General features: G+C 47.6%; 94 protein-coding genes, 1 tRNA gene, 21 pseudogenes and 1 other annotated feature (2 of these 117 only partly in view). Of the genes and pseudogenes, 31 read left to right on the plus strand and 85 right to left on the minus strand.

The genetic code is table 11. The features are described from left to right. The 3 genes in view from D368_RS07660 to D368_RS07670 are tightly spaced (at most 16 nt apart) and all read right to left on the minus strand, a layout consistent with a single transcriptional unit that may run on beyond the window. On the minus strand, positions 1-694 hold the 5' portion of the coding sequence (locus D368_RS07660) for an osmoprotectant ABC transporter substrate-binding protein (protein WP_128574692.1). It extends 224 nt beyond the left edge of the window; only the first 694 of its 918 coding nucleotides appear in the window; the start codon lies at positions 692-694; the stop codon falls past the left edge of the window. A gap of 14 nt (positions 695-708) precedes the next feature. After that, complete coding sequence (locus tag D368_RS07665) at positions 709-1,362, minus strand: ABC transporter permease (protein ID WP_017418898.1); 654 nt, start codon at positions 1,360-1,362, stop codon at positions 709-711. Between the two features lie 16 nt (positions 1,363-1,378). Then, positions 1,379-2,524, minus strand: a complete 1,146-nt coding sequence (locus D368_RS07670) for a betaine/proline/choline family ABC transporter ATP-binding protein (RefSeq protein WP_014418902.1) — start codon at positions 2,522-2,524, stop codon at positions 1,379-1,381. A 285-nt stretch (positions 2,525-2,809) separates the two neighbouring features. Between D368_RS07670 and D368_RS07675 the strand changes: the two genes are divergently transcribed. Continuing rightward, on the plus strand, positions 2,810-3,343 hold the full coding sequence (locus D368_RS07675; protein WP_003151660.1) for a GbsR/MarR family transcriptional regulator: 534 nt from the start codon (positions 2,810-2,812) through the stop codon (positions 3,341-3,343). Between the two features lie 62 nt (positions 3,344-3,405). On the opposite strand, the pseudogene D368_RS07680 reads toward D368_RS07675, so the two are convergent. The 4 genes and pseudogenes from D368_RS07680 to opuCA form a co-directional block, all read right to left on the minus strand. Further along, positions 3,406-4,050 (minus strand): annotated as a pseudogene (locus tag D368_RS07680) (ABC transporter permease); the annotation flags it as partial. A gap of 17 nt (positions 4,051-4,067) precedes the next feature. After that, positions 4,068-4,961, minus strand: coding sequence for an osmoprotectant ABC transporter substrate-binding lipoprotein OpuCC (opuCC, locus tag D368_RS07685; RefSeq protein ID WP_108702434.1), 894 nt, complete (start codon positions 4,959-4,961; stop codon positions 4,068-4,070). 37 nt (positions 4,962-4,998) lie between these two features. After that, positions 4,999-5,652, minus strand: coding sequence for an ABC transporter permease (locus D368_RS07690; protein WP_003151654.1), 654 nt, complete (start codon positions 5,650-5,652; stop codon positions 4,999-5,001). Positions 5,653-5,672: 20 nt separating this feature from the next. Continuing rightward, positions 5,673-6,812, minus strand: a complete 1,140-nt coding sequence (opuCA, locus tag D368_RS07695; protein ID WP_003151651.1) for an osmoprotectant ABC transporter ATP-binding protein OpuCA — start codon at positions 6,810-6,812, stop codon at positions 5,673-5,675. 260 nt (positions 6,813-7,072) lie between these two features. On the opposite strand from opuCA, the gene D368_RS07700 reads away from it, so the two are divergent. Further along, a complete protein-coding gene (locus D368_RS07700) occupies positions 7,073-7,630 on the plus strand; it encodes a GbsR/MarR family transcriptional regulator (protein WP_128574693.1) in 558 nt (185 codons plus the stop codon). A 20-nt stretch (positions 7,631-7,650) separates the two neighbouring features. Here the strand turns inward: D368_RS07700 and D368_RS07705 are convergent, their stop codons facing one another. After that, on the minus strand, positions 7,651-8,283 hold the full coding sequence (locus D368_RS07705; protein ID WP_007409973.1) for an NAAT family transporter: 633 nt from the start codon (positions 8,281-8,283) through the stop codon (positions 7,651-7,653). A gap of 438 nt (positions 8,284-8,721) precedes the next feature. On the opposite strand from D368_RS07705, the gene D368_RS07710 reads away from it, so the two are divergent. Further along, complete coding sequence (locus D368_RS07710; RefSeq protein WP_128574694.1) at positions 8,722-9,432, plus strand: zinc ribbon domain-containing protein; 711 nt, start codon at positions 8,722-8,724, stop codon at positions 9,430-9,432. A gap of 39 nt (positions 9,433-9,471) precedes the next feature. Here the strand turns inward: D368_RS07710 and D368_RS07715 are convergent, their stop codons facing one another. Continuing rightward, positions 9,472-11,262, minus strand: a complete 1,791-nt coding sequence (locus tag D368_RS07715) for a zinc ribbon domain-containing protein (protein WP_062623564.1) — start codon at positions 11,260-11,262, stop codon at positions 9,472-9,474. A gap of 131 nt (positions 11,263-11,393) precedes the next feature. On the opposite strand from D368_RS07715, the gene D368_RS07720 reads away from it, so the two are divergent. Then, complete coding sequence (locus D368_RS07720; RefSeq protein WP_128574695.1) at positions 11,394-11,855, plus strand: GNAT family N-acetyltransferase; 462 nt, start codon at positions 11,394-11,396, stop codon at positions 11,853-11,855. A 30-nt stretch (positions 11,856-11,885) separates the two neighbouring features. Here the strand turns inward: D368_RS07720 and eno are convergent, their stop codons facing one another. From eno to araE, 7 genes and pseudogenes are all read right to left on the minus strand, one after another. Beyond that, on the minus strand, positions 11,886-13,178 hold the full coding sequence (gene eno, locus D368_RS07725; protein ID WP_007409956.1) for a phosphopyruvate hydratase: 1,293 nt from the start codon (positions 13,176-13,178) through the stop codon (positions 11,886-11,888). Between the two features lie 27 nt (positions 13,179-13,205). Next, positions 13,206-14,741: a 2,3-bisphosphoglycerate-independent phosphoglycerate mutase gene (gene gpmI / locus D368_RS07730; protein ID WP_003151620.1), complete on the minus strand. Its 1,536-nt coding sequence runs from the start codon at positions 14,739-14,741 to the stop codon at positions 13,206-13,208. Next, complete coding sequence (tpiA, locus tag D368_RS07735; protein WP_003151618.1) at positions 14,734-15,495, minus strand: triose-phosphate isomerase; 762 nt, start codon at positions 15,493-15,495, stop codon at positions 14,734-14,736. Before tpiA ends, gpmI begins: the two co-directional genes overlap by 8 nt. Before the next feature lie 25 nt (positions 15,496-15,520). Continuing rightward, complete coding sequence (locus tag D368_RS07740) at positions 15,521-16,705, minus strand: phosphoglycerate kinase (RefSeq protein ID WP_003151616.1); 1,185 nt, start codon at positions 16,703-16,705, stop codon at positions 15,521-15,523. 321 nt (positions 16,706-17,026) lie between these two features. After that, entirely contained in the window at positions 17,027-18,034 is a 1,008-nt protein-coding gene (gene gap / locus D368_RS07750; protein WP_003151611.1) for a type I glyceraldehyde-3-phosphate dehydrogenase, read from the minus strand. A 33-nt stretch (positions 18,035-18,067) separates the two neighbouring features. Next, positions 18,068-19,101 (minus strand): annotated as a pseudogene (cggR, locus tag D368_RS07755) (gapA transcriptional regulator CggR). 264 nt (positions 19,102-19,365) lie between these two features. Beyond that, complete coding sequence (gene araE, locus D368_RS07760; protein ID WP_003151605.1) at positions 19,366-20,760, minus strand: arabinose-proton symporter AraE; 1,395 nt, start codon at positions 20,758-20,760, stop codon at positions 19,366-19,368. 256 nt (positions 20,761-21,016) lie between these two features. Here araE and araR point away from each other — a divergent pair, with 256 nt between their 5' ends. After that, a complete protein-coding gene (gene araR, locus D368_RS07765) occupies positions 21,017-22,168 on the plus strand; it encodes an arabinose utilization transcriptional regulator AraR (protein ID WP_486129238.1) in 1,152 nt (383 codons plus the stop codon). On the opposite strand, the gene D368_RS07770 is transcribed toward araR, so the two are convergent. Beyond that, positions 22,143-23,150 carry an LLM class flavin-dependent oxidoreductase gene (locus D368_RS07770; RefSeq protein ID WP_128574696.1) on the minus strand — a complete coding sequence of 336 codons (1,008 nt, stop codon included), beginning with the start codon at positions 23,148-23,150 and terminating at the stop codon, positions 22,143-22,145. The genes araR and D368_RS07770 overlap by 26 nt on opposite strands. 275 nt (positions 23,151-23,425) lie before the next feature. Here D368_RS07770 and D368_RS07775 point away from each other — a divergent pair, with 275 nt between their 5' ends. Beyond that, the gene (locus D368_RS07775) at positions 23,426-23,833 is read left to right on the plus strand and encodes a hypothetical protein (protein WP_128574697.1); all 408 of its coding nucleotides are present in this window, start codon (positions 23,426-23,428) and stop codon (positions 23,831-23,833) included. A gap of 31 nt (positions 23,834-23,864) precedes the next feature. On the opposite strand, the gene D368_RS07780 is transcribed toward D368_RS07775, so the two are convergent. Continuing rightward, the gene (locus tag D368_RS07780) at positions 23,865-24,743 is read right to left on the minus strand and encodes a LysR family transcriptional regulator (RefSeq protein WP_071392304.1); all 879 of its coding nucleotides are present in this window, start codon (positions 24,741-24,743) and stop codon (positions 23,865-23,867) included. Positions 24,744-24,839: 96 nt separating this feature from the next. On the opposite strand from D368_RS07780, the gene D368_RS07785 reads away from it, so the two are divergent. Further along, positions 24,840-25,757, plus strand: coding sequence for a DMT family transporter (locus tag D368_RS07785; protein WP_070082403.1), 918 nt, complete (start codon positions 24,840-24,842; stop codon positions 25,755-25,757). 31 nt (positions 25,758-25,788) lie between these two features. Here D368_RS07785 and D368_RS07790 read toward each other — a convergent pair whose 3' ends face one another. Beyond that, a complete protein-coding gene (locus D368_RS07790; RefSeq protein WP_003151592.1) occupies positions 25,789-27,129 on the minus strand; it encodes an amino acid permease in 1,341 nt (446 codons plus the stop codon). A gap of 62 nt (positions 27,130-27,191) precedes the next feature. Then, positions 27,192-27,431, minus strand: a binding site (T-box leader). A 632-nt stretch (positions 27,432-28,063) separates the two neighbouring features. On the opposite strand from D368_RS07790, the gene D368_RS07795 reads away from it, so the two are divergent. Continuing rightward, the gene (locus D368_RS07795; RefSeq protein ID WP_071392305.1) at positions 28,064-29,371 is read left to right on the plus strand and encodes an amidohydrolase family protein; all 1,308 of its coding nucleotides are present in this window, start codon (positions 28,064-28,066) and stop codon (positions 29,369-29,371) included. A 29-nt stretch (positions 29,372-29,400) separates the two neighbouring features. Here the strand turns inward: D368_RS07795 and D368_RS07800 are convergent, their stop codons facing one another. From D368_RS07800 to D368_RS07810, 3 genes are all read right to left on the minus strand, one after another. Next, the gene (locus tag D368_RS07800) at positions 29,401-30,375 is read right to left on the minus strand and encodes a LacI family DNA-binding transcriptional regulator (protein WP_071392306.1); all 975 of its coding nucleotides are present in this window, start codon (positions 30,373-30,375) and stop codon (positions 29,401-29,403) included. A gap of 68 nt (positions 30,376-30,443) precedes the next feature. Beyond that, complete coding sequence (locus D368_RS07805; protein ID WP_101562444.1) at positions 30,444-31,112, minus strand: YczE/YyaS/YitT family protein; 669 nt, start codon at positions 31,110-31,112, stop codon at positions 30,444-30,446. After that, complete coding sequence (locus D368_RS07810) at positions 31,109-31,996, minus strand: Cof-type HAD-IIB family hydrolase (RefSeq protein WP_128574698.1); 888 nt, start codon at positions 31,994-31,996, stop codon at positions 31,109-31,111. The genes D368_RS07805 and D368_RS07810 overlap by 4 nt, the downstream gene beginning before the upstream one ends. A gap of 486 nt (positions 31,997-32,482) precedes the next feature. On the opposite strand from D368_RS07810, the gene D368_RS07815 reads away from it, so the two are divergent. The 3 genes from D368_RS07815 (at position 32,483) to D368_RS07825 (ending at position 36,424) form a co-directional block, all read left to right on the plus strand. Continuing rightward, positions 32,483-33,340 carry a MurR/RpiR family transcriptional regulator gene (locus D368_RS07815; RefSeq protein ID WP_003151588.1) on the plus strand — a complete coding sequence of 286 codons (858 nt, stop codon included), beginning with the start codon at positions 32,483-32,485 and terminating at the stop codon, positions 33,338-33,340. A 184-nt stretch (positions 33,341-33,524) separates the two neighbouring features. Continuing rightward, positions 33,525-35,069, plus strand: coding sequence for a gluconokinase (gene gntK, locus D368_RS07820; protein WP_007407372.1), 1,545 nt, complete (start codon positions 33,525-33,527; stop codon positions 35,067-35,069). 26 nt (positions 35,070-35,095) lie between these two features. Further along, on the plus strand, positions 35,096-36,424 hold the full coding sequence (locus tag D368_RS07825) for a GntP family permease (protein WP_015418256.1): 1,329 nt from the start codon (positions 35,096-35,098) through the stop codon (positions 36,422-36,424). Positions 36,425-36,457: 33 nt separating this feature from the next. Here D368_RS07825 and D368_RS07830 read toward each other — a convergent pair whose 3' ends face one another. The 5 genes and pseudogenes from D368_RS07830 to lutR form a co-directional block, all read right to left on the minus strand. After that, positions 36,458-37,180: a LutC/YkgG family protein gene (locus D368_RS07830; protein ID WP_101562446.1), complete on the minus strand. Its 723-nt coding sequence runs from the start codon at positions 37,178-37,180 to the stop codon at positions 36,458-36,460. After that, positions 37,180-38,610 (minus strand): LutB/LldF family L-lactate oxidation iron-sulfur protein, encoded by a 1,431-nt coding sequence (locus D368_RS07835; RefSeq protein WP_015418258.1) that lies wholly within the window; start codon positions 38,608-38,610, stop codon positions 37,180-37,182. The genes D368_RS07830 and D368_RS07835 overlap by 1 nt, the downstream gene beginning before the upstream one ends. Positions 38,611-38,637: 27 nt before the next feature. Further along, positions 38,638-39,354, minus strand: a complete 717-nt coding sequence (locus tag D368_RS07840; protein WP_101562447.1) for a (Fe-S)-binding protein — start codon at positions 39,352-39,354, stop codon at positions 38,638-38,640. A gap of 178 nt (positions 39,355-39,532) precedes the next feature. Continuing rightward, positions 39,533-40,722 (minus strand): annotated as a pseudogene (locus D368_RS07845) (aminotransferase-like domain-containing protein). A 30-nt stretch (positions 40,723-40,752) separates the two neighbouring features. Next, on the minus strand, positions 40,753-41,472 hold the full coding sequence (gene lutR / locus D368_RS07850) for an L-lactate utilization/bacilysin biosynthesis transcriptional regulator LutR (RefSeq protein WP_017418877.1): 720 nt from the start codon (positions 41,470-41,472) through the stop codon (positions 40,753-40,755). 205 nt (positions 41,473-41,677) lie between these two features. Between lutR and lutP the strand changes: the two are divergent. Next, positions 41,678-43,353 (plus strand): annotated as a pseudogene (gene lutP / locus D368_RS07855) (L-lactate permease LutP). A 37-nt stretch (positions 43,354-43,390) separates the two neighbouring features. Here lutP and rpoN read toward each other — a convergent pair. Continuing rightward, positions 43,391-44,700: pseudogene (gene rpoN / locus D368_RS07860) on the minus strand (RNA polymerase factor sigma-54). A gap of 76 nt (positions 44,701-44,776) precedes the next feature. Here rpoN and yvfG point away from each other — a divergent pair. Further along, positions 44,777-44,995: a protein YvfG gene (gene yvfG / locus D368_RS07865; RefSeq protein WP_003151570.1), complete on the plus strand. Its 219-nt coding sequence runs from the start codon at positions 44,777-44,779 to the stop codon at positions 44,993-44,995. Positions 44,996-45,008: 13 nt separating this feature from the next. On the opposite strand, the gene D368_RS07870 is transcribed toward yvfG, so the two are convergent. From D368_RS07870 to D368_RS07940, 15 genes and pseudogenes are all read right to left on the minus strand, one after another. After that, positions 45,009-45,974, minus strand: coding sequence for a polysaccharide pyruvyl transferase family protein (locus D368_RS07870; RefSeq protein WP_101562450.1), 966 nt, complete (start codon positions 45,972-45,974; stop codon positions 45,009-45,011). Continuing rightward, positions 45,953-47,125 (minus strand): DegT/DnrJ/EryC1/StrS family aminotransferase, encoded by a 1,173-nt coding sequence (locus D368_RS07875; RefSeq protein ID WP_017418873.1) that lies wholly within the window; start codon positions 47,123-47,125, stop codon positions 45,953-45,955. Before D368_RS07875 ends, D368_RS07870 begins: the two co-directional genes overlap by 22 nt. 4 nt (positions 47,126-47,129) lie before the next feature. Beyond that, positions 47,130-47,777: an acetyltransferase gene (locus D368_RS07880; protein ID WP_003151567.1), complete on the minus strand. Its 648-nt coding sequence runs from the start codon at positions 47,775-47,777 to the stop codon at positions 47,130-47,132. After that, complete coding sequence (locus tag D368_RS07885) at positions 47,774-48,382, minus strand: sugar transferase (RefSeq protein WP_128574699.1); 609 nt, start codon at positions 48,380-48,382, stop codon at positions 47,774-47,776. The genes D368_RS07880 and D368_RS07885 overlap by 4 nt, the downstream gene beginning before the upstream one ends. Beyond that, positions 48,379-49,895: pseudogene (locus D368_RS07890) on the minus strand (MATE family efflux transporter). Before D368_RS07890 ends, D368_RS07885 begins: the two are co-directional and overlap by 4 nt. Next, entirely contained in the window at positions 49,892-50,926 is a 1,035-nt protein-coding gene (locus D368_RS07895; protein ID WP_128574700.1) for a glycosyltransferase, read from the minus strand. Before D368_RS07895 ends, D368_RS07890 begins: the two are co-directional and overlap by 4 nt. Then, positions 50,923-51,999: pseudogene (locus tag D368_RS07900) on the minus strand (polysaccharide pyruvyl transferase family protein). The gene D368_RS07895 and the pseudogene D368_RS07900 overlap by 4 nt, the downstream one beginning before the upstream one ends. A 4-nt stretch (positions 52,000-52,003) precedes the next feature. After that, entirely contained in the window at positions 52,004-53,041 is a 1,038-nt protein-coding gene (locus D368_RS07905) for a glycosyltransferase family 2 protein (RefSeq protein WP_128574701.1), read from the minus strand. Positions 53,042-53,069: 28 nt separating this feature from the next. Continuing rightward, positions 53,070-54,164: pseudogene (gene epsG, locus D368_RS07910) on the minus strand (biofilm exopolysaccharide biosynthesis protein EpsG); the annotation flags it as partial. Between the two features lie 3 nt (positions 54,165-54,167). Continuing rightward, positions 54,168-55,303: pseudogene (locus D368_RS07915) on the minus strand (glycosyltransferase family 1 protein). After that, on the minus strand, positions 55,296-56,138 hold the full coding sequence (gene epsE, locus D368_RS07920) for a glycosyltransferase EpsE (protein WP_015387673.1): 843 nt from the start codon (positions 56,136-56,138) through the stop codon (positions 55,296-55,298). Before epsE ends, D368_RS07915 begins: the two are co-directional and overlap by 8 nt. Further along, positions 56,135-57,274, minus strand: a complete 1,140-nt coding sequence (locus D368_RS07925; RefSeq protein ID WP_071392316.1) for a glycosyltransferase family 4 protein — start codon at positions 57,272-57,274, stop codon at positions 56,135-56,137. The genes epsE and D368_RS07925 overlap by 4 nt, the downstream gene beginning before the upstream one ends. Positions 57,275-57,289: 15 nt before the next feature. After that, positions 57,290-59,107, minus strand: coding sequence for a polysaccharide biosynthesis protein (locus D368_RS07930; RefSeq protein ID WP_172614994.1), 1,818 nt, complete (start codon positions 59,105-59,107; stop codon positions 57,290-57,292). A 220-nt stretch (positions 59,108-59,327) separates the two neighbouring features. Further along, a complete protein-coding gene (gene epsB / locus D368_RS07935; RefSeq protein ID WP_003151543.1) occupies positions 59,328-60,008 on the minus strand; it encodes a protein tyrosine kinase EpsB in 681 nt (226 codons plus the stop codon). 5 nt (positions 60,009-60,013) lie between these two features. Beyond that, a complete protein-coding gene (locus D368_RS07940; RefSeq protein WP_128574702.1) occupies positions 60,014-60,721 on the minus strand; it encodes a Wzz/FepE/Etk N-terminal domain-containing protein in 708 nt (235 codons plus the stop codon). A gap of 244 nt (positions 60,722-60,965) precedes the next feature. Here D368_RS07940 and slrR point away from each other — a divergent pair, with 244 nt between their 5' ends. The 3 genes from slrR to D368_RS07955 all read left to right on the plus strand — a co-directional run bounded on the left by slrR (position 60,966) and on the right by D368_RS07955 (position 63,298). After that, complete coding sequence (gene slrR / locus D368_RS07945) at positions 60,966-61,421, plus strand: HTH-type transcriptional regulator SlrR (protein WP_017418863.1); 456 nt, start codon at positions 60,966-60,968, stop codon at positions 61,419-61,421. Between the two features lie 80 nt (positions 61,422-61,501). Then, positions 61,502-62,950 carry a carboxylesterase/lipase family protein gene (locus tag D368_RS07950; protein ID WP_071392317.1) on the plus strand — a complete coding sequence of 483 codons (1,449 nt, stop codon included), beginning with the start codon at positions 61,502-61,504 and terminating at the stop codon, positions 62,948-62,950. Positions 62,951-63,097: 147 nt separating this feature from the next. Further along, positions 63,098-63,298, plus strand: coding sequence for a hypothetical protein (locus D368_RS07955; protein ID WP_071392318.1), 201 nt, complete (start codon positions 63,098-63,100; stop codon positions 63,296-63,298). Between the two features lie 31 nt (positions 63,299-63,329). Here the strand turns inward: D368_RS07955 and D368_RS07960 are convergent, their stop codons facing one another. Together D368_RS07960 and D368_RS07965 are read right to left on the minus strand one after the other, a co-directional pair. After that, on the minus strand, positions 63,330-63,860 hold the full coding sequence (locus D368_RS07960) for a dihydrofolate reductase family protein (RefSeq protein ID WP_071392319.1): 531 nt from the start codon (positions 63,858-63,860) through the stop codon (positions 63,330-63,332). A gap of 79 nt (positions 63,861-63,939) precedes the next feature. Then, positions 63,940-64,569 carry a YczE/YyaS/YitT family protein gene (locus tag D368_RS07965; RefSeq protein ID WP_128574703.1) on the minus strand — a complete coding sequence of 210 codons (630 nt, stop codon included), beginning with the start codon at positions 64,567-64,569 and terminating at the stop codon, positions 63,940-63,942. Positions 64,570-64,701: 132 nt separating this feature from the next. Here D368_RS07965 and paiA point away from each other — a divergent pair, with 132 nt between their 5' ends. Continuing rightward, on the plus strand, positions 64,702-65,220 hold the full coding sequence (gene paiA / locus D368_RS07970; protein WP_015387668.1) for a spermidine/spermine N(1)-acetyltransferase: 519 nt from the start codon (positions 64,702-64,704) through the stop codon (positions 65,218-65,220). 40 nt (positions 65,221-65,260) lie between these two features. On the opposite strand, the gene D368_RS07975 is transcribed toward paiA, so the two are convergent. The 4 genes and pseudogenes from D368_RS07975 to D368_RS07990 form a co-directional block, all read right to left on the minus strand. Next, positions 65,261-65,749, minus strand: coding sequence for a phenolic acid decarboxylase (locus D368_RS07975; protein ID WP_007407400.1), 489 nt, complete (start codon positions 65,747-65,749; stop codon positions 65,261-65,263). A gap of 21 nt (positions 65,750-65,770) precedes the next feature. After that, positions 65,771-65,932 (minus strand): annotated as a pseudogene (locus tag D368_RS07980) (DUF3237 family protein); the annotation flags it as partial. 244 nt (positions 65,933-66,176) lie between these two features. Next, complete coding sequence (locus D368_RS07985) at positions 66,177-66,461, minus strand: DUF1433 domain-containing protein (RefSeq protein ID WP_070082422.1); 285 nt, start codon at positions 66,459-66,461, stop codon at positions 66,177-66,179. A 205-nt stretch (positions 66,462-66,666) separates the two neighbouring features. Next, positions 66,667-66,954 carry a DUF1433 domain-containing protein gene (locus D368_RS07990; RefSeq protein ID WP_071392321.1) on the minus strand — a complete coding sequence of 96 codons (288 nt, stop codon included), beginning with the start codon at positions 66,952-66,954 and terminating at the stop codon, positions 66,667-66,669. Positions 66,955-67,156: 202 nt separating this feature from the next. On the opposite strand from D368_RS07990, the gene D368_RS20060 reads away from it, so the two are divergent. Then, positions 67,157-67,282, plus strand: coding sequence for a hypothetical protein (locus D368_RS20060; RefSeq protein ID WP_015387666.1), 126 nt, complete (start codon positions 67,157-67,159; stop codon positions 67,280-67,282). A 95-nt stretch (positions 67,283-67,377) separates the two neighbouring features. Here D368_RS20060 and D368_RS08000 read toward each other — a convergent pair whose 3' ends face one another. Next, positions 67,378-67,722 (minus strand): DUF1433 domain-containing protein, encoded by a 345-nt coding sequence (locus tag D368_RS08000; RefSeq protein WP_128574705.1) that lies wholly within the window; start codon positions 67,720-67,722, stop codon positions 67,378-67,380. A 53-nt stretch (positions 67,723-67,775) separates the two neighbouring features. Here D368_RS08000 and D368_RS08005 point away from each other — a divergent pair. Then, positions 67,776-69,196, plus strand: a pseudogene (locus D368_RS08005) (lipase). Between the two features lie 16 nt (positions 69,197-69,212). Beyond that, positions 69,213-69,524: a hypothetical protein gene (locus D368_RS08010; protein WP_071392324.1), complete on the plus strand. Its 312-nt coding sequence runs from the start codon at positions 69,213-69,215 to the stop codon at positions 69,522-69,524. A 58-nt stretch (positions 69,525-69,582) separates the two neighbouring features. Here D368_RS08010 and D368_RS08015 read toward each other — a convergent pair. The 3 genes and pseudogenes from D368_RS08015 to D368_RS08025 form a co-directional block, all read right to left on the minus strand. Next, positions 69,583-69,658, minus strand: a tRNA-Arg gene (locus tag D368_RS08015). Between the two features lie 215 nt (positions 69,659-69,873). Continuing rightward, entirely contained in the window at positions 69,874-71,343 is a 1,470-nt protein-coding gene (locus D368_RS08020) for a glycoside hydrolase family 32 protein (RefSeq protein WP_128574706.1), read from the minus strand. A 14-nt stretch (positions 71,344-71,357) separates the two neighbouring features. Further along, positions 71,358-72,588: pseudogene (locus D368_RS08025) on the minus strand (oligosaccharide MFS transporter). 389 nt (positions 72,589-72,977) lie between these two features. Between D368_RS08025 and D368_RS08030 the strand changes: the two are divergent. Then, a pseudogene (locus D368_RS08030) lies at positions 72,978-73,951 on the plus strand (LacI family DNA-binding transcriptional regulator). Between the two features lie 247 nt (positions 73,952-74,198). Further along, on the plus strand, positions 74,199-74,795 hold the full coding sequence (clpP, locus tag D368_RS08035) for an ATP-dependent Clp endopeptidase proteolytic subunit ClpP (protein ID WP_003151513.1): 597 nt from the start codon (positions 74,199-74,201) through the stop codon (positions 74,793-74,795). 43 nt (positions 74,796-74,838) lie between these two features. Here the strand turns inward: clpP and D368_RS08040 are convergent. Continuing rightward, positions 74,839-75,697 (minus strand): annotated as a pseudogene (locus D368_RS08040) (LysR family transcriptional regulator). Between the two features lie 173 nt (positions 75,698-75,870). Between D368_RS08040 and D368_RS08045 the strand changes: the two are divergent. Together D368_RS08045 and D368_RS08050 are read left to right on the plus strand one after the other, a co-directional pair. Further along, positions 75,871-77,001: a PrpF domain-containing protein gene (locus tag D368_RS08045; protein ID WP_128574707.1), complete on the plus strand. Its 1,131-nt coding sequence runs from the start codon at positions 75,871-75,873 to the stop codon at positions 76,999-77,001. A 42-nt stretch (positions 77,002-77,043) separates the two neighbouring features. Beyond that, positions 77,044-78,420 carry an MFS transporter gene (locus D368_RS08050; protein ID WP_060674016.1) on the plus strand — a complete coding sequence of 459 codons (1,377 nt, stop codon included), beginning with the start codon at positions 77,044-77,046 and terminating at the stop codon, positions 78,418-78,420. A gap of 208 nt (positions 78,421-78,628) precedes the next feature. On the opposite strand, the gene D368_RS08055 is transcribed toward D368_RS08050, so the two are convergent. Next, positions 78,629-79,204, minus strand: coding sequence for an LOG family protein (locus tag D368_RS08055; protein WP_017418850.1), 576 nt, complete (start codon positions 79,202-79,204; stop codon positions 78,629-78,631). Between the two features lie 115 nt (positions 79,205-79,319). Between D368_RS08055 and D368_RS08060 the strand changes: the two genes are divergently transcribed. Beyond that, positions 79,320-79,640 (plus strand): MazG nucleotide pyrophosphohydrolase domain-containing protein, encoded by a 321-nt coding sequence (locus tag D368_RS08060; RefSeq protein WP_071392328.1) that lies wholly within the window; start codon positions 79,320-79,322, stop codon positions 79,638-79,640. A gap of 44 nt (positions 79,641-79,684) precedes the next feature. On the opposite strand, the gene D368_RS20065 is transcribed toward D368_RS08060, so the two are convergent. From D368_RS20065 to D368_RS08070, 3 genes and pseudogenes are all read right to left on the minus strand, one after another. Then, positions 79,685-80,209, minus strand: a complete 525-nt coding sequence (locus D368_RS20065; protein WP_486129244.1) for an STAS domain-containing protein — start codon at positions 80,207-80,209, stop codon at positions 79,685-79,687. Continuing rightward, positions 80,198-81,285: pseudogene (locus D368_RS08065) on the minus strand (SulP family inorganic anion transporter); the annotation flags it as partial. The gene D368_RS20065 and the pseudogene D368_RS08065, both read right to left, overlap by 12 nt. Continuing rightward, complete coding sequence (locus D368_RS08070) at positions 81,276-81,857, minus strand: beta-class carbonic anhydrase (RefSeq protein ID WP_003151503.1); 582 nt, start codon at positions 81,855-81,857, stop codon at positions 81,276-81,278. The gene D368_RS08070 and the pseudogene D368_RS08065, both read right to left, overlap by 10 nt. 400 nt (positions 81,858-82,257) lie before the next feature. Here D368_RS08070 and D368_RS08080 point away from each other — a divergent pair, with 400 nt between their 5' ends. Beyond that, positions 82,258-83,223 (plus strand): 2-hydroxyacid dehydrogenase, encoded by a 966-nt coding sequence (locus D368_RS08080; protein ID WP_015387656.1) that lies wholly within the window; start codon positions 82,258-82,260, stop codon positions 83,221-83,223. 203 nt (positions 83,224-83,426) lie between these two features. After that, a complete protein-coding gene (locus tag D368_RS08085) occupies positions 83,427-83,816 on the plus strand; it encodes a ribonuclease (protein ID WP_223151841.1) in 390 nt (129 codons plus the stop codon). A gap of 76 nt (positions 83,817-83,892) precedes the next feature. Here D368_RS08085 and D368_RS08090 read toward each other — a convergent pair. The 21 genes and pseudogenes from D368_RS08090 to D368_RS08190 form a co-directional block, all read right to left on the minus strand. Beyond that, a pseudogene (locus tag D368_RS08090) lies at positions 83,893-84,620 on the minus strand (arylamine N-acetyltransferase family protein); the annotation flags it as partial. Between the two features lie 24 nt (positions 84,621-84,644). Then, the gene (locus tag D368_RS08095; protein ID WP_025853523.1) at positions 84,645-84,902 is read right to left on the minus strand and encodes an HPr family phosphocarrier protein; all 258 of its coding nucleotides are present in this window, start codon (positions 84,900-84,902) and stop codon (positions 84,645-84,647) included. A gap of 23 nt (positions 84,903-84,925) precedes the next feature. Then, positions 84,926-85,875 (minus strand): annotated as a pseudogene (gene whiA / locus D368_RS08100) (DNA-binding protein WhiA). 26 nt (positions 85,876-85,901) lie between these two features. After that, the gene (locus D368_RS08105; protein WP_003151493.1) at positions 85,902-86,855 is read right to left on the minus strand and encodes a gluconeogenesis factor YvcK family protein; all 954 of its coding nucleotides are present in this window, start codon (positions 86,853-86,855) and stop codon (positions 85,902-85,904) included. Next, positions 86,852-87,739: an RNase adapter RapZ gene (gene rapZ, locus D368_RS08110; RefSeq protein ID WP_101562465.1), complete on the minus strand. Its 888-nt coding sequence runs from the start codon at positions 87,737-87,739 to the stop codon at positions 86,852-86,854. The genes D368_RS08105 and rapZ overlap by 4 nt, the downstream gene beginning before the upstream one ends. 25 nt (positions 87,740-87,764) lie before the next feature. After that, the gene (locus tag D368_RS08115) at positions 87,765-88,232 is read right to left on the minus strand and encodes an 8-oxo-dGTP diphosphatase (RefSeq protein WP_003151491.1); all 468 of its coding nucleotides are present in this window, start codon (positions 88,230-88,232) and stop codon (positions 87,765-87,767) included. Positions 88,233-88,505: 273 nt separating this feature from the next. Beyond that, positions 88,506-89,456, minus strand: coding sequence for a thioredoxin-disulfide reductase (gene trxB, locus D368_RS08120; RefSeq protein ID WP_029973531.1), 951 nt, complete (start codon positions 89,454-89,456; stop codon positions 88,506-88,508). Positions 89,457-89,661: 205 nt separating this feature from the next. Continuing rightward, entirely contained in the window at positions 89,662-91,074 is a 1,413-nt protein-coding gene (gene cwlO / locus D368_RS08125) for a peptidoglycan DL-endopeptidase CwlO (protein WP_003151485.1), read from the minus strand. Positions 91,075-91,471: 397 nt separating this feature from the next. Beyond that, positions 91,472-92,926, minus strand: a complete 1,455-nt coding sequence (locus tag D368_RS08130; protein ID WP_071392330.1) for a tetratricopeptide repeat protein — start codon at positions 92,924-92,926, stop codon at positions 91,472-91,474. Between the two features lie 115 nt (positions 92,927-93,041). Further along, a pseudogene (locus D368_RS08135) lies at positions 93,042-94,100 on the minus strand (sensor histidine kinase). Next, complete coding sequence (locus tag D368_RS08140) at positions 94,097-94,774, minus strand: response regulator transcription factor (protein WP_015387652.1); 678 nt, start codon at positions 94,772-94,774, stop codon at positions 94,097-94,099. Before D368_RS08140 ends, D368_RS08135 begins: the two are co-directional and overlap by 4 nt. 36 nt (positions 94,775-94,810) lie before the next feature. Beyond that, a pseudogene (locus tag D368_RS08145) lies at positions 94,811-95,427 on the minus strand (hypothetical protein). Between the two features lie 88 nt (positions 95,428-95,515). Continuing rightward, positions 95,516-97,284 (minus strand): annotated as a pseudogene (locus D368_RS08150) (ABC transporter ATP-binding protein). Between the two features lie 210 nt (positions 97,285-97,494). Beyond that, on the minus strand, positions 97,495-98,115 hold the full coding sequence (gene hisIE / locus D368_RS08155) for a bifunctional phosphoribosyl-AMP cyclohydrolase/phosphoribosyl-ATP diphosphatase HisIE (protein ID WP_071392333.1): 621 nt from the start codon (positions 98,113-98,115) through the stop codon (positions 97,495-97,497). Next, complete coding sequence (gene hisF / locus D368_RS08160) at positions 98,112-98,870, minus strand: imidazole glycerol phosphate synthase subunit HisF (RefSeq protein ID WP_128574709.1); 759 nt, start codon at positions 98,868-98,870, stop codon at positions 98,112-98,114. Before hisF ends, hisIE begins: the two co-directional genes overlap by 4 nt. Continuing rightward, positions 98,867-99,604: a 1-(5-phosphoribosyl)-5-[(5-phosphoribosylamino)methylideneamino]imidazole-4-carboxamide isomerase gene (gene hisA / locus D368_RS08165; RefSeq protein WP_071392335.1), complete on the minus strand. Its 738-nt coding sequence runs from the start codon at positions 99,602-99,604 to the stop codon at positions 98,867-98,869. Before hisA ends, hisF begins: the two co-directional genes overlap by 4 nt. Continuing rightward, positions 99,601-100,239 carry an imidazole glycerol phosphate synthase subunit HisH gene (hisH, locus tag D368_RS08170; protein ID WP_071392336.1) on the minus strand — a complete coding sequence of 213 codons (639 nt, stop codon included), beginning with the start codon at positions 100,237-100,239 and terminating at the stop codon, positions 99,601-99,603. The genes hisA and hisH overlap by 4 nt, the downstream gene beginning before the upstream one ends. Continuing rightward, a complete protein-coding gene (gene hisB, locus D368_RS08175; RefSeq protein WP_014418974.1) occupies positions 100,240-100,824 on the minus strand; it encodes an imidazoleglycerol-phosphate dehydratase HisB in 585 nt (194 codons plus the stop codon). Continuing rightward, positions 100,790-102,103 (minus strand): histidinol dehydrogenase, encoded by a 1,314-nt coding sequence (hisD, locus tag D368_RS08180; RefSeq protein ID WP_128574710.1) that lies wholly within the window; start codon positions 102,101-102,103, stop codon positions 100,790-100,792. Before hisD ends, hisB begins: the two co-directional genes overlap by 35 nt. Beyond that, entirely contained in the window at positions 102,100-102,741 is a 642-nt protein-coding gene (gene hisG, locus D368_RS08185) for an ATP phosphoribosyltransferase (RefSeq protein WP_015387648.1), read from the minus strand. The genes hisD and hisG overlap by 4 nt, the downstream gene beginning before the upstream one ends. Continuing rightward, a complete protein-coding gene (locus D368_RS08190) occupies positions 102,734-103,906 on the minus strand; it encodes an ATP phosphoribosyltransferase regulatory subunit (RefSeq protein ID WP_101562470.1) in 1,173 nt (390 codons plus the stop codon). The genes hisG and D368_RS08190 overlap by 8 nt, the downstream gene beginning before the upstream one ends. Before the next feature lie 241 nt (positions 103,907-104,147). On the opposite strand from D368_RS08190, the gene D368_RS08195 reads away from it, so the two are divergent. Continuing rightward, a complete protein-coding gene (locus D368_RS08195) occupies positions 104,148-104,873 on the plus strand; it encodes a C39 family peptidase (RefSeq protein WP_015418306.1) in 726 nt (241 codons plus the stop codon). Positions 104,874-104,890: 17 nt separating this feature from the next. On the opposite strand, the gene D368_RS08200 is transcribed toward D368_RS08195, so the two are convergent. Genes D368_RS08200 through hprK form a run of 4 tightly spaced genes read right to left on the minus strand, consistent with a single transcriptional unit; the run spans position 104,891 to position 107,851 of the window. After that, positions 104,891-105,409, minus strand: coding sequence for an acyltransferase (locus D368_RS08200; protein ID WP_007407438.1), 519 nt, complete (start codon positions 105,407-105,409; stop codon positions 104,891-104,893). Between the two features lie 3 nt (positions 105,410-105,412). Further along, complete coding sequence (gene ppaX, locus D368_RS08205; protein WP_128574711.1) at positions 105,413-106,063, minus strand: pyrophosphatase PpaX; 651 nt, start codon at positions 106,061-106,063, stop codon at positions 105,413-105,415. Positions 106,064-106,088: 25 nt separating this feature from the next. Beyond that, the gene (lgt, locus tag D368_RS08210; RefSeq protein ID WP_015418308.1) at positions 106,089-106,904 is read right to left on the minus strand and encodes a prolipoprotein diacylglyceryl transferase; all 816 of its coding nucleotides are present in this window, start codon (positions 106,902-106,904) and stop codon (positions 106,089-106,091) included. Between the two features lie 14 nt (positions 106,905-106,918). After that, positions 106,919-107,851, minus strand: coding sequence for an HPr(Ser) kinase/phosphatase (gene hprK, locus D368_RS08215; RefSeq protein ID WP_003151456.1), 933 nt, complete (start codon positions 107,849-107,851; stop codon positions 106,919-106,921). 169 nt (positions 107,852-108,020) lie between these two features. Between hprK and nagA the strand changes: the two genes are divergently transcribed. Genes nagA through D368_RS08230 form a run of 3 tightly spaced genes read left to right on the plus strand, consistent with a single transcriptional unit; the run spans position 108,021 to position 110,678 of the window. Next, entirely contained in the window at positions 108,021-109,211 is a 1,191-nt protein-coding gene (nagA, locus tag D368_RS08220; protein WP_015418309.1) for an N-acetylglucosamine-6-phosphate deacetylase, read from the plus strand. Next, complete coding sequence (gene nagB / locus D368_RS08225; RefSeq protein ID WP_071392342.1) at positions 109,208-109,933, plus strand: glucosamine-6-phosphate deaminase; 726 nt, start codon at positions 109,208-109,210, stop codon at positions 109,931-109,933. The genes nagA and nagB overlap by 4 nt, the downstream gene beginning before the upstream one ends. A 13-nt stretch (positions 109,934-109,946) precedes the next feature. Then, positions 109,947-110,678 carry a GntR family transcriptional regulator gene (locus D368_RS08230; protein WP_012118554.1) on the plus strand — a complete coding sequence of 244 codons (732 nt, stop codon included), beginning with the start codon at positions 109,947-109,949 and terminating at the stop codon, positions 110,676-110,678. Between the two features lie 144 nt (positions 110,679-110,822). Here D368_RS08230 and D368_RS08235 read toward each other — a convergent pair whose 3' ends face one another. Beyond that, the gene (locus D368_RS08235) at positions 110,823-111,398 is read right to left on the minus strand and encodes a TetR/AcrR family transcriptional regulator (protein ID WP_071392343.1); all 576 of its coding nucleotides are present in this window, start codon (positions 111,396-111,398) and stop codon (positions 110,823-110,825) included. 156 nt (positions 111,399-111,554) lie between these two features. Next, positions 111,555-115,343: pseudogene (locus D368_RS08240) on the minus strand (lamin tail domain-containing metallophosphoesterase family protein) (it continues 80 nt past the right edge of the window).

The following is a 115,343-nucleotide window of genomic DNA, read 5'->3' on the forward strand; positions in this document are numbered from 1 at the left end:
TTTTCAGTCCGTAAGCGATGATTCTTCCGTCGGTGGAATAAGCGAGCGCGATATCCATCTTTCTGCTTTTCAGCGCGTCGTATACGAGGCCGATCTGCATTGGATACGTGCCTTCAAATGACATTCCGTATGTTTTCATAAAATCCTGATATCCGTTGCCTCTCAGCTTCATCCAATAGTTATCTACGCCGAATTTCAGATGAGACGCTTCTTTTTTGACATCGGATACCGTTTCTAAATGATACTTTCGGGCAAGCTGTCCGGAAACGGTAAAGACGTATGTATTATCAAAGCCGTAAGAATCAAACCATTTCATGTCATATCTGTTTTGAAATTCACGCTGAACGAGCCGCAGCGCTTTGTCCGGGTCTTTTTCCGGCTCCATGCGAAGCGTCCCGGTCAGCGCGTCTCCTGTATAGCGCGTCGCGGCGATATCAATATCACCGTTGATCAAGGATTGCTGCTGTACGGCATTGGAGCCGAGATTTTTAATAACCGTTGTCTTCAACCCGCTGTGATGTTCGATCATCTGTCCGAGCATGCTTGCGATGATTTCCGATTCGGTCATGCTTTGCGCGCCGATTTTAATGGTATCCTCCGATGCGGCGCTCAATCCCGGGAGCGAGCATCCGCCAAGGAGCAGCATGCCGATACAGGCGATTGCGAGCAGCCGTTTTTTGCATCTATTCCCCATGAGAGACCTCCTCCTTATGAAGCATCCTTTATGCTCTTCAGCCCGTCAGGCGTGACTTTCCGTTCTGTCATCCCCAGCATGTAATCGACGGCGGCCGCCAGCACTGTGACCGGAACGGCGCCTGCGATAATATACTCCGGCTGATAAAGGTTCAAGCCGATAAAAATGTAATCTCCCAGCCCGCCTCCGCCGATAAAGGAGGCGAGCGTCGCCCAGCCGATTAAATAAATCGAAGACGTTCTGATGCCCGCCATGATGACCGGAGCGGCAAGCGGGAGCTCTACAAGCCTGATCTGCTCCCATGCCGTCATGCCGATTCCTTTTCCCGATTCCAGAAGATGCCGATTGACGCCGAGAATCCCCGTATACGTGTTTCTGAGAATCGGCAGCATGGAATAGAAAAACAGCGCCGCAACGGCCGGGACCTTTCCTACGCCTAAAAGCGGAATAAAAAACGCAAGAATGGCAAGGCTCGGCAAGGTTTGAATGATGTTGACGATGCCGATGACGGCGCCGGCTCCTCTTTTCATCCTCGTCAGCAGGACGCCGAGCGGAACGGCGGCGAGAATGCCCGCCATGACGGCGATTAATGAGATGTACAGATGCTCCCATGTTTTATAAAGCATCTCTCCTCCATTTGCCTGTAAAAATTGCACGGTCTGATTCATATCAATTGAAGCCTCCTCATGACATCACCGCGAGCTGATTCTCTTCTCCCCAGATGGAGTCATAGACGATGTCAACGAGGCTTGCCCTTGTCACGATTCCCGTTAATCGGCCGGCTTCATCAAGGACCGGCACAAATTTCATGCCTCTTTTTAAAATTTTATGGACGGCGTCGCGGAGCAGAGTGCCGCTTCTGACCGTGTACAGATCCCGTTCAAGCACTTCCGCGACGGTTACCGCCTGTCTTCGTTTGCGGTCAATCATCTCCACATCGACATAACCTTGGAGAACGTTCTTTTCATCAATGACAAGCAGCGAATCCACCCGCTCGGCACGCATCAGCTGAATGGCGGCTGACAGTGTTTTCTCAGGTGTTACCGTCACGGGATCGGGATTCATGATCTGCTCCACCCGTTCAATATCAGGGCTGGATGATTGGATCAGCCGTTCCTTGCCGATAAACTCCTCAACAAATTCATTCGCCGGAAATCTGAGAATCTCATCAGGCGTTCCGGCCTGGACGATTTCTCCCGCTTTCAGAATGACGATTCTGTCCGCAAGCTTGATGGCTTCATCCATATCATGGGTAACAAATACGATGGTTTTATGTAAGGTTTTTTGCAGTTTTTTAAATTCTTCCTGAAGGGAATCTCTCGTAATCGGGTCAAGCGCCCCGAACGGTTCATCCATTAAGATGAGCGGCGGCTCTGCGGCAAGTGCCCGTAATACACCTATTCGCTGCTGCTGTCCTCCGCTCAGTTCATGAGGGTAACGGTCTAAATATTCAGGCCCCATATCAACGAGCTTTAAAAGCTCCCGCGCCCGTTCCTTCCGTTTTTCGGCAGGATGCTTTAAAAGCTTCGGAACGAGCGTAATGTTCTGCTGAATGGTCATATGCGGAAACAGCCCGATCTGCTGGATGACATAGCCGATGCTTCTTCTGAGTTCCACCGGGTCTTGTTCCATAATGTTTCGGCCTTCTATCAGGATTCTGCCTTCTGTCGGTTCAATTAAGCGGTTGATCATTTTCATCGTCGTCGTTTTGCCGCAGCCGCTCGGTCCGATAAAACAAATAAATTCGCCTTTGGCGATATTCAGGTTGATGCTGTTGACGGCTTTTTTCCCGCCTTTATACATTTTCGAGACATTTTCTAATGTCAGCAAACACTCACACCTCCATGATTAAGTTTATTCAATTCGTTAAATTCAAATTTAACTTTTCAGACAATTGAACGTTTCCCATTATAAATTAAACTTTGTAAATTAAAAAGTTTACAATTTGTCCATATTATATATAAAGGTTGTGTAAGCACTGATTAACCCGTATTGACCGGCAAAGTTCTTCTTATTGCTCCGGATTACTGCCAAATTCTCTCGGAAGAGCATTTCCGCCGGTTTAAAAATGTGGTATATTGACATCGGAATTGCTGACTGAAAGGATTGAAACTGTTGGAGAAAGATCCGTTACACGTAATCGAACAAGCTGAAGATCATTTGATAGAACGAATCGCTGAAAATATGCATACATTCGGAATGCCCGCGACGGTGGGGCGCATTTTAGGCATTATTTATATGAACCGCAAGCCGATGACCTTAACTGAATTATCAGAAGCGACCGGCATGAGCAAGACGAGAATGAGTCAGGCGGTCCGTGAAATGCTTGACGTCAATCTGGCGGAAAAAGTGTTTGAAAAAGGCGTCCGCAAAGATTTATACGACGTCGAGCAGGATTATTACCAAACCTTTATTACGCTGTTTACGGCCACATGGAGCAAGGTCGTCAGCAAAAATAAAATGATGCATAAAAAGCTGAACCGCGAACTGACGGCCGTCCTTGAAAACGGCGTGCCGGAAGAAGCTGAGGAAAAAATCAACGAACTGCTGAAAGAATTAAAGGATTGGCTTGATTACTACAACTGGATCAGCCGTCTGATCGAGTTTTTTGAAAGCGAAGAAATTTTCAAGCATGTTCCGAAGCCATAAGAAAAAAACGCCCTGACCCGCAAGGCGTTTTTTTCATGCCGCATTCGGCGCTTTGGTTCGTTTTTCTTTCTCACCGGACTCAGCGCCCGCTCCAGCCATGCCATCACAAGATCTGCGATAACGGCCATCAGCGCTGTCGGAATGGCCCCGGCCAAAATAATCGCGGTTCCGTTCGTGGCGTTTGAGCCCCTGACAATAATGTCACCGAGTCCGCCCGCGCCGACAAACGTTCCGATTGCCGTAATGCCGATCGCGATGACGAGCGCCGTCCGCAGCCCCGCCATGATGACGGAAAGCGCAAGCGGCAGCTCCACCATGCGGAGCACCTGAAATTTGGTCATGCCCATCGCTTTTCCCGATTCAAGATAAGCGTGTTCAATGCTGGCGATTCCCGTGTACGTATTCCGGATGATCGGAAGAAGCGAATATAAAAACAGCGACAATATCACCGTATTGGCGCCGAGCCCCATGACGAGCATCAGCACCGCAAGCATCGCAAGCGCCGGCACGGTCTGAATCACGTTTGTCACCGCGAATACCCAGCCGCTTAATGTTCTGTACCTGGCAATGAAGATGCCGAGCGGAACCCCGACGATCGCCGCAAATAAAACGCCGTATACCGACATGAGAAAATGGCGGTAAAACTCCTGAAGCACATAGGCGCCGTTTTGAGAATAATAAGTGCCGAGCTGCTGCAGCACTTCCATTTGCCCCACCTCATTTCTTATTCAAAATAATGATGTTTCTCCAAAAATTCTTTAGCGACGACGGACGGTTCTTTCAGCTTGCCATCCACCTCGTAATTCAATTCCTGCATCGTTTCCGTATCGATTTTGCCGATCAGTTTATTCACAATGCCCTTCAGTTCAGGATGCTGCTTCAGCACGCTGTCGGGAATGACCGGCGAACAGTCATACGGCGGGAAAAACTGCTTGTCGTCTTTTAAAATTTTCAGATCGTACGCTTTAATCCGTCCGTCCGTTGAATAGGCGAGGACGGCGTCCATTTTCCCGTTTTTCACGGCATCGTATACAAGTCCGATCTGCATCGGATAGGTTGTGCCGAATTCAAAACCGTACGTGTCGGTAAAACCTTTATAGCCGTCACCTTTTCTTTTCAGCCACGCATTGTCTACACCGAGCTTAAATTGACCCGCATGCTTCTTAATATCGGACACTTTGTCTAAATGGTCTTTTTTCGCAAGCTCTTTCGTGACGGTAAAAGCGTATGTGTTCTCAAATCCGTAAGAATCAAACCATTTGTAATGGAAGCGTTTCTCAAATTCTTTCTGTACGATGGATAATGCTTTTTTCGGGTCTTTTTCCGCTTCCATGCCGAGGGTGCTCGTTAAATCCGTTCCCGAGTAGCGCGTCGCGGCGATATCGATTTCACCGCCGAGCATCGCTTGCTGCTGGACATAGTTCGATCCGAGGTTTTTAATTAATGCCGTATTCAAGTCTGTATTGTGCTCAATCATCTGTGCGATCATATTGGCGATAATTTCTGATTCCGTCATGCTTTGCGCCCCGATTTTAATCGTATCATCGGAAGCCCCGCTCAGGCCGGGAAGGGAACAGCCGCCTAGAAGCAGAGCAGCTGACAGCGCCAGTCCGCACATCCATCTCTTTTGGTTTCTTTTCACAACAGCCAACTCCTTATGATACTTCCTTCAGTCCTTTCAGCCCTTTCGGCGTCACCTTCCGTTCCGTCGCCGCCAGCAGATAATCAATGATAATGGCTAAAATGGTGACCGGCACGGCGCCGCCGATAATATATTCAGGCTGATAGAGATTCAGGCCGATAAAAATATAGTCTCCGAGCCCGCCGCCCCCGATAAAGGAAGCAAGCGTCGCCCAGCCGATCAGATAAATGGTGGATGTGCGGATGCCCGCCATGATCACCGGAACCGCAAGCGGCAGTTCCACAAGCCTGATCTGCTCCCAGACCGTCATGCCGATGCCTTTTCCCGATTCCAGCAGATTTTTGTTTACGCCTTGAATGCCGGTATACGTGTTCCGGAGAATCGGCAGCACCGAATAGAAAAACAGCGCGACGATCGCGGGCACCTTTCCCACGCCTAACAGCGGGATAAAAAACGCCAGTATCGCGAGACTCGGCAAGGTCTGCACAATGTTGACGGCGCCGATGACGGCGCCTGCGCCCTTTTTCATTCTCGTCAGCGCCACTCCGAGCGGAACGGCGACGACAATGCCTAATATGACGGCGATAATCGAAATGTATAAATGCTCCCACGTTTTATATAAAAGTTCTCCGCCGTTCGTCTGCAAAAACTTGATCATTTCATTCATTGTAAGCGTTCCTCCCCTTGTCAGCCTGTCACCAGCTGGTCTTCCTCGCCCCAGATTGAATCATAAACGATGTCGACAAGGCTCGCTCTCGTGACAATTCCGACTAAATGCCTTTGTTCATCAACGACGGGTACATATTTCATTCCGCGCTTTAAAATTTTGCGTACGGTATCGCGCAGCAGTGTCCCCTGCTCGACTGTATACAGATCAGAGCGGAGCACGTCGCCGACGAGGCTCGCTTTTTTCCGGTTCTGATCAATGATTTCGACATCCACATATCCTTGCAGCACATTCAGGTCATCAACGACAAGCAGGGAATCGACACGGTGTTCCCGCATCACCTGTATCGCCTGCGAAAGCGTTTTGTCCGCCGTAACGGTGACAGGTTTTTTGTTCATCATCTGCTCGACGCGTTCAATATCCGGTCTTGATTGCAATAACCGTTCTTTGCCGATAAATTCTTCGACAAACTCATTAGCCGGATTCCGGAGAATGTCATCAGGAGTGCCGGCCTGAACGATCTCTCCCGCTTTTAAAATGACGATCCGGTCAGCCAGCTTAATAGCTTCATCCATATCGTGGGTTACAAACACAATCGTTTTATTCAATGTTCTTTGCAGTTTTTTAAATTCTTCCTGAAGGGAATCCCGCGTAATCGGGTCAAGCGCTCCGAACGGTTCATCCATGAGAATAAGAGGCGGTTCCGCTGCAAGGGCGCGCAGCACGCCGATTCTCTGCTGCTGTCCCCCGCTCAGCTCGTGAGGATAGCGGTCTAAATATTCCGGGCCCATATCGACGAGCTTCAAAAGCTCCCGCGCCCGTTCCTTCCGCTTTTGTTCCGGCCATTTCAGCAGTTTCGGCACGAGGGAAATGTTCTGCTGAATGGTCATATGAGGGAAAAGTCCGATCTGCTGAATGACGTAGCCGATTTTCCGTCTCAGCTCCACCGGGTCCTGCTCCATAATGTTTTCGCCATCGATAAAAATCTTTCCGGATGACGGCTCAATCAGTCTGTTAATCATTTTCATCGTCGTCGTTTTTCCGCAGCCGCTCGGCCCGATAAAACAAATAAACTCGCCTTTTTCGATATTTAAATCAATGCTGTTGACAGCTTTTTTTCCGCCTTTATAGACTTTTGATACATTTTCTAATCTCAGCAATCCGTGCACCTCCGAAGGGTTCCGTTATTTTTCTGAAAAGTATAATCTTTATTATAAGATGAAATTTGTAAAATAAAAAGTTTACAATGTGTTGAAATTATATACAATATACGTATTTTTTCATGTTATCCCGCTGACAATGCGGATGTTCTTACAATCGCTCCCGATAGCTCGCATATCCTGCCGCATCATCTTTTTCATCAACTGTAAAAAATATGATATATTGTCAGCATGAAAAGCCAGTGAAGGGATGATCAGCCGTGGAAAAAAACGCTCTTGATATCATCGGGCATGCTGAAGAGCATCTCATTGAGAGAATCGCCGAGAATATGCATACATTCGGAATGCCGGCCACACTGGGACGTGTGCTCGGTATTATTTATATGAACCGCAAGCCGATGACGTTAAATGAGCTGTCAGAGGCGACCGGGATGAGCAAAACGAGGATGAGCCAGGTGGTCCGCGAAATGACCGATGCCAATCTGGCTGAAAAAGTGTTTGAAAAAGGCGTTCGGAAAGACCTTTACGACGTTGAGCGTGATTATTACCAGACGTTTATCTCCCTGTTTACGGCAAATTGGACAAAGGCGGTCAGCAAAAACAAAATGCTCTATAAAAAGCTGAACCGCGAGCTGACTGAGCTTCTGGAATCGGAAAATCTCAGTCCCGATATTGAAGAAAAAGCCCGTCAGCTTTTGGATGAACTGACGGATTGGCTCCATTATTATGACTGGCTGAGCCGTTTGATAGAATTTTTTGAGAGTGAAGAAGTGTTTCAGCATGTGCTGAAAATAGAAAAAAGCAGCACCCGAAGATAACCGGGCGCTGCTTTTTTAAGTCAGGAAACCAATATCGGGAACATTCCTTTCAGACCGGCGCCGATCATGCCGATCGCCACCACCGCCAAAATCAGCCCCATCAGTCGGGTAATGACGTTCATTTCGGTTTTCCCGAGCTTATTGCTGATGAAAGATGAATAGTGAAAGAAGATGAACGTCATCGCGATGACGGCCGCAATGCCGATAAGCACGCTGATGTAATGGAAGATGCCGCCATGGCCGGCCGACAGACTCATCACCGTCGCGATCGTACCGGGTCCGGCGATAATCGGAATCGACAAAGGCGTCACAGATATATCAGCTTTCTCCTTGCTCTCCCCTTTCTCTTCATGATGGAGAGACTGCACATGAGATTTCTTCGCGTTCAGAAGATTATAAGCGATGCCGAAAATAAAAATGCCGCCCGCGATACGTAAGGCATGAATGTTAATGTCAAACAGTTTAAAGATCAGATGGCCGAAGATTAAAAAAGCCGCCAAGATGATAAACGACAGCACGGAAGCCTTGCGCGCGATCGCTGTCCGTTCTTTCTCCGAGTACCCTTCCGTCAGTGAAAGAAAAATCGGCACGTTTCCGATGGGATTGGAGACTGCAAACAGTGAAATGAAGACATGAATGATGAATGAAAACATGCGTACCTCCTTATGACTTGCCGTTATTGAGTTATGTTTTGTTCTCCGCTGTTTCTTATGCATGGTTTTTTACCCCGGGGTCTGCTTTTTATAACCTCAGCCGGACGATCCGGAAACAGAAAAAAACCGTCCTTGTAAGGACGGTTTTTCTGTTTGCTATCTCCATAAGCCTTTTCCGAATTTCAACAGCCGATAAAGCATTTTCAATTTTTTTAGCATGCGTTAATTTCCTTTTTCACTCTGAATCAATGCGCCGAGAGACATGATATCTATCAGCTCCAATAAAATTCTACCATAAAGGGTACTTTTTCTCTATTATCAATTCATAGAGAAGGTGATTTGTATATCTTTAGAAAACTCCGTTACATCCGTCCTATTTTCTTTTATAATGTAAATATTGAACAAAATCCCTATATTACTTGTAAAAGGAGTTTTAGAATGTATTGTTCTCAATGCGGCCATCATACTGATGGCGGAAAGTTTTGTGAAAAGTGCGGGGCGCCCCAGCCCGGGCAGGGAGGCGCAGGCCAAACGCAGGGCCAGGCCGCTCAGGCCGGCGCCGCCGCTAAGCAGGCTTCAAAGCAATTTGCCTTATTCGTGCTTGATGTGTTAAAGCGACCGTACCAAACATGTAAAACGACAGGCGGCGAACAGCTTGTCAGCAGCATCATCAACATGGTGCTTTTCTGTCTGGTGACGCCGATTATGTTTTATATTCTCTTATCAGACGGCTTTCGTGACGTCAGTTTTACCGCGGTTGTGGTCAAACCGGCGCTTACCTTTGCATTATGCGTTTTTTGCCTGTATCTCTTGATTTTTATCGCTTTGAAGGCCGGCGGCGCGCAGGTGTCATTTAAAGATTCGCTGTCCAGATTCGGGGCATTTTTGATTCCGTTTACAGCTATTTTGCTTCTTGCACTTATTTTTATGCTGCTTCATACAACCGTTTGCTTCACCATTCTGGCTGTCGGTCTTTTAGGAGCGGCGTTTGCCGTGCCTCCGCTCATGCTGGCGAGCTATCAGCATCAGCTCCCGGCTAAAGCGGATATCATTTATTCTGTTATCGTCATCTATTTGATCATTTGCGTAACGTTTCAATTCACGATCAAGCATTATATGAAAGAACTCATGAATTATTTCTTCTTTTAAAAACGGAAATCCCCGCCGCCTGATTGGCGCGGGGTTTTTTTATTGAATGGATGTTAAATAGATTCTTCCGTCTTTGACAACGCCGCCATACGTCCAATTGTATGTTCTGAGCTTCGGACTGCCGCCGGCTTTCGTAATATAAAACTCCTCGTACGTATGAATCGTCAGATGAGAGCCTTTCTGTGAAAAGCTTTTGACATTCACTTCATTAAATACTTCGGTCGTCCCCTCGCTGTGCAGTTTTTTGACCAGTTTCTGCTGATCAGCATACAAAGGGCTTCCCTCTTCTAAATTGCCCGCCATGATGGCAAAATTGTTAAGGCTGACGGCGCTTGATTGATTTGTCAGGTAATCAGTCATAAACGATGTGACTTGCTCGTTTGTCACGCTGCCTGAAGCTGTATTTCCTTTGGAAGATGCCCATGCGGATGTATAGGTTTTCGGCTGGTCGTTTTTTATTTTTTTTACATTTGTCCCAGAAGAATCTGAGGCAGGGTCAGCTTTTTCGAAAACCCATTTTTTATGTTTTGTATCATATGAGAGTACATAATGAAAGCTCGGCTCAGCCTCTTCCATATCAGGCTTCGTATTCCCGTCGAAATAAGCAGACTCATGAAGCTCTTTACCCGTAACAGTTGCTTGCCAGCGGCCGTTCTCTTGAGAAATCGCAAATGAATCCAGATCAAAGCTTGTCTCTTTATACTGATCTTTCAAAAAGGTGCCGGAACTCTTCATGCCGGATACCACTTCTTTCGTCTGCTCTTTCCAAGCGTAACCAGCCTCGGTCATCTGATCGGTATTTCCGTCTGCCATCGCTTTTGTATACTGCTTCGTTGTTTTGACAATCGTGTCCATGATTGTTTGTTGTGTATCTTGATCCGGGATAAGCGTTAAGTCCACATCAGTACTGTTGATCGGAACATCGGCAGTTTTCATTTTTCCCCAAGGAAAATCAGCCTCCACGGCGGCTGTCATGGAACCGTCAGTTAAGAGCGGACCGTATGTAACGGATTTAAAAGGATCTTTATGGACGGACTTGCCGTTTATCAGCAGATCGCCTTTCGCGTTTTTGAAGCTGTCTGCCGGAGTAAACGTCACATCCTCGGCGTCTAACGGCAGGTCAAAATCAACATTCCGGCTGCCGGCCGCCTCTGCCTCTTGCTTTTTGACAACGTCAACCGTGTCATTTTTAAGCTTGGCTTCCGCCGTGTAGACACCGGGTGCATACGGGCCGAAGATTTGGGTTTCATCGGCTTTTTTGACCGTCCCTGTTTTCTCGCTGTTGATATAAAGATCGGCGCCTTTATAATTGCTGGTGACGCGGAAATAAACCGGATCGACTTTCAGTTCGTAATGGTCAAACAATAGAAGGGTTTTACCCTCTTTTTTGACGTATACCGCATCTTTTTCTGATGAATTGCCGCGAAGCGTTGCCAGCAGTTCATCGTGTTTCTTTGCGTATGCAAGGAGCGGTTTGACATTGGTCTCATTCAGCTTCAGTTTTTTGTCTGAAGGAGTGAGCAGGGCTGCGAGCTTTTTCGTGTCCCCGTCATGAACCGCCTGTTCGAATTGATCTGTGAGCCTTTTTTCAGATGTCAGCCAGGCTCCGGTTTTATATGCGGCAATCAATAAGATCAGCGCTGCGGCAATGCCGCCCCATATGAAGAGCGTTTTTTTAGGGATCGGCTTTCTCATTTGTGAAGCAGGTTCAGCCGCTCTTACAGCCGCCTGCCGTTCAAGCCGGCTTCCTTTCCCGATCGGTTTTCCGCATTCTTTACAGAAATGCGCCTCTTCGTTGTTCTGTCGGCCGCAATACTTACAAAAAAACATGACTTTCCTCCTATTCAATCTGCAAAACTTGTATAACTTTTCCTATGTTTCATATTTTATAATAAAGTAGAATGATTTTGGAGTTATTTTGAAAAATAGCTGTCGATCATAACGGAGGAGGAGAAACAGACATGCAAAAACTGAGCATCCGAAAAGCCGCGGAGCCGGATGAAGCGCTGTATGAACTATTGCTGCTGGCCGATCCGTCGAAAGAGATTGTCGATGATTATCTTGTAAGAGGAGAATGCTATACGGCTTGGACGTCAGACGAGCTTGCAGGGGTCTTCGTCCTTTTAAAAACAAGACCAAAAACGGTGGAAATCGTCAATATTGCGGTAAACGAATCAATGCAGAACAAAGGCATCGGCAGAAAGCTCATAGAAGAGGCCATGAATAAGGCAAAACAAATGGGAGCGGCGACTATTGAAATCGGAACGGGCAACTCCAGTATAGGCCAGCTTGCCCTTTATCAAAAATGCGGCTTCAGACTTCAAGCCATCGACCATGATTTTTTCATCAGGCATTATGAAGAGGAGATTTTCGAAAACGGGATACAGTGCCGCGACATGATAAGGCTTTATGCAGACATATAAAAAAACCTCCCCGTGGGGAGGTTTTTTCGATTACTTATTCAAGTTATAGAAAGAGTTGATACCGTGGTATTGAGCAGTTTCAGCCAACTGATCTTCGATGCGAAGAAGCTGGTTGTATTTCGCAACACGGTCCGTACGGGACGGAGCACCTGTTTTGATTTGTCCTGCATTAGTTGCCACAGCGATGTCAGCGATTGTGCTGTCTTCAGTTTCACCTGAACGGTGAGAGATAACGGCAGTGTAGCCCGCGCGTTTCGCCATTTCGATCGCATCGAATGTTTCAGTCAATGTACCGATTTGGTTTACTTTGATCAGGATAGAGTTGCCTACGCCGTTTTTGATACCTTCAGCAAGCTTTTTCGTGTTTGTAACGAAAAGGTCGTCACCGACAAGCTGAACTTTTTTGCCAAGACGCTCTGTAAGAAGTTTGTGGCCTTCCCAGTCGTTCTCGTCAAGTCCGTCTTCGATAGAGATGATTGGGTATTTAGAAACCATTTCTTCGTACCAGTCAACCATTTCAGCAGATGTTTTCACAACGCCTTCGCCAGACAGATGGTATTTGCCGTCTTCTTTGTTGTAGAACTCAGAAGATGCAGCATCCATAGCAAGCTTCACTTCTTCGCCAGGTTTGAAGCCGGCTTTTTCGATTGCTTCAACGATTGTTTGAAGCGCTTCTTCGTTAGAACCAAGGTTCGGAGCGAATCCGCCTTCGTCACCTACAGCTGTGTTCATTCCTTTAGCAGAAAGAACTGATTTCAGGCTGTGGAAGATTTGAGCGCCCATGCGAAGCGCTTCACGGAAGTTAGGCGCGCCTACAGGCATAATCATGAATTCTTGAATGTCTACGTTGTTGTCAGCATGCTCTCCGCCGTTTACGATGTTCATCATCGGTACAGGAAGCGTTTTTGAGTTGAATCCTCCAAGGTATTGGTAAAGAGGAATCTGTAAGAAATCAGCAGCTGCGCGCGCACAAGCCATAGATACGCCAAGGATTGCGTTCGCACCGAGTTTGCCTTTGTTTTCAGTTCCGTCAAGCTCGATTAAAAGCTGATCGATTGCGTTTTGTTCAGTTACGTCAAAGCCGAGAAGCTCTGGAGAAATGATTTCGTTTACGTTGTTAACAGCAGTTAACACGCCTTTTCCAAGGTAACGGTCTTTGTCGCCGTCACGAAGCTCAACCGCTTCGTATTCACCTGTAGAAGCTCCGCTTGGCACTAATGCGCGGCCGAAAGCTCCTGTTTCTGTATATACTTCAACTTCAACTGTCGGGTTGCCGCGGGAGTCAAGGACTTCGCGTGCATAAACATCAACAATGTATGGCATGAGTTTGTCTCTCCTTTTGATTTACGCTTATTTTTGAATTAAAGATGTTCCGGTCATTTCTTTCGGTTTTTCAACACCGAGAAGGTCTAATAACGTTGGTGCGAGGTCGCCTAGGATTCCGCCTTCGCGCAGCGTCACGCCTTCTTTCGTCACAATGACAGGGACTGGGTTTGTCGTATGGGCAGTGTGCGGTTCGCCTGTTTCTGTAATCAGAATGTCCGCATTACCGTGATCAGCGGTAATGATGGCATGTCCGCCTTTAGCGATAATGGCGTCAACCACTTCGCCTAAGCATTCGTCCACTGCTTCAATTGCTTTAATCGTCGGTTCGACCATTCCGGAGTGGCCGACCATGTCAGGGTTTGCAAAGTTCAGGATGATCGCGTCGTGCTTGTCAGCCGCGATTTCTTTTACAAGAGCATCCTTCACTTCATACGCGCTCATTTCAGGCTTCAGGTCATATGTCGCGACCTTCGGCGAGTTAATGAGGATGCGCTCTTCGCCCGGGAATTCTTCTTCGCGGCCGCCGCTCATAAAGAACGTAACGTGCGGATACTTTTCAGTTTCTGCAATGCGAAGCTGTTTTAACCCGTGCTGTGCTAATACTTCACCGACCGTATTGTCAAGGTTTACCGGTTTAAAAGCCACATATCCGTCAACAGATTCACTGAAGTGAGTCAGGCAGACGAAATACAGGTTTTTCGGATGATTTTCACCGCGGTCGAAATCGCGGAAATCTTTGTTGGTAAACGTGTTTGAAATCTGGATGGCGCGGTCTGGTCTGAAATTATAGAAAATCACAGAATCGCCGTCATGAATTTTCGCAACGGGTTCACCGTTTTCTTTTGTGATGACGGACGGAATGACGAATTCATCATGAATGCCGTTCGCATAAGAATCGTCGACTACATCCATCGCGCTGCGGTAAGACGGGCCTTCGCCGTAAGCCATTGCGCGGTACGCTTTTTCCACACGGTCCCAGCGTTTGTCGCGGTCCATGGAGTAGTAGCGTCCGGAAATGCTGGCGATTTCGCCGACACCGATTTCTTCGATCTGCTCATTCAGCTGCTGAATGTAAGTTTTCGCCGTTTGCGGACCTACATCGCGGCCGTCGAGGAAACCGTGAATATACACCTTCGTCAGTCCTTCACTTTTCGCAAGTTTCAGCAGCGCGAATAAATGATTGATGTGACTGTGTACGCCTCCGTCAGAAAGAAGGCCGAACAGGTGCAGCGCTTTGTCGTTGTCTTTCGCGTTTTTGATGGCGTCAAGGAACGTTTGATTGCGTTCGAATTCGCCTTCGCGGATGGCAACGTTCACGCGTGTTAAGCTTTGGTACACAATACGTCCTGCGCCGATATTCAAATGACCGACTTCAGAGTTCCCCATCTGTCCTTCAGGCAGTCCGACTGCTTCGCCTGATGCCGTCAGCGTCTGATGAGGGTATTGGTTCCAATAACGGTCGAAATTCGGTTTTTTCGCTTGTGCGACTGCGTTTCCGACTGTTTCATTGCGTAATCCGAACCCATCAAGAATGATGAGTGCAGCTGGTTTTTTACTCATATTGACCTTCCTCCAATAATTGAACGAATGACTGCGGTTCAAGGCTTGCGCCGCCGACCAAAGCACCGTCAATATCGGACTCTGCCATATATTCTTTAATATTTGCAGGTTTTACGCTGCCTCCGTATTGAATGCGGAGCTTGTCAGCAGTTTCCTGGCTGAAGCTTTCAGCAACGACTTTACGGATATGCGCGCAGACGTCATTTGCATCTTTTGCTGTAGAAGACTTGCCTGTTCCGATTGCCCAGATTGGCTCGTACGCAATAACGGAAGCGGCAACTTGCTCTTCAGAAAGACCCGCAAGACCTTTTTTCACTTGATCGGCAACAAGATCATTTGTTTTTCCGGCTTCGCGCTCTTCAAGCGTTTCACCTACGCAAATGATCGGCACAATGCCGTGTTTGAAAGCGGCATGCGCTTTTTTGTTAACTGTTTCATCAGTTTCAGCGAACATTTCACGGCGCTCAGAGTGTCCGATGACGCAGTAATCCACGCCAAGGTCTTTCAGAGCGACCGGGCTGATTTCACCTGTGAACGCACCGTTTTCTTCAAAATGCATGTTTTGGGCGCCGACTTTCAGGTCAGTTCCTTTAACAGCAGAAGTCAGCTTTTCTAAGAAAAGAGCTGGTGCGCAAACAACGGCTTCCGCTTTGTCTGCTGCTGGAATGGAAGATTTCACTTCTTCAACGAAGCTGACAGCCTCGCCGAGTGTTTTGTTCATTTTCCAGTTACCGGCTATAATTGGTTTTCTCATCTGTTCCACTTCCTTATAGCAGTTTTTATTTATCGTTCAGCGCAGCTACACCCGGAAGCTCTTTGCCTTCCATGAATTCAAGGGATGCGCCGCCGCCTGTTGAGATATGGCTCATTTTGTCAGCAAGGCCGAATTTTTCAACGGCTGCCGCAGAGTCTCCTCCGCCGATGACAGAGTATGTATCGTTTGCCTCTGCCAATGCTTCAGCCACTGCTTTTGTGCCTTGAGCGAACAAGTCGATTTCGAATACGCCCATCGGTCCGTTCCATACGACAAGTTTGCTGTTTTTGATAACTTCAGCGTACGTTTCGCGGGTTTTCGTTCCGATGTCGATCGCTTCTAAATCACTTGGGATCTCAGAGATCGGCACGATTTGAACGTTTGCATCGTTAGAGAAATCATCAGCAACGAGAACGTCTTCCGGCATATAGAATTTAACGCCTTTTTCTTTCGCGCGGTCCATGAATGATTTTGCAAGTTCGATTTTATCTTCTTCAAGAAGAGATTTACCGACTTCATAGCCAAGCGCTTTTACGAATGTGTAAGCAAGACCTCCGCCGATGATCAGGTTGTCCACTTTATCAAGCAGACTTTCGATTACGCCGATTTTGTCTTTTACTTTCGCGCCGCCGATGATTGCCGTAAACGGGCGCTCAGGATTTGTCACGGCTTTGCCGAGAACGTCAAGCTCTTTTTCCATCAGGAATCCTGCAACCGCCGGCAGATGCTCGGCAATTCCGGCTGTAGATGCGTGAGCACGGTGGGCAGCACCGAATGCGTCATTGACATATACATCCGCAAGCTCAGCAAATGCTTTAGCAAGCTCAGGATCGTTTTTCTCTTCACCAGGGTAGAAACGTACGTTTTCCAATACAAGAACGTCTCCGTCCTTCATATCAGAAATTTGTGCTTTTACAGCATCGCCGTAAGCTTCATCCGCTTTTTTCACTTCTTTTCCGAGCAGTTCGCCTAAGCGTGCAGCGACAGGAGTTAAACGAAGCTCCTCAACCACTTCGCCTTTCGGGCGGCCTAAGTGGCTCGCAAGAAGGACTTTCGCGCCTTGGTCTGCAAGGTGTTTGATTGTTGGAAGCGCAGCTCGGATACGAGTATCGTCTGTTACTTCCCCGTCTTTCATTGGAACGTTAAAGTCAACGCGGCAGAATACGACTTTGCCTTTTACGTCGATGTCTTTTACTGTTTTTTTATTCATGCCTTAGGAGATCCTCCTTCAAAATGGTTTGCATAGCACGAAAAACGTGAAACGTGAAACCGCCTCATGATGCTTCCGCCGCGGGGCAGATTGCAGCTTCCGGGCACGGGGCAGATCGTCTTCTGAGCCAGGGCAGGCGGCTCAGAAAACGAAAGTGCCGCGGAAACTTCAAAACGCGGACGTTCTGCAGCAATCCGGCGCTTTCTGAAAGCCGGTTCTCATGGAAAAAGGGAAAGGGAGTCCGTCCCCTTCCCTTGTCCGCTTTCATTATAGCGTTTCTGTCCGAAAGAACCAAGTCCGGCCCTTTCCGGGAGCTATGAATTAAAGACCTTGTTTTGCGATGTAAGCTGCAAGGTCAACAACGCGGTTAGAGTAGCCGCTTTCGTTATCGTACCAAGAGATTACTTTTACCATGCTGCCTTCCATAACCATTGTAGAAAGAGCATCGATTGTAGAAGAGTTAGCATTGCCGTTGTAGTCTCCGGATACTAATGGCTCTTCGCTGTATCCAAGGATTCCTTTAAGATCGCCTTCAGCCGCTTCTTTAAGAGCTGCGTTTACGTCTTCAGCCGTTACGTCTTTGTTAAGTTCAGCAACTAGGTCAACAAGAGAAACGTTTGGAGTCGGCACACGCATAGCTCCGCCGTTCAGTTTGCCTTTCAGTTCAGGAAGAACAAGGGAAACTGCTTTAGCAGCACCAGTTGATGTAGGAATGATGTTTTCAGCTGCTGCACGCGCACGACGGTAGTCTTTGTGCGGAAGATCAAGAATTTGCTGATCGTTTGTGTAAGAGTGAACAGTTGTCATCATACCGCGTTTGATGCCGAATTTGTCGTTAAGTACTTTTGCAAACGGCGCAAGGCAGTTTGTTGTGCAAGATGCGTTAGAGATAACATGGTGGTTAGCCGCATCGTATTTGTCTTCGTTAACACCCATAACGATTGTGATATCTTCTTCGTTAGCAGGTGCAGAGATGATAACTTTTTTCGCGCCTGCTTCTAAGTGTTTCGCAGCGTCTGCGCGTTTTGTGAAGAAACCAGTAGATTCAACTACGATTTCAACGCCTTGTTTGCCCCAGCTGAGTTTCGCAGGATCGCGCTCAGCAGAAACTTCGATTGTTTTGCCGTTAACAACAAGGTTGCTGCCGTCAACTTTAACTTCTGCATCTAATTTTCCGTGTACGGAATCATATTGTAAAAGATGAGCAAGCATGTTAGCGTCTGTTAAATCGTTAACTGCTACTACCTCAACTTCAGGATTGTTTAATGCTGCGCGGAATACGTTACGTCCAATACGACCAAAACCGTTAATACCGACTTTTACTGCCATGATTATTTCCTCCTTTAAATAAGTGAGAGATATTTATATTGAGGGACTGTTATCCCTTAATAACTTCTTTGCGGCTCCTTCGTCCGTGACGAGAACCGTGTTTCGCTGCTTTTTAAAATAAGCTTCGATTGCTTCCGCTTTTGATGATCCGCCCGCTACCGCAATAATGTCGGGAATGGCATCGAGGTCATCGAGCTGCATTCCGACTGAATGCACCTTGTGAACGACTTCTCCGTCCGCATTAAAGTAGTAGCCGAATGCCTCTGTCACCGCATGATTGTCATCTATTTTCTTCAAATCTTCCAAAGGCGTGTTTCTTCGCTCCGCCATTGTTCTAGCTTCGCCGATTCCGTGAACGAGCATACTCGCTGATTTAATCGTGTGAAGCACCTCTTTTACGGAAGGTTCTTCAATAATAGATGAGTAGGCGCCTTGTGACAGCTGTCCGGGAACGAACAAAAGCCGGTAAGTGCCTGAAGCCTTTTCCGCCATATGCGCGCATATGGTGTTCGCCTGGTTTTTCACGTCTTCGCCTAAACCGCCTCTTGCGGGCACAAACAGGAGCTCGCGGTTTTTTGAATCCGGCGTCATCATATCGGCGACGGCTTCAATTGTCGTACCGCCGGTTACAGCGACGATATTTTTGCCTGAAAATCTCTTTTTCATACATGCAACGGCCGCTCTCCCTAATTCTTTTTTGACCCAAGGAGATTGGTCGCTGTCTCCGGAAACAATAATGGCGTCTTTCAGATTAAGCCGCTCTTTTAATGTCTTTTCCAAAAGCGTCAATCCTAAAACATCCTTCATCGTATCTTCCAGAATCGAAAGCAGTGAATAGCCCTCTTCCGTCATTGTCATGCCGTTTGTTTTAATATCGATGAGATTCTGTTCTTTCAAGAACTGAACCTCGCTTCTGAGAACGCGCTCGGTCAATCCGAGACTGGCTGCAAGACTTCTGCGGCCGATCGGTTCTGTAAGCCTGATATACTGCAAGATTTCAAATCTTTTCTGCATCACAAGCAAAAGATCAGGCAATAATTTTTTTGAGCTTGTATTAACTGGTTCATGACTCAAACGTTCCTTCCTATTCATACTGGACAGAAAATGTCCCGCTATGACAAAAAACGTCCCATCATAGCCAAAAAAAATTATGTCTGCTTTCTTTAATTATTTTAACAGGATGACATTGTTAATTCAACTGTTAAAGGTCAATTCCTCGACATTCTTCGCAGGATTTACCAGTATCTCCTTGATACAGTCATTATATACAGAAACGGAATGAAGGTGACAGACAAAAGCCCGCCGGAGCGGACTTTTGTCGTAAAACGCTTTCATTTTATCCAGAGTTTTTCTATTTCTTCTAATGATTTATTTTTCGTCTCAGGGCAGATCGTCACGACAAACAAGAAACAGAGAATATTAATGACGGCGAATATCCAGAAGGTGTACGCGAGCCCCAACCCGCTGATCATCATCGGCACGAACTGGCCGATCGCCCAGTTGGCCCCCCATAAGAATATCGTCGCAATACCGGCGGCGCGTGCGCGGAGGTGGTTCGGAAAGATTTCCGAAATCATGATCCACGTAATCGGCCCGACTGATACGCAGAAAGCGGCGACGAATCCCAATATGATGACGACTAAAGCCGGACCGCTCGCCAGCTGAAAATAAAAGGATGCCCCGATTAAGATCATGAACAGCGCCATAAAGGCAGATCCGACCCCCATCAGCTTTTTCCGGCCTACCTTATCGACTAAAAGAACCGCGATAATGGTGAAAATCACTTCAACGACACCGACGATGCATGTCGTGATAAACCCCGCATTCTGTCCGAAGCCCATCATTTTGAAAATTTCCGGCCCGTAATACGTAATTGCGTTCATGCCGATGACCTGATTGAATAAAGCCAGCAGAATCCCGATCACAAGCGCTTTTCTCAGCCCCGGTTTAAACAGCTGAGACAATGAACCCATTTTTTCTAATTGTAAAGACGTTTCGATTTGTTTGATTTCTTCTTTCGCGGTCTGCTCGCCGTTAATGCGCGTCAGCACGGCGAGGGCTTCATTCCGGCGCCCCGCTTTCGCAAGCCAGCGCGGACTTTCCGGCACGATAAGCAGCACGATAAAAAAGATGACGGACGGAATCATGCCGTAAGCGAGCATCCACCGCCAGCCGGTGTGCACCCCCCATTCATACGAGCCGGACTGCTGGACGGCGAGGTTAATAAAATAAGTGCCGGAGATCCCTAATATCGTAAACAGCTGATACAGTGAAGACAGACTGCCGCGTATGGCCGGCGGAGCCGCTTCGGTAATATACGTGACAGAAAGCGAGGAGCCCATGCCGATTCCGAGACCGCCGATGACTCTGGCGATCACTAAGGAAGACACACTTTGAGAAAGCGCAGAGACAACCGCTGACACCGCAAACAACAGCGCCGCTGCCATCAAAATCTTTCTCCGTCCGAACCGGTCACTTAAAAATCCGGAAATTCCGACGCCGAAAACACCGCCGATCATAATGCTTGAAATCACGAGCCCTTCCATAAAAGGACTTAAGCGGTATAAATCTTTCAGGAAACCGATGGCGCCGGAAATCACCGCCGTGTCATAACCGTACAAAAGCCCTCCCAGTCCGGCCGCGCATGAGATGAGAATGACAAACCACTTCGAATGCTGCCGAGTGACAGGTACATTTGAGCCAATTGGTGCCGGGTGATTCTTCATGAATTTTACCCTCCCGCGAATAATAGAATAAAAACGCTTACAAAACAGAGTGCGGCGCTTGACGTTGCTTTGTTTTCTTCAGAACCGCCACATTTGTACGTACTTATAAAGAATTTTATCTAAAAATAAGGAAAATTAGTACGTACAAATAAAGAATAAGCAGTTTTTCATAATCTGTCAATTATTTTTACAGCTTGATGAAAGGGCTTACTATGTTATACTGGAATTTGTCCGTATACATTTTGGAGGAATTGATATGCTACCGAAATATGCTCAAGTAAAAGAAGAAATTTGTTCATGGCTGAATCAAGGAAAAATACAGCCGGACGAAAAGCTGCCTACGGAAAATGAGCTGATGCAGCAGTTCGGGGTCAGCCGCCATACCATCAGAAAGGCGATCGGAGATTTGGTCTCGCAGGGGCTGCTGTACAGCGTTCAGGGCGGAGGCACCTTTGTCGCTTCACGCACGGCGAAATCAGCCATGCATTCAAACAAAACGATCGGTGTCATTACAACGTACATATCAGACTATATTTTCCCGAGCATCATCAGGGGAATTGAATCTTATTTAAGCGAACAGGGCTATTCCATGCTGCTGACGAGCACCAACAACAATACAGAAAGTGAGCGGCGCGGCCTTGAAAACCTGCTGTCCAAAAATATAGACGGGCTGATTGTCGAGCCTACGAAAAGCGCGCTGCAGACGCCCAACATCGGCTACTATCTCAACCTGGAGAAAAACGGCATTCCGTTTGCCATGATTAACGCCTCTTATGCGGAGCTGGCCGCACCGAGCTTTTCCGTCAATGATGTCAAAGGCGGCATGATGGCTTGCGAATACGTCATGTCCCTCGGCCACACGCACATTATGGGTATCTTTAAAGCGGATGACACGCAGGGCGTCAAACGGATGAACGGCTATCTTCAGGCGCACCGGGAGCGCGGGATTTTCCCATCTCCGGACATGATCGTGACTTATACGACTGAAGAAAAAGAAACCGTGCTTCTGCAAAAAATTAAGCATACCCTTGAGCAAAACAGCGGATCATACCCGACGGCCATTCTTTGTTATAATGATGAAATTGCGCTGAAGACGATTAATCTTCTCAGAGAATTCGGCTTAAAGGTGCCTGATGACGTGTCAATCATGGGCTATGATGATTCACATTTCGCCCAGATTTCCGAGGTGAAGCTCACCTCTGTCAAGCATCCGAAATCCATTATGGGGAAAGCGGCGGCAAAATACGTCATCGACTGCTTAGAGCATAAAAAACCGAAGAAGGATGACGTCGTGTATGAACCGGAACTCGTCATCCGGAATTCCGTCAGGCGGATCGGCGAAATAAAAAAAGCAATGTGCGCGGCACATTGCTTTTTTTTGCTCAGCTGTTTTTTAATTCGGCAATGATCTCAAATGATCTCATTCTGTCGGCATGCTCAAAGCTTTCTGAATTCACCATGATTTCATCCGCCTGTGTGGTCCGGATGAAGCTTTCCAGCTTTTCCTTCACACGCTCCGGTCCGCCGACGATCGTTGAACTGAGCTGTTCATTGACCATCGCTTTTTCATACGGCGACCAGATTTGATCCATGTCTTCAACAGGAGGCTTCAGCTGGTTCGGCGTGCCGCGGACGAGGTCTAAAAATCTTTGATAATGCGATGTCGCCAGATGCTCCGCCTTTTCATCCGTATCGGCGGCAATGACGGTGACGCCGACCATCGAGTACGGTTTATCCAGTACGTCTGACGGACGGAAGGAGCTTCGGTACAGCTCAAGGGCGGGCACGGTGTTTTTCGGTGAGAAGTGAGCCGCAAAGGCGAACGGAAGCCCGAGCTCTCCCGCAAGACGCGCGCTGAAGCCGCTCGATCCCAAAAGCCAGATCGGCACGTCCAGCCCTTCGCCCGGAATGGCGCGGACTTGATTGCGCACATTGCCTGTCGGTTTGAAGTAATTTCTCAATTCTTCAAGCTGCTCCGGAAAATCTTCCCCGCTGTTTATGTTTCTTCTTAAGGCTCTCGCCGTTAATTGGTCGGTTCCCGGCGCGCGTCCGAGCCCCAGGTCAATCCTCCCCGGATATAACGTTTCAAGGGTTCCGAATTGCTCCGCGATTATAAGTGACGAATGATTCGGCAGCATAATGCCCCCTGAACCGACGCGGATTTTTTTCGTGCCGCCGGCGATATGGCCGATCAGCACCGCCGTTGCCGAACTGGCAACTCCTTCTATATTATGATGCTCCGCCAGCCAATAGCGGTTATAGCCCCACTCCTCGGCGCGGCGCGCTAAATCCATGCTGTTGCGGAACGATTCAGCAACCGTTCCCCCCTGTACGACCGGCGATAAATTCAATACGGAAAACGCAGTATCTTTCAATGTATGTTCAGCCATCGTTTTCTCCTTTATGGTTTAGTATAAGCAGATCTTAAACAAGGTCTCTACCACACACCTTACCACAGCTTTTCCCGTGAGTTAAACAATTTGATTCGATGATCTTCGAACAATCAGTCAGCGGTCGTCACTAGTGAACTCTGTATGAATGAATCTATTACATTCAGATATGATGAGCTTTTCATCCTATAAAAGTGAAAATCTATTGTTGAAAGAATAGACCCAATAATGTTAAGATATGTATGATATTGAATAGGAAGGAAGTCATTGTCTATATGCGTAAAAAACTCTTAATGGCACTCACAACAGCTTTACTGGCAGCAATCTTCTTTACAGGAAACACCGATAAGGCATACGCCGCAGACTTTTATGCCGGCACTCAGCAGCATTTAAATGTAAGCGGATTTACCGATGCCTCCTATTACACTAAAAAAGCGAAAAGTGTCGATTTTACTCTCAGTACAGCGTATCCGTCAGATCGAACTTTTAAAGGAAACCTATACTTACAGCGAAAGTCCGGAAAGAAATGGACGACTTGTAAAAAAACAACCTTTTCTTTCTCAGTAAGGGTGACTAAGTCATTCTCTTTAAAAGGATGCAAGACAGGTTATTATCGTGTCAAAGCTACGTTCAGCGGTTCAAAACTTGTCAATACGACAAACTCTTTTAAAATTAACCGATAAGATTCAGGACCCTAAGATCATTAGGGTCTTTTTATTCATTCTTTGTGAGCTCCTGCGCGATTTGAATAAAAAGTTTTGCCGCCAATGAAGCCTCTTTTACAGACGGAACGGCAAGCAGAACATCACGGTACACCGCCTGATTGAGTTCTCTTGTCACGACATTTTCCGGCAGCGATATTCCCGACATAGACATTTGTGATAATATCGCAATTCCCAGCCCCTCTTTGATCATGCTGATGGACGTATTGACGTTGTAAACAGTGAATGCGGCAGTCAGCACAGACCCTGCCTCCTTAAACATATCAATAAACGGTGATTCGTATCCTCCGTCACAGATGATCATCGGCTGGCGGTCAAGATCTTTCAGAGTGATAGACTCACAGCAGCAAAGCGGATGATCATTTCTAAGCACGACGGCCATTTTATCTTTTTTCAGCGGCAGATATTCCATGTCTTCCGTAGGAAAAAGAGTGATACCCACATCTATTACCCGGGAGCGGAGCCATTCCTTTACTTCGTTAACCGTTCCTTCATGAAGTACCAACTCAAGCTTCGGATACCGTTTTTTAAACACACTGATCAGTTTTGGAATGAAATAAGCGGAAGCGGCCGGAAATGTGCCGATGTGAATCGTTCCCTGTTCAAGCCCTCTTTCCGCGGCCGCCAGCTGCTCGGCTTTTTCTATGCCTTTGAGCACCTCTCTGATATGAACGAGAATTTTTCCGCCCGTGTCCGTGAGCCTTACGCCGTTGCGGCGCTCGCGGATGATCAGCTTGATGCCGAGCTCTGACTCAAGCGCCGAGATGGCATGGCTGACGGCGGGCTGTGTCATATTCAGCGCCTGCCCCGCTTTTGTAAAGCTTCCCGTTTCAGCGATTTGAACAAAAACCCGCAGTTGTGTAATCGTCATAACGTTTTACTTATGCTCCTTATAAAAAGATTCATTTTATTTATCTTACTGATTACCGTATCATATGATGGAATTGTTCTACAAGGAGTGAACGACGTGAAACAGCTTTCGAAAATACAGACGGCTCTTATGCTGGCGTTTCTAGTCACGGTATGGGGAATTAACTGGCCGCTGACAAAGGCCGCGCTCGCCTATTCGCCGCCTCTTCTGTTTGCCGGAATCCGCACGCTGATCGGCGGACTTCTATTATTAATGGTGGCGCTGCCCCGTTTTAAAAAGCTGCGTTTTAAAGAAACGTGGCCGATCTATCTGATTTCTGCCATTTTAAATATTACTTTATTTTACGGCCTGCAAACGGTCGGCTTGAATTACCTGCCTGCCGGCTTATTTTCAGCCATCGTGTTTTTCCAGCCGGTGTTAATGGGCGTTTTTTCTTGGCTGTGGCTCGGGGAAGCGATGTATCCTTTAAAAATAGCCGGTCTTATTCTGGGCTTTGCCGGTGTCGCCGTCATCAGCGCAGCCGGTTTCGGAGGCCATATTTCCATCGCCGGCATTCTTTTGGCCTTAGGCTCCGCGGTCAGCTGGGCGCTCGGCACGGTATATGTGAAAAGAACGGGCGGACGCGCGGACTCTATCTGGATGGTCGCTCTTCAGCTTCTGATCGGCGGCGTGCTGCTTGTCAGCTCCGGCCATTTTTCAGAAAGCTTTTCAGCGATTCAATGGAAAGCTCCGTTCATTCTCAGTCTTCTGTTCATTTCGGTATTTGTCATCGCGCTCGGCTGGCTCGCCTTTTTTACGCTTGTCGGTTCAGGGGAAGCAAGCAAGGTTGCCTCTTACACCTTCCTGATCCCGCTCATATCCATTGTCGTCAGCTCGATATTTCTGCATGAGCCGCTGACCGTCAGCCTTTTAGCCGGACTGCTTCTGATCGTCACAAGCATTTGTTTTGTGAATATAACACCGAAGAAACTGAAAACACCTGCTCTGGCCGCAGAAAAAAAGGCCGTTCATTAAAAAACTCTTGCCGCGCGGCAAGAGTTTTTATTTATTGACGTCTCCCTTTTACGAGATACGCAGCCGTAATGAGGAGATAGATGGCCGCAGTGATGCATGTGATGACGATGGACGTCGTCGCAATTACGCCGATCAGGATGGCCAAAAGCGCAAGCACCGCGAACCATGTCGTGTACGGGAACCATTTGACGTAATAAGCCGGCTGTTCTGTTGAATGTTTTCTTGATTTTAAATGGGCGAATCCAATAATCAGCCAGATGAACAGCACGGTATAGCCGAGGGAACCCATCAAATAATTAAACGTCCGGCTTCCCGCAAATAATGAAATCAGGACGCCTACATATAAAAATGACGTACAAGTCAGAATCGCATAGACGGGAACCTTTTTCTTCGATAGTTTTGAAAAGATTTTCGGCACCCGGCCGTCAGAAGCCTGCGTAAATAAGACGCGGGATGATCCGTACAGTCCCGAGTTCATAGACGAGATAATCGCAAGAAGAATGACGGCATTCATAATATGGTCGGCACCCGGAATTCCGATCATCTTAAATACTATGACAAACGGGCTTTCGGGAACGCTGTTGACTTGATTCCAAGGAATCAGGCTGACGATGATGAAAAACGGCAGCAAGTAAAAAGCGACAATCCGCGTTAACGTGCTTCGGACAGCTTTCGGAATCACCTTTTCGGGGTTTTTTGTCTCCGCCAGCGTGACGCCGATGATTTCCGTTCCGCCGTATGAGTAGATCACGACGAGCATCGCCGTAATGACGCCCCCCGCTCCATGCGGGAAAAACCCTCCGTGATCGGTTAAATGAGACAGCCCCGGCGCCGTGTGATTGCCGAATGAGAAAAATAATAGCAGAATTCCGCATAAAATAAAGATGACAATCACCGTAATTTTAATGAGCGCGAGCCAGTACTCCGTCTCGGCAAACAGTTTCACAGAAAGCATGTTTACGACCGTCACCACGATGGAAATGATCAAAGCCAGTATCCATATCGGACATTCCGGCAGCCAATATTGAATGAAAATGGCAGCTACGACCGCCTCCGCGGCAATATTGAGCACCCACATTTTCCAATAGATCCAGTCTAAAAAGTATGCAGCGTACGACCCGAGAGACTGCTGAACCAAATCACGGAACGTCCTTGCATGTTTGTTTCTGACGGCCATTTCGGCCAGCCCCTGCATAATAAACAGCAGAATGATACCGCCGAGGAGGTAGGCCAGTAACACGGACGGCCCCGCTTCATCAATCGCCGTGCTGCTGCCTTTAAAGAGCCCGGCCCCGATTGCGCCTCCAAGCGCCATCATCATAATGTGTCTGGACGACATCGTCCGTTTTAACGTTTGCTTGTCCTTTTCCATTTATCACACGCCCTCTCGCAAAAAGTGTTCATCACATAAAAAAGCACGCCGCCTCTTTTTAGAAAAGAGACGGCGTGCCTCAGGCAGCCGCGGTACCACTCTTGTTGATCCCGAATATCCGGAATCCAGCTTAAAAACCTTTTAACGAAGGTCAGCCGTTAGGACATAGGGAATATTCCGACAATTCCGTTCCGCCCTGCCACTTCCGGGCGAGTTCAAAGAACAATCAGTCCGCGTTTCACCAACCCGCGGCTCTCTTTTTCTGACTGGATTCTTTTACTGCTCCCGTTCACAGTGTTTTATGTTAAATGAATCTCTTGAGTTTTTATTTTCTGAATATAGTAACATAATATACAGTCTTCTATTTTCAAAGTCAATACTAATTTTTTCCGCTGGTTTTCTTATCACCTATATAAGACATTTTGACTGAACATGTTTATCTTCATATGAGGATTGAGACGGCTCCTAATATGGCGTAATCGGCATATATGGACTGAGCGGCAAAAAGTTGGCAGAAATATGAAAGGTTACTCTTATTCCGGTATCTCAGCTTAGTAACTGTACACATTTCATTTCTAATGCTTCAACTCCAATGACCCCACAAAGTTCTATACCCGGAAGTCATATTCCATTTATTAAAGCTATTGACATGAAACCAATTCCACAAATTAAACTCGTGGAGAACACTAGTTGGCGTAACACGAAACAGTATAGATGCATTAGTGGCGTTACAGCTAGTGTTTTTGAGTTTTTAAAGGAGATTTTCAGGATATAAATAACAATAACGAGAAAATCAGGTGCAGAAAGTTGAATAAAACACCTATTTTTTTACAAAGAATGATAATAAAGGGTTGATATGGTACGGGTTTCATACTTTAAGATGATGATGTGTCTTCACTGAATACTAAATAAACATTTCCAGGAGGCGTTTCCTATGCAGTCCAGCACATCATTTAACAGCCCGGCATACCTTGAAACAAATGGAGTAATGAAAATCGCTGATATAACCTATAGTAATAATGAATGGCTGAACTTCGACATTGGAGGAGAAGGGATTTTTAAGAAATCAGGTTCTTATTTAGTTCCATCTCTTCCAGTAGAATTTCATTGTCATGGAATCGGTGACTATGATTTTAGCAATTTAGACCAATTAGATATTGAAAAGATCAATACACTAGCTGAAATAGAAGGGATTTTCTGTGTACCCTCTATCTTTCTTCCTCATAATCAATTAGATCAATTTGCAGCCTTTATGAAAGAGTTCCATACACAAAAGAGAAAGGGACGTTACCGTAATATTTTAGGTATTTCACTAGAAGGACCATTATTGGCCAGCTTTGCAGGCACACCGGAAAAAGGGAATTGGGCACCCTTAAAAGAAGAATGGGAAAAGATCGCTTCATGTGGAGAATACGGTCTTATTTATACTGTACTGTCTCCAGATGCTATGACTGAAAACTCCTATCTAAAGAAATATATCACCGAAAAACATCCCAGTTTAGAATGGATTGTAGATACACTTGTGGAGGCTGGAGTAAAACCGGCGCTGGGTCACTTCCAAAAAGCATACCCGGAGGAAACCTCTGAACTTATAATGAAAGTTATAGATACAGCGCAAAAACGCAGCAAATACACTGGATCAGATGCCGTTTTAACAGATCATTTGTTTAATGATATGCCAAACAATTTTAAACACACCTGGAGAACACCCCAAGAAAGAGTACATAGATTAGAGGGGTTAAAAGATGCTCGGTTAGATAAATGGAACATAGATAATATCAACACACTTGTCGGAGAAGTTCCCGGTACTTTGATGAGAGCCGCGAAAGAAGGTTTATTAACCATTTGTATGAATTTTGATAGTGAACATGTAGACTTAGAAGTTGCACGGCGGGTTGTAGAACTTGTTGGCTCTAAGGGTATTATAGCAATGACAGATCGCATTGACACAGATTCCATGTGCGGCCAGTCATTGGAAAAAATTGAAGGGAATAATCTGTGGTATCAAGGAAAAGGGTATGTAGCAGCAGGGTCTTACACAATTGATCGGCTTATGCATAATATTCGTGCTATAGGTTTTAGTGAGAAAGTTGTATGGAATATGACATCATTTGTACCATTAAAAGCTTGTCATTTCCTAAATGAACTTGAAAACCTATCCATGAAGCCCTTCAGTTTTATAGATGAAACGAAAAAAAGAGCTCATTTCAAAGCGCCTGCCCCAGAGCTGATTCTGCGCTAAGCAAAAAAGACCACCGTAAAGTGGTCTTTTTAAGTTGACTTTCTTTTAATAAGTTTTAGGTCCAACTTATTTATATTGGGGACATCTTTGTTATTCATTAAGTTATATAATAAATTTGCTGCTGTTTGTCCCAACTCTTTAATAGGTTGATGTATCGTTGAAAGTTCTATTACCTTAGATATCGGCTGATTATCAAATCCTATAACCGCCAGTTCTTCAGGTATTCGTATTCCCTGTCTTTTCGCTTCATAAATGATCCCCGCCGCAACATAATCACTTCCTACAACCATTGCCGCAGGACGAGGTGACTTATTTAGTAATAATTTTGCTATTTCTATACCATTCTCAATAGTGTACTGTTCCTCAAAGTACCAATTATCACTCCATTTCAATCCGTATTCATTTTGAAAGTGAAAAAATGATTTTTTTCTGCTTATGCCAACACCGCTCTTAGGATTTCCTATACACAGACCAATGGATTGATGTCCTTGATTTCGCAGATGATCAATTGCCATTTTGATTCCTGACTCATGATTAATAAATATATGTGCAACCTGTTTGCTCGCAGAAGCTTCACAGGAAACAATATTACCAAACCCAGATATCTCGTCGAGTACGTGATGGGGGCTTACACAGGATCCCAAAATAAGACCGTCAATAAGTTTGTATTTCAATCTGTTAAAAAACTCCATTTCTTGTTCAGGATCGTTATTTGATTGGTGCACAAGTAAACTGTAATTATGTTTATTACACTCTTCGCCTATTCCGGCAATCAGTTTACTGAAAAACGGATGGTTGATTTTAGGAACAATGACTCCGAAAACATTTGTCTTCCCCCTGGATAGGTTAATCGCGTTGAAATTCGGTACATAATTTAATTCCTTCATAGCTTTTAACACAGCGTCCCGCTTCTCAGGTTTTACATAAGGATGATTATTGAGAACTCTAGAAACTGTTGTCCGAGAAACGTTCGCTTTCTTTGCTATCTCTGTAATGTTTGTCATTACTGCTACTCCTTTTTAGACAGCGTTATCAGCATTTCACACTGAACAACACAAGGGAAAATAAGCATTTAATTCATTGTTTTATCATGGCCTGCATGAATATGTGCGCCTTCCTGTCCCACACTATAGATAGAACGTGGCTTCCCCATCTTGTGTAATAGTTTGTCAAATAAACCTACTAATACCCCCAGACACAGCAGCACAATGATGGTTCCAATCCCAATCGGCCCCTGAAGAATGATTGCAAGCACAAAAGCTAAAGCTTCCCCTATCGTCTTTGTAATATGAATACCCCAACCTGTACGTTCAGTAATAGCCAACATCAATTCATCATTCGGTATCGAAGGAAAAGATGCTCTTAAATAAATAGCGATTCCCATAGCCAATATACACAACCCTATCAAAAATAAACTCCATTGAAGAATTACAGCATCTGTTTTTAAGAACGAAAGAACCTTTAAGTTTAAAAGGTCAACAAAACTTCCAATAATAACAATCGGAATAAAACCGGCTAAATTAGGAAACCGCATTTTTATGAGGCTGTTTATAAAGATAAGAATTCCTCCGACGATGAAAACCCATGACCCGATTGTAAGGCCAATGAGTTCTGATAAAGCCACGTTCAGAGCATCCCAGGGGGCAATCCCGGTATTAGATTTAATCATACATACAACCCCTACGGATAAAATAAACAATCCGACAATATAGATTAAACATCTTTTCACAAAATGGATCATGGCTGTATACTCCGCGGTTTAGGGTCTTCTTCTTTCGTCAGAATGTAGTGATCAAAAGCATAAGATACACCACACTCATCATTCGATAACGTTTTAAAAGCAGCCAATTGAATAAGCTTCTTATCTGCATTTCCCATGGCTATCCCTATTCCTGCTGCACGAAACATAGGCAGATCATTTAGATTATCACCTATTGCGATTGCATTCCGCGCATCCGTTCCATAATGTTCACAAAGTTTATTTAATGACGCTCCTTTATCTACTCCTGAACTTGTGATTTCAAGATTGAATGCTCCTGAACTCGTTACGGCACACTCCTTCAGTTGTCCAAAATATTCTTTTGCTTTTTTTAATTTTCTTTGGTTTGGCGAAACGATCATACATTTTATGACATACCGATAATCGATAGGGTCAATTGTACCCGGTATTTCCTCTAACCCGTATTGATGTATCTGAGCTTTAATAGAATTCCAAAATACTTCTTGATTAAAATGAGGTTCTTCCATTACTGTATTGTAAAGTTCTTTTTCAAGCTGCTGAATTCCTTGATTTGATACGGCAATTTTGTCAGATAAGTAAAGCTGATAATAGATTTCCTCTTTATTTAACCATGTGATGATAGGTTGGATTACATCTGAATCCATAAAATGTTCGAATATGACCTGATTTCCCACATCAATTTGAGCGCCGTTTGAAGCAATGATCGGAAAATCCAAATCATATTTATTGATGATGTGTTTTGCATCAAATAAAGCTCTCCCTGTAGCGATTGTTACAAGATGACCTTGTTTTTGTCCGAGCTTTAAAGCTCTTACATCTTGTTCTTGGATAGTTAAGTTCTCTGATAACAGCGTGCCATCTAAGTCAATTGCAATTACTTTCATGTGAATTTCCTCCTCAGAGTTTAAAAATCATTGAAAGTATAATGTATGGTACGCGTTTCAGAGCAATTAGATTATTATATTAATTTGAAGTTTTTCTGAGAAGCTGATCAGCCTGTGCTTCTCAAGTGTTCTCCTGCTTAATAATCCTTCTCTTTCAATCAATCCAGTTAATAATGAACTGACTGCTAATGGCGGAACACTAATTTGAAGAAATTCATCTGAACTTCAAGCGCCGGCAACTCACTAGAAACTGAACTGTAGCAGGACAGCTTACACTTATGGCCGGCGACTTGGGCACCGGCACTTTTCAAAGAACGATCACTTTTTGTAAAAATCGGATGTCTGAAATGTCATTGAGGCGGTTTCCCCGATATACTTTTCTCTTTTCTTTCATTTGCGGTAAAGAAAGCAAAACCTGATTCCCTTATGACAGAACTTGCTTTATCATAAAAGTATGCGTTTACATTCGAGTAGGGAGGTTATAGCATGACCCCTGTGAATTCAAGCAGCATCGGGAAGATTCAGGCGGCCAGCAAAGGTTTGTCGCCAAAATTGAGAGCGATTGCAGACCATATCGTGAAGGAACCGAAAGACGTGGTTCACCTTTCCATCATTCAGCTGGCGGAAAAAACGAAAAGCTCTGAAGCGACGATTTTCAGGCTGTGCAAACGGCTCGGTTTTTCCGGCTATCAGGATTTAAAAATCGCGCTTGCTCAGGAGATCGTTCAGGAGCCGGTGCAGCACATTCATGAAGAAATGAGCCCCGACGACGATATCGAAGTCATCATCCGGAAAGTTTTCCGCACAAACATTTCCGGTCTGACCGATACCTTTCAATTATTAGATCCGGCCGACGTTGAAAAAGCGGTAGAAATGATCCACCGCGCAGACAGAATCGAATTTTACGGAAACGGCGGTTCCGGGCTGATCGCCACAGACGCGTATCACAAATTTATGCGTACGGGTATAAATTGCATCGCGCACACGGATTCTCACTTTCAGGCGATGTCGGCGGGTCTTCTCGGTCCCGAAAGCGCAGTCATCGGCATTTCTCATTCGGGAAGCAACAAGGACGTGCTCGACGCGGTGAAAACGGCCAAATCGCTCGGCGCCGGCACGATCGGCATTACAAGCTACCAAAAGTCGCCGCTCACCCAGATTTCCGACGTGGTGCTGTATACGTCAACAAGGGAGACGGCTTTCAGAACGGAAGCAATGTCCGCAAGGCTTGCCCAGCTGTCGGTCATTGATACCCTGTATTTCGCCACGGCCCGGCTGCGGCAGGAGAAAACGCTCGCCAACTTGCAGCAAATCAGAAAAATGATCGCGCACAAACGTTTGTAATCGCTTTTTGAATATTTATTTTTCAAAAGAGAGAATGCCGATACAGCGGGAATTGAGGCAATTTTATGAAAAAAATTTTCTTCTTCATCGTTGATTTATAAAAAAATTATTCCTATAATTGACTTTGTAAGGGCATACATTATCAATCTATCTTATTATTCAATCAGATTAGGCGGGATATATTATGAAGGAAACCCAAGCTGTTATCGGTCTGGATATCGGCACGACCAGTACGAAAGCCGTTCTGTTCGGACCAAGAGGCAAAGTGTTAGCCAAGCATTCGGTTCACTATGATTTAATACAGCCAAAGCCGGCATGGGCCGAGCAGGATCCTGAGCACATTCTGGAAGCGGTTATCGGAAGCATCAGAGGCGCCGTCACAAAGGCCGGACTGAGCCCTGACAATCTGCTTGCAATCGGCATCAGCACCGCCATGCACTCATTGATAGCTGTCGATCAAAACGGCGGCCTGCTGACCAAAAGCATCATTTGGGCGGACAACCGCAGCGCCGAGCAATCAAAACGGATTTTAAAAGAGATGAACGGTTTTGATATTTATAAAAGAACGGGTACGCCGATTCACCCGATGTCTCCGCTTTCCAAAATTGTGTGGATGAAAGAACAGGACAAGGAGACATTCGCGAAAACCGCCAAATTCATCAGTATTAAAGAATATATTCTGCACGAGTTTTTCGGAACTTATGTCGTCGATTATTCGATCGCTTCGGCAACGGGGCTGTTCCGATTAGATACGCTTTCCTGGGATGAAGAAGCGCTCCGGATTGCCGGAATCCGGGAAGATCAGCTGTCGGACATCGTGCCGACCACTCATCAGCTGCGCGGCCTTGCGCCGGAAATCGCTGCACGGATGGGCATTCATGCGGATACACCGTTTATTATCGGCGCAAATGACGGCGTGCTCGCCAACCTGGGAGTCGGCGCGATCGGCAAAGGCGAAGTGGCCGTTACGATCGGAACAAGCGGAGCCGTGCGTTCGGTGACGGATGCGCCGATTACGGATGAAAAAGCGCGGACATTCTGTTACGCGCTGACTGACAAGCATTGGGTCATCGGAGGCCCGACGAATAACGGAGGCATTATGCTGCGCTGGCTTCGAGACGAATTCGCTTCTCCGGAAGTTGAAACGGCGAAGCGGCTCGGCATTGATCCGTACGATTTAATGATTGATATTGCTGATAAAGTGCCCGCAGGCTCTGAGGGATTGCTGTTTCTGCCGTTTTTATCAGGGGAGCGCGCGCCGTTTTGGAACCCGAATGCCCGCGGAACGTTTTTCGGCATCAGCCTCCGCCATAAACGGGAGCATTTTATCAGAGCGGTGCTGGAAGGCGTCATCATGAGCGTCTTTTCAATCGGTGTCGCACTGAGAGATTTGGCGGGCCCCGCAAAAGACGTGCGGGCTTCGGGAGGATTTGCGAGATCGCCGCTGTGGAGGCAGATTTTGTCTGATACGATGGGACGGGAAGTCCTCGTTCCGGAAAGTTACGAAGCCTCGGCGCTCGGAGCGGCCGTTCTCGCTTTGCACAGCCTTGGCGAAATGGAACGGATTGAGGATGTTCAGGACTGGATCAGAATTTCTCACCGCCATGAACCGAATGTGAAAAACAGCGAAACATATATTGAGCTGTTTTACTTATACGAGCGGCTGTATGACAAGCTCAAAGATGAATTTGACGTCATCAGTGAATTTCAGCTCAAACAAAGCCGTTAATTCTTCTTTGAAAGGGTGAAAAGGTCATGTTACTGTTTATTGTCATTGCCGCTATTATCGTTTTACTCTTATTGATTACGGTCGCTAAATTAAATCCGTTTATCAGTCTTTTGATTACATCCATCCTTGTCGGTTTCGCAACGGGCATGAATCTGCCGGACATTATCACTTCGATGAAAACCGGGCTCGGCAATACGCTGTCGCTGCTTGCGATCGTGCTGGCCCTCGGTACGATGCTCGGCAAAATGATGGCTGAATCAGGCGGTGCGGAGCGGATCGCCCACACCCTGATCGGCCGCTTCGGCAAAAAGAAAGTGCATTGGGCGATGATGGCCGTCGCTTTTATCGTCGGCATCCCGGTCTTTTTCCAGGTCGGCTTCGTCCTGCTCGTGCCGCTTTTGTTTACGATTGCGATTGAAACCGGGGTTTCATTAGTGACGATCGGGATTCCGCTCCTTGCGGGACTTTCCGTCGTGCACGGATTGGTTCCGCCCCACCCGGCGGCGATGGCGGCTGTCGGCATTTATCACGCCAATGTCGGAAAAACGATTTTGTTTTCTTTAATCGTCGGCATTCCGACTGCCATCATCGCGGGGCCGCTTTACGGAAAATGGATTGGTAAGCGCATTCATAAACCCGTTCCCGAACTGTTGAAAAAACAATTTATTGAACGGAATGAAAAACGCAAGCTTCCGGGATTCGCAAATACATTGTTTACGATATTGGTACCGGTGATCCTGATGCTTATGGCCACGCTTGCCGAAATTGCGCTTCCGGAAAAAAGCACGCTCTATGAAACTTTTAAATTTATCGGCGACCCTGTCACGGCGCTTTTGATCGCCACGGTTTACTCCTTTTTCAGCCTTGGTTTTTATCAGGGCTTTGACAGAGAAAGCATTTTAAAATTCAGCAATGACTGTCTGGGACCGATTGCTTCCATTCTGCTTGTGATCGGAGCCGGCGGCGCTTTTAACAACGTCCTGATTGATTCAGGCGTCGGCACGTATATCGCTGACATGGCGAAACACTCAAGCTTCTCTCCCGTTCTTTTAAGCTGGACGATCGCGGCGGTCATCCGTGTTGCCACGGGTTCAGCGACTGTCGCCATGATGACGGCGGCCGGCATTGTTGCTCCGATTGCATCTGTCATGCCGGGCGTCAGCAGCGAGCTTCTCGTTTTGGCAACGGGAGCGGGCTCTTTGATTCTGTCACATGTCAATGACTCCGGTTTCTGGCTCATTAAAGAGTATTTCGGAATGACGGTAAAAGAAACGTTCCTGACATGGACGGCGATGGAAACGATTATTTCTGTCAGTGCGATCTGTTTTATCATGATCATTAACGCGTTTATATAAAACAAACCCGGCCGTAAACCGGGGTTTGTTTTTTTATCGGTCATTCACGAGGATATAAGCGGCTTTAACGGGTCCGTGGACGCCGACAACCAAATCCATTTCGATATCGGCCGAGTTGCTCGGTCCGGTAATATAGTTGATGCAGGAAGGAACGGTGACGCCGTCTCTGATCTGCTGTTTCAGTATATCGCTGGCCTGTGTCATTCTCGGCACAATGGAAGATTTCGGGATGATTGCGATATAGGTGGTCGGAAGCAGGCTGACGGAACGGCCGGCATGCTCTGACGCATACAAAACGACGGTGGCTGATTCCGCAAGCGTGATCTCGCTGAATGTGATGCCCACATTCGCTTGTTCCGCTTTTTCAATATTTTTCGCTCCTTGTTCCGCGTCCCATTCCCAAACGGGAATCCCTTCGTCCGGCCACTCTTCTGTCATAAGGGTCTGCAAGCCGTACATTTCAAACCGGCTGTCCTTCGGAATGATGACAGGCCCTCCTTCAAAGCGGTTCACCTGCGTGCGCAAAGCGTCGTAAAGCCCGGCTGCATCCGTTTCGATCAGTTCGGTATGAATGTTGACGCAGTGGTCTTTCAGCATTGTGACAAGATCGTCTTCCGTACAGTCCGCATGCGTTTGATATTGAGGCTGATACTTCCATTCAGGCAGGGACACGCCTGATTTCCTGCGCTCTCTGCCCAGACTTTCGGCGATCCGGTTTAGAAAGGATTCCTGATGTGTAACCGTCCCTTTCATCATCATTCTTCCCCCTTTTGTTTTTCCCGGTCTTTAAACCAATCTCTGAATCTCGATTTATGCGGCGCCGGGAAGTCCCGTATTGCCGTCCATTCTTTTAACGGCCCCGGCCCTTTTGATATTTTGTCATCATCCGTAAACGGCGTCATGGCGGCAGGCGCCCATTTCGATCCCAGTTTATAAAGGGACGGGGATGACGAGCCGAGCCCGAAGGCTTTCATCGCCAGTTTTTCGCTGATCGGCGCTTTGCCCTCTTTTTCCACAATGTTCTGCCGATGCTTGAGCAGCAGCTCGTGCAGCGGAATTTTAACGGGACACGCTTCCGTACAGGCCGCGCATAAGGAAGATGCGTACGGGAGCTCCTTGTATTCGTCATATCCGCCGAGAAGAGGCGATAAGACGGCGCCGATCGGACCCGAATAGATGGACCCGTACGAGTGTCCGCCGACATGCCGGTACACGGGACAGACGTTGATGCAGGCGGCGCAGCGGATACATTGCAGCACCGATTGGAATTCCGTGCCGAGTATGCGGGAACGCCCGTTATCCACAACCACGAGGTGGAATTCCTCAGGCCCGTCAGCTTCTCCTTGCTGCCGGGGGCCCGTCAGCGCCGTAATGTAACTTGTAAGCCGCTGGCCGACCGCGCTTCTCGTCAGCATGCTGACAAGCACTTCAAACTCAGAAAATGAAGGAACGATCCGCTCCATTCCCATCACGGTGATCTGCGTCTTCGGCAGCGCGGACACAAGGCGGCCGTTTCCTTCGTTTGTCACGAGACTGACCGATCCGGTATCCGCGATTGCAAAGTTGCAGCCCGTGATGCCGACATCCGCTTCGAGAAATTTTTTCCGGAGGACGCTGCGCGCGTGCATGACGAGCTCTTCCGGTTTTTCCGTCTGTTTGTATTCGAGTCTCTCTTTAAACACGTCACGGATCTGCTCTTTGTTTTTGTGAAGAGCGGGAGCAACGATATGTGACGGCGGATCATGATCGTCAATCTGGAGAATGTATTCGCCGAGATCCGTTTCTGTGACTTCACAGCCCTCTTCCTCAAGCACTTCGTTCATATTGATTTCTTCTGTCACCATGGATTTGGATTTTACGATTTTTTTGGCGTTTTTCTGCCGGATGACATCGCGGATATAGGAGGACGCTTCTTCCGCCGTTTCGGCGAAAAAGACATGTCCGCCTCTGTTGGCGACGTTTTCGGCGAGCTGTTCCAAATAGAAATCAAGATTGTCCAGCACATGCTGTCTGATTTCTTCCGCATGGGAACGCCAATCCTCCCAGTTTCCCAATTCCTCGGCCGCCTGAAGCCTTCTTGTCCTGAGCCGTTCCTGCGCTCCGGAGACGGCTCCTCTCATAAACTCATTATCTATTCCTTCTGATACCCGCTCTTTAAAAGCGGCGGTACCGATTTTCATCGCCATGATTTTACCCCCTTGTTGTTTCTCGTCTTATCTGCTGTTCAGCACTTCGGCGATGTGCATGACTCTGACGTTTTTATCCTTACGGTCAAGACGCCCGCCGATATTCATCAGACATCCGCAATCCGCCCCGATCAGCACCTCGGCCTCCGTGTCTTCCACGCAGGAGACCTTTTCATCCACCATTTGTTCAGAGATTTGCGCCATTTTCACAGAAAATGTTCCTCCGAATCCGCAGCATTGGTGCTTTCCGGGAAGCGCGGTCAGCTCGAGCCCCTTGACATGGCGCAAAAGCTTCATCGGCTCCTCCGACACGCCGAGCAGCCTCGTCATGTGGCATGATGTATGGACTGTCGCTTTTTTATGCAGCACCGCCCCGACATCCTCCACCCCGAGAACGTTGACGATAAAATCCGTTAACTCATATGTTTTGCCCGCAAGCTGCTGCGCTTTTGCGGCCCACTTCGGATCGTCCTGAAACAGATGCGGATATTCACGGAACATCGTCGTACAGGAACCTGACGGACTGACGACGTACTCCGCTTCTTCAAACGCGGCAATCATCCGCTTCATTGCTTTTTTCGCATCCGTCACATACCCGCTGTTGTATGCGGGCTGCCCGCAGCAAATCTGCCCCTCGGGAAAATCCACCTCACACCCGAGCCGTTCCAGCACCTCAACCGTCGCCTTTCCGACATTGGTCTGAAACATATCCACAAGGCACGTGACAAATAATGAGACTTTCATGATGAACCCCTCTTTCATCCTCAGTATGTGATCCGGTCATCTGATGACCTGTTTTTGGAAAGCTCTATAAATATCCTACACTATTCTGAATATGGATTGGAAGGTTTTCTGAAAAATCCTTTCGCCCGATGCGCTGAAGGGTGCAAAAAAGAGAAGCCTGAAAGCTTCCCATGCTGCTCTACATCCCGTTTTTCAGCAGGCGTCCCAGTTTTTGCACACCCTCTTTTATCGCGCCTTTACCGGCAAAACTGAACGACAGGCGGAGATATTCGGCACCGTCTTCCTGATGCGGAAAAAATATTTTCCGGGTACATAGGAAACGCCGTGAGACAGAGCCCGCGCCAGCATTGCGGACGTATCAGCCCCCGGCGCTTTCACCCATACAAAGTAACCGCCTTCAGGCACGTGCCAGGATGCGGATTCCGGAAGATATCGCGCTGATGCGGCGAGCAAAACATCACGTTTGCTTTGATATGCTTCCCGCAAGGCGGCGAGCCGTTCTTCAATACTCGTTTGTTCCAGATAGACGGCGGTCACCGCTTGGGAAAACGGGTGGCCTAAGTCTTTTTTTAACCATGACAATGCCGTGATGAATGCGGCGTCTCCTGCAATCCAGCCGATCCTCATACCCGGGGCGATGACTTTTGATAATGAACCGGCGTACAGCACCCGGCCGTTTTGATCCATGGCTTTCAAGGGCGGCGGAATATCGGTGAATCCGAGCTCGCCGTATGCATCATCCTCCAAGATGAGAAAATCATACGTTTCGGCAAGCTGAAGCAGGCGGGTTCTCCGCTTCGCTGACATTACGGTTCCCGCAGGATTCTGAAAAGCGGGTATCGTGTAGAGAAGACGGGGAAGCACAAGCCCTTTTCGTTTTCTTTCCTCAAGCATGAAGGCTAATGTTTCTGTTTGCAGGCCCTCTTGATCTGTCGGAATGCTCATGATATGCGGTGTATAATTTTTAAAAATCTCGAGCGCTTCCATATAGACCGGAGCTTCAACGGCAGCGGCGGTTTGTTCATCGAGGAAAACCCGCGCAGCCAGATCTATCGCCTGACAGGCGCCTGATGTCACGATCAGCTCATCGTCCCGGCAGTGAATGCCGCGGATGGCTAACCGTTCTTGAATCTGCTTTTTTAAAACGGCCGTCCTCGGGCTTCCTATATAATGCAGCGGCAGATCACGCTCCTCATCCAGAAGGCGGGAGGCGGCTTCTTTCAGCTCCTTATCAGGAACGAGTGCGGGATCGGGATAGCCGGAGTGCAGAGGGATGCACGCTTTCGGAACTGCCGGCATCCATTCCCCGGGAGGATCGTTTGTCAGAGCTTTCTTTACATGGTCAGAAAAAAAAGATTCGGCCTGCATGTGATGTTATCCCCTTTCACAAGTCAGCTTCTATACATTTTCTTCAAAATAAGCCCCCAGCACTTCTTCCACATTCGTCAGGTGCGCCGTCATCGCGGCTTCCGCTTCATCCGCGTCTCCGGCGGCGACGGCGCTGTAAATGCGTTCATGCTCTTCATACAATCGCTGCACGCTCGTTCGTTTAGAAAACAGCCAAATTTTTCTCGTTTCTCTCATTGTTTCCAAAAGGAGCGCGGAGACATGATTCATGAGATGCTTAAGCAGCCCGTTTTGTGATGCTTCCGCCAGCGCCATGTGAAAGGAGAAATCTGCTTTTTCGCCCAATTCTTCATCTCCGTCGATGTCTTTCATCTCCAAGAGAGCTTGGCGGATTTTTTGCAAATCGTCTTCGGTGCGTTTTTCAGCGGCCATGGCGGCGACGCCGAGTTCAAGCAGCTTTCTGACTTCGAGCAGCTGTTTGACGTCCTCTTTTTTCATCAAGAGGGCGGAAGAAAGCGGCTGGGAAACATGAGACGGCTCAAATTCTCTTATGTATGTGCCTTCTCCCTGCTTCATGTCGACGAGCCCCATCGCTTTCAAAGCCGACAGCGCTTCTCTGACCGCCGAGCGGCTGACCTGAAAACTCTCAGAAAGCGCCTGAACGGAATCAAGCTTTTCACCCGGCTTAAGCTCGCCCGCTTTTATCTTCTCCAGCAATGCGTCAGCGACTTCTTCGTAGATTTTTTTCGTTTTAATTTGTTTATATTTCAACGCGATCACCCCGTCACTTGTGAATCTTGATGTTTATCGTCTATTATACTTCTTTTTTTGTGTTGCCGACAGGTTCAGACAATTTGTTCAAGAAAAGTATTGTACTTTCAAAACTTTCAAAATATAATGCTAATTAACCCGGTCATCAGATGACCTTATCATAAAAAGTAATCGTTTACATGACATAAGGAGGGGTTTTTTAGGGATGCAATGGACACAGGGGTACGCTCCTTTAGGGGGAAATTTGCTTTTATCGGCAGCTTGCGCGTTCGTGCCGATTATCTTCTTTTTTTGGGCGCTTGCGGTGAAACGGATGAAGGGGTACATAGCGGGGCTTTTAACGTTAGCCGTTTCACTTTTAATCGCTGTATTTGTTTACGGCATGCCGGCGGAAAAAGCGGTGATGTCCGCTTCTCAGGGAGCGGTGTACGGGCTGCTTCCGATCGGCTGGATTATCGTCACATCGGTCTTTCTGTATAAAATCACCGTGAAAACGGGACAGTTCGAGATTATCCGGAGTTCGGTGCTCTCAATTACAGATGACCGGCGTTTGCAGGCGCTGCTCATCGCCTTTTCATTCGGGGCATTTTTAGAAGGCGCCGCCGGTTTCGGCGCTCCCGTCGCGATCTCGGCCGCTTTGCTCGTCGGACTTGGTTTTCAGCCGCTGTATGCGGCGGGAATTTGCCTGATTGCCAATACGGCCCCCGTTGCCTTCGGTGCGATCGGCATTCCGATTACCGCCGTCGAAGGTCCGACCGGGATACCTGCAATGGAAATTTCCCAAATGGTTGGCCGGCAGCTTCCGTTTTTATCCGTCTTTATTCCGCTTTACTTAATCATTTTAATGAGCGGGTTTAAAAAGGCTTTTGAGATATGGCCGGCCATTCTTGTTTCCGGCGTCTCCTTTGCGGCCGTGCAGTACGCAAGCTCGAATTTTTTAGGGCCCGAGCTTCCGGATGTGCTGTCGGCGCTTGTTTCCATGGCCGCGCTCGCTCTGTTTTTGAAATTTTGGAAACCGAAAACGGCCTTTCGTTTCGCCGCAGAACGGGAATCAGCAGCGGCCGCTGACCGTGCGCCGATCAAGTACGGGGGCGCCGCGGTGTTTAAAGCGTGGTCTCCTTTCCTTCTTCTGACGGCCATGATATCCGTTTGGGGGATTCCCGGCGTGAAGGCTGCCTTAACCGGTCATTATGAAGGAACGTCAATGTGGCTTTCCTGGCTGAATGCAGCCGGGCGCGCATTGACCTTCACGCCTCCCGTCCCATTTGTAAATCAGCAGATTCTTCAGGCGGACGGCACGCCGATTGAAGCCGTATACAAACTTGAGCTTTTCGGTTCAGCGGGGACGGCGATTCTGATTGCCGCCGTCATCTCCAAGTTCGCCCTCGGCATGTCGTGGAAGACGTGGGGCGAAGCGTTTATTGAAACGGTGAAAGAGTTAACGCTTCCGGTTGTGACCATTGTTTCTGTTGTCGGCTTTGCTTATGTGACGAATGCTTCCGGCATGAGCACGACACTCGGTCTTGCGCTTGCCATGACGGGCGCGATGTTTACCTTTTTTCGCCGGTGCTCGGCTGGCTCGGCGTATTTATTACCGGCTCTGATACATCGGCCAACCTATTGTTCGGCGGATTGCAAAAGGTGACGGCGCTCTCTGTCGGGATGGACCCGGTTCTCTCCGTTGCCGCCAATTCATCAGGCGGTGTCACCGGAAAAATGATTTCTCCGCAATCCATTGCGGTGGCCTGTGCCGCTGTCGGTCTGGCGGGCAAGGAAGCCGGCCTTTTCCGCTTTACGATTAAGCACAGTCTGTTTTTGCTTCTGCTCGTCTGTCTCATTACATTTTTACAGCATCATCTGTTTTCATGGATGATCCCGTAACACGGAGAACCTCCCCGGGGTTTGGCTCGGGGAGGTTTCAGCTGTACCGTTTTCTCGCCGATGACGGCGGAATATTTAATTGGTCACGGTATTTGGCGACGGTGCGCCTTGAGATTCGGATGTCATATTGTTCATGCAGCAGATCGGCAAGCTTTTGGTCTGAAAAAGGTTTCTTTTTATCTTCTTTATGGACCAATGCTTCCAGATGCGCTTTTACGGCATAATTGGAGGCGCCGCCGTCCCCCGATGATTCAGCTTTCGCCGAGAAAAATGTTTTCATTTCATACAGTCCGTACGGCGTCTGAACGTACTTCCCTTTGATGGCCCGGCTGATCGTTGATTCGTGGAGCTCCAGCGTTTCTGCCACCTCTCTTAAGGTCAGCGGCTGCATTCCGCTTTTTCCTGTGAGAAAAAAGGATTCCTGCCGTTCAGTCAGGACGCCGATAATTCTCGTGATCGTTTGTTTTCTTTGCGACAAAGCCCGGTTCAGCCAGCGCCATTCCTGATATTTTGCCGACAGATAATTTTTCGTGTCACGGCACCCGGCAGCTGACAGGAGCGGCTGATAATGGGCATGAAGCTGGATGTCAGGAAACGAACGGCTGTTGAGCCGCGCTTGAATGATGCCGTTTTTCACCGTGATGAAAATATCCGGTTCTACGTAAAAACCCGGCTCCTCATGCGCATAACGGAGCCCCGGCCTCGGATCAAGCGCGCTGATCATGTCAGCGATGCCCTGAATGTCTTTAAGCGGAATGCCCGTTTTCAGTGTAAGCGCTTTCCAGTTCTTTCTGGCAAATAGCTCAAAATAGGCTTCGGCAATCCATTCCGCCTGTTCGTTCCGCTCAGGCAGACGGCGGAGCTGAAGAAGGATGCATTCCTGCAAAGACCGGGCGCCGATTCCCGCGGGCTCAAGGGATTGAAGCTTTTTCAAAACCGCTTCCGTCTCCTCTTGTGAAGCGGATACATGGTCGGCGGCGGCTGATATGTCCTCTTTTAAATATCCGTTTGAATCCAATGAATGTATCAGATAATTGAAAATTTTTTTCTCATCATCGGACAGCTTCATGTCTAAGGCTTGCTGTTTGAGCGAATCCTGCAGCGTTTTACGGGTAAGTCTGATCTGCTGGCTTCCGTCCCGTTCTTTCATCCTGTTTTATTTGTTTTATGGTAAGATAGTGGCGGCGTGTCTGTTTCCTTTCGTTCAATCAGAGGGTTTTCCAGTGAGAGCTCATCAATATATCCGGCCAGTTCCGCGGAATTGTATCCGAGTAATGTGATGGCCTGTTTAAGCTCTTGCGTTAATTGAGGCTTTAACATTTGTGTTTGCTGAAGTTTGATATCCATCATGCTCACTCCCCTTTTTCATTGTACATGATTGGTTTCATACCGTATATACTTATTAAAAGGAGTTGCTTTATAGATGTCAGAACTTTTTTCTGTTCCCTATTTTATTGAAAACTTTACACAGCACATTGAAATGAATCCGAATGAAGACCGAATTCATGCGATGAACAGCTATTACCGCTCCGTCGTCTCAACCCTTGTACAGGATCAGCTGACGAAAAACTCGGTTGTGCTCAAAAGAATTCAGCATTTGGATGAGGCGTACAACAAAGTAAAACGCGGAGAAACAAAATAAACCTTCCGCTCATTCAAAGCGGAAGGTTTTCCTTCGTGCCGGCGGTTTCACCGATCAGCCGGACGTCCGGCGCTTCGTGCGTCCAGGTGTAATAATAGTTCGCGTTTTTCCCGTATGAATTATCAATGACGGTATTCGGTTTCCCGAGAAGCGAGGACAGGATGTGGCCGTGGAGCCTTGACGTTTCCACCGATTCGTACCTGCTGAAAAACAGGACCGCTTTTTTCGTTAAGAAATCGGAATAGCGTTTCCAAAACCGCGCAATCGACAGCGGGTTTCCCGCTTTTTTATTCAAAACATTCAGCGTTTGGAAAAAAGCGATTCCCCTGCGGTCGCTTGCTGACAGAACATCCTGCCAGTCACAGCTTTTAACGGAAGAATTGTTTTGCAGCTTCGGGTTGATTTCCCCATCCGTGCGGATAAAATGAAGCCTGCCGCGTGACGGAGCCGCTGACGCCGCGATCGGATACAGCTGATGGGCCATATCAGGCATAAGCCCGATATGATTCGCCGAAAAAAAGCGTTTCGCAGTCTCGTATGACAGATGATCTCTCGTAAACAGGTGGAGATCCTTATGCTCCGCAAAAAGCGCCGATGTCTTTTGCAGCCGTGTCTTATCCTGATAATAAATCGATTGCGGCAGGATGACGATCCTGTTTTCCGGAAAGGATTTGACGATTTTTTCCCTGAACGTCTGATAGTACGGATAGAGATCCCCGAAATTTCCGCCACCCTGACAGACGATGATCGTCTTTTTGTCCGCCCGGCGCCCGAATGGAAAATTGTCGGGATTCCAGCGCTGTTTCACGCGGATGCCGTGCGCTTTAAAAAACGCCTCCGTCCCTTTCATAATCAATAAATCCCCTACATTTCCGTAGAGGGGATAGTCGGCATATATGATGTCGGATTGCGGCGGTATAACGCTGTGCAGACCCGTCAGCGTCTCTTTTAATCGGCTCATAACATGGCGGCTGTCCATGTTTTCTCCCCTTTCGTTTCAAACAGTTGCGCAAGTGCGTCAATGACACGCTGCTGCTCCTCAGAAGACAGGTCAGACCCGGACGGCAGACAGATGCCCCGGCTGAAAAGGTTCTCAGAGACACGCTCATGTTCGCTGTGAGGATAAAAGACGGAAGATGAGAAAAGCGGCTGCGTATGCAGCGGTTTCCACAGCGGCCGGGCCTCAATGTTCTGTTCCGCAAGACAGGCGACGGCTTCTTCCGGCGTCACGCCGTTATCAAGCGTCAGAGCCGTCAGCCAGCGGTTTGAAACCGTTCCTTCAAGCTCCGGCATCATGCGGATGCCCGGATATGTTTCCAGCGCTTCCCGATACCGGTGAAAGATTTCTCTCCTCGCCCGGACGCGATCTTCAAGCACTTCCAGCTGCGATATCCCCACGCCCGCGAGAATGTTGCTGAGCCTGTAGTTGTAACCGAGCTCGCTGTGCTGGTAATGAACGGCGGCATCTCTCGCCTGTGACGCAAGAAACCTCGCTTTTTCAATCGCGGCTTCATCGTCAGACACGAGCATGCCGCCTCCCGATGTTGTAATGATTTTGTTGCCGTTAAAGGAATAAATGCCGAAACGGCCGAACGTGCCGCTCTGCCTGCCTTTATATGTTGATCCTAAGGACTCGGCAGCGTCTTCAATCAGACAGACGCCGTATGCGTCACAAAGGCTCATTAATTCATCCATTTTCGCGCTTTGCCCGTAAAGATTGACGGCGATCACCGCTTTCGGGAGTCTGCCGCGCCGCTTTGCATCCCGCAGCGCCCGCTCAAGCGCATCGGGCGACATATTCCACGTCTCCCATTCCGAATCAATAAAAACGGGCTCAGCCTGCTCATACACAATCGGATTCGCCGTGGCGACAAACGTAAAGGAAGGACAAAATACAGCGTCTCCTTTTTTCACACCCGCAAGCCGCAGGGCAAGATGGATGGCGGCCGTTCCCGAGCTTACGGCCGCCGCGCTTTTCACTCCCGCATATTCCGCGAGCCGCGCTTCAAACGAATTGACGAGCGGACCGAGCGGGGCAATCCAATTGGATCGGAAGGCTTCTGCGATGTATTCCTGTTCTTTTCCGCTCATATGAGGCGGAGACAAATAAATCCGTTTGTTTGTTTGCATGAAATCATCCTTTTTCATTATGGATAGGGGAGATGACGCGGGCCGGAACGCCGACCGCCGTCACATGGCCGGGAATTCTGCTGATGACCGCAGCCCCCGCGCCGATAACGGACCAAGGGCCGATGTCCATCTGCGGTATGACGGACGCGCCGATTCCGATGTGCGTTCCTTCCCCGACTTTCACTCCGCCGGCAAGCGCCGCGCGCGGTGAAAGATGGACGTAATCTCCGATTGCATTGTCGTGATCGGCAACCGCCCCCGTATTGATGATGCAATGGGCGCCGATGTCAGCGCCCGCCTGAATGACGGCCCCCGCCATCACAACCGTTCCGTGTCCGACGGAAGCCGTTTCACTGACGATCGCCCCGGGGTGAATGAGTGAAGCATAATCGGCATCTTCAATCCCAAGCGTTTCAGCGAACTGCTTTCTGACGCCGTTGCGGCCGATGCATATCGTGAACACGGCCTCGGGGACGAGTTTCCGAAGCATGTGCACGTCTTCCGTCCGGCCCGTATATAAACCGTTCCGAGCGGTAAAACCGCTGAATCCGTCGTCCAATATGCCCGCAAGCTCCATATCGGAACGGGCCTGCACGATTTCCTTCACGACTTTTCCGTGTCCGCCGTTTCCGATCAGCACGACCTTTTTCACGATGACATATCTCCGCTGCCTGTGAAGCGCTTTGCCGTCACATGGCCGGCTTGGTGTATGCCTTCTGACACGAGAACTTTTTTCACTGTTAAAAGCAGAATCTTTAAGTCGAGAAGAAAGGTGCGGTTGTCGACGTACCACACGTCGAGCTTGAATTTCTCCTCCCATGAAATCGCGTTTCTCCCATTGACCTGCGCCCAGCCCGTAATCCCCGGCTTCACCTCGTGCCGCCTCGCCTGCTCCGCCGTGTAAAGCGGCAGATAATCCATCAGCAAAGGGCGGGGGCCGACCAGACTGATATCGCCTTTGAGCACATTAAAAAGCTGGGGAAGCTCATCGATGCTCAGTTTTCTGATCAGCCTTCCCGTTTTGGTCAGGCGCAGATGATCCGGAAGCAGCACACCGTTTTCATCACGCGCATCCGTCATCGTTCTGAGTTTATACAACGTAAACGGACGCCCATTATGCCCCGGTCTCGTCTGTTTGAACAATACCGGAGACCCGATGGCGCATCTGACGGCTGCCATGGCGAAGAGAAGAATGACACTCGCGCCGCACAATAACAGCGTCGCGGCCGCTATATCAAATACACGTTTCGCCTTCAAATCTGAACAGCTCCTTTCACTTTTCGGCATTTCTGTAAAGCAAGCCGCCTTTCTTCTTTCGTACAAATGAAGAAAAAAGCGAATGCGGCATAGCTTATGCATACGGCAAGCCCCGCGGCGATCAGACCGGCCCAGCTGTCAAGCGGTGAAAACAGCCGGATACCCCGGCAGACGGCCCAGGCAAATACGGCCGCCGCCAACGGTCCGAACATGCCTTTGTAAAACGCGGTTTTCTGAAAGCCGGTAATATGCGAAACATACAGCGGTGTGAAGACGGCATTTTTCAAAATGAGGGAGACAGCCCCGGCAATGGTGATGCCGTACAGCCCGAGATGTGCCGGTCCGCTGAGAACCACGGCCAATATGACATTCAGTCCGCCTAAACATAAAGTAACGACGGCGGGCGTTTTTTGTTTATTAAAAGCCGTCCATACGTAAAAAAGCGGCATGACAGAGAGACTGACCGCCAAATACGCGGCGTGAATATATAAAAGCGGCGCCGTCTGCACAAACGACGGGCCCAGCCAAATCGCCAGAAACGGTTCGGCAAGCCCTCCTAATAACGCAGCGGGAAGCGCGAGGAGAAGCCCGTTCATCCGCACGGCCTTATTGGCGTAAGACAGGAGACCTTCCATATCGCCTTTTGAATAATAGGAAGTCAAAACCGGCGCAAACAGTGAAGCAAGCGTCCCGGCAAGACTTCTGAGCAGAAGCGGGAATTGAATAATCGCCGCATAGACACCCGCTTCAGACGGCCCCAGCACGAGGTTGGCCGTCATGAGGTCAATCTGCAGAAACAGCAGCACGCCGATCTGGTTGACAGAACTCCAGGCACCAGCCGAAAACAGCACTTTGCTCGTCTGTAATGACAAGGTTTTACGGCTGAAAGAAAACCATGGAATCAATTTCTTAAAGAAGAAAAAGTCAGCACAGCTGCACAGACGGCTCCCGCTAATGCCGAAAGCTGGATCTGCCAGATCTTCGGCGGCAGGCACGTAAACAGAGCGAGCACACACAGCACCCTGACCAGCATTTGCACGGCCTGAATGGAACTTGTGATATAAAGCTTGTTGGCAAAAAACGGCCCCGTCGCGAACCCCGCCATAAAAAACGTCAGCATAAACAGCACGCTGCCGATTACGATAGACAGCCTCACATCCGTTAAGAGCCCGGCCGGTACATTCATAATCTTGTCAATAAAAAAAGCAGTCCCGGCGAGCGGCACAGCGAGTAATAGAGATATCACGACAGACGCGGCTAAATAGTTGCTTACATACGCATTGGCCTCGTCCCTGTTCCCCCTGTGGGCGGCGACGGAGAAAAACCTTACAACGACAGAGCTCAGCGCAACGGTAATAATAGAGAAATAGTTAATGATATTCTGTGTCAGATGGACAAACCCAAAGGCCTCAACACCTAATGTTTTCACAATAAAGGGCGTCATCCACACTGATAAAAACACCGATAGTAAAAACGCCGTCACATTGGCGCCGAAATTAATGGCAAATTTCATGCTCCTTCCGCACTGCCTTTCTCTTTCGATTTCCGTTCGAAAAACGCATGCAGAAGAAGAGGAAGGCGCATTTTGCACAGACCGAGCACCACGCGCTCCCCGGCCAGCAGCTGTTTATGGCGGCACGGCGTCCTGCGCACCGCCGTTTTTACCATGTCATACGCTAAGATTCTGCCGATATGCGCCGTAATCTGGTGTGACGGCTGCGGGGCGGCGCATGCGTTGGCGATCAGCATCGGAATTTGATGCTTGCACAAATACGTATCAATATCGCTCCGGCAGGCGTCCGTCAGCCCGTTTTCCTCATAAAAAGCCATTTTCGCTGCATATTGCTTTTGCAGTTCGTGATCTAAGCGGGGCTTAAACGGTGTTTCTGTAAGACTTTGCGGATTTTCCCGGTAGATATACAGCCCTTCGTCTATCACTTTGACACGCGCGGCTTGGCGGAACGCTGCCAAGTTAAACGGAGAGTCCTCGGCAAACCGGATATCTTCATGGAACAACAGCCCTTGCAATGCTTCTCGCCGGTATATATAGCGCCACACATACCAAATAAACCGATGTTCGTGCGCGCGGGTCAGCAATGCAGTCATTTCATCCGCTGTGAAGACGCGGCCCGGCGGAAGGGACGGCGGCATATACGTTCTTTCTTTAGACGGCGTTTCCTTATAATAACCGCAGCCGGCGATATCCAGCCGGTTCTTCTCCGCTTCTTCATAAAGCCGCTCGAACATCGTTTCCGTCACATAGTCATCGCCGTCCGCAAAACCGATATAACGGCCGCGGGCGGCTTTTATTCCGGCATTGCGGGCCGAGCTGAGGCCGCCGTTTTCTTTATGAATCACCCGGATTCTCGCATCTTCTGCGGCGAATTGTTCAGCCATCCGGCCTGACTGATCCGGTGAACCGTCATTGACGAAAATGATTTCGATGTCTCTCAGCGTCTGTTTTGTTAAAGAAACCGCGCATTCTTTAATAAAAGGCTCTGTCTTATACATCGGCACGATCACGCTCACAAGCGGCGCGGTCATTGGGCATCACCGCTGATTTTCGAGCGCAGCCCGGCAAAATAAACACTTCGCAAAGAACCGCCTTCCTCATGCTTGCCGCTGAGCAGCCGATTTACGGCGGATGTTACGGCTTCAGGGTCGGGACGTTCAAGCAATGTCATGTTCGGTATGTTTTTCAGCCATTGATAGCCTTCCATCACCTTATGATCAAACGAACGAATGACGACACAAGGCGTTTTCGTCAGCGCACAAAAAATCATCCCGTGAAGCCTGTCAGTGACGACGGCTTCCGCGCCTTTCAGCGTATTCCAAAGCGCTTCCAGCTCCTTTTCGCGTGTATGGCGGCTGACCCTCCGGCCGACCGTCGTGGTAAAGAAATACAGCTCTCCGTACTCTTTGGCCAAAGCTTCTTTTACCATCGTTCTGTCCTCAGCCGTCAGCGCGCTCTCCTTATCCTCCCGTAAACAGAGGTAGATCCCTTCCCGCGGGATGCGCCGCTCGCTTTTATCCAAATATAAGACCATGTCAGGCTGTTTGAGCACTGTTTTTCCGGGAAAATGACGCTTCATCCATTGATACGTCGTCTCATCTCTCGCCATTAACAAAAGGTCGGGATGCGCATTGTACACTTTTCGGGCGCGCTTCAGTTCCTTCCGCCCCTTTTTTGATTCAGAAAAGTGAGCCGTCGCCGGAAGCTGAACGATCCGATATTGCCGGAATGTTTTTATGATAAAGCGGCGCGTCCATTCCTCATACCGGTACAAATCCCCCATGTTCCCGCCGCCGATGATGAATACCATATCATCGGGGTGGCGCTTTTTTGATCAGCGCTTTTGCCGATCTGTATATATCCTTCATATCCACCTCGACAATGTCAAAATCGGGATACTCCCGTTCAAGAAACGTTTTGCTTGCGTAGGCGATGGCGTGATCGCCGAGATTATCGTGGGACGGGAGCAGCGTCAGAATGATCTTTTTCTTGCCGCTGTAAGCCCCGCCCCATCCGCTGCCGTTCCGAAATGAAATTGGGACGGGTATTTGACTTTAAGCAACAGCCATTCCGCGAGATTGATTTTTAAAGATTGTATCGACATGTCTTCACCCTCTGATTTTCATTTTGTACTCGATTGCCCGCTGATACGCGGCTGATGCCAGCGACACGAACGGAATCAGCTTCAGCTTCGCCAAAAGCAGAAGGCATGAGCGTTTGGCGTCAAACGGCGCCGTTCCCGTTTTGGAAAGGCTCAGGCGGAATACGGGATCAGCGCATATCCGGCTGATATTCTTCCACTTCTCAGAAAACCGGCCTCCGTTATTCCGCTTCCATTCATTCAGCAGGCAGACCGTTCCGTGCTGAACGATGAAAAAATCCAGCTCCTGCCGGTATTCCTGTAAGCAGCCGTTTTCACGCAAAAAAGCCTCGTTCAGCCGATAGAGAACGAGACCTGAGTCAAACAGCTTTTTCTGATAGCTTTGCACAATGGAAGTCAAGTGAATCCGATAATGATAGAGCGGCTGATCCACGTATGAGACGGCACCTGCGAAAACATGCGCCCGGAGGCTGAAGTACTGATCCTCCACGTGCTCCAGCTCATCACGAAGCGGAAAGCGCAGCTGATGATGCTCGATCATGGATCTTTTGTACAGCTTGTTCCATGAAAAACCGCTGACTCTTCCTTCAAATAAATCTTTCAGGTACCGTTGTTTCGGGCGGCCCTCGTACGCTGAAGCGATCGTTGAAACGGCGGTTTTCCCCGTATCCGCAAATTCAGCCGCATATTCGCAAATCACGAGATCAGACTGATCAGCCTTCGCTTTTTCATACATGCTGAGGCAATAATCAGGTTCAACCCAGTCGTCCGCATCAATAAAAGCGATAAATTCGCCGCGCGCCGCCTCGATTCCCCTGTTGCGGACCGCGCCGAGCCCCCGGTTTTGCTGATGAACGACCCTGATTCTCTCATCCCGCTTCTGATAGGTTTCAAGAATGGCCGGGCTTTGATCCGTTGATCCGTCATTAACGGCCACGATTTCGATATTGGCGAGCGACTGATTGAGCAATGAATCTAAGCATCTTTCTAAATAAGTTTCCGTATTATACACAGCAATTAATAAACTGACCGCGGGTGTTTCCATATAAACCTCCAGTGTCCATTACCGGGAAAAAAATCGTTCTGTACGGAAGCACAGACGAATCGACCGGCATAAGCAAGTAACTGTAAAGAAAATAACAGACAATAATGGCGATATAAATCAGCGCATTTGATTTTTCATCAAAAATCCTCACAAAATAAGGGATCAGGATCATTTGATACAGGCCGAAATATATATTAAACCGGGCAAAAATAACATCCTTTGTCGCCAAAAGACCGAAGAGCAGGCCGAGCAGACAGAAATTCACGATGACATCAATGTCAGGCCAGAGCTTCCGCAGCCGCTCCCGATAGCAGAAAGCCAAAAACAGCGGCAGCAGCAGCACCGCGATTTTTACGACGTTCATCCCGTTCGTATTGGTCATCAGCCATTTCTCATAATGGCCGTACGAGCTGTTTTCCAGCACGACGACAAACAGCGAAATGAACTTCTGATACAGAAACGTCATAAGAAGAAACAATGCCGACAGTCCGAAAATCGCGGGCGACCATGCTCTTTTTCTGACGAGAAAATAAACCGGAATCATAATCAGCGCTGAGGAATGAAAAAGCGAACACAGCAGCACGATTGACATATAACGCTTCCAGCTTCCGCTGATCACGTAGCGGACGGCCCAAAACAAAACGGCCGCCACCATATACTGCCTGATCCCGTTAAAAGAAGCGTAATAGTGATACGTGCCCAAAAACAAAAATACACTCAGCTCAAACGGACGGCCGAACTCAACGAGCCCCTTTAAAATAAAGCTGCACGTCACGACCGCCACGGTGAAATACATGATTTGCGGATCTTTCGTGATAAAATTCATGAGCCAGATGAGAGCCGTAAACCCCGGATCAACGGCTGCTTTTTTCGCTCCGAACCCGAAGATCTCCCAAATGCTGCCGTAATTTCCCGCCAGCTTGTACATCAGCGCGTACGTCTGAAAATCCGTCCCGACTCTGTAGCGCAAACCGGAGACCAATACCAGCGATAGCAGCGGAACGAGCATGACGAGCTGATTCGGCCGGTATCCGGTCGAAAGCGATTGATCACGCCCGCCGCACATTTTCGCGAACCATGACCAAATATAAACAATTCCCATATTGACTACATATACAATCATTCGTTACTGTTCCTTTTTCCAATTCATATTGTAAAGCTTCATAACAGCCCCCGCATTTTCTCCCGCGTCATATCCCAGCCGCCTGAGGGTTTCTTTAATGCGCGCCCCGTCAGGCTTTGCCGCCTCTGCTGCCCGTAAAACCGCGGATGCCCATTGTCCTGGCGGTTCTTTGAGGCTGAGCCTTTTGACCAGCCCGATCCCGGCATCGGCTTCTTCCGTTATGCCGTCTGATATCACGCACGGCACCCCGGAGGCCTGCGCTTCAACGAGCGTGACGGGCAGCCCCTCATAAAGAGACGGCATGACAAATACATCCAGCATTTTCAGCAGATCATGAACGCGGTCTTCTATGCCGATAAAACGCACATCATCATCAAGCCCCAGCTTCGCCGCCAGATTTTCCATATCGGTGCGAAGCGGACCGTCTCCGGCGAGAACCAGCTGTAAGCCGATGCCCCGCTCTTTCATATCAGCGGCCAGCCGGAGCAGAAATTCGTGGTTTTTTCTTCTGTAAAGCGGCCGATATGGCCGATCACCAAACGGCCGTCTGCAATGCCCCGCTTCCTTTTTTCAGCTTCTGTGTCCGCCCACCCGCCGGCAAATAAGTCGAGATCAATGCCGTTCGGCAAAAGATGCACGTCTTTTTCTTTCCCGAATAAGAAACGGCCCGCCTCTTTTCCGCAGGCGCACAGTGCCGTGGCGTTTGCCGTGATCAGCCGTCTGAACACAAACAGCTGCATCCCGGCAAGCCGCGACGCCCGCCCCCGCCACGACGTACTGTGCGAATGGCAGATCCGCACCGGGACGCCGGCTAAACGAGCGGCCAATGCGATAAATCCCGACTGAAAATCGGTATGGGCGTGCACGGCGGCAAACGGGCCTTTTTCCTGAATCACCCGCTTGACCTGTTTTACAAATGTAATCGGGTTTGTGCTGCCGATGCTCGGCACATAAAAAAGCCGTCCGCCGAGAGCGAGAATTTCCTCATCATAAGCGCACGGATCGTTCCTATGGGTTAAAAAATCAAACTGCACCTTCGTTCTGTCCATCTTCCGGTACAAATTCATCATCATCGTTTCTGCGCCGCCCCTGTTCATACCGCTGAAGATGTGCAGCACCCGCATCGGTTTGTCAGTCATGTTCGGCAAGCCCTTCTTTTTGGCGGATGTCCCTGTTTTTATGATAACGGTTCATGACCGCGGGCGGCGTAATGGCGCGGATGAGCGGTTTTGCGATATACGCGTAATGGGAAATCGGCAGCTTCAGCCGTCTGCATGCCTGAAAAACGAGCACCGCATTATCAATGGAATACGTAAACGATCTCCTTTTAAACGCATCACTGTCCTCTCTGACTTTATACAGCGTTTCCTGGAGATTGTACCCTCGGAAACCCGCTTCAAAAAAGCGCAGCCACAAATCGATATCCTCCATCCGACGCGTCCGCCTGACTGACCGGTAGCCTCCAAGCGCTTTGTACGCTTCAGCCCGCATCATAATGGTGCCGTGGCAGAACGGTGTGCCTTTCGCCATAATTCCCGGTTTCGGCACGGGCGGCAAAAGCCGGGCGCCCCTGACGCCGAATTCATCAAATACGAGCATCCCCGTGCCCACGACTTGATAGTGGGCGTGCTTGTTTAAGAAAGCGGCCTGTTTTTCCAGTCTCCTCGGGTTGGAGATGTCATCACCGTCCTGCCTGGCGATATAATCCCCCGTTGCGTATGTCAGACAGCGGTTCAGCGAAGCGGCAAGCCGTTGATTCGTCTTATTTTGAATCAGCGTGATCCGGTCGCTGTAATGATCCGCGTAACGGCGCGCAATCTGATACGTTCCGTCAGTTGACGCGTCATCACACATAATCAGTTCCCAATTCTTATACGATTGGCTCAGGATGGATTCAATACTCTCCGCTAAAGTCTCTTCGCAATTATAAATTCCCATGATGACGGAAATTTTCGGTTGTGCTCCTGCATTCATACGCTTTTCTCCTTTTTATCCATATAACCGGCGTAAATGTGCGCCATTTCCTTTACCGTACGTGTTTCTGAAAAACATTCCGCCGTCCTGCGCCCTTCTTGTCCCATTGCTTTTCGCAGACCCGGGGATCGGTACAGCTTTTCAATCCGATCGGCAAATGCCGCGCTGTCCCCTGCCGGCACGAGAAAACCGTTCACACCGTCTTCGATGATCTCACGGTGCCCCCTGTTGTCTGCGGCAACGGCGGGCTTTTCGGCAGCCATCCCCTCAAGCAGATTCATGCCGAGCCCTTCGCGGATGCTTGAGGCGACAGACAGATCGGCAAGCTGAATCAGCTCATGAATGTCACGGCAAAAACCGTAAAACCGCACAATGTCAGATACCCCGAGTGATTCAGCCTTTCTTCTGTACGGCTCTTCCATCGCGCCTTCTCCGGCAAATACGAGTTTCAGCTCCGGAATGCGGTTCTTCAGCAATGCCGCAGCCTCAATGAGAAGTCCCTGGTTTTTATTGCCGTTTAATTCAGCGGGGTATATGAGGATAAATTCCCCGGCGCCGAAGCCGTGTTTTTCTCTCAGACGTTCACTCTCTGCCCGGCTCACAGGGCGAAACCTGTCTGTATTCACGCCGATGCCGTGTATTTTCTTCGCGCCGCAAGCTGTTTTTTTCATTTGCTTGGCCCGTTCGTAATCCTCTTCATTAATCGTAATCAAACAATCCGTGTAAGAAGAGAGAAATTTTTCGATCGGGTAATAAAGAAGCCAGTTTTTCAGGGGCGCTCCGTCGCAGAAGTGAAAGCCGTGCGCGGTGTACAGCACCTTCGTCCCTTTTTGGCGCGCTTGTCTCGCCGCAAGGCGTGCAAGCACGCCGCCGACCGGCGTATGACAGTGAATCATGTCGTAGCCGTTGTCCTGAATGAGCCGTTTCAGCCGCCTGTAAACAGAAAGATTTTCGGGATGAAACGGCGAGCGCCGGATCGGGATGGAAAACTTTTCATCAACGAATGGAAGATTCATATTGCCGCCTGCCGCGACGTGCACTTCCCAGCCCATATCCTGAAACCATTGAAAATACGGAAGATGAAAGGCTTTAAAATGATAATCGACAGTGGCGCAGAATAATACTTTTTTCGTCATCTTTCTGTCCTCCCATCACACACCTGCGGCCGCTTCTTCATGTACTGATTCGATCGCCTCAAACAGCCGTTTTCTCAGCTCATCTTCAGGCAGACGGCTGAATTCCTCCATAAAACGGATGAGCACGGCCCAATCCCCGTCGATCGCTTTCCCGATATGGATTTTCGGAAAAATCTGTTCCGTATGTACTTCATTATGATTCAGCAGTTCTTCATACATCTTTTCTCCCGGGCGGATGCCGGAGAATTCAATGGGAATCTGTTCTGTCGTATAGCCTGATAAATGAATCAGGTTTTTTGCCAAGTCGACGATTTTGACGGGTTCTCCCATATCCAGAACGAAAATCTGCCGCCCTTTTGCAAGCGCCCCCGCCTGAATGACGAGTCTTGACGCTTCGGGGATCGTCATAAAATATCTTGTCATCGCCGGATGCGTGACGGTGACGGGTCCGCCTTTTTCAATCTGCTTTTTGAAAATCGGAATGACGCTGCCGCGGCTTCCGAGCACATTCCCGAAACGGACGGCGGCGAATTTGGTGTTGCTGACCTTTCCGAGGTTCATGATGACCATTTCCGCAAACCGCTTCGTCGCGCCCATGACATTGGCCGGATTGACCGCTTTGTCAGAAGAAATCAGCACGAATGTTTCCGTTCCGCACATATCGGCGGCTTCGGCGACATTTTTCGTGCCGATAATATTGTTTTTGACGGCTTCTTCCGGATTATGTTCCATTAACGGCACATGTTTATGGGCGGCCGCATGATAGACGACGTGCGGCTCGTATTTTTTCATCAAGGTAAAGATTTTATCTCTGTCCTGAATATCGGCGATCTCCGCGTGAAAAAGCACCTCTTTGCCGAAGCGTGCGGACAGTTCGTTATGCACCGAATAAATGCTGTTCTCCCCGTGGCCGAGAAGGACGATTTCATGCGGAAGAAACGAGCTGATCTGGCGGCAGATTTCAGAACCGATAGAGCCGCCGGCGCCCGTGACCAGAATCGTTTTCCCTTTGATGCTGTCAGAAATTTTGCTCGTATCAAGGGTGACCGGCTTTCTGCCGAGGAGATCTTCGGCTTTCACATCCCTGATGTGTCCGGCAGCCTGCGTTCCGAGCAGGATCTCATCAAATTGCGGCATGATTTTGATATGGGCGCCCGTCTGTACACATTCTTTGTACAGCGTCTGGAGCTCATGGGTGCAAAGAGACGGAATGGCGATGATAATGTGGTGAATTCTCAGCCTCTGCACCGCCGGCATAATGCTTTCTTTTCCGCCGATGACGGGCAGGCCCATAATTTTGAGCTTATGCTTCGTCTGATCATCATCAATAAAAGCCACAGGCATGATTCCAAGATCGTTTTTCTGGGTAAGCTGACGGACGAGCAGCGTTCCTCCTGCGCCCGCGCCGATGATCAGCGCCCGGGAAGAGTCATTTTGCTTCCTGCCGATCGTTTCTTTCAGTACGCGCGAAATCATCCGGCTTCCTCCGATGAACAATAGCTGAATCATCCAGCTGACGGCTAACAGCCGGAATAAAATCGTGTGGAACACCCCGTATTGGACGGCGGCTGTCACAGCTGCGGACAGCGTGATCCCCTTCAGCAGATCAAGCAGCTCGCCTATTCCCGTATACGTCCATACCTGCTTATACTGGTGAAACATAAAAGCGCATACATGATGGCTGATCAGCATGCTTACGGCAGTCAGCAGCAACGCTCCGGAGTCATAAAAGTGATAAGAATCCTCAAAAAATTGATATCCTATAACAACGGAAAGTAAAACGAGATACGTATCCAATGCAAAAATCATTGAAAGTCTTCTCCGGTAAGTCAATCTTTCCCCTCCTCATTTATCGGTTTAGCTGATACGGTTTTCGTAAAAACAGACATAACAGCTAAGCCGATAACAATGCATCATCTTAAGATAAATTGGGCATTTAACCCGTCCTCACACCCCGCCACCGACGACCAGCATCTAAGGCGGCGAAAAACGCCGCCCACAGCAGAGCCGAGTGCCTCCGTTGATAAAGGTAAGGAGACATCACCTGCACCGCTCAATACGAGTAGTGCTCTGTTTTTTTGATTTTCTTTTTATTCAGCAGCGCCCCCAAAAGCTTTGCCTTAGACTGCTGAAGCGCGTCTTTCGCCTTTTGGACGGTATCCATTTTCGTTTTTCCGCTCAAGACGACGAGAACGCTTCCATCTGTCTGGTTCGCTAAAATCTGTCCGTCCGCCACCGCCAAAAGCGGAGGTGAATCGAAAATAACCAGACTGTACCGGCTGTACATCTCCTGAATCAGCTCTCCCATCGCCTTTGAAGATAAAAGCTCAGCCGGATTCGGCGGCGTCGGCCCGCTCGTTAAGACGTAAAGGTTATCAATCAGCGTTTTTTGCACCGTTTCGCCGAGGGAAGCGTTTCCGACTAACACATTCGTAAGGCCTTGTACATTTTCAAGCTGATAGGTCTCGTGTATCGTCGGTTTTCGTAAATCCGCATCAACGAGCAGCACCTTTTTTTCCTGCTGCGCAAATACCGCGGCAAGGTTGGCGGCGCTGAATGACTTTCCTTCTCCCGGAACGGAGGAAGTGACGAGAATGGAGCGCAAATGGGTCTGAACAGAGGAGAACTCAATATTTGTCCGAATGGTGCGGTATTGTTCAGCCACCAATGATTTGTGATGTAAAACGGATATTTGAGCCAGTCCCCTTCTTGATTTCTTTTTTCTGAATCCCAAACGCCTCACTCCCCGAAATGTTTTTCATCAGACCGTGTCTGCTGATTTTTGATGTCATACACAACCCCTAAAACAGGCAAGCCTGTTTTTTCGCTGAGCTGCCGCTCGCTTTTAACGGTTTCATCAAGAAAGTGGAGAAAAAACGCAAGCGTCACACCCGCCATGAGAGCCGCACCGAACGCCATCATGATATTCCTGATGCGCGAAGGCTTGACCATCATGCTTTCCGATGCTTTTGCCTCGGACAAAACAATGACGCCTTTTATATTCATCCTGTCACGGACTTCTTTTTTAAATGTCTTCATCAGCGTGTTCGCTATAGCGGCGGCCTGTTTCGGATTCTCGTCCTGCACCGCTACGGTAATGATCTCTGAATCGGTTTCGCTGCTTGTCGTGATCTTTGCTTTTAAAGCGGATGCCGTCTCAGAAAGATGCAGCTTCTGTTTCGCTTTCTCAAGCACAACCGGGCTTTTCATGATCGTTTGAAACGTATTGTTGTAATGAAGATTCAGCTGAACGTCGCTGAGATTCGAATTTTTTTCACCGCTTGTTTCATGAATGAGCACTTGGGTCGATGCCTGATAAACGGGCGAAACCACCCGGAATTGGATGTATCCCGTCACCAGCGTTACAACTGCTGTCATGATAAAAATCAGTAAAAGTCTGTGTTTAATAATGTCAAATAATTCTTTAAAACTCATATTCTCATTCATGTAATTACAGCCTCATCCTTATTGCATCAGGCTTAAACGCCCCCTTCTGTTAATGATTGGATTATAAAAGAAAAGGTCGAAATTTGAAAATTTCAAATTAAGCCATTTGGTTCTTTTTAGAGAACATTATCATGATTTTCCTCTTATTTACTGCACTTACCTTATAATTTTAAATTTTATAAAGAACGAAGAATTTCTTATAATGAACAAAAAAATGCCAGTATACAGGGGAGAATTCAGCACAATGATTGGAAGAATAATTCGTTTATACCGCAGAAGAAAAGGCTACTCTATTAATCAGCTAGCAGTTGAAGCAGGTGTCTCTAAATCTTATTTAAGCAAGATAGAACGGGGGGTTCACTCAAATCCGTCCATCCAATTTCTGAAAAAAGTATCCGCCACCCTGCAGGTCGATCTGACGGAGCTTTTTGATGCCGAAACGATGCTGCATCAGATGGGAGACACGGAAGATGAGTGGCGCATCCACCTTGTGCAGGCCGTGCAGTCGGGCATGCCGAAAGAAGAACTGTTCACCTTTACGAACAAACTGACTGAAAAACGGCCGGAGCCCGCACCCTACCGCAACAGAAAACTGACTGAATCCAACATTGAAGAATGGAAAGCGCTGATGCAGGAAGCAAAAGAACTCGGCTTGTCCGTTCAGGAAGTCAGATCATTTTTAGAACGGAAGCGTTACTGAGGATATGCTGATGAAAGGGCTTTTATTCGCTTCATGTCTTCATCTCTGTTTATAATGAAAAGAAAAAAGGGGATGAAATCATGACAAAACTTACCGTTCAAACCCGCTGCGGCGCACTGAAAGGAACTGCCGGCCGCGGTGCCCGCACATGGAAGGGCATACCGTACGCGAAGCCGCCCGTCGGAGAGCTGAGATTTAAAGCGCCGGAGCCGCCTGCACCTTGGGACGGCGTAAAACATGCCGATTCGTTCGGGCCGGTTTGTCCGCAGCCGGATGATATGCTGTCCATATCGTTTTCCGGGGATATACCGCCTCAATCTGAAGATTGCCTTTACCTCAACGTTTTTGCCCCCGATTCAGAGGGCGAAAAAAAGCCTGTCATGGTATGGATACACGGCGGGGCATTTTATTTAGGTGCCGGAAGCGAACCGCTTTACGACGGATCTGCCCTTGCCGCTGAGGGAGATGTCATTGTCGTGACACTCAATTACAGGCTCGGACCGTTCGGCTTTTTACATTTGTCTTCTATTCATGACGCGTATTCCGCCAATATCGGGCTGCTCGATCAGATCGCCGCGCTGCGCTGGGTGAAGGACAATATCTCCGAATTCGGAGGAGACCCGGATAACGTCACGATATTTGGTGAATCGGCAGGCGGCATGAGCATCGCCGCACTTATGGCAATGCCTGACGCAAAAGGCCTGTTTCATAAAGCCATTTTAGAAAGCGGCGCCTCTCATACGATCCCGGCGGACATGGCAAAAGACATCGCGGCGGCATTTATTCATGAAGCCGGCACTGATCAATTGCAGGAGCTTTCCGTTAATGACCTGCTTAAGACTGCGGATAAAGTGCGGCGCTCACTGGATCAAAACATTTTTCAGCTTTTGTTTCAGCCCGCCATCGATCCGGCCACATTGCCTGCGGAACCGGTGAAAGCCATAGCAGACGGGGCCGCAGAAGGCATACCTATGATCATCGGAACCAATCGTGATGAAGCATATTTGTTTTTCACCCCTGACACAGACATTCATTCCGAGAAAAAGCAGCAAGATTATTTGCATTATCATCTTGGAGAGAACTGCACCGAGCAAGCGGCAGATTTATATCCGCATTCATTAACGGGACAAATCGATATGATGACGGATCTGATTTTCTGGCGGCCGGCTGTCGCTTTCGCACAAGGACAGTCGCAACACGCACCGGTCTGGATGTACCGCTTTGATTGGCATGGCGAAACACCGCCGTTTCATAAAGCCGTTCACGCTCTGGAATTGCCGTTTGTGTTCGGAAACTTTGATTCTTTGAGAAAGACGCTGCAAGAGCCGCTCGGTGATGACGCAGAACAGCTTTCCAAACAAATCCAATCCGCATGGCTCGCTTTTGCAAAAACCGGAAACCCGAACACCTCTCACTTCAATTGGCCTGAATATGAAACCGATTCACGCGAAACTTTGCTTTTCAACACGGATACCGCTGTCGAAAGTGATCCCGATTCAGCAAAACGCCGCATCCTGTTTCAAGCCTAAAAAACGCCAAGGGAGCCGGCTCCCTTGGCGTTTCATTTTCATCTTACAGACATCAGTCAGCTTCGCAGCATATCCATTTCCGCATTACCCCTGATATGTTATATTCTAACCCAATACGTTAACCAAACATCATAAAGGAGTTTCTATATGGAGCAATCAAGTATTATCGGCACAGCTGCCGTTATAATCGGGGCGCTTATGACCTTAGTTTCATTTATCTTCCTGCGCGACACTGATTTCTATGCCGTGAGGTGGATAGGGGTTGTTATCATGGTTGCAGGGTTTTCATGCGGTCCGGCCCACACCATTTCAAAACATAAAAACAAACATGAAAAAGAAACCCGGTAACCTTTACTGGGTTTCTTTCATACCTTTCATTTTATCTCACTTCATAATGCAACTCCGCAAATTGTTTGTAACGCCTGACATCAGTCAGCTTCAGCCCTGTCTCCCGGTCTCCGGGTTTGAACAAAGAAATTCCGCGGCCGAGCAGAACGGGGGCGATCTGAATGATAAACTCATCGACAAGTTTTTCCTCCAAAACCGGGTGCAGCAGATCACTCCCGCCGACAATCCAAATCCGCTTGCCTTCTTGGCATTTCAATGCTTTTATAAAATCGGCAGGCTCTTCATGAATAAACCGCACATGTTCAGTACGCCCTGTCAATGTCCGCGAAAACACATAGCATTCTTTACCTTTGTACGGAAATTCCTCAGGCAATAAAACCAATATTTCCTCGTATGTTTTTCTGCCCATAATGATCGTATCGACAGATTCATAGAAAGCTTCATAATCGGTGCTGTCTTCACCTTCAGTTCCGATTAACCAATCTAAAGAATGATTTTCCCGCGCAAGATAGCCATCTGCGCTGACAGCTCCGTAAAAAACGAGCTTTCTTTGACCGCTCATAAAAATCCCTCCCCCTTTTTTATTATACCTTAAACATGCGGGTGAAATGAAAAATGATAGAATCGGGTAAAAACCTCCGTTACCGGGTTTTCGTTTCTTCCTGCTTTGGAGATGCTGTTAATATGCCGTCTATCCATCTTCCGGTAATCGGCATAAAGAAATGAAGGATGATCCCTCCTGAACAAACGGTTAATAATGTTCCGATGCCTACCGGACCTTTTAGCATCACGGCCAGTATGAAAAATATGAAGTAAATGACTGTTCTTGAAAAAAAGATGCTTCTCCCGGTTAATTCGCGGACAATTAACGTTAACCGATCAACCGGGATCGGTGCGAAATTTGTGTGCAGGTAGGTTGCGGTTCCTATCCCTATCACAACTAAACCGATTGCAAAACAGCCCGCCTTTCCGTACCATAGTTCAGGCGTTATGACTCGATGCAGAAAAAAAAGCCACATATCAATCCCGATTCCCGTTATAAACGCCGTAATCATCCCTGAAAATTCCGGTCTTTGTCTTTTTAACATTGAATTACAGCAAATTAACAGGAAAGCGATGATGATTTCCCAGCTTCCCACGGTAAGCCCTGCATGGACGGACAATCCCACAATAAGCGCATCAAAAGGCGACGTTCCAAGATCTGATTGAATCGTGACAGAAATACCAAAGGTCAAGATCATGATTCCTAAAACATAAAAAACATATTTCACTTTATCATCCTCATTTTCTTATTTTATGTTGCAAATACAACAAAATTACGATATGTTTACTATACGGTATTTTCATTGCAAATACAACAAAATTCAGCTGATATGATAAATGAAGAAAGGAGCTGTATGACCATGAGCATTCAATTAAAAAAGTGCAGCCTTAACGATATAACAGAGCTCCGGGAGATAAGCATTGAAACATTCAATGATACATTTAAAGATCAAAATTCACCTGAAAATATGAAAGCTTATTTGGAAAATGCATTCCGCTCTGAACAGCTGAAAAAGGAATTATCCAATCCGTCTTCTCAATTCTATTTTGTTTATTATCATCATGACCTTGCGGGGTATGTAAAAGTCAACATGAACGAAGCACAGTCAGAAAAAATGGGGGAAGACTCTCTTGAGATTGAGAGAATTTATATAAGAAAAAGCCATCAGAAACACGGGCTTGGCAAATATCTGCTGAATGAAGCTGTGAAAATCGCAACAGCACACAATAAAAAGAACATCTGGCTGGGCGTATGGGAAAAAAACGAAAATGCAATCGCCTTTTATCAAAAAATGGGGTTTGTCCAAACCGGAGAACACTCTTTTTATATGGGGGATGATAAACAAGTCGACTTTATCATGACCAAAACCCTGTCGTAAAAGGATACAAAAAACCCGGCCAAGCTGCCGGGTTTTTCTCTTATTTTAATTTTCCCGCACGGATATCATCGGTCATTCCTTCGTACGGCGCTTCTGAAATCAGTGCTTCGTTATTGATTCCCGCATTGTTGAGATACGTAATATCCGCAAACTCGGGAACGACATATTTCGGATACGTTTCATATTTCTCACGTGACTCTTTCATCACGTCAATGTAATCATTTTGGTAGCACACCGTGATTTCCGGATGCTCATGCACCCATTTCGGGAAGAAAATAATTCCGTGCATCCGTTTTTCATTCGGCATAAAGTTTAAGGAAACGTCTGTGCCTGTCGGTTCAGTCCATGACACTTTGTATACGCCTTCTGTCAGTTTGACGATATTCACTTCCTGGTCGCGCACCCAGCGGCCGCCCACCATTCCGCTATGAATCCGATAGTCGATCGTATGATCATTTTTAATATAGATTTCATACTCCCAGCCGTTTTCATACGTGTAAATCATATGGCTTCCGATAAAGTTTTCCATGTTGACTCACTCTCCATCTTATTATTGAATTTCATAAATATCTAACCGAATGTCATCCGGCCATCTGATCGCAGCCCCGATAAACAGCCGGTCCTGCAGATGCTGATATGCCTCACTGCTTGTTTCAAACACAGGCACAGTGCGGAAATACACGTGCTCGGGATCAATGATGCGGTTCACTGACTCATAAATGACTTTTTTAAAGAAAGTTCATTCAAGGACGTATCACCTCCCGAGACATTATGTTTATTTAAACATGTAACTATTTACACGTTTAATTGTAACGCTGTTAAAATGGACTGTCAAATAATGAGCTGTTTCCGGTTATGTTTTACAGTGTTCAATAAAAAAAGACAAGGGCGGCACATGCCGAAACCCTTGTCTTTTTTGTTAAGCTCATCTATAAAAAACGCAGACGAGCGTCTTCTTAGTAATCACAATCTTTATCTCTGCATCCTTTCTTACTTACAGCGTCTATTGAGTGCCCCATGATCTTGTCATTTGCTTTATCATAAATACCATCAAATTTATTCGATGTATCACCGTTGTAATAGCCAAATACCTCTATCCCGCCCATTGGATCTATCTCGTATTTATCTTTAAATGTAACGTTATGTATACCTTCATAATTCGCTTTGATAAATTTCTCCATTCGTTCTTGCGCAATCTTTATCTCTTCAGCCTGAACATTTTTATCATTCATACTCTTCATTATAAAACCTCCGGCTGCTATTAAGATAATGAAGATAATAATATATTTTTTCACAGAATCATCCGTCCCATCAGTTATGATGAAGCTCGCGGACTAGAAAATGGTGGTGACATCCGATGCATTTAGGGTCTTAAGATTTTTCTTCAGTGTCCGCAGAGGATCATATAAGCGGCAATCCAGAGTACTTCTTTATTCCAGCGTCTTTTTAGTATTCACATTCTTTTTCCTGACATTCGGGTTTCTCTTCTGCATCGACTGACGAAACTCCTATTTCATCATTCGTTTTGTCATAAAGTCCGAAAAATTCTTTTTCCTTATTACCATTCAAGTACCCCTTCACGTGAATACCACCCATAGGATTTATTTTATAATTGTTAATGTATGTAATCCGCTTTATATTTTTGTAGTTAGCTTTTATATAGCTTTCCATTTTATTTTTCGCTTGGATAAAAAGTTCTTGTTCTGCTGCTTTTTTATCATGGTGGTACTTCATGTAGATACTTCCTGACGCTATAGTTATCACAAATATTAGGGCAATTTTGCATCTCTTCACAAACTCATCCTTTCTTAGATTAAATTTATATCAACCTCGGGGTGTTGTACATGTCTAAAAAACATCAACGTATCAAGTATCAGTGATCGAGAATACTTTTTTATAAGCGTTAGTTATAGTTAGATCTAGGTTAAATGAAGTGATGAAGGAGAAAGGAATTCAAATCCAGAAGGAATTGGCTGATTTAGTTGGTTCTACTGAGGCTGCGATAAGCAGATTTAAAACAAATACAAGATATGATATCACAACACTATTCATTATTAACTGAGGATTAAATGTACCTATGGAAGATTTGTTTTATGTCGAGGAGATAGAGTAAGAGCAATAAAACAAAATTAGCTCAGCTCGATTGAGCTGGCTAATTTATCTTGTACAAAGCTTATCTTTACATTCTTCTTTGGGTTCGGCATCAACCGTATATGATAATATTTCTTTATTGCCTGGATCATATAGACCTTCAAACTCTTTTTTTCCATTCGTATAACCCTTAATACTAATACCACCCATTGGATTAATATGGTAATCCTTGGAAAAATGGATATTATCCACATTTTTATAGTTCGTTGTTAAAAACTTTTCCATATGATTCTGGGCTTCTTCGAATAACGCAATATCTTTTTCCTTTTGATCATACTGATGCTTCATAAAAAGTCCCCCAACTGCTATAATTATTAAAATAAGGATAATTATGTACTTTTTCTTTTTCATTTGGAAATCAACCCTTTCCTATCTTATTTTACAAAAATAAGGAGGCAATGTATATGAATCACAAGATTAAAGTTCCAAAATTAACAGATAAAATTTATTATACGCTAAGTCAGGAATCTTACAACCACGAAAGATTAGTTGATAAATTGAAAACGGGGAAACCGATACAAACAGACCAACAAACTTATTGGTACGTTGAAAAAATAAAAACGGACGAAGATACCGGATTAGACGCAGTTGTACTATCACAAGGAGAAAAAACACAAGATGGAAAATGGGTAAAATCAAAAAACCCCGAAAACGTGGTCGTCGCCTTTGCGGGAACCGATATCGGAAAAGACCCGATCAATGACGGCGTAAAAGCGGACGGCGGCAATATTGTTTTCGGAAATGATCCGCAAAAAGAAGTGTATTATATTGTAAAAAAGACGCGGAGGATACCTCGAAAACACTCGGAAAATACAATGGAACGCCCTCTCAAGACGCCATGCTCACAAACGGAAAGTATAAGCTGATAACGAAAACATCGCAAATCGATCAAGCCGATCAGCTGGTACGCAGCGTAAAGAAAAAGTATGCCGGAACGTCAACGATTATTTCAACAACCGGCCATTCACTCGGCGGCGCTGAGGCCGAATACAGCGCGGTGAATAATGATGTGTACGCCGTCGCGTTTAACAGCCCTTCCGTCGTAAAACTGCACGATGAAGAAACACAGAAAGACATCAACAGCGGCATATACGACCCTTACATCCGGTCCATTATCAATCCGGACGACATGGTCGGGGCAGGTTATTGGAACGAATATGACCGCCACAACGGGACAACGATTTATACGAAAAACCCCTCACTCTCACAGTTCAGCCGAAAGCAGCGGCTTGATGGGAACTTAAACGAGCAGATCAGCAAGAATCTCGCTTATTTCTTTACTACCGTCATTCTGAGAAATCCGGATACACACGGCTTAAACGAAGCGAATTTTATATTTGACCGAAACGGAAACATCACAAATCCGAACGGAGATGAGTTAGTCTTCGAGAAAAATCTCGGCGCTCTTCTGCCGGCCGGTGCGATCGGAAGCGGAGACGCGATAAAAGTAACGCCGAAAAACGCAAAGAAGCTGGCTGAAAAGGTGCAGGCCATGACTGAGGATTTGCGGACGATGAAAAAAGAAGCGCAGAACGCCTATCAAGAGCACGATGAAAAAATCGCCGAGCTGAAAACGGAATTTTACGGCCAAGTCGGACACGGCTTGTTTGATCAGCTTCAAGCACAGGACGTGACCAATACAATTGAAGATATTGCGCAATCCTACGATAAAGGCCCGATTTTTTACGACACACAGGCTGAGCAGGCGTTTATTGATTCTTTGCAGGCGGCGATCACGGACCTTGAAGAGATCGGCGGATTCTTACATAAAATAGCGGACGAATTTCAGGAAAAAGACCAGATGCTCGCAAACTGGTTAAGATGATAGAGGTGGATACATAATGCCGACATTAGACGAACTTTTAGAACACAAGGACGACCCGATGAAGAAAAGGCTGCAGCGGCAGATGCTGAAAACCGCCATGACGCAGGCAGCGGGGACAAAACTGGAAACAGTGCGCCAAACGCTGAAACCGACATTCGAAATGGACACTTTGAAAGATGAATTATATGAAGTGTATTCAGCCTTATTGAACAGCTTTGAAGGCAAGGCGCAAAAAGCTCTCGCACAGCGGATCAGTGAAAGTGCGCGGCTGATTGCCGGAACCGAAAATAACAGAGACACATTCGTTAACAGTTTCAAAACAAGATAAAATAAAAAAACCTCGCAGATTATCATCTGCGAGGTTTTTCCTATCGTCTTAACTGAGACGCGCTCGGAGGGATTCGAACCCCCGACAGACGTGGTACCGGAAACCACCGCTCTATCCAACTGAGCTACGAGCGCACGTTTTTTCAATCAGATACCTTTATATTATAATAAAGAAACGCACAGAAAGCAACTCTTTTTTGATTATACACAACAGGATTATGCAGCGTCCTCATGCAGCATAATCCTGCATCATTTAACGGCATTGATTTTCACAAAAAACTTATTTCAGGCGGACTGCCCCCGGCTCGGTACATTTTCAGCCGCTTCAGAAAAAGCGGCAATCACTCGTTTCAGCTTTTTTTCCAAATGTCTTTTAACGTCCAATAGGTGAATTCCTCAACCTTTACGGCGCCTTTCTCAGAAAACAGCTCAATCCCCAATCTGCCCTCATTCGGATAGATACGGCTTGTCATCGTTGTTTCTCCATGATTGGCGAATACTTCAATCGAGGATCTGTCAATAAAGATACGCAGCGCCAGCTTGCCGTTTGCATCCAGCCGCACCCTTCTCACACCGTCTTTCTCTTTCCCCATCTTAGTGCAATCAAGTATCAGCTTTTTCTCCGTTAGATTGTATGTCAGCACAAGTTCTTCTTCGTCAAGGCCGCGAATTTTAAAACCTGCCGTTTCGGCATCAGAATCGTTTACATCAAACACGGCTCGGACTTCAAGCAGGTCTTCGGACGTCTTTGCCAAGTAACTCCCTGAAACCGATCGTCCGGCACATTCCCGATATTCCATTTTCCGCAGCTGCTTGGTTTCTTCCACGGGATTCATCAAAAGTTTATGATCATCACGCAAAGTCAGTTCTCGCGGCAAAGTCAGTGCACCGCACCATCCGTCCGCTTTTGTCGGCATCTCAGATTCCCACATATCCATCCAGCCGATAGCAATTCTGCGTCCTTTATCATCTAATAATGTTTGCACGGCGTAAAAGTCATGGCCGTGATCCAGTTCTTTAAAAGCGCCGTGTGTAAATTTGTTTGTTTCATTATTATAGTCACCGATTAAATAGCCGGTTTGATGTAAATTTTGATAGGAATCACCGTCCGCCTCGATACCCTGGGGCGAAATCAGCAGGACGTGTTTGCCGCCTAATTCAAAGAAATCAGGACATTCCCACATATAGCCGAGATTACCGTCACTTTGGGCGAGAACCCCCGCGTATTCCCAATCACGCAAATCAGGTGAACGGTATAAAACGACCCGTCCGACGTTTTCTTTTGAAGAGTTGCCGATGACCATATACCAAACATCGCGATGCTTCCATACTTTCGGATCGCGGAAATGACGAGCGCTGTCTTCCGGCGGTTCCGCAATAACAGGGTTTTCCTGAAGCTTTTCAAACACGATTCCATCTTGGCTGACAGCGATATTTTGAGTTTGATAGAATAGGTCTTTCTCTTGATCAATTATATTATGTCCTGTATAGATGAGGGCTAATCTTCCATGATCATCGACCGCGCTTCCCGAAAAACAGCCGCTTTGGTCGAATGCATCGCCCGGAGCTAAGGCAACCGGCAGGTGCTCCCAATGAATGAGATCTTTACTTTTTACATGTCCCCAATGCATCGGCCCCCAATGCTCATCATACGGATGATGCTGAAAAAAGACGTGGTATTCTCCTTTAAATTGAATAAGCCCGTTCGGATCATTGATCCAATTCGCCCGGGGCATAATATGGAACCCCAATCGATATCTTTGTTTCACTTTACCCTCGGCTTCCTTCAAAGCTTCTTCCGCATGCTGAATTCTATCCATTTGTAACATCCTCTCTATCCGATTTTTTGCAGACGCTGGACACGCCTGCTGTTTTGTTTCGGGCCCAATAAAGTAAATATGGAGATGACGGTAAAACCGAAGACGACGATTCCCATGATGAGATAGGTTTGACGGAACCCCGCACTGTCATATAATCCTCCCGCAAGCGGCGACAGAATCGACGCGCCTGCCTGAGATGCGAATTGAAAACCGACGAGATAAAGGACGGACGACAGACGCGTATCAAAATTGGCAGCCAAATATTTAAAAACGGCGATCAGCATAATCGGCAATTCCAGTGCGTGGATGAGTTTCATTGATGAAATGCCTACAGGCTCAACTGCAATTCCGGACCCGACGATGCGGAAAGCCATTAAAAACCCCGCTAAAATCAAACTGTTTTTCGCTCCGAACTTATTGACGATAAAAGGCGCAAGAAACATCATGCCGGCCTCCAAAAACACCTGGAATGAATTCAGATAGCCGAATACTTGGTTACCCGTCGACACTGAAGGAAACAAAGACGCATAGTAGATCGGGAACTGCTGATCATATACGCCGTAAATGCAAGTCACCCCGATAATGTACATCATAAAAAACCAGAAATCTCTTAGTAAAAAGAGCCGCCCCACATCTTTTAACCGGACCGAATCCGCTCTGTTTTTCTCATGATCGGTCATTTCTATTTTCACAGACATGATAATGGCCGTTAATATGACGGCTGAAACAGAGGCGATCCAGAAGTTGATATTGGGATTGATATTGAAAAGCTGCCCTGCAAAAAATGCAGCCGCCGCCCAGCCCAGCGAGCCCCACATTCTTGATTTTCCATACTCGAAATCATACTTACGGCTGACCTTTTCAATGTACGTTTCAATCGCGCCTATTCCCGCTAAAAAAGCGGCTCCCAAATATAAGCCTCCGACAACGGCGCCAAGAAAGACGTTGTATTGTAAAAGCGGCCCATAGACGAAGATATAAAACGGACCCGTGAATATGAGAAGACAGCTGATCATAAACAATATCTTTTTCTTCAGCCCCAATTTGTCAGAGATAAAACCGTAAAGAGGCTGCATGCACAGGGCAAATACGGCGTTTACAGAAAAGATAATGCCTGTCGCTGATCCGTTTAAATTGATTTCCTGCCCTAACCAAATCGCAAATAAAGAATAGCTGGAAGACCAAGTAAAAAGAAAAGAAGAAATAAGCACTCAGTTTCCAATACAGACTTTTTGAGCTTTTCATTTGCACCGCTCCTTTAATAGGACCTTTTAACAGCCGTTTTGAGCCGCATACTTCCTTCTTCATATTCATCACATACATGCGAGCTCCGAGTAAGCGCTTACTTTCCGCCGCTGCTTGATTCTTTCACTTTATTGCCGCCAGCCATCTCTCCATACCCGTCACTTCCCTTCACTCCGTAAATAAAGCGCTTTCAAAAAGAATTGTATGTCAACCGGTTTCATATGTCAATCGGTTGACATACAATTTTCTGATTATTTCAATCAAACAAAATGCACCCTCTTTATATGAAAACAGAAACATGGAATGTCCTTGCACATGTCAGCCTGATTCTCTAAAATAAGTGCGTGACGGAAATTGTAAGCCATTTCAGTAAGCAGGAGGGCACGGGAATGAAGCCTAACATTCATGATGTTGCGAAAATAGCGGGAGTTTCCTCTACAACCGTTTCGCGGGTATTAAATAACCGCGGCTATATCAGCGAAAAACAAAAGAAAAAGTGTACAAGGCGATGGAAGAAATCAATTACTTTCCAAACGATCTGGCCCGCTCTTTATTCCGAAAACGAACCAATTTAATAGGACTTATCATTCCAAACTCCAGCAACCCGTTTTTCGGCGAACTCGCCTTTCATATTGAAAGCATTTGTACGTCCATGGGCTACAAACTGCTGCTTTGCAACAGTTTACATCGAAAGGATAAGGAAGAAAAATATTTGGAGATGCTGATAAGAAACCAAGTGGACGGCGTGATCGCCGTGACTTATAACCGGGGAATTCTCAATTATCACAAGCAGAATCTGCCGATTGTCGCCATTGATCATTACTTATCGGACAAGATTCCCGTCGTCGGCTCAGACAACTATGACGGCGGAAAAAAGGCGGCTGAACTGCTGATTGAAAAAGGGTGCCGGCACATCGTCCATCTCAACGGCCCGATTGAACTCGAAACACCGGCAAACCTCAGAAGAAAAGCATACGAAGACGTCATGCATAAACACGGACGGAAGCCTATTACATATGAAGTACCCTTTTATCAGCATTACCATGATATTATTTCAACATTATTCGATGAACAGCCTGACACCGACGGAATTTTTGCCAGCGATGATATCATGGCGGCTGCCGTGATGAACGAGGCTAAAAAACGGGGGAAAGACATCCCGAATCAATTAAAAGTGATCGGTTATGACGGCACTGAAACCGTTCAAACGGTTCTGCCGGACTTGACAACCATCCAGCAGCCGATCGAATTGATTTCCAAAACAGCCATCGAGATTTTAGCAAAAGAAATTGAAGGCGAATTTGATGATTTGCCGCTGGAAACGTGTTTGCCGGTACGGCTTTTGGAAGGACGGACAACGTAGTCAGACCGTTCAGCCGTATGTACCGACGCGACTGCGGTCTATTTTGAGCGCTCCGGCCATATCATTTTCTCAAGGCTCCGGCGCTGATCATCCTCATTTTCACTTTGCTGTTTGAACTTTTTGTTTTATGGGAAAAATGGTGTTAGAAGAAAAGGTTGGCATTTTGGTCAGCGTTTTGTTTGACCTTTATTGACCAAAAATGTATCATGTAAATACATACTTACCTAAAAGGTGAAGGAGGAGCATTATGAATTTAATACCTACAGTCATTGAACAAACGAACCGCGGAGAAAGAGCTTATGACATTTACTCCCGTCTTTTGAAGGACCGTATTATCATGCTTGGATCTGCGATTGATGACAACGTTGCGAACTCCATCGTGTCACAGCTTTTATTCCTTGAAGCGGAAGACCCTGAAAAAGATATTTCCATTTACATTAACAGCCCTGGCGGATCAATCACTGCCGGTATGGCAATCTATGATACAATGCAGTTCATTAAACCGAAAGTATCCACGATCTGCATCGGTATGGCCGCTTCTATGGGAGCATTTTTACTTGCAGCCGGAGAAAAAGGCAAACGTTACGCGCTTCCTAACAGTGAAGTTATGATTCACCAGCCGCTTGGCGGAGCGCAAGGACAGGCGACAGAAATTGAAATTGCGGCAAAACGCATTCTCTTGCTTCGCGACAAATTAAACAAAGTGCTTGCTGAACGTACCGGCCAGCCGCTTGAAGTCATTGAGCGCGATACAGATCGCGACAACTTCAAATCAGCTGATGAAGCCTTAGAATACGGCTTAATCGATAAAGTGCTGACACGCAATACGGAAGACCAGAAGTAATGCCTCAGAAACCTGCAAGAGATGATGTCTCTTGCAGGTTTTTTTATGCTTTATTCCCATTCAAAAAAGTAATGAATGCTTTGACGACAGATAATTCTAACGCTGAAGAATCATACATGAGCCAAGTATCGCGTATCACAGGCTCGTTATTTTTATAGGATAGCGCCAATGTGTATAATTCATCAGAAGGCTGAAGACAGATTTCCGGCACAACAGAATAACCGAGGCCGTTTTTCACCATCTCTTTACAGGTTTCCTGTCTGTCTACCTCCATTGCAATGAAAGGCGGTTCAGTAAATTGGTTATTCCACCATTTTTGAATCAAACTTTTCAAAGAAGCATCAGTTTGATAATAAATCATCGGCAATTTTGGAAGGTCCTCACTGTTGATTTCAGTTTTTGAAATAAGGTACAGTCTCTCTTCATTTAACAGTTGTTTTTCCCCTTGCCAATCATAATTTCCCCTCATAATCCCAAGGTGTACCCCCGAATGATGAAGCAGATCCATCACCTTCGCACTCCATCCCGTATTGACGTGGAATTGTACAGACGGATACTGATCAGAAAACCGTTTTAGAATCGCCGGGAGCTTATACTGAGCAAAATTGCTTGAGACTCCTAATCTGAGAACCCCGCTGACTTCATGGCTCATATTGAGCATATCATCCTTCACTCTTCTGAATTCCTGCAGCATCTCTTTCGAATAATCAACCAGATGTTCACCTTCTGAAGTGAACTCCATCCCTTTTTTCTTTTATAAAAAGGCGCACTCCGAATTGTGCTTCCAGGTTTTTGAGCCGATAACTTAACGCCGGCTGTGTCATATATAATCGCTCTGCCGCCTTCGTCATATTTTTTTCTTCGAATAATGTAATGAGCACAATCCAATCCTTTTCATCCATATGAAATCCCCCAAAATATTTTTCTGCTATAAAATTTTCTCATATTATAAAAGTTTTTTATTCAACTTTATAAAAATTATATGTTTTACTTATAATCCTTATTTATCATACGATATTTTCCAAAGGGACCGGTACCTTTTTATCCACACAAAATGATGTAAGGATGAGACACCATGGAAAAAGTTCCTGTAACCGTTATGAGAGGCGGCACCAGCAAAGGCGTTTTTATTCTTCAAAAAGACATGCCAGACGATACAAACCTATGGAGCGATTTTCTTTTAGACATTATGGGGAGCCCTGACGAGAGACAAATTGACGGTCTCGGCGGCGGCCATTCTCTCACAAGCAAGGCAGCCATTATTAAGAAATCCGCCAGAAAGGATGCTGATGTTGAGTATACGTTTGCTCAGGTCAGTTTGACTGACAATTTTACCGACTTCAAAGGCAATTGCGGAAATATCTCTTCTGCGGTAGGCCCTTATGCTATTGAGAAAGGGCTCGTTCAAGCTGAAGAGCCGGTTACAAAAGTCAGAATTTTAAATACAAACACTCAAAAAGTGATCGCAGCAGAAGTCGAAGTCAGAAATGGAACATTTCATTACCAGGGGGACTGCTCTATTCCGGGGGTTCCAGGTACAGCTTCTCCTATTTATCTTTCATTTCACCAGGCTGAAGGAGCGGTGACCGGTAAGCTGTTTCCCACTGGTCAGCCTATTGATGTTCTCGATACACCGTATGGAAATATCTCGGTATCGATTATTGATTACGCCAATCCGCTTGTCTTTGTAAAAGCAGAGGACACGGGGCTTACCGGCTTAGAACTTCCGGATGAATACACCCCGGATATATTGGAAAAGCTCGAAATGATCCGATCGATTGCAGCCGAGAAATGCAGATTCGCTCCGAGACATGAGGCTGCTGCAAAATCACCGGCCGTACCAAAACTAACATTGATCTCATCTCCAGCGGATTATATCGATACAAAAGGGATAAAGAGACACGCAGAAGAGATGGATCTTGTCATTCGTATGATGTCCATGCAAAAACCGCATCAAGCTTTAGCCATTACAGGGGCGGTATGTACGACTGCCGGCATGCTATTGCAAGATACAATATTATCTGAATTTTCATTCTCCGGCAGAACGATCCGATTGGGGCATCCAAGCGGTATTTTAAAAACCGAGGCAGATGTTGATTCGGATGGAACAACGATTAAAGTAGTACGCACAGCAAGAAAAATCTCTGAAGGCTATGTGTTTACTAAACAAAGTTACAACATGAATACGCTGAATCACATTGGTTAATACCGTCTTCAGACAAGTCAAAGATAAACGGAGGAATACGAGATGATCAATGTAAATGCGTCTAATCGATTAAACAGACTGCCTTTTTCAAGGGCCCATCAAGCAGTGCTCGTTATCCTTTCATTCGCTTACTTTTTTGATTTTATCGATTTAAATACGTTTTCATATGCGGCGCCTTCACTTTTAAAGGAATGGAACATATCCACTCATACCATCGCTTTTATTACGTCTGTCTCCTATTTCGGGATGTTTATCGGCGCCTCTGCCGGGGGATGGTTTTCAGACCGTTTCGGAAGGAAAAAAGGTTTAATTCTGGTTGTCACCTTTTTCTCTTCCTTCTCCCTCCTCTCTTCTCTGGCTTGGAACCCAGAAATACTCGGTGTTTTTAGATTTCTTACGAGTTTAGGTATCGGCGCCACAACGATTGTGGCAAGTACGTATATCAGCGAATTTTTCCCATCCGCAACTAAGGGAAAATACCAGGCAATCTGTATTACAATCGGCATATGCGGAATTCCTGCGGCCGGCTGGGTGGCTAAATTGGTCGTGCCGTCCGCCTCTTACGGCTGGCGGTTTATCTTTCTATTCGGCGCTGTCGGTATTTTTTTCCCGCTGATCGCCAGAAAACTGGAAGAATCACCGAAATGGCTGGACACGAAAGGAAAAAGCGAACAAGCACACCGCATTCTGCTTGAACTGGAGGCAAAAGCAGAAAAAGAAAAGGGTGAACTGCCTGAACCAGCTCCGGCTCTGCAAAGCAGACAAACCGCTGTAAAATCCGTTCCATATCGGACGCTGTTTCAAAAGCCTTTGGCAGGAAGAACTTTTGTTTTAATGACGATGTGGGCAGCTTCCACGATTGCAATTCAAGGCTTTGGCACGTGGGTTCCCACCCTTCTGGTGAAAGAAGGCGTATCAATGGATGAGTCTATCGTATACGTCACTCTGGGAACGATCGGTGCCCCGCTGGGCGCTCTCATTGCGTCGCAAATCTCTGACCGTGTGGACCGAAAGTGGGCCATTTCTGTTTTATCGTTAATTATTATGGCGCTTGGATTCTTTTACGGCATCAATCCTTTGCCGATGGTCATTATCGTATGCGGATTTCTCATGCATATGTTTGAGCGTACTTTCAGTTCGATCGCATATGCTTATACGCCGGAATTATATCCGGTTGAAGCCAGGGCATCTGGAAATGGCCTCACTTACGGCGTAGGACGTCTTGCAAATGTAGCCGGCCCCTTTGTCGTCAGTTTCCTGTATTCAGGCTACGGATTTTTAAGTGTTTTCTTGTTCTTTACAGGCTGCTGGTTTCTTTGTGCACTGACAGTCGGTATATTTGGAATCGGTTCAAAAAAACAAAAGATGCAGCAGGATGATTTCATATCGGAAGAAACATTCGTACAACAAAAGTTGTAAACGCATACAGTCTGCAAACCGCAAAACATCCATCTCCTCTGAGGAAATGGATGTTCTTCTTTCAACCCCAACAGCATTCTCATTCGCATCTTATTCTCAGCCATATCTCTTATTACGAAGAAAGGCGTGGTACGCACGAGAAAGAGAAAAGAACTTTCCGTCAGAATAAATTAGATGCAGCCGCCGAAACATATTTCTGACCGCCACCTTACAATTCCTGCCATTTCTTATCTAAAATCGGGTATGTATACCGATTCATCTGCTCAATCAGCTCATCCGGCCGGGAGGAACTGTGTATCAGCTTTAAATGAGACTCATTCGAAAATCCTTCCTGGATGCTGTACTTGACCATCTTCATCATCGGCTCAAAATACCCGTTCACATTGTACAGTCCGATCGGTTTTTGATGAATGCCGATTTGCGCCCAGCACAGCACTTCAAATAACTCTTCATATGTTCCGAAACCGCCGGGCATGGCAATGTACCCGTCGGCAAGTTCACTCATTTTCGCTTTCCGCTCATGCATGCCGCTGACTTCAATCAGCTCCGTCAGATTCTGATGAACAATCTCTCCGCTGAAAAGCCCGCTCGGCATGACGCCGACAGCTTTTCCGCCGCCTGCCATTAACGCATCAGCGACGGTTCCCATCAGACCGACCCGTGAACCGCCGTAAACAAGGCCGATTCCCTGCTCGGCCATATATTCACCCAGTTCGGCCGCTTTGCGTTTGTACTCTTCATTTACCCCCGGGTTTGACCCCGCAAATACACAAATGGTTTTCATTTTTTCATCTCCGCATCTATATATGTACATCAATAAATCAAAATACACTATATATTGTCCCATCTCTATATGATAATATCAATAAGAATCATACAGGACATAAGGAGTGTTTCACATGCAGATGGCTGAAGCAGAACAATGGACGAAAGATTTTTACGAAAAACGAGGATGGACGGCGTACGGGCCATTTATCAGAATCGGCTTTTTAATGGAAGAGGCGGGTGAGCTCGCCCGGGCGGTAAGAGCATATGAAATCGGCAGAGACCGGCCGGATGAAAAGGACGCAACCCAGGCTGAACGCAGGCAGGAGCTGATTGAAGAAATGGGTGACGTCCTCGGAAATCTGGCTATCCTTGCCGATAAGTACGGAATCACGTTAGAAGATGCGATGGAAGCCCATCAGAAAAAACTGATCAAGCGCTTTGAAACCGAATAAAAACACGGCCTGTCCGCTTTTTCATGGACAGGCCGTATCTGAATTTATCCCGTTATCTCGTCCTGATGCTCAAAGAAATGCTGTTTCCCGATTTTATGAAACAGCCCCGTCTTCCGGATCAGCTCTCTCGGCTGTGATTGCAATCCGACGATCATCAATCTCCCGTTATGCCGTTTGATCCGGTTCATCACATTCCCCAGCACCGCTTCTGCGGAGGTATCCATGTAATGCACATTATTCATCAGCAGAATAAGCGTCTTCGGCTTTTCCTGAAGCCTCTCCAGCAGCGATGATTCCAGTGAATCAATTGAACCGAAAAACAGCGGCCCTTCAATGGAATATGTGCTGACGGATGAATCATTTTTAACCGATTTGACAGCGGCATGCGGTGTTTTAATGCTTGTTGATTCGCTCATTTTTCTGATAAAGAAAACAAAAGCGAGCACGAGACCGGCGGAAACGCCGATGATTAAATCAAACAGAACCGTCAGCAAAAAGGTTGCCGCCAGTACAAATGAATCAGTGTTTTTCAGCCGCATCATATTGGCGACTTCCCTCCGCTCACTCATGTTCCAAGCCACTACCATCAATACCGGCGCCATGCTTGCCAGCGGTACGTGAACGGCAAGCGGGGCGAAGACGAGCAGGACGAGCAGGACGGTGACTCCGTGGACAACACCGGAAATCGGAGAAACTGCGCCGTTTTTAATATTTGTTGCGGTCCGCGCAATCGCTCCCGTTGCCGGTATGCCGCCGAAAAGCGGCGCTGCCATATTGGCGATGCCCTGCCCGACAAGCTCCCTATTGCTGTCATGCCGTGATCCTTTCATATTGTCCGCGACCATCGCCGATAATATGGATTCAAGTCCGCCGAGAAGCGCAATGATCAGAGCCGACGGAAACATCATTATCATGTTATCAATTGAGAAATCCGGAAGCTGGAAAGCCGGAAGCTGCCGCGGAATTTCCCCGTAAGCAGAACCGATTGTCGCCATTTTGTCAGGAAAAACACGACCGCCGCGGCTGTAGAGACAAGCAGCGCCACAAGCGCGCCCGGAATCTTCGGCATCAGCCTGGCTGATAACAGCAAAATGGCCAAAGCAATTCCCGCGATGAGGATGCTGTACAAATTAAAGGTTCCGATCTTCTTGCCTATTTCCGCAATGTTGAGGATAAAGCTTTCATGCTTTTGGATATCGCGCAGACCGAGAAAATGGGCAATCTGCTCCGAGAAAATCAGCACCGCGATCCCGGCCGTAAATCCGACGATCACCGGCTTCGGCACGAATTTCATAATCTTTCCGAGCTTAAATACGCCAAACAGGACGAGCATGACGCCTGCCATAAAACCGGCTACAAGTAAATTCTCAAAACCATACTGCATCACAATGGCAAATAAAATGGGAACAAACGCCCCTGTAGGCCCGCCGATCTGATATTTAGAGCCGCCCAAAAGCGAAATCAGAATTCCGGCCACAATAACGGTGTAAAGCCCGTATTCCGGACCGACCCCCGAGGCGATGGCAAAGGCCATTCCCAGTGGAATCGCTACAATTCCGACGACAATTCCTGCGACCAAGTCTTTCTGAAATTTCTGCATATTGTACCCCTGGTATCTGCCGGTAAATTGCATCGTCAGCTGCATCCTCCTTTGACTGTTTCATAACCGTCAACGACTACATCCAGCGTCCCCGTTCCCGGATCGATCACCAGCCCGTGCACCGGCACCTCTTCAGGCAAGAGCGGATGATGCCTGACCATATTCACGCTGTGGGCCACGCTTTCTTCGACGCTGTGAAAACCGGTCAGCCATGTTTCCAAATCGACTCCCGCATGCTGCAGAAGGCTCAGACATTTGTCCTCCACGCCGCGCTCTTTTGCTTTATTTAATATGGAAGCCGCATTTAATCCCGACATTCCGCACTCGCGGTGACCTATGATGCAGACTTCCTCTGCCTGCAGTTCATAAACGGCAACCAAAATGCTCCGCATGACACTTCCAAATGGGTGAGAAACAATGGCTCCCGCGTTTTTTATGATTTTGGCATCGCCGTTTCTGAGTCCCATCGCCTGCGGCAGAAGCTCCGTCAGCCTTGTATCCATACAGGATACGATGACAAGCTTTTTTTTCGGGAATTTTGTCGTTTGGTAAGGTTCATATTTCCTTTCTTGGACAAACTGCTGGTTGTGCTCCAAAATGCTTGATAAAGAAACCATTTTTCTATTCATCTCCCATCCGATTGTATTGCAAGCCTTCTTACCCAGCTTACAGTAAGGAATTATAGCACAGAAAAAGGCCTCAAAAGCGCTTTCAAAAAAAGACACGATAATTTAACTGTAAATTCAGATTATATTCATTTATATCTTTCAAAAATAATAAAATTTATCTTTACACCAACCTATAAAGCTTTTGAAAACAGCGGTTCCGCTCTTTTTGCCTTCAGAAATATAGGCGGATTCTGTTATTGTTTGGAGAAATCAAGCATGTACATTTCTTTTTCTTTCATTTTAAGTTCAAAAGAACCAGAAATTTATCGTAATGCGTTTGATTATTTCTCACGTTACCGCTTCTCTTATATAATAAAATAGAGAAGAAAGACAAAGGAGGAGAAGCCCGTTGAAACCCTATGTATTCATCGCGAAACCGATACCGCCCGAAGTCGAACAAATGATAGGCGAGCATTGCCGCTATGACATCTGGAAAGAAGATACCATTCCAAAAGAGAAACTGTACGAAAAAATGAAAGATGCTGAAGGGCTGCTGACATCCGGAACGGCGATTGACAGTGATTTGCTGGATCACGCGCCGAAGCTGAAGGTCGTCAGCAATAATTCAGTCGGCTATGATAATTTTAATATTGAAGAAATGAAAAGACGCGGGGTTGTCGGCACGCATACGCCGTACACCTTAGATGACACTGTCGCTGATCTGGCTTTTTCATTAATCCTGTCTTCCGCCAGACGGGTTGCCGAATTGGATCGATTCGTCCGCGCCGGCAAATGGGGAACCGTTGAGGAGGAATCTCTTTTCGGTATGGATGTCCACCATCAGACATTAGGAATTATCGGCATGGGCAGAATCGGTGAACAAGCTGCCAAACGGGCAAAATTCGGCTTCGATATGGACGTGCTGTATTATAACCGCAGCAGAAAACCAGATGCTGAGAAGGAACTCGGGGTTACATATGCCGACTTAGATACACTGCTGAAAACATCAGACTTTGTGCTTTTAATTACGCCGCTTACTGACGAAACGTATCATATGATGGGAGAGCGGGAATTTAAATTGATGAAAGATACGGCATGTTTCGTCAATATTTCCCGGGGAAAGACGGTTGATGAGAAAGCGCTCATCCGCGCATTGCAGGAGGGCTGGATAAAAGGCGCCGGTTTAGATGTGTTTGAAAAAGAGCCGATCGCCGAAGACAATCCGCTCCTGCAGCTGGAAAACGTCACATTGCTTCCTCATATCGGGTCAGCAACGGCAAAAATCCGCTTGAATATGTTCAAGCAAGCCGCACAAAACATGATTGACGCCGTATACGGAAAAACACCGAAAAACCTCACGAAGGAATTTCAATGAGATGAAAAATCCCGGCCGTTTCAGCCGGGTTTATTTTTCGCTAGATCAAAAGTACTATTTTTAAATTCTTTCTATTCCTTTCTCTCGATGCTGATACAATGAAAAGGAATCAGCTTCACATGATAAAAATGGGAGGTATTGCTTTGAAAAAACGATTATCGTGGATTTCCGTTTGTTTGCTGGTGCTGTTCTCCGCGGCGGGGATGCTGTTTTCAACGGCTGCCAAGACGGATACATCTTCTCACAAGGCACACACTGAAGCACAGGTTATCAACACGTTTGACGGGGTTGCGGATTATCTTCAGACCTATCACAAGCTTCCTGATAATTATATTACAAAGTCAGAAGCGCAGGCCCTCGGCTGGGTGGCATCAAAGGGGAATCTGGCGGACGTCGCCCCGGGGAAAAGCATCGGCGGAGACATCTTCTCAAACAGGGAAGGCAAACTCCCTGCAAAAAGCGGACGGACGTGGCGTGAAGCGGATATTAACTATACATCAGGCTTCAGAAATTCAGACCGGATTCTTTACTCAAGCGACTGGCTGATTTATAAGACGACAGACCACTATCAAACCTTTACAAAAATGAGATAAACACATACAAAAAACGGCTTCCCTGCGGAGGCCGTTTTTTTGCAGAGAACCTGCGAGCTTCATATAAAATGAGCAGTAAATTTTCTTCGAACTCTGATCGGTCTATTCTGCTGTTTTCCGCCGTGCCATCGTGTTTTTTATTGTTATATTGCGTTCAGACAGAACCATGTGCCCTTCCGGTGTCCGCTTAGAAGCAAGCAGGCGTTTGTTGAAAGGAGAACGTTCATGTTCAAAGATTGTTTGTTTCATAGACTTGAGGTCCTTTTCATCGATTTCTTCAAGCGAAAATGCGTAACCTGTCTGCCAGCCGTCCCCTTTGTTCATTTCAAGCACGTATGCCCCGAATTCCGTCTCTTCTATCCTCACGCGGAACGCTCCGGCCGCTGATACCGTCTCGTCTCCCGACATCGGCACAGGCTGCATGGCGAGATTGAGGCCGAAGCCTGCATCAGCGATGTACTCATTTCCCCCGGCGGAAAGAAGTACGGCCGCATGTGTGCCGGGCAGCGCCCAGCCGTTTTTCCAGACCGTTCCGCGGATCAATTTGGCATCCAATCCGGCATCTTTCAGGATGAAATAAAGCAGTCCGTTCAAGTCATAACAAAGGCCGCCATGAGGTTCCTTCACCATGTGCCGCCACAGTCCTTCTTTCGTGACGTCATATTCTTTTTTGGACAAAACCGCGCGATTTTCAAACGGAAACCGATACGCGAGCGCCTTTAAAAACTCCGGCAGGTTGCTGAAATCGAGGGAATCCTTTTCCCAGCCTATCGCTTGATAACAATCTTTCAGAAACTCATTCATCGTTCCGTCCCCCTTACAAAGTGTTTACACTTCTTCCTGCACATAAGCGGACAACTTTTCCAGCGCTTCCTTTTCATCGTCGCCTTCAGCGATCAGAGTGACTTCCGTCCCCGAGCTGACCGCCAGACTCATTAATCCCATAATGCTTTTGGCATTCACTTTCTTGCCGTTTTTCTCAAGAAACACATCTGATGCAAAACGATTTGCCTCCTGTACAAACAATGCAGCGGGGCGCGCCTGCAATCCCGTCTTTAAACGCACTTCCACTTTCCCCTGAACCATAAGATCTCCCCTTTTCTGTACGGTTATTTCAAAGTGATGCTTTGTCCTGTACGCAGCTGTTCTGCGATTTCATCGAGCTTTCTCAGCCTGTGATTGATGCCGGATTTGCTGATTTTCCCGCTTGCAACCATTTCCCCCAGTTCTTTCAGCGTGACCTCCTGATAATCAATCCGCAGCTGCGCAATTTCGCGAAGCTTTTCCGGCAGCGCTTCAAGACCGATCCGTTCATCAATGTATTTAATATTTTCCACCTGTCTGAGAGAAGCCCCGATGGTTTTGTTTAAGTTTGCTGTTTCACAATTGACGAGGCGGTTCACTGAGTTTCTCATATCTCTGACAATCCGCACATCTTCAAAGCGCAGCAGTGAATTGTGAGCGCCGATGACATTCAGAAATTCAGTGATTTTTTCCGCCTCTTTTAAATACGTAATATAGCCTTTTTTCCGTTCAAGCGTTTTGCTGTTCAGATGAAATTCATTCAGCAGCGCGCATAATGAATCGTTATGTTCCTTATAAAGCGAGAAGATTTCCAAGTGGTACGACGAGGTTTCCGGGTTATTCACAGATCCCCCCGCTAAAAACGCCCCTCTCATATAAGAACGTTTGCAGCACCGTTTCGCCACCAGTTCCTCAGAAATATTCCGTTCAAATATAAAGTTCTCCCCGAGGATTTTCAATTCCTCTAAAATCAGCTTTGCATTTTCAGAAAAGCGCACAATATAAACATTGTTTTTTTCAGCCGCATTTTTTTTCTGACTAACAGTTCGACCGATACATCATATTGTTTCTTCAGCAATGTATAAATGCGGCGGGCAATCGCCGCATTTTCGGTTTGAACGTCAAGCACGAGATGGCGGTTTGAAAATGACAGGGAACCGTTCATCCGAATCAGCGCGGACAGCTCCGCCTTGGCGCAGCAGTCCTTCACTTCCAGATTCGTCAGTTCTTTTTTTGTTTCCGATGCAAATGACATATTAGCCACCTCATTTCAAAAGGCCTCTAGTCCCTTAATAAATCGACAAGAAGAGAAGCCACTTTATGTGTATCGTGACGGATTACGCCATTTTTATACGTGATAATCTGATCCCTGATGACCTCAAGCCCCATGGATTTCAGCTTTTCAACATTGAAGTCGACGGGCCGGGCCAGCTCTTTCGCATATTTGCTTTTGATTTCGTCAGGGATCTCCTCATTGTTGATTAAGATCGTGTCGATAAACGGCTGCTCCATATGATCGTTCAGCGCCTTGACATGGTCGGCCGCGCTGTATTGAAGCGTCTCGCCGGGCTGTGTCATGACGTTGCATATATATACTTTTTTGGCCGCGGCCTTGACGACTTCCTCTCCGATTTTCGGCACGAGCAGATTCGGAAGAATGCTTGTGTACAGGCTTCCCGGACCGATAATGATTAAATCGGCCTGACGGATGACGTCAATCGTTTCCGGCAGCGGATCAATTTTTTCAGGCGTAAGAAACACCCGTTTAATCCGCTGGCCGTAAGAAGGGATTGTCGATTCTCCGGAGACGACCTGCCCGTCCTCCATTTCAGCATGAAGAACGACACTGGTGTTGGCAGCAGGCAGCACTCTGCCGCGGACATTCAGCACCTTGCTCATTTCGGTGACAGCGTGAAAGAAATCACCGGTTATATTTGTCATCGCTGCCAAAATCAAATTGCCGAGCGAATGTCCGGTTAAGTCGCCTCCCTTATTAAAACGGTGCTGAAACAGATTTTCAACGAGCGGCTCAACATCTGACAAAGCGGCCAGTACGTTACGGATGTCACCCGGCGGCGGAATTTGAAGTTCATCCCGCAGACGGCCTGAACTTCCGCCGTCATCAGCAACTGTCACAATCGCCGTAATATCAACGGGCTTATGCTTTAACCCCCGAAGCAGCACGGACAGACCCGTTCCGCCGCCGAAGATTGCGATTTTCGGCTTCTTATTCATTTCCGGCTTCTCTTTTCAATGTCCCGGTGAGTGACATGAGTATAGAAATCTTTTTTAAAATAGTCAGCCAAATACTCAGCGAGCGTGACGGAGCGGTGCTGGCCGCCCGTACAGCCGATCGCGATGACAAGCTGGCTTTTCCCTTCCCGCTTATAAGACGGAAGCATAAAGCCGAGCAGATCAACAAGCTTTTCAATCAACTTTTGTGTTTCGTTCCACTTCATCACATAGGATGACACTTCCTCATCTTTCCCCGTAAGCGGTCTCATGCTTTCAATGTAGAACGGATTCGGCAGAAACCTTACATCAAACACGAGGTCGGCATCTATCGGAAGCCCGTATTTGAAACCGAATGACATCACGTTCACTGTAAATGTTTCACCTTGGTTCGTGGCGAAATGCGCCACGATTTTTTCACGCAGATCACGCGGTTTCATATCCGATGTGTCATAGATCAGCTGAGAGCGCCCTTTCAATTCTTCAAGCAGCTGGCGTTCCAGTGCGATTCCTTCAAGAGGAAGCCCGGTAGCTGCCAGCGGGTGAGAACGCCTCGTTTCTTTGTATCTCGTCACAAGGATGGAATCCTTAGCGTCTAAAAAGAGAATACGCGGTGTAATCCACGGATTTTCCGCCATTTCATCCAGCGCCTCAATCAGCCTGTCAAAAAATTCACGTCCCCGCAGATCCATGACAAGCGCGACCTTGCTCATTTTTGAACTTGATTCTTTCATCAGCTCCAAAAATTTCGGCAGCAAGGAAGGCGGCAGATTGTCGACGCAAAAATAGCCGAGATCCTCAAAGCTTTGAATGGCGACGGTTTTCCCCGCTCCAGACATTCCCGTAATGATGACGAGCTGAATATCATGGTTTTCATTCATACTCATCTTTCTCCCCCCTGCGGTCTTTCTTTTATTTGATAAGCTGCGGATCTAAACGATAGCTGAGCAGCTCGAAGTCCGGCGTATACGTAAAGGTGCCGTGCAAAAGCCCTTGGCCCTTGATCATAAAATCAAGGATATGCCCGTCTCCGGGGGCCATCGGAAGGCTGTGGATATCTTTTACGTCATGCCACTTCAGAACGCCTTCCTCTGATTCAGCGACATTCCGCCCCGTGTAGGAGTCGGCGACGAAAGTAAACATCATCCACTCTGACACGATTTGTTCCTGTTCCTTAATAATAAAGGTAAACACGCCTTTTAACTGCGGATTTAGTATATAAATGCCCGTCTCTTCTCTGTACTCTCTGATGACGGAATCTCTGACGGATTCGCCGCTTTCCATCTTCCCGCCGGGCGCGACCCACCAGCCCCGTCTCGGCTTTTGGAGAAGGAGAACCTGATCATCTGTCTGCAGCACACAATTTGTCACTCTTTGCACAAGTACGTCACCTAACCTTCTCAACAAATCATCGTCTCTTCATTATACCGTTTCGGCATGTCTCTCACAATGCAGAGACACCGACATCCTTTTCTTTTATTTGACAGAAAACAAAAAATCGCAAAAAAAGGGCACGGATACTGGAATCCGTGCCAAAGTGTATTCATTAAAAAGGGGGTCAATTACTACATTCATCTTAAAACATCAGTATTTCACCCGTGTTACAGCGTAATTAAAACACAGTAACGATTCAAAAACTGAACATTACAGTGATTATTTAACGGTTTTGAGCGTTTCCTCAAGCTCTTCCACATAATGCTGAACGCTTTGAGCCGCAATACTTCCGTCGCCTGTCGCCGTTACGATCTGGCGGAGCGTTTTTTCCCGGATGTCTCCCGCGGCGAAAATGCCTGGAACTTTTGTCTCCATTTGGGCATTTGTTTCAATGTAGCCTTCTTCATTTGTGATGCCCAAGTTTTCGAACGGTTTAGAAAGCGGAAGCATACCGATATAAATAAAGACGCCGTCAGCTTTGAATTCTTCCTCTTCTCCCGTCACGGTATCCACAAGAGTAAGTCTGCCGACTTTTCCGTTTTCCTCATGGATCTCTTTTACGGTTTTGTTCCATTTGAAGTCAATTTTCTCATTGTCAAAGGCACGCGCCTGAAGAATGCTTTGCGCACGCAATTTGTCACGTCTGTGAACGATGGTGACTTTTGAAGCGAAGCGTGTCAGATAGACGCCTTCTTCAACGGCGGAGTCTCCGCCGCCGACAACGACAAGCTCTTTATTTTTAAAGAACGCGCCGTCACAAACCGCGCAGTACGATACGCCGCGGCCGCCCAGTTCTTTTTCGCCGGGGACACCGATCTTTTTGTATTCCGCTCCGGCAGAAATGACGATGGCGCGCGCTCTATATTCTTTTGAACCGGCTTTGACCGTTTTATATTCTTTACCGTCAACGATTTCTTTAATATCGCCGTACGCATATTCCGCACCGAATTTTTTCGCATGTTCAAACATTTTATTAGAAAGTTCAGGGCCGAGAATGCTTTCAAAACCCGGATAGTTTTCAACATCCTCCGTGTTGGCCATCTGGCCGCCCGGAATTCCTCTTTCGATCATTAATGTGGATAAGTTCGCTCGTGATGTGTAAACAGCAGCGGTCATCCCCGCCGGACCCGCGCCGATAATGATCACATCATAAATTTTTTCTTCTGACACCATGATTCACTCCTTTTCGAAATGGGGCGCACCCTATATGACTAAGAATCCCCATCAATCGTATTCCTTACCCATATCCTATTAAATCTGAGGGCAATTCGCTATTTTTTGCTCATTTTTCTGAGAAACCGTGATTAGGCATCTCCTGAGCGGGTATATAAATAAAGAAAGAGCCTTCCGGGATAGAAGGCCCTTGTCTTATTCATTATTGCACGACACGTCTTACATTGCCGTTGAATGCTTTCTTCCAGTAAGGGTTGCTCATAGAATCAATGGATACACCGTGTGATGTATTATCGTTCAGGAACGTTCCGTTACCTAAGTAGATGCCGACGTGGCCGTTTGTTTTATACGTGTTGAAGAATACTAAGTCTCCGCGTTTCATGTCAGACGCGCTTACTGCTTTACCTCTTCCGATTAATGTATCTGTGTTTGTGCCGCTTGCAGGTCCGAGATTAACGCCTGCGTTAGCATAAGCCCAGCGTACGAATGAAGAGCAGTCAAAAATACGGTTGTCAATATCGGATTGAGTGCGTCCGCCGCCGAATTTATACGGAGATTGACCCACAAGGCTTGATCCTACGCTGATCGCGCCTTCAATACCGCCTGAATTTGAAATAACAGATCCGCCGTCAGAATCATCTGAACCGCCGCTGTTATGAGATGATCCGCCTGAAGTGCTCTTCGGTTTGCTTGAGCTGTCAGATGAATCAGATGATGTTGAAACAGCCGCTTTTTTCACAGTTTTAACCGCCGGTGCCGGCTGGCTGTCATCTTTTTGGTTTTGGTCTTCAGAAGCTTTTTGCGCTTCTTCCTGTTTTTTGATCAGGGCAGCCGCAGCAGCCTGCTCAGCTTTAATGCGCTTCTGCTCTTTTTCAGTGTCAGCTTTTTGGTTTGCAAGCTGTGACGCTTCTTTTTTCAGATCAGAGATAGCGGAAGCCGCTTTTTTCTGACCGTTTTTCGCTTCGTCGAAAAGCTTGTCTTTCTGATCAAGCTGTTTGTTCAGGTCTTTTTGCATAGACTCGAGTTTCGCAAGATCATCTTGAACTTTTTTCAGCTTCACGTTAAGTTCAGCCTCTGCGTCTTCGAGTTTCGCTTTATCCTGCTCCTGCTGTTTGATCAGGTCTTTATCCGCATCAACGATAGAAGATACTGCAGTCGCACGGGAAATGAAGTCTCCGAAGCTTGTCGCTCCTAAAAGTACATCTATGTATCCTTGAGAACCGCCGTTTTCCTGTAAAGAACGAACGCGTTTTTTCAGGATTTCATTGCGTTTTTCAATACGCGCTTCTGTTTCTTTGATTTCTTTTTTCAAATCAGCGATCTGCTTTTTCGTTTTTTCGTTTTCAGCTTTTTTATCTTCGATTTTATTGCTTGTATCCAACGCTTTAGCGTTAATGTCTTTCAGTTCTTTTTCAATCTTAGCCTGCTTGTCCTGAAGCTTGGACAATTCTCTTTCTTTTGCTTCAAGGCTTGAAGCCACCTCAGATTGCTTGCTTTCAATTTTCGCTTTTTTGCTGTCTAATGTTTCCGCCGAAGCAGTTTTTGTAAACGGGATCAAAAAACTGCTTGTCCCGATGACGGAAGCCAAACCAAGTGTTAATAAACTCTTTTTCACTTTTTCTTTCCTCCCTTTTACTTTAAACCTGTTCTCATTTGGAATTCTATTATGAACATCAAAGTTACGCTCCCTCACATACCCGTGAGGCTGATGATTTTTATGTACGATTCTTTGAATCTGGTTAATTGGTATAGATTATACAGCACATGTAAAATAAACTAATCTCTTATGTACGAGACTCATTATACCATCATGTTTCGACAATTTTTATTACAGTTATATTTCAATGTGATTGCAAATCTCATATTTTGCAAAATAAACGGTGATTACGGCCTGATTTCGATTCAAAAAGCAAAAAAATACGTATGAATACCTCTTTTTTCGGCGGTAAAGTTCTGTTTTGCCCCTTTATGATAAAAAAAAGAACCGACTCTTTATATAGAAAGAATCGGTTTTATTCTAATATATCATCTATTTGTCTGATGTATTTCGAAAGGGTTGCCGGGGTTATACCGTAAACGGCGGCCGTTTCTTTTTTCGTCGTTTTTTCGCCGTTTGCTTCTTTCCATACGTATGCGATGGCTGCGGCCCACGCCCGCTCATTCTGTACGGCAGCGGCGGCGCGGATGTGCTGAATGACGTGAAAAACCCAGCAGCTCATGACGTCAGTTTTTAAACTGTCGGCTTCCGCTTTCTCCAGAAGCTTGACCGTCCGATACGTGAACAGCGCATCACCGGAGACGCCTGAAGCGCCTTTTTCACCGGAAAGCAGCAGGCTGACGAAATCTTGTTCAAACGGTGAAACGGCGCGTTTTGCCGTCAGAACTTTTTCAAGCTGGTTCCGCTCTCCTTCAGCGCTGCTGATATAATAGGCGGCAAGCCGCTGTTCAAGTGAAGCAGGCAACGGTTCCTGCCGCTCCGCCCAAGGCGCTGGCCGGTCTGATTCGGGAAATTCGGCTTCGGCCTTTTTCCAAATGGTTTCCGCAAATTCTGTGCGGCCTGTCCCGTAGGCTGAGGCGGCAAGCCAGTAATAAAACGTTTCGTCGCCTTCGAACCCGCTTTTGTAAAGAGAACGGAGCCATTTATAACCGAGATCATGTCTGCCGACAAGCGCAAGCGTCGCCCCCAGCTTATAGCGCTGTTCGAATAAAATCGGATACACGTTGGCGAGTTTCCCGCTCAGTTCTCCGACTTTTTCATCTTCCCTCTCGTAATAGCAGAATACAAGGAGGTTGCACAGGGCATGGAGATTGCCTTCATTTTTCTCAAGCACTTCGAATACCGTCTGTTTCGCTTTTGTAACATTGCCTGAGTAAAAGTAAGCAAGCGCCAGGTTGTTGTATGCAGACCAAAGCTCGGGGTAATCGGCCGTAATCTCTTCAAGCATGACAACCGCTTCATGAAGCTGGCCGCTCTCAAGAAGCATTTTTGCCCGGTCCTGCCTGATCAGCAGCTCATCCTGGTCATAGAGCGATTCGTTTTCACCCGCTTCGCCGAAATCCAAAAGCTCCATCAGATTTTCAATCTCTTCGCTGAATTCCCCGTCCGGATCGGCATCTGAATAAGCCGCCGCTTCTTTGTATGCTTCCTGAAAGAGCCCCAAATGCGCGAAATTATTCGCTTTAAAATAATGACACTCGGGCATTTCTTCTTTCAGGTTCACCAAAATAAAGTCGAACAGCTCATTTGACTGCTGGTAGTGGCCCATTTCAGAATAAATGACGGCCAGCCGGGACAGCATTTCGGAATCATTCGGTTCAAGATGGACGGCCCGCTGAATCAGTTTGCTGGCCCGTTTTAAATTCCGCTCTTTATATGCTTTTAAGCCTTTATGAAAAAAATATTGTCCATCCTGAAGCAGCTGGACAATTTGCGCGTGCTTTTTCTGTTCAGAAGTGTGTTTTCCCACAAATATCCTCCGTTTTATACGTATTACCGTCAGTAGTATACCATAAAACGGTTTCGCCTCAATAGTTCAAAAGACAGGATCGGCTTCGTTTTTTACTGGCTGGTTCGACCAGATTTTAGCTGTTTTTTTCACGAGGCTCGGCTGGAAGAATGACGCGGAAAAGGGTTCCTTCGCCGCGCTTGCTCTCAACCTCTATCGAACCGCCGTGCAGCTCTGCGATTTTTTGGGCGATGGACAGGCCGAGCCCGCTTCCCCCTGCGTTTCTCGCCTTGTCCGCTTTATAAAACCGTTCAAATACACGCTCCGCCTGTTCAGGCTCCATTCCGATTCCGTCGTCGGCGATTTCGACAGCCGCCGCTCCCGGCAGATCAACAATTTTAACGGAAATGCGGCCGCCTTCACCGGTAAATTTTACGGCATTGTGAATCAGATTCATCCATACTTGGCTGAGCAGCGCTTCATCTCCGTACACATACGACTCCTGTAAATCAATGAGAAACTCAATCTGTTTGGCGGACCATTCAGGCTCACAGGTCAATATGGTGCGCCGCAGCTGTTTGTCAATGCGGAACGGTTTTTTTGTATCGGTTCGGTTTGGCGTTCAAGCGCAGTGAGCTTCAGCAGATTTTCACTGATTTTTGATAATCGTTCTGTTTCTGTCTCGATGATGTGTAAGTAGCGCCCCCGCTCCTCATATGATAAATCCGGTTTTTCAGAAGATGCGCGTAGCCCTTTAATGAAGTAAGCGGAGTTTGGATTTCATGGGAAACGTTCGAAATAAATTCTTGTTTCAGCTTTTCCATTTCACTCAGTTCCGCGGCGAGTGTCGACAGTTCATCAGCCAATTTCGTCACGGGATGGTCCCGTTCAATCTTCTCCATTTTCCTGGAGGCGGCCGCGGAGAAGTTGCCGCTCGACATTTGCTTGATCGTGGCGGTCAGCGAATCCCAGATCGCATGATGTCTTTCACGTGCTGACTTTGAAAAATAAACATCGTTACAAACAGCAGGCCGAAAACAAGCCAGAGCGTCAGAATCTGCTCGGCGTACGGCACAAGCAAAATCGGCCATATGAGACCGAATCCCTGAACGATCAGGTGAGCCGCCAGCCATAAGAATGCGGTGACGGTGAGAAGGATGATGATTTTTCCAGCCGTTCTGAAGATCCGTTTCATTCTGTCACCACAAACCGATACCCGAGCCCCCGCACCGTATGGATGGCAAACGGATAGTCCTTTTCCGGAAACCGTTCCCTCAGCCTTTTAACATGCACATCAACCGTCCGCTCGTCACCTTCATAATCAAAGCCCCAAATATCTTCTATTAATTGTTCTCTTGAAAACGTCTTATTCGGATAACCGGCGAGCTTAAATAAAAGCTCAAATTCACGCCGGGGCAGTGTCAATCCCGCTCCGCCGCCGCGCGTTACGGTGCGGGATTGCTTATCTAATGTGACATTTCCGATGGTCAGCAGTTTTTCAGCGGTGATCCGGTACCGTTTCAGCAATGCTTTGACCCTTGCTTCCAGCTCAAGCGGCTCAAACGGTTTGACGAGATAATCATCCGCTCCGGAAGTAAAACCTTGCACTTTGTCCAGCGTTTCGCCTTTTGCCGTCAGCATCAAAATCGGAATGTCCGTAAAGCTGCGGACGGCTTCACTGACTTCAAACCCGTCCATTTTCGGCATCATCACATCCAGTATGATGAGATCAATAGGTGCTGATTCGATCAGCCGCACCGCCGCTTCCCCGTCTTCCGCTTCTGCGACGTCAAAGCCGCTCTGCTCCATCATGAGGCGGACAAGCTCACGGATATGGCGGTCGTCATCCGCAACCAATATGACAGCCATGAAAATCCCTCCTTCTGCTTTTTTGCCTGTCTTCTTTTAATGAATCGACATGATGTCTATTAACCGTCTTATTTTTTCATTGTCTCCTGTATCGACAGACACTTTTTTTGTATGGCGGATCATTTTCTCCGTCACTTCTTTCATTACGCCTTGATCAGTATCTTCACGAGACTCCCAGCGCAAAGGAACATTGTATACCTGAATGGTGCCGTCACCATTGCTGCTGTAAGTGACTGACCCATCGACTAACCGGGAGCCTGCTAACTGCGTAACATCTTCCGGATAGCGGGCGCTCGTATGATCGTCAGGATTGACGAGTGCTCCGGCCGGAATGCGGCGAACGTTCAATTCATCTATCTGCTGATTTTCCCCAAGCTGCAGCCAGATGCGGGCATATTCAATTTGCAGAGGAGAATAATCTGCCGACATGTTGTTCGGTTGGCTTTTATCCGCAGAGATGTGATGTGAATCTTTGTTTACGGGTTCTTTTTTTCTGCCGCTGATGCTGTTTCAGCCTTGTTGATGCCGCTGCTTTCTCCGGCCGGACTTGAAGAATGGCTCGGCTCTTCATCATTACCGTCCGTACACCCGGCAGTCATGAATACGAGCAGTAAGGCCGCGTGACAATAAAAAATCTTTGTGCGTTTTTTCATAATTCAACCCCCGCTTTCTATGAAGAGAACTCCGGCTGCAAAATAAAAAGCAGCTTTTTCAGCTGCTTTCTATTCATAAAGTCTTGCTTTACACAGCTTTGTTTTCTAAGTCGGCATTCAGCTTCAGCTGCTGCTCCGCAAAATCGCGGTACAGCGAATGGGATGCCATTAATTCATGGTGTGTGCCCCGTCCGGTGATTTCACCCTGTTCGACAAAGAGAAGCTGATCTGCATCCACAACCGTGGATAAACGATGGGCGATCACAATCGTGGTGCGGCCTTCCATTAGAACTTCCAGCGCCTGCTGCACCCATTTTTCAGATTGGCTGTCCAGACTTGATGTCGCTTCGTCAAGCATCAGAATGCTCGGGTTGCGAAGGAGCGCTCTGGCAATGGCGATGCGCTGGCGCTGTCCGCCTGACAGCATAATTCCCCGCTCACCGACCTCTGTTTCAAATTTCTTCGGTAAGTCTTCAATAAATTGCAGGGCGTAGGCCATGTCAGCCGCTTGCCTCAGTTCCTCATCAGTCACCTCGCGTTTTAATCCGTAGCAGATATTGTCGCGGATGGTGCCTGACATTAACGGGCTTTCTTGCGAGACGTAGCCGATATGCTCCCGCCATGACTCAAGGGAATACGCATCAATCGGTTCATTTCCGAGCAGGATGCTGCCCGCAGTCGGATTGTAGAATCGTTCAAGCAGCTTAAATAACGTTGTTTTTCCGCCGCCGCTCGGTCCGACGATCGCGGTGACTTTGCCGGCCTCAATCGTAGCCGTAATGTCTTTTAAGATGGTTTGATCTGTTTTGTAGCCGAATGAGACTTGTTCGAGCTTAATCGGCTGATCTGCGTTTTCAATGGCTTTTCCGGTTTGGATATCTTCTTCTTTTTCTGCAAGAATATGAATCATCCGTTCCGTTGCGCCGACGGATTTTTGAAGCTGTGTGAAAAATGAAGTGATCTGGCCCATCGGCATAATGATTTGAAACAAATACAGGATAAAGGCAACGAGTGCGCCGGCTGTCAATTCACCGGATGACACCTGCATCCCGCCGTACCCGATGACAGCGACCAGCGCCGCCATTAATACAAGTGTAATAAGCGGGCCTACGAGCGACTGCACCTTCGCTTCACGCAGCCCGAGTTTAAAGAGCGCCATGATGCCTGCTTTTCCGCGTCCGTATTCCGCTTCTTCAGCGTTTGACGCTTTTACAAGCCTGATTTCCGGGAGGATGTGGTTTAATAATCCGGTGAATCTCGCCGTTTCATCCTGTGTTTCCCGAGAAATTTTAAACATTTTCCGGCCGATCGGCACTAAAATCACCGCAGCCAGCGGCACGACGACCAGCACGAGCAATGTGAGCTTCCAGTTCATGAAAAATAAGATCGTCAGTGACCCGATAACGGAAATGATTCCGGTAATAAATCCGCTGATATTGTTTGTGATCAGCTCTTTTACCACCATTGTGTCATTGGTGACACGGCTGATCGTTTCTCCCGTGGCGTTTTTGTCAAAATAAGAGACGGGCAGTTTAATTAATTTCTGCCACAACAAATCACGCAGTCCCGAGATGATTTTCTGGCCGCTGTAGTTCAGGGCGTAGGTGGCGTAGGCGCTTAATGCGGCCTGTACGATAAACACGGCTGCGATGATTCCGATTTGCACGCCTGACAGCGACGACATGGAAAAGCCGTCAACGAGCTGCTTTGTCAACAGCGGAATCAGCAGGCTGACGAGCGTTGTCACAATACTGAGAGACAGCGCGAATGCCAGCATACCGTATGATGGTTTTGTTTTTTGACTAATGAAAAGAATGAGCTGAATTTCCCTTTAGGTTTTGGTTGTTTATTCGGCATATGTTTTCCTCCTATATCACTGTTTATACTATAACGGATGTGCATGAACGGAATATGAACAAAACGTATATTTTTGATAAAAACCAAAATAAACTCTATTAGTCAATATTATCAAATTCATCTGCCTCCGGTTGCGGAAATAAGGAATATTTTATTGAATGTTTAAGTTTGACAGAATAAAAACCTCACGGACTCTCCGTGAGGTTTGTTTTACTCAGATGCTGAATGGCGTTTCGCAAGGACATCAAGCACGTCATCCAAAGGAAGCGACTGCTCACGCAGAAGAACGAGCAAATGATACAGCAAATCTGCCGCTTCCCATTTTAATTCTTCATGGTCGCGGTTTTTCGCGGCGATAATAACCTCTGCGGCTTCCTCGCCGACTTTTTTGAGGATTTTATCGACGCCTTCCCGAAACAGATACGTTGTGTAGGCTCCGTCAGGCATCTCCGCCTGACGTTTGGCGATTACGCTTTCCAGTTCATTCAAGATGCCGAAACGATCCTGCGCGTCTGCTTTTTCCGTGGAAAAGCAGCTGTAGCTTCCCTTATGGCATGCGGGTCCTGAGGGCTCCGCAAGTACGACGAGGGCATCTTGATCGCAATCATAACGGATGGCTTTCACCTTTTGGGTATTCCCCGATGTCGCTCCTTTATGCCACAGCTCTCTGCGTGAACGGCTGTAAAACCAGGTTTCTTTCGTTTCTATCGTTTTTTCGTAGGATTCTCGGTTCATATAAGCCAGTGTCAGCACTTCTTTGCTTGCCGCATCCTGTACGATGGCGGGTATCAGTCCGGCCTCGTCAAACCGCAGTTCATCTGCCTGTTTCATCTCACATTCACCCCGTGTTTCTTCATATAATCTTTCACTTCTTTTATAGATGTCTCTTTGTAATGGAAAATGGAAGCTGCAAGCGCGGCGTCCGCTTCACCGACTGTGAAGGCTTCAAGCATATGGCGCGCGCTGCCGGCTCCCCCTGACGCAATGACGGGCACCGGGACGGCACGTGAGACAAGCTGTGTGAGCGTATGATTAAAGCCTGTTTTCTCACCGTCTGCGTCCATGCTTGTCAGCAGGATTTCACCCGCTCCCCGGCTGACGGCTTCTTTTGCCCAGGCCGTGACTTCCCGCTCGGTTTTCTGTCTGCCGCCGTGTGTGTACACTTTATAGCAATCCGAATCTTCGTCATACTTTGCGTCAATCGCCGCTACGATGCATTGCGAGCCGAAAAACTCAGCTCCTTCCGTAATCAGCTCGGGGCGGAGAACGGCCGCTGTATTAACGGATACCTTGTCAGCGCCGGCGCGAAGCATTCGTTTCATATCGCTTAATTGATTGATTCCGCCGCCGACCGTAAACGGAATCGCCAGTTTTGCCGCAACTTGTTCTACGACGCCTGTCATCGTCTTGCGGCCTTCGTGAGAGGCGGAAATGTCGAGAAAAACAAGTTCGTCAGCGCCCTCCCTGTCGTAGGCTTCGGCCAGCTCGACAGGATCGCCCGCATCTTTCAGCCCGAGAAATTGAATGCCCTTGACGACGCGTCCTTCTTTCACATCGAGACACGGAATGATTCGTTTCGTGATCATGCGTCCTTCACCCTTCTGAGCGCTTCAGCCAATGAAAATTGTTTTGTGTACAGCGCTTTTCCGATAATCGCTCCCGATACGCCGGCGTCTTTGAAGCGGGCCAGTGCTTTGAGGTCGGCGACTGAGCTGACTCCGCCTGAAGCGATGACGTCTTTTCCCGTTGCTTTTGCGAGCTGAACGGTGCTTTCGATGTTCGGTCCTGACAGCATGCCGTCAGTTTCAATATCCGTGAAAATGAAGGTTTCCGCTCCTTCGGCCGCCAATTCACGGCCCAGATCGGCCGCCCTTACCGAAGATGTTTCCAGCCAGCCTTCCGTCGAGACATATCCGTTTCTTGCATCAAGGCCGATCGCGATTTTGCCGCCGTATTGTTTCAGCATGCTCTTCACAAATGCCGGATCGGATACGGCCGAGCTGCCGAGAATGACGCGATCAACGCCTTGTGATAAATAACCGTACACATCCGCTTCAGAACGGATACCGCCGCCGATCTCGACTTTGACATCAAGCTGCCGCGCAATGTCAAGAACATGCCTGTCGTTTACTTTCCTGCCTGCTTTCGCGCCGTCAAGATCCACGAGATGAATCCATTCGGCGCCTTCTTGTGCAAATTGCGCCGCCATGTCTAAAGGAGAGTCACCGTATATCGTTTCCTTGCCGTAATCGCCTTGGATGAGACGGACGCATTTGCCGTTTCTCATATCGATTGCCGGATATAATGTAAAAGCGTTCATTTCTTCACCTTCTGTTCCGCTGCCATTTTTGTAAATTGCGTTAAGATCGCCATTCCGGCCGTACCGCTTTTTTCCGGGTGAAACTGTGCACCGAAGACATTGCGTTTCCCGACGACTGCCGGAACACGAACGCCGTACTCAGCGCTTGCCAGAAGATCGCCGTCTTCCAGCCCGTCTATATAATAGGAATGGACAAAGTAAACGAATCCTTCTTCCGCTTCCGAAAGCAAAGGAGACGTTTGGTGAAACGTCAGCCGGTTCCAGCCCATATGCGGCACCTTCAGCTTGTTTCCTTCGGCATCTCTGTCTTTGAGTCTCACAGCTTTTCCGGCTAATAAACCAAGTCCTTTTGCAGAGCCGTTTTCGGCGCTCTCTTCGAAAATGAGCTGCATGCCGAGGCAGATGCCGAGGAGCAGCTTACCCTCGTCAACCATACGGTGTATGAATTGATCAAGCTTCGTGCTGCGTAAATTGTCCATGGCGTCACTGAATGATCCGACACCTGGAAGAATAAAAGCATCCGCTTTTTCAAGCTCTTCCGGCCGGTCTGATACGACATACGGGACGCCGATGCGTTCCAGCGCTTTCGACACGCTGAATAAATTGCCCATACCGTAATCAATTACACCGATCATTTACAGCATTCCTTTCGTAGACGGCACACCCTTGACGCGCGGATCAATGGATGACGCTTCATCAAGCGCTCTGCCAAGCGCCTTAAACACGGCTTCTATCATATGATGGGTATTCGTGCCGTAATGAACGATGACGTGCAGATTCATTCTCGCTTCGAGCGCCAGCTTCCATAGGAATTCATGTACCAGCTCGGTATCAAACGTTCCGACTTTCGCTTGCGGAAATGCAGCGCGCATCTCAAGGTGCGGCCGGTTGCTCAGGTCTACGGCGACTTGGGCGAGCGCTTCGTCCATCGGCACAAGCGCTGATCCGTACCGTTTGATCCCTTTTTTATCACCGAGCGCCTCCAAAAAAGCCTGCCCTAAACAGATGCCGATATCTTCAGTCGTATGGTGATCATCTATCTCTGTATCGCCTTTTGCGTCAACAGTTAAATCGAATTGCCCGTGCTTTGTGAACAAATCAAGCATATGAGTCATAAACGGCACATCCGTGCTGATGTCGGCTTTTCCTTCTCCGTCTATTTCGAAAGCCAGCTTAATATCCGTCTCATTTGTTGTTCTGGCGCGTTCCGCTTTTCTCATCGGTCATTCCTCCGTTTCTCGCTTCAATCGATCTTGCGTGCGCTTCAAGCCCTTCCAGTCTCGCGAAGGCGGAAATGCTGTCCGCGTGCGTTTCAAATGCCTTCCGGCTGTAAGAGATGATGCTCGATTTCTTTTGAAAATCTGTTACATTCAGCGGGCTTGAAAACCGCGCCGTTCCGTTTGTCGGCAAAACGTGATTCGGTCCGGCAAAATAATCGCCGACCGGTTCAGCGCTGTATCGTCCTAAGAAAATCGCCCCCGCGTGTCTGATGCTTCCAAGCAAAGCCTCCGGCGAATGCGTCATGATTTCTAAATGCTCGGGCGCCAGCTCATTCACCGTGTCCACCGCATCTTCCATCGATTCCGTAATATAAATGCGGCCGTGATCCTTGATCGACGCTTCGGCTATTTCTTTACGCGGCAGGGTCTGAAGCTGTTTATTCACCTCATCTGATACCGCTTCGGCAAGCTTCTGTGAATCGGTGACAAGCACGCTTGAGCTGAGCATATCGTGTTCGGCCTGTGAAAGCAGGTCAGCGGCGACTTCTTTGGGCACCGCCGTATCGTCTGCCAGGACCACGATTTCACTTGGCCCGGCGATCATGTCAATATCCACAACGCCGAAGACTTCGCGCTTCGCGAGCGCTACAAATATATTTCCGGGGCCCGTGATCTTATCAACAGGCTGTATCGTTTCCGTTCCGTAAGCGAGCGCGGCAACCGCCTGCGCGCCTCCCGCCTTGTAAATTTCCTTTATGCCGAGCTCAGAGGCCGCCGCCAGAACGCCTGGCGAAAGGCGGCCGTCTTTTCCCGGAGGACTGACGAGAACGATCCGTTCCACTCCCGCAGCGAGAGCGGGGATGACATTCATTAAAACGGAAGACGGATAAGCGGCCGTCCCGCCCGGCACGTATACGCCCGCGGAATCGAGCGCCGTTATTTTCTGTCCGAGCATCGAGCCGTCTTTGCGATGGTAAAACCAAGAGGATTGCAGCTGGCGCTCGTGATATTCTTTAATATTGGCAATCGCCTGCCTGATCACTTCCAGCAGCTGATCATCAAGCAGACGGTACGCCTCAGCGATTTCTTCTGCGCTCACGGCCATTCGGTTCAGGCTGATGCCGTCAAATGTTTTTGTATAGGCCAAAACGGCTTTGTCACCGTTTTGTCTGACGTCTTCAATAATCCCCCTGACGGTTTTCCGCTGCTCTTCGGTTCCGCTGTCGATGGAACGCTTCAGTGAGAACCGCTCGCTTCTTTTTACTGCGGTTATTTTCATTTTGCCGTTTCTCCTTCCACAACCCTGGCCAGCCTGGCCGCCATTTCGTCGATTACATCATCCTTCATGCGGTAGCTGACCGGATTGACGATAAAACGCGATGTGATGTCACAAATATGTTCTGATTCAACGAGACCGTTTTCCTTTAATGTCCGCCCGGTTGATACGATATCTACGATTCTGTCAGCAAGCCCGATTAAAGGCGCCAATTCAATGGAACCGTTCAGCTTAATGATTTCCACCTGTTCGCCCTGCTCTCTGAAATAACTCGACGCAACATTCGGATATTTCGTCGCAATCCTCGGGGCGACTCCGTTCCAATCCGCTCCGGGAAGCCCCGCAACGGCGAGATGGCATTTGCTGATTTTCAGATCGAGCACCTCATACACGTCACGCTCTTCCTCAAGCATGACATCCTTCCCGGCAATACCGGCATCAGCGACGCCATGCTCGACATAAGTCGTAACATCCATCGGCTTTGCCAGAATAAAGCGGAGATTTTCTTCAGGAACGTCAATGATCAGCTTTCTCGATTCTTCAAACTCCTCGGGCAGCCTGTATCCGGCCTGCCGCAGCAACCCGGCCGCTTCTTCGAATATCCGTCCTTTTGGCATTGCCATTGTGAGTACCTTACCCATTCCGCTCTTCCTTTCTGGCACCGATAAAGTATGTGACGTTTGCGAATGATTTTGTCATATGATCGATATTTTCAATGCCCGCCAGATCCTGCAGGACGACTTTTCTGCCTCGCGCCCTTTCTTCCTCCGCGAATAAAATGGCCTGGGCCCGCTGCTCCTTGCTGAAAATCACGGCGTCCGCTTCACTTGTTTCTTCCTGAATGCCGAGCGCTTCAATCAGCCTGTCGATACGGAGCCCGAAGCCCGTGGCGGGAGCGGGATTGCCGAAATGGCCGAGGAGATTGTTATAGCGTCCTCCGCTTCCGATGACGAAACCGACATTTGCCGCGTACACTTCGAATAAAATTCCCGTGTAATAACTCATATGGCTTACCATATTCAGATCAAGGCGAATATGCTCGGCACACCCGTAATCCTCAAGAATGTCCCACAGGTCTTCCAGCTCCTGAATTAAGCTTTGTCCGGAGATTCCGATGATCTCCTCCGCTTTGGCGCATATCTCTTTCCCGCCCCGCAATTCCAGAAGTGCGAGCAGCCGGCTTTTGTCTATTGAAGAAAGCGGAAGCGATTTGACATGTTCCCTGTATCCCACGTAATTCTTTTCAAAGAGAAAGCGCCGCAGAACATCCGCCCGCTCGGCATTGCCCAAAACCTCGACAAACAGCTCATCAGCGAGTCCGGCATGGCCGATCGCGATTTTAAACCGGTGCAATCCCGCGTTTTTCAAAGCGCCGGCCGCCAGCGCAATTACCTCGGCGTCCGCGCTTGTTGATCCGTCGCCGATCAGCTCCGCGCCGACCTGTTCGAATTCGGCCGGACGTCCGCCTTCCCGCTCCTGAGCGCGATAGACGCTTGCCGCGTACCCCGCTCTGAGCGGATGATGGTGTTTGTGCAGCTTAGATGCCGCCACCCTGGCAATCGGTCCGGTCATGTCGGGCCGAAGCACAAGCGTTTTTCCGTCCTGATCGAGAAGCTTAAACAGCTGCTGTTCTTCAATGGCTGACTGGACGCCTACTGTTTCATAGAATTCAAGGGTCGGCGTCTCCATAAACTGATAACCCCATTTATCAATTAAATCCGTCAGTGTGGAACGGACTTTTTTCTTTGCTTCGTATAAACCGGGCAGCGTATCTCTCATGCCATGCGGTTTCTCAAACATAAACATTTGCCTTTTACACCTCCGCTTTGTCTGAAGGAAAATTCCGAATCCTTTAGTTCGCTAATATGATAATATGTTAGCAGATAAAAGAATGGATTGCAACGCCCAATGTCCGCCTATTCTTTTCCATAAACATGGCTAAAGAATGAACAAACCTGTAAACATATCGGAACGATCGAATCATATTGAGCAGAAGTGCTATAATACATAGAACAGCTTCATCAGAAACAAGGGAGAATAATTGATAATGAAGACGCTTGGAACATTATGTGTGCTGATTCTGACAGCCGTCCTTGTCTATCTGGGATATAACATCTATACAAACGATATTCATTTAAATTTTTTCAATCAGCAGTCCGACGAGCCTGATGAGAAAACACCGTTAAAAGGGAGCGCGTCACCGCTGAATGTCGTTCTGTACAGACAGATGGATTCTCCCAGACTGTACAATGGCTGTGAGGTGACCAGCCTTGCCATGATTTTGAACAATGCCGGATATCATGTGTCAAAAAATACATTGGCGGATAAAATCAATAAAGTTCCGCTCACATACAGCAGCGGGCTGAAGGGAGATCCGAATGAAGGATTTGCCGGAGATATGGAAAACGGCCCGGGTTTAGGCGTTTATCATGAGCCGATTGATAAACTTGCCAAAGAATATGCGGGAAACAAAGTATACGATCTTACGGGAAAAGACATTTCTTCAGTGTACCGCCAGCTTGAAAAAGGGCGGCCGGTCTGGGTAATTACCACCACATCCTTTAAGCCGGTTGATCATATGCAGACTTGGGATACGCCGAACGGAAAGATCGACATTACGTTCAGCATGCATAGCGTAGCCGTAACCGGTTATGATCACGATTATGTATACGTTAATGATCCTTACGGCTATAAAAACAGAAAAACAGACCGGTCTGACTTTGAAAAAGCCTGGAAGCAGATGGGCAGCCAGGCCATTGTGATCAAGTCATAAAAAAAACCCCGCTGACGTTAATCTGCGGGGTTTTCCATTCGTTTTTTCATTTCTTCGTCCGTATAGATCACCTGCATCGGATTTCCTCCGACAAACGCCCCGGCGGGGACATCTTTGTGCACCAGCGTGCCGGCTGATACAACGGCTCCGCTCCCGATGGTGACGCCGGGCAGAATGGTTGTGTTTGCTCCGATCATCACCTCGTCACCGATTGTGACAAAACCGGTCCGGTACTCATGTATTAAATATTCATGAGCCAAAATCGTCGTATTATAGCCGATAATGCTGTTTTTTCCGACAGTGATTTTTTCGGGAAACATGATATCCGGCATCACCATCAGCGCGAATGACGTCTGTTTTCCGACATTCATTTTCAAAAAGGTTCGGTACAGCCAGTTTTTCACGCTTAAAAACGGCGTATACCTTGCAATCTGAATGATGATGAAATTTTTCATCACCTTCAGGAAGGGAACCGTCTGATAAACATGCCACAATGAATTTGCACCTGAAACAGGATGGCGGTCTGTTTTTCTCACGGGTTACTTCACTCCGGTGATGTGCAATAAATCACTCATTTTCTCGAGCATATAATCGGGTTCATAGGCGGAAAGCGTCTGTGCGCCTTTAATCGTCCACGCGACGCCGGCTGTTTTCGTGCCGGCGTTTTTTCCCGCCATGACATCGTGATAATTGTCACCGACCATGATGGCTTCCGACGGATCGCACCCAAGCCGGCCGAGAGCAAGCCGCACAGGCTCGGGGTCAGGCTTCGGGTGCTTTACATCATCAAGCGTGACGACAGTATCGAAAAACGCCCCGATGCCTGTCAGCTTCAATCCCATATTGACTGTATCCCTCAGCTTTGTGGTGACAATACCGAGCTGATAGCCCGCTTTTTTCAATTCATCAAGCGTTTCATAAACCGTTTCGTACTCCTTGACGAGCTCATCGTGCTTTTCATGGTTGAATGCTCTGTACATGCTGATCATGTCATCGCACTTTTCGGCATTAATGCCTGAAAACGTTTCGTACAGAGGCGGGCCGATAAACGGGAGCACATCTTCCCTTTTGAACTGCCCCGGGCAATAATGATCAAGCGTATGAAGGTAAGAAGCGATAATCAGTTCATTCGTGTCAATCAGCGTGCCGTCGAGATCGAATAAAATGGCGGTTACACGTTTATCAGTCATCTTATGTCCTTTCCGATTTCAGTCGTCAGTCCGTGTCAGCATACCGCTTATCGGCATACCCCTTCATGCGTCTGAAAATCATTAAAATAATCGCAAGTACAATCAGCACAATGGAAATGACCTGCGCGATCCGAAGCTGGCTCGTAAGCATCAGGCTGTCCGTCCGCATTCCCTCAATAAAGTATCTGCCGATTGAATACCAGATCACATACGTCAAAAACAGATTGCCCCTGCGCAGGTTCACGCGGCGGAGCAGAAGCAGAATCACGACGCCCGCAAAACTCCACAGCGATTCATACAAAAACGTCGGGTGATAATATTGTCCGTCTATGTACATCTGATTAATGATGAAATCCGGAAGATGCAGACTTTCCAAAAATGACCGGCTGACCGCTTCACCGTGAGCCTCCTGGTTGATAAAGTTCCCCCAGCGTCCGATGGCCTGGCCGAGCAGAATACTCGGCGCGGCAATATCCGCCAGCTTCCAGAATGAGATGCCTCTTACTTTTGAAAAGACGATTCCCGTCGCGATCGCACCGATTAATCCGCCGTGAATCGCGATGCCGCCTTTCCAAGTTTTAATGATTACCCCGGGGTGTTCCGAGTAATAGCTCCACTCGAAAAGCACATAATATGCCCTTGCGCAAATGATTGCGATCGGGATGGCGAAAAGAACAAGATCAATAAAAATGTCCTTTTTCAGCCCCCGCTTTTCACTCTCCCTCATGGCCATCCAAAGCCCTAATAACGCGCCCGCGCCGATAAGGATTCCGTACCAGTGCACGGATAAAGGCCCGAGCTGCAAGGCAATCGGATTGATCGGTGTTCCTGCTTCATTCATATTATTGCCAACTCCTATTCGTCTTGTTCGCCGTCCTCAATGACATCCGCCAGCTTATTCGTGAATTGCTCGGCAGCATTCAAGCCCATCCGCTTCAATCTGAAGTTCATCGCCGCAACTTCGATAATAACGGCGAGATTCCGCCCCGGGCGGACGGGAATGGTCAGTTTTGTAATTTCCGTATCAATGATTTTCATTTTTTCTTCTTCAAGTCCGAGACGGTCGTATTGTTTCCCTTGCTCCCAAAGCTCAAGGTCCATGACGATTGTAATTCTTTTATTGCTTCTGACGGCGCCCGCCCCGAACAACGTCATGACATTTATAATGCCGAGCCCCCTGATTTCGAGCAGATGCTCAATCAGATCAGGCGCGTTCCCGACAAGGGTATCCTGATCCTCCTGCCGGATTTCAACGCAGTCATCCGCGACAAGACGATGACCTCGTTTGACAAGCTCCAGCGCCGTTTCACTTTTACCGACTCCGCTTTTTCCCGTAATGAGCACGCCGACGCCGTATATATCCACAAGCACGCCGTGAATGGCCGTTGTCGGCGCGAGACGGCTTTCAAGAAAATTCGTCAGCCTGCTTGACAGCCTGGTTGTTTTCAGAGGGGATCTGAGCACAGGCACGCCGTTTTGCTCGGAAGCTTCTACAAGCTCCGGCGGGATCGGCATATCTCTGGAAAGTATGATAGCCGGCGTCACATCGGTGCACAGCGATTTCATCCGCTGTTTCTTATCTTCCTCGGGAAGCTGATCGAAAAATGACAGCTCCGTTTTTCCTAAAAGCTGCACCCGTTCTCTCGGGTAATATGTAAAATAACCGGCGATTTCAATACCGGGCCGTGATAAATCACTCATCGTAATCGGGCGGTTAATCCCTTCTTCTCCGCTGATCAATTCTAAATGGAACTGTTCCATTACGTCTTTGGTCCGAACCTTTGCCAAGATATGTTCCTCCTGTTCTGGGATGTTCCGAGCTTTGAACAGTTATATTTTATCACTTTACCGTCTGAACCAAAACAGATTTATACAATTCCGGCATAACTGGTCTAGATAACTAGTCTGAAAAGGAGTAAAATAAAACTAACAACTAACCAGAAAGGCGTGTTTTAAAGTGGCTGAAAGCTTGTTAATCAGCGGTGCGGACATCGTAACAGAAAAAGAAATCATCCGAAACGGTTTTCTCGGTATAAAGGACGGCATCATTTCTTACGCGGGGAAAACAAGACCGCAAGAAACGTATGAGAAGGAATGGAAGGCGCCCGCGGGCTCGTATGCGCTTCCCGGAATGATTGATATTCATATTCACGGCGGATACGGCGCGGATACGATGGATGCTGATGTTGCAGCTCTTGATACAATGTCCGCCCGGCTGCCCGAAGAAGGAACAACCGCTTTTTTAGCGACAACGATCACACAGCAGCACGAAAACATTGAAAAAGCGCTCATCAACGCCAAAAAATGGGCGTCTTCCTCACCGCAGGCCCAAAAAGGCGCTGAGTTGATCGGCATTCATTTAGAAGGACCGTTTGTCTCTCCGAAAAAGGCGGGAGCACAGCCGAAACAATGGATTACTCCTGCTGATGCCGGGCTCTTTCAGAAATGGGAGCGGCTCTCGGGAGGGCTGATCAAAATCGTGACGCTTGCGCCGGAAGAAGATCCTGATTTCAGCCTGATCCGTTATTTAAAAGACCAAAACATCATCCCGTCAATGGGACACACAGACGCAGGAGCCGAGCTTTTACAAAAAGCGGCGGATGCCGGGGCGGTGCATATGACGCACCTCTTTAACGCCATGAGCTCCTTTCATCACCGTGAGCCGGGGGGCATCGGCACGGCTCTCGCCTGCGGCCGCATCACGGCGGAGCTGATCACTGACGGCATTCATTCTCATCCTCTGGCTGTAAAGCTTGCTTATTTGGCGAAAGGAAGCCAAAACCTGATCATGATTACAGACTCCATGCGGGCAAAAGGGCTTAAGGACGGAGAATACGAATTCGGCGGGCAAAAAGTCACCGTTCACGGGGACACGGCGCTTCTCTCTGACGGAACGCTGGCCGGTTCCATTTTAAAAATGAATGAAGGCGCGGCGCTCATGCGCAGGTTTACAAACTGCTCATGGCTGGATATAGCAAATATGACATCGGCAAATGCGGCCCGCCGCCTCGGCATATTCGACCGTAAAGGAAGCATCGCCGAAGGAAAAGACGCCGACGTTGTTCTGACGGACGGAAAATGCGGCGTGCTGGCCACGATTTGCCGCGGAAACACCGCATATATCTCAAGGGAGGCTGATTGGACATGAATGTTATCACATGCAGACATTATGAAGAATTAAGTGAAAAAGCCGCAGCGATTATTGCTGAAACAGTGAAACAAAAGCCGGATGCCGTTCTCGGCCTTGCGACAGGGGGCACTCCTGAAGGCGTATACAAAGAACTTGTGCGGATGCACCGCTCAGAAGGCTTGTCATTCCGGAATGTCACGACGATCAACCTTGATGAATACGCCGGGCTTTCTCCTGAGGACAAAAACAGCTATCATTATTATATGAATACACATTTTTTTGCACACATCGACAGCCGAAAGGACCGCCACTTTCTCCCTGACGGACGGGCAGACGATCTTGATGCCGAATGCGGGCGCTATGACCGATTGATTCAAACACTCGGCGGAGCGGATATACAGCTTTTAGGCATCGGACACAACGGCCATATCGGCTTTAATGAACCCGGGACGCCATTTGAATCCCGAACCCATGTCGTTGAGCTGAATGAAGAGACAAGACAGGCGAATGCGCGGTACTTTCCGTCAATTGATCAAGTCCCTGAAAAAGCCCTGACAATGGGGATCGGGACGATTTTGTCCGGCAAACGGATTTTGATCATGGCATCCGGAAAAAGCAAGGCCCAAGCGGTGAAGCAACTTCTGGACAGGCGCGTCAGCGAAGCATTCCCCGCCTCCTCCCTGCACGCGCATCCGGATGTGACGGTCTTGATTGATGAAAAGGCTGCGGGCGGCGATTGAAAGGATTTGACCTATGCAGATTGATAAACAATCTCCGATTCCGATTTACTTTCAGATTATGGAACAATTGAAAACACAAATCAAAAACGGCGAGCTGAAAGCGGATGCGCTGCTTCCGTCGGAGCGGGAATACGCCGAACAATTCGGCATCAGCCGCATGACGGTGCGCCAGGCGCTTTCCAATTTGGTGAATGAAGGATTTTTATACAGACAGAAAGGCCGGGGAACGTTCGTCAGCAAACTGAAGATGGAACAGCCGCTTCAAGGGCTGACAAGCTTCACCGAAGATATGAGAAGCCGGGGCATGAAGCCGGGGAGCAGACTTGCCGAATACCAGCTGATTCAGGCGACGGAAGAATTATCTTCTATCCTGGGATGCGGCTATCCGGCAACGCTTCATAAAATCATCCGCGTCCGGCTGGCAAATGATATCCCGATGGCGATTGAGGCATCGTACATCCCGTTTGACAAGGCGGGAAAACTGGACGCCTCCCATTTTCAATCATCCATGTATGAGCATATTGAAGCGTACAATCAGATGCCGATCTCACGGGCAAAACAAGAGCTTGAACCGGGAGCCGCTTCCGAGGAAGAAGCTGAGCTGCTCGGTATTCAGCCCGGCGCCCCCGTCCTCTATATCAAGCGGACCACTTATCTGCAGGACGGCACTGCTTTTGAGCACGTCAAATCCGCCTACAGAGGCGACCGCTACACATTCGTGCATTATATGGACAGGGTGAAATAAAACATCTCCAACCGTTACGGGTTGGAGATGTTTTTTTGATCTGCCATTTTCAAACCAAGCCGGTGAATGTTCTCTATGACTCTGTCAAAACGAAGAGGCTGGGGTTCCGGTATCTATTTTTATAAAGAAAAGAGTAATAAAATGCTATCCTCTGTTTTGGACAATATACGGAACCTGCTTTGAAATCAGCACCAGCGGTTCTTTGTTTTTATGAGCCAATGAAAACATGATTGCGCCTTCAATCATCGAGTTGATTGTCATCCCAAGCTTCTCCGCTTCCTCTTGTTCAAACCCATGCTCAAGAAATTTTGCCGCAAACACATCCGTCCACTTCTTGAACACCTCAACACATGTGCATCTTAACGTTTCATTGATCAGAGCGGTCTCACCCGCCAGCAATCCAACCGGCACGCCCTCAATATTCTGCGGATCATTAAACTGTTCAGCCGTTACATGAATAAAGTGCTGAATCGCTTCTACAGGGTCCGCGAATTGCGCCATACTATTCTGTATCTGCTTTTCAACGCATCTTCCCGTATATTTGATCGCCGCAATGGCGAGTTCTTCTTTTCCGTTTGGAAAGTGATGATACACAGACCCTCTGGGTGCTCCGCTCTCTTTTATAATTTGATTCAAACCAGTCGCATGGTATCCCTGAATCTGAAAAAGATATGCAGAGGTTTGAATAATTCTTTCTTTTGTCCCGGTTTTACTGTTCATTATGTTTCCTCCTGCATATTACGAAAACCAATCGATTTTAGTATAGAAAAGGGACATAAAAAAGTCAAAAACACTTGTACCGCCATGCATGTTACAGAAAAAAACCTGCTGACCGTCAGATTTTCTTCTGAGCGATCAGCAGGCTGTATGTTTTTGCTATGGGTTTGAGGCATGCCTGAAATCAAACTGATCCGGAGCCGGGTGATACGGCGTATTTCCCGTTTTGAACATCCACAGCGGTGATATTGTTTTGCCGTTGTACGGGTCCTTCACGACGGTATACCAGTAATAAACGGAATCAGGCTGCAGGCCGTCCCAGACCCAATTTGCGGTTTTTCCGCTTTTTACGTGTTTTTATGACCGAGCAGTTCGTTCGTATAGACGTTGCATTCAAAATAATCAGTCGCTACCCTTTTCCTCTTCGGCTGTAAATCCATTTCTGCTGAGAATTCGTCTTTATCAGCGAACAGATCGGTGTCATAGTAATTGATGTCATCCGTGTACGGCGAGTAGGAGAACATGTGAACCTGATTGGCGGCCTGATCAAATTGCATAATGCGCATAAAGCCCTGCCCCCCTTCCGGACCGTCCTGGTAGTCGGTCAGAATTTGGTGGACGAGGCGGTCCGGTTTTCCATCCCCGTCATCGTCAAGCGCATCGGTTTTTTTCATGGCGTTATGGTAATGGCCGCTTAATACCATCGCCACATTGCGATTCGGCTTGACGACTTTTCGATAGATCGTCTCCCCGATCGGGCTTCGATTTCCGCTCACAAGCAAGTACTCATGAAAGCATAAGATGGCGGTTCGGTCCGGATACCTCTTCAGCACTTGATTGATCCAGTCAATCTCTTGTTCCGTAATGCCCCAGCCCATATAAATCATAATAAAATCGTTCCCGCTTGCCGACAGCAGATCATAATGCCCGCGGTTATTTTTGTATGATCCGCCGTAATGCATGTTCTGTTCAAACCGGCGGCTCCCGAAGAAATCCCCGAAGGTTCGGTATGTGCCGTCTTTATGGCCGACGTCGTGATTGCCGGCAAGCACTCCGTACGGAATTCCCGCCTTGTCAAGCGTCCGCATGGAGTGGTCGGCGTTTTTCCACTGTTTCATCACCATTGAATCATCGACAATATCACCGGTATGAAAGACATATTTAATATTGTGCTTTTCCTTATTTTCTTTGATCCACTCCGTCATTTTGTCAAAAATGTGCGGGTGCCCTTGTGCGTAATACTGTGTATCCGACATCCAGACAAACGTGTAATTGCCTTTCGCCGGTATTTGATCCTGCACGATGACATTCATTTTTGAGTTCTTCACCACATCCGCTGCGGAAACGGCGGCTTTTAATGTAAACGGCTTTTTATCTTTGGCAAGGACGCTGTCCGCCTCCTGCCAGCGGCTCGTCCGGTAATTCCAAATATACATGGTTACCTTTCGGCCGGGCAGAGAGCTTCCTTTCCAGACCGCCTCGGCCAGATCCGTTTCGTCGACAGACGGGTCAACGGAGACTTCGAACCGGTGATAAGGAAAACGCTCCATACTTTCTGCCGAAACGGTTTTTCCGTCATTTGCCGAGATACGGTTCATTTCCGGCAGGGTAAACGGCATTTCATTTTCTTTTATGCCCCTCGGCGGTTCCGTTAATGAGGCGTGTTTATACACTTTCACGCTGCCCGGATTCCGCGCGGTATAACGGAAGCCGCGATAAAATGATACATTCATGTCATCCTTCGTCGGGTCTTTTACCCGGACGGACAGCTTTGCTTTGCGGGCGCCGATTTTTTGACCGGCAAGCTCCGGCTGGTTCGGCTCCTCCCGTTTAATATGGAAGGTGCGGACGGACGTTGTTTCATTTCCGGCAAGGTCTGCCGCAATGATGGTAAGGGTATGCTTTCCGGGCTTGAGATCGGCTGATGACGTGTGATGCGGGAGCGTAATGCTTTCTCCGTCCAAAAACGCTTTCACCTCTTCCACTTTGCTCCATTTGTCACGGATGTCCGCATTCAGCTCAACATTACCTTTCAGCGCCGCGCCTTCTTTAATACCCGGGACAATCTTCGGCCCCGAATTGTCCACCCTCACTGATTGGCTCAGCTGCTCCTCACCGTCACTGACAAAAATATGGTGATAGCCTTCCGAAAGCTTCGCCGTGTTCCACGGCAGCAGCCGTGACGTAAACAAATGATCCGGCAGGCTGAATGAGAAGGTCTTCTGCTGATTCGCCCGCCTGCCGTCACCGATAAACAGCTGCTCGGACGGGTCCGTCTTCCCGTCTTTGATCACCGTTCCGTCCGAAAGCACCAGACGGGCATGTTTCACGACAAAATCATCCCGATTCTCTCCCGTGTCATACGGAGAAACCTTTGAGCCCGAACGGATGGATACTTTCTGTGTTTTGCCGCCTTTTTGCAGCAGACGTTCCGGAAGCAGAACCGAGTGCGTTCTGTAGCGGTGAGACGGATCGTCAAAAATGTGCAGCACCTCGTTTTCCATCATGACGGTGTTTTGAAAATAAAGATTCGTTTTCCGGGCATCGAAGGCGAAATAGACCTCTTTTTCCAGCGCCGGACGGGTCTCCTGCCGCTTGCCGTCAATCCACAGCTTGATCTTATCGGCGCTGACGTCGGAAGTCGCTTTGAGCAGATAGGTGCCGGATATCGTATCTTCTGGTTCAACATTCATTCTGAGTCCGTGTGATTTGCTCGTCTGTTCAATGTCAATCATCTTGACGGGCGTTTTTGCTTCATTTTCTCCATCACTGGCAGCGATATAATACTCAAGCTGATCCTGGCCGAGCAGTTCCGGGGAATAAAGAATGTGATGGTATAAGCTGTCGTTGCGGTCTTTTTCGGCCAGAATTCGTTTGAATGGTTTTTTCTCATTGGTCCGGTAATAAAACGCGGCTGTTTTGACAAGGTTTTTGTCTTTTATGTCAGCCTTTAATTCAATGCTTTCAGCGGGCCGGACGGGCTTTCTGTCTGTAAGGTCTTCGATGACCGGTTTTTCCTTGTCCGGTTTGATCACCCTTTTCTGCTGCGGAATCTGCGCCTGAAAAACGGAGCCCGGTGACGGCTTATGCTCGCTCGTGGAGATCTTCAGCAATTCTCCCGTTCCGTTCAGCGGATATTTGTACAGCAAAGAAGTCAGCCGGCGGAAAGCGTGTTTCCGGTATTGCGCTGAGGCGATATCCTTGCCGGTATTTGCCGACAGCACGACCGTACGCGGGCGGCCGTTGGACATTCCGTCCGTCCCTTCGATGACGGCGAGATGTTCTCCTTCCTTCAGACGTGTCCCGTAATAGCGGTTGAAATCATCTATCGTCAGTTCTGATGCGGCGCGTCTCAGCCAAAACACGTAAGTCCCGCCTGACGGAATGACGGTATCTTCTTTCGGCCTCCATATCATATCTGATTCCGGCCCTTCCTTCGGATAGCGGTAGCGGATATGATAGTCTTTAAAATGAATGGGCCTGTCCGTCGTGTTATACACCTCGATAAATTCATAGGCATCAGCGCCGTCTTCATTTTTCGTATCAACCGCAAGCTCCGTAATCATCAGCTCGGGAATATGATTCAAATCGGCTTGATAGCCGTCCAGCTTCAGCCGCTTTTTCTCCGATTCCGCCCGCTGTCTGCCGTTAGTGAAAACGAGGTAATATTCCAATTCTCCATTCCAGATATCCCGTTTTGAAACCTGGGCCGTAAACAGCCGGATTGCGCCTGGCGCGGGCTCCATCGGCACCATCTTAAACCCTAGCTCATTGCTTTGTTTATAAAAAAGAAACGCCGAAAACGCTTGATAGTCAGCATTCCGTACATGAGCCTGTATGAACAGGTTTCTTTTCATTTCCGCCTTTACTTCGATTTGGGGAGGATTCTCCAGAAGCGGTATGTAATGAGGCGGCTGTCCGAATTCCTGCTGATTCACGGGGATTGCC

The sequence above is a fragment of the Paenibacillus lentimorbus NRRL B-30488 genome (assembly GCF_000411595.1).
Taxonomy (GTDB): Bacteria; Bacillota; Bacilli; order Bacillales; family Bacillaceae; genus Bacillus; species Bacillus velezensis.

Excerpts from the sequence above, each read along its gene's own strand:
- D368_RS07825 (WP_015418256.1), top strand. The coding sequence starts at position 35,096 with ATGTTACTGTTTATTGTCATTGCCGCTATTATCGTTTTACTCTTATTG.
- hisG (WP_015387648.1), bottom strand. The coding sequence starts at position 102,741 with ATGGGTAAGGTACTCACAATGGCAATGCCAAAAGGACGGATATTCGAA.
- D368_RS08010 (WP_071392324.1), top strand. The coding sequence starts at position 69,213 with ATGCCGACATTAGACGAACTTTTAGAACACAAGGACGACCCGATGAAG.
- D368_RS07830 (WP_101562446.1), bottom strand. The coding sequence starts at position 37,180 with ATGATGAAAGGGACGGTTACACATCAGGAATCCTTTCTAAACCGGATC.
- D368_RS08195 (WP_015418306.1), top strand. The coding sequence starts at position 104,148 with ATGAAGACGCTTGGAACATTATGTGTGCTGATTCTGACAGCCGTCCTT.
- D368_RS07815 (WP_003151588.1), top strand. The coding sequence starts at position 32,483 with ATGACCCCTGTGAATTCAAGCAGCATCGGGAAGATTCAGGCGGCCAGC.
- lgt (WP_015418308.1), bottom strand. The coding sequence starts at position 106,904 with ATGAATGAAGCAGGAACACCGATCAATCCGATTGCCTTGCAGCTCGGG.
- D368_RS08020 (WP_128574706.1), bottom strand. The coding sequence starts at position 71,343 with ATGGATAGAATTCAGCATGCGGAAGAAGCTTTGAAGGAAGCCGAGGGT.
- D368_RS08060 (WP_071392328.1), top strand. The coding sequence starts at position 79,320 with ATGCAGATGGCTGAAGCAGAACAATGGACGAAAGATTTTTACGAAAAA.
- D368_RS08050 (WP_060674016.1), top strand. The coding sequence starts at position 77,044 with ATGATCAATGTAAATGCGTCTAATCGATTAAACAGACTGCCTTTTTCA.
- D368_RS08095 (WP_025853523.1), bottom strand. The coding sequence starts at position 84,902 with ATGGTTCAGGGGAAAGTGGAAGTGCGTTTAAAGACGGGATTGCAGGCG.
- D368_RS20060 (WP_015387666.1), top strand. The coding sequence starts at position 67,157 with ATGAAGGAGAAAGGAATTCAAATCCAGAAGGAATTGGCTGATTTAGTT.
- D368_RS07895 (WP_128574700.1), bottom strand. The coding sequence starts at position 50,926 with ATGACCGCGCCGCTTGTGAGCGTGATCGTGCCGATGTATAAGACAGAG.
- epsE (WP_015387673.1), bottom strand. The coding sequence starts at position 56,138 with ATGAATGCAGGAGCACAACCGAAAATTTCCGTCATCATGGGAATTTAT.
- araR (WP_486129238.1), top strand. The coding sequence starts at position 21,017 with ATGCTACCGAAATATGCTCAAGTAAAAGAAGAAATTTGTTCATGGCTG.
- D368_RS07780 (WP_071392304.1), bottom strand. The coding sequence starts at position 24,743 with ATGACGATTACACAACTGCGGGTTTTTGTTCAAATCGCTGAAACGGGA.
- D368_RS08235 (WP_071392343.1), bottom strand. The coding sequence starts at position 111,398 with ATGAACAGTAAAACCGGGACAAAAGAAAGAATTATTCAAACCTCTGCA.
- D368_RS07665 (WP_017418898.1), bottom strand. The coding sequence starts at position 1,362 with ATGAATCAGACCGTGCAATTTTTACAGGCAAATGGAGGAGAGATGCTT.
- D368_RS08230 (WP_012118554.1), top strand. The coding sequence starts at position 109,947 with ATGCAGATTGATAAACAATCTCCGATTCCGATTTACTTTCAGATTATG.
- ppaX (WP_128574711.1), bottom strand. The coding sequence starts at position 106,063 with ATGACTGATAAACGTGTAACCGCCATTTTATTCGATCTCGACGGCACG.
- D368_RS20065 (WP_486129244.1), bottom strand. The coding sequence starts at position 80,209 with ATGAGTGAGCGGAGGGAAGTCGCCAATATGATGCGGCTGAAAAACACT.
- D368_RS07990 (WP_071392321.1), bottom strand. The coding sequence starts at position 66,954 with ATGAAGTACCACCATGATAAAAAAGCAGCAGAACAAGAACTTTTTATC.
- eno (WP_007409956.1), bottom strand. The coding sequence starts at position 13,178 with ATGCCATACATTGTTGATGTTTATGCACGCGAAGTCCTTGACTCCCGC.
- D368_RS07715 (WP_062623564.1), bottom strand. The coding sequence starts at position 11,262 with ATGTTTTTTTGTAAGTATTGCGGCCGACAGAACAACGAAGAGGCGCAT.
- gap (WP_003151611.1), bottom strand. The coding sequence starts at position 18,034 with ATGGCAGTAAAAGTCGGTATTAACGGTTTTGGTCGTATTGGACGTAAC.
- paiA (WP_015387668.1), top strand. The coding sequence starts at position 64,702 with ATGAGCATTCAATTAAAAAAGTGCAGCCTTAACGATATAACAGAGCTC.
- D368_RS07805 (WP_101562444.1), bottom strand. The coding sequence starts at position 31,112 with ATGATCCATTTTGTGAAAAGATGTTTAATCTATATTGTCGGATTGTTT.
- D368_RS07795 (WP_071392305.1), top strand. The coding sequence starts at position 28,064 with ATGCAGTCCAGCACATCATTTAACAGCCCGGCATACCTTGAAACAAAT.
- hisIE (WP_071392333.1), bottom strand. The coding sequence starts at position 98,115 with ATGAAACAGGCAGATGAACTGCGGTTTGACGAGGCCGGACTGATACCC.
- D368_RS08055 (WP_017418850.1), bottom strand. The coding sequence starts at position 79,204 with ATGAAAACCATTTGTGTATTTGCGGGGTCAAACCCGGGGGTAAATGAA.
- gpmI (WP_003151620.1), bottom strand. The coding sequence starts at position 14,741 with ATGAGTAAAAAACCAGCTGCACTCATCATTCTTGATGGGTTCGGATTA.
- D368_RS07690 (WP_003151654.1), bottom strand. The coding sequence starts at position 5,652 with ATGAATGAAATGATCAAGTTTTTGCAGACGAACGGCGGAGAACTTTTA.
- D368_RS07950 (WP_071392317.1), top strand. The coding sequence starts at position 61,502 with ATGACAAAACTTACCGTTCAAACCCGCTGCGGCGCACTGAAAGGAACT.
- D368_RS08000 (WP_128574705.1), bottom strand. The coding sequence starts at position 67,722 with ATGAAAAAGAAAAAGTACATAATTATCCTTATTTTAATAATTATAGCA.
- rapZ (WP_101562465.1), bottom strand. The coding sequence starts at position 87,739 with ATGAGTATGAATGAAAACCATGATATTCAGCTCGTCATCATTACGGGA.
- D368_RS08140 (WP_015387652.1), bottom strand. The coding sequence starts at position 94,774 with ATGGCTGTCATATTGGTTGCGGATGACGACCGCCATATCCGTGAGCTT.
- opuCC (WP_108702434.1), bottom strand. The coding sequence starts at position 4,961 with ATGTGCGGACTGGCGCTGTCAGCTGCTCTGCTTCTAGGCGGCTGTTCC.
- D368_RS07710 (WP_128574694.1), top strand. The coding sequence starts at position 8,722 with ATGTATTGTTCTCAATGCGGCCATCATACTGATGGCGGAAAGTTTTGT.
- araE (WP_003151605.1), bottom strand. The coding sequence starts at position 20,760 with ATGAAGAATCACCCGGCACCAATTGGCTCAAATGTACCTGTCACTCGG.
- D368_RS07800 (WP_071392306.1), bottom strand. The coding sequence starts at position 30,375 with ATGACAAACATTACAGAGATAGCAAAGAAAGCGAACGTTTCTCGGACA.
- nagB (WP_071392342.1), top strand. The coding sequence starts at position 109,208 with ATGAATGTTATCACATGCAGACATTATGAAGAATTAAGTGAAAAAGCC.
- tpiA (WP_003151618.1), bottom strand. The coding sequence starts at position 15,495 with ATGAGAAAACCAATTATAGCCGGTAACTGGAAAATGAACAAAACACTC.
- D368_RS07770 (WP_128574696.1), bottom strand. The coding sequence starts at position 23,150 with ATGGCTGAACATACATTGAAAGATACTGCGTTTTCCGTATTGAATTTA.
- slrR (WP_017418863.1), top strand. The coding sequence starts at position 60,966 with ATGATTGGAAGAATAATTCGTTTATACCGCAGAAGAAAAGGCTACTCT.
- D368_RS07870 (WP_101562450.1), bottom strand. The coding sequence starts at position 45,974 with ATGGACAGCCGCCATGTTATGAGCCGATTAAAAGAGACGCTGACGGGT.
- hisA (WP_071392335.1), bottom strand. The coding sequence starts at position 99,604 with ATGAACGCTTTTACATTATATCCGGCAATCGATATGAGAAACGGCAAA.
- D368_RS08085 (WP_223151841.1), top strand. The coding sequence starts at position 83,427 with ATGCTGTTTTCAACGGCTGCCAAGACGGATACATCTTCTCACAAGGCA.
- D368_RS07875 (WP_017418873.1), bottom strand. The coding sequence starts at position 47,125 with ATGCAAACAAACAAACGGATTTATTTGTCTCCGCCTCATATGAGCGGA.
- D368_RS07775 (WP_128574697.1), top strand. The coding sequence starts at position 23,426 with ATGCGTAAAAAACTCTTAATGGCACTCACAACAGCTTTACTGGCAGCA.
- D368_RS08070 (WP_003151503.1), bottom strand. The coding sequence starts at position 81,857 with ATGGTTTCTTTATCAAGCATTTTGGAGCACAACCAGCAGTTTGTCCAA.
- D368_RS08105 (WP_003151493.1), bottom strand. The coding sequence starts at position 86,855 with ATGAATAAGAAGCCGAAAATCGCAATCTTCGGCGGCGGAACGGGTCTG.
- clpP (WP_003151513.1), top strand. The coding sequence starts at position 74,199 with ATGAATTTAATACCTACAGTCATTGAACAAACGAACCGCGGAGAAAGA.
- D368_RS08190 (WP_101562470.1), bottom strand. The coding sequence starts at position 103,906 with ATGTTTATGTTTGAGAAACCGCATGGCATGAGAGATACGCTGCCCGGT.
- yvfG (WP_003151570.1), top strand. The coding sequence starts at position 44,777 with ATGTCAGAACTTTTTTCTGTTCCCTATTTTATTGAAAACTTTACACAG.
- D368_RS07925 (WP_071392316.1), bottom strand. The coding sequence starts at position 57,274 with ATGACGAAAAAAGTATTATTCTGCGCCACTGTCGATTATCATTTTAAA.
- hisD (WP_128574710.1), bottom strand. The coding sequence starts at position 102,103 with ATGAAAATAACCGCAGTAAAAAGAAGCGAGCGGTTCTCACTGAAGCGT.
- gntK (WP_007407372.1), top strand. The coding sequence starts at position 33,525 with ATGAAGGAAACCCAAGCTGTTATCGGTCTGGATATCGGCACGACCAGT.
- D368_RS07985 (WP_070082422.1), bottom strand. The coding sequence starts at position 66,461 with ATGAAGAGTATGAATGATAAAAATGTTCAGGCTGAAGAGATAAAGATT.
- hisF (WP_128574709.1), bottom strand. The coding sequence starts at position 98,870 with ATGATCACGAAACGAATCATTCCGTGTCTCGATGTGAAAGAAGGACGC.
- D368_RS07705 (WP_007409973.1), bottom strand. The coding sequence starts at position 8,283 with ATGTTTTCATTCATCATTCATGTCTTCATTTCACTGTTTGCAGTCTCC.
- D368_RS07810 (WP_128574698.1), bottom strand. The coding sequence starts at position 31,996 with ATGAAAGTAATTGCAATTGACTTAGATGGCACGCTGTTATCAGAGAAC.
- D368_RS07960 (WP_071392319.1), bottom strand. The coding sequence starts at position 63,860 with ATGAGCGGTCAAAGAAAGCTCGTTTTTTACGGAGCTGTCAGCGCAGAT.
- D368_RS07940 (WP_128574702.1), bottom strand. The coding sequence starts at position 60,721 with ATGAATGAGAATATGAGTTTTAAAGAATTATTTGACATTATTAAACAC.
- D368_RS07790 (WP_003151592.1), bottom strand. The coding sequence starts at position 27,129 with ATGGAAAAGGACAAGCAAACGTTAAAACGGACGATGTCGTCCAGACAC.
- hisB (WP_014418974.1), bottom strand. The coding sequence starts at position 100,824 with ATGAGAAAAGCGGAACGCGCCAGAACAACAAATGAGACGGATATTAAG.
- D368_RS07720 (WP_128574695.1), top strand. The coding sequence starts at position 11,394 with ATGCAAAAACTGAGCATCCGAAAAGCCGCGGAGCCGGATGAAGCGCTG.
- D368_RS07740 (WP_003151616.1), bottom strand. The coding sequence starts at position 16,705 with ATGAATAAAAAAACAGTAAAAGACATCGACGTAAAAGGCAAAGTCGTA.
- D368_RS08045 (WP_128574707.1), top strand. The coding sequence starts at position 75,871 with ATGGAAAAAGTTCCTGTAACCGTTATGAGAGGCGGCACCAGCAAAGGC.
- hisH (WP_071392336.1), bottom strand. The coding sequence starts at position 100,239 with ATGATCGGTGTAATTGATTACGGTATGGGCAATTTATTCAGCGTGTCG.
- D368_RS07975 (WP_007407400.1), bottom strand. The coding sequence starts at position 65,749 with ATGGAAAACTTTATCGGAAGCCATATGATTTACACGTATGAAAACGGC.
- D368_RS07835 (WP_015418258.1), bottom strand. The coding sequence starts at position 38,610 with ATGGCGATGAAAATCGGTACCGCCGCTTTTAAAGAGCGGGTATCAGAA.
- D368_RS07905 (WP_128574701.1), bottom strand. The coding sequence starts at position 53,041 with ATGGAAACACCCGCGGTCAGTTTATTAATTGCTGTGTATAATACGGAA.
- D368_RS07955 (WP_071392318.1), top strand. The coding sequence starts at position 63,098 with ATGGAGCAATCAAGTATTATCGGCACAGCTGCCGTTATAATCGGGGCG.
- D368_RS07840 (WP_101562447.1), bottom strand. The coding sequence starts at position 39,354 with ATGAAAGTCTCATTATTTGTCACGTGCCTTGTGGATATGTTTCAGACC.